Annotated in this window: 52 protein-coding genes and 3 pseudogenes; 31 read left to right on the top strand and 24 right to left on the bottom strand. The window is 72.7% G+C overall.

The genetic code is table 11. The features are described from left to right. The first annotated feature begins 578 nt into the window (after positions 1-578). Both car and ACIBW9_RS41035 read left to right on the top strand, forming a co-directional pair. Positions 579-4,211, top strand: a complete 3,633-nt coding sequence (gene car / locus ACIBW9_RS41040; RefSeq protein WP_398963512.1) for a carboxylic acid reductase — start codon at positions 579-581, stop codon at positions 4,209-4,211. Positions 4,212-4,445: 234 nt separating this feature from the next. Then, positions 4,446-5,021 (top strand): TetR family transcriptional regulator, encoded by a 576-nt coding sequence (locus tag ACIBW9_RS41035; RefSeq protein ID WP_398963510.1) that lies wholly within the window; start codon positions 4,446-4,448, stop codon positions 5,019-5,021. Positions 5,022-5,149: 128 nt separating this feature from the next. Here ACIBW9_RS41035 and ACIBW9_RS41030 read toward each other — a convergent pair whose 3' ends face one another. The 3 genes from ACIBW9_RS41030 to ACIBW9_RS41020 form a co-directional block, all read right to left on the bottom strand. After that, positions 5,150-5,893 carry an HAD family hydrolase gene (locus ACIBW9_RS41030; RefSeq protein WP_398963507.1) on the bottom strand — a complete coding sequence of 248 codons (744 nt, stop codon included), beginning with the start codon at positions 5,891-5,893 and terminating at the stop codon, positions 5,150-5,152. Between the two features lie 23 nt (positions 5,894-5,916). Further along, on the bottom strand, positions 5,917-7,065 hold the full coding sequence (locus ACIBW9_RS41025; RefSeq protein WP_398963504.1) for an acyl-CoA dehydrogenase family protein: 1,149 nt from the start codon (positions 7,063-7,065) through the stop codon (positions 5,917-5,919). Between the two features lie 290 nt (positions 7,066-7,355). After that, entirely contained in the window at positions 7,356-8,348 is a 993-nt protein-coding gene (locus ACIBW9_RS41020) for a ScbA/BarX family gamma-butyrolactone biosynthesis protein (RefSeq protein WP_398963502.1), read from the bottom strand. A gap of 205 nt (positions 8,349-8,553) precedes the next feature. On the opposite strand from ACIBW9_RS41020, the gene ACIBW9_RS41015 reads away from it, so the two are divergent. Then, the gene (locus ACIBW9_RS41015; protein WP_398963499.1) at positions 8,554-9,183 is read left to right on the top strand and encodes a ScbR family autoregulator-binding transcription factor; all 630 of its coding nucleotides are present in this window, start codon (positions 8,554-8,556) and stop codon (positions 9,181-9,183) included. 44 nt (positions 9,184-9,227) lie between these two features. After that, positions 9,228-10,241 (top strand): aldo/keto reductase, encoded by a 1,014-nt coding sequence (locus tag ACIBW9_RS41010; protein WP_398963496.1) that lies wholly within the window; start codon positions 9,228-9,230, stop codon positions 10,239-10,241. Between the two features lie 54 nt (positions 10,242-10,295). On the opposite strand, the gene ACIBW9_RS41005 is transcribed toward ACIBW9_RS41010, so the two are convergent. Then, complete coding sequence (locus ACIBW9_RS41005) at positions 10,296-10,979, bottom strand: alpha/beta fold hydrolase (RefSeq protein WP_398963493.1); 684 nt, start codon at positions 10,977-10,979, stop codon at positions 10,296-10,298. Positions 10,980-11,135: 156 nt separating this feature from the next. Here ACIBW9_RS41005 and ACIBW9_RS41000 point away from each other — a divergent pair, with 156 nt between their 5' ends. From ACIBW9_RS41000 to ACIBW9_RS40990, 3 genes and pseudogenes are all read left to right on the top strand, one after another. Beyond that, entirely contained in the window at positions 11,136-11,375 is a 240-nt protein-coding gene (locus ACIBW9_RS41000; protein ID WP_398963489.1) for a hypothetical protein, read from the top strand. Then, positions 11,375-11,752, top strand: a complete 378-nt coding sequence (locus ACIBW9_RS40995) for a toxin Doc (RefSeq protein ID WP_398963487.1) — start codon at positions 11,375-11,377, stop codon at positions 11,750-11,752. Before ACIBW9_RS41000 ends, ACIBW9_RS40995 begins: the two co-directional genes overlap by 1 nt. Before the next feature lie 86 nt (positions 11,753-11,838). Continuing rightward, positions 11,839-12,104, top strand: a pseudogene (locus tag ACIBW9_RS40990) (aminotransferase class I/II-fold pyridoxal phosphate-dependent enzyme); the annotation flags it as partial. 112 nt (positions 12,105-12,216) lie between these two features. Here ACIBW9_RS40990 and ACIBW9_RS40985 read toward each other — a convergent pair. Further along, the gene (locus tag ACIBW9_RS40985; RefSeq protein ID WP_398963484.1) at positions 12,217-12,801 is read right to left on the bottom strand and encodes an HD domain-containing protein; all 585 of its coding nucleotides are present in this window, start codon (positions 12,799-12,801) and stop codon (positions 12,217-12,219) included. A gap of 254 nt (positions 12,802-13,055) precedes the next feature. Between ACIBW9_RS40985 and ACIBW9_RS40980 the strand changes: the two genes are divergently transcribed. The 10 genes from ACIBW9_RS40980 to ACIBW9_RS40935 all read left to right on the top strand — a co-directional run bounded on the left by ACIBW9_RS40980 (position 13,056) and on the right by ACIBW9_RS40935 (position 26,522). Next, entirely contained in the window at positions 13,056-14,117 is a 1,062-nt protein-coding gene (locus tag ACIBW9_RS40980; protein WP_398963481.1) for an aminotransferase class I/II-fold pyridoxal phosphate-dependent enzyme, read from the top strand. A 195-nt stretch (positions 14,118-14,312) separates the two neighbouring features. Continuing rightward, on the top strand, positions 14,313-16,670 hold the full coding sequence (locus ACIBW9_RS40975; protein ID WP_398963479.1) for a LuxR C-terminal-related transcriptional regulator: 2,358 nt from the start codon (positions 14,313-14,315) through the stop codon (positions 16,668-16,670). A gap of 155 nt (positions 16,671-16,825) precedes the next feature. Continuing rightward, the gene (locus tag ACIBW9_RS40970; protein ID WP_398963476.1) at positions 16,826-17,044 is read left to right on the top strand and encodes an MbtH family protein; all 219 of its coding nucleotides are present in this window, start codon (positions 16,826-16,828) and stop codon (positions 17,042-17,044) included. A 34-nt stretch (positions 17,045-17,078) separates the two neighbouring features. Further along, positions 17,079-20,414, top strand: coding sequence for an amino acid adenylation domain-containing protein (locus ACIBW9_RS40965; protein WP_398963474.1), 3,336 nt, complete (start codon positions 17,079-17,081; stop codon positions 20,412-20,414). 33 nt (positions 20,415-20,447) lie between these two features. After that, the gene (locus tag ACIBW9_RS40960; protein WP_398963471.1) at positions 20,448-21,440 is read left to right on the top strand and encodes a TauD/TfdA family dioxygenase; all 993 of its coding nucleotides are present in this window, start codon (positions 20,448-20,450) and stop codon (positions 21,438-21,440) included. Further along, the gene (locus ACIBW9_RS40955) at positions 21,437-22,444 is read left to right on the top strand and encodes a TauD/TfdA family dioxygenase (protein WP_398963467.1); all 1,008 of its coding nucleotides are present in this window, start codon (positions 21,437-21,439) and stop codon (positions 22,442-22,444) included. The genes ACIBW9_RS40960 and ACIBW9_RS40955 overlap by 4 nt, the downstream gene beginning before the upstream one ends. Before the next feature lie 47 nt (positions 22,445-22,491). Beyond that, the gene (locus ACIBW9_RS40950; RefSeq protein ID WP_398963465.1) at positions 22,492-23,433 is read left to right on the top strand and encodes a GNAT family N-acetyltransferase; all 942 of its coding nucleotides are present in this window, start codon (positions 22,492-22,494) and stop codon (positions 23,431-23,433) included. A 26-nt stretch (positions 23,434-23,459) separates the two neighbouring features. Next, positions 23,460-24,491, top strand: a complete 1,032-nt coding sequence (locus ACIBW9_RS40945; RefSeq protein ID WP_398963463.1) for a fatty acid desaturase family protein — start codon at positions 23,460-23,462, stop codon at positions 24,489-24,491. Further along, complete coding sequence (locus ACIBW9_RS40940) at positions 24,482-25,225, top strand: B3/4 domain-containing protein (RefSeq protein ID WP_398963460.1); 744 nt, start codon at positions 24,482-24,484, stop codon at positions 25,223-25,225. Before ACIBW9_RS40945 ends, ACIBW9_RS40940 begins: the two co-directional genes overlap by 10 nt. A gap of 7 nt (positions 25,226-25,232) precedes the next feature. Next, complete coding sequence (locus tag ACIBW9_RS40935) at positions 25,233-26,522, top strand: diaminopimelate decarboxylase (RefSeq protein ID WP_398963457.1); 1,290 nt, start codon at positions 25,233-25,235, stop codon at positions 26,520-26,522. A 69-nt stretch (positions 26,523-26,591) separates the two neighbouring features. Here the strand turns inward: ACIBW9_RS40935 and ACIBW9_RS40930 are convergent, their stop codons facing one another. Genes ACIBW9_RS40930 through ACIBW9_RS40915 form a run of 4 tightly spaced genes read right to left on the bottom strand, consistent with a single transcriptional unit; the run spans position 26,592 to position 34,507 of the window. Continuing rightward, on the bottom strand, positions 26,592-28,976 hold the full coding sequence (locus ACIBW9_RS40930) for a M20/M25/M40 family metallo-hydrolase (RefSeq protein WP_398963455.1): 2,385 nt from the start codon (positions 28,974-28,976) through the stop codon (positions 26,592-26,594). Positions 28,977-29,006: 30 nt separating this feature from the next. Then, the gene (locus ACIBW9_RS40925; protein ID WP_398963453.1) at positions 29,007-30,341 is read right to left on the bottom strand and encodes an MFS transporter; all 1,335 of its coding nucleotides are present in this window, start codon (positions 30,339-30,341) and stop codon (positions 29,007-29,009) included. Positions 30,342-30,344: 3 nt separating this feature from the next. Then, positions 30,345-33,752 (bottom strand): amino acid adenylation domain-containing protein, encoded by a 3,408-nt coding sequence (locus ACIBW9_RS40920; protein WP_398963451.1) that lies wholly within the window; start codon positions 33,750-33,752, stop codon positions 30,345-30,347. Further along, positions 33,749-34,507, bottom strand: coding sequence for a 2OG-Fe dioxygenase family protein (locus ACIBW9_RS40915; RefSeq protein ID WP_398963448.1), 759 nt, complete (start codon positions 34,505-34,507; stop codon positions 33,749-33,751). Before ACIBW9_RS40915 ends, ACIBW9_RS40920 begins: the two co-directional genes overlap by 4 nt. A 219-nt stretch (positions 34,508-34,726) precedes the next feature. On the opposite strand from ACIBW9_RS40915, the gene ACIBW9_RS40910 reads away from it, so the two are divergent. The 11 genes from ACIBW9_RS40910 to ACIBW9_RS40860 all read left to right on the top strand — a co-directional run bounded on the left by ACIBW9_RS40910 (position 34,727) and on the right by ACIBW9_RS40860 (position 53,879). Beyond that, positions 34,727-36,382, top strand: a complete 1,656-nt coding sequence (locus ACIBW9_RS40910; protein ID WP_398963445.1) for a condensation domain-containing protein — start codon at positions 34,727-34,729, stop codon at positions 36,380-36,382. Between the two features lie 53 nt (positions 36,383-36,435). Next, a complete protein-coding gene (locus ACIBW9_RS40905) occupies positions 36,436-37,140 on the top strand; it encodes a thioesterase II family protein (protein ID WP_398963443.1) in 705 nt (234 codons plus the stop codon). Further along, positions 37,137-37,967 (top strand): SDR family oxidoreductase, encoded by an 831-nt coding sequence (locus ACIBW9_RS40900; RefSeq protein ID WP_398963440.1) that lies wholly within the window; start codon positions 37,137-37,139, stop codon positions 37,965-37,967. The genes ACIBW9_RS40905 and ACIBW9_RS40900 overlap by 4 nt, the downstream gene beginning before the upstream one ends. A 23-nt stretch (positions 37,968-37,990) precedes the next feature. Further along, positions 37,991-40,774, top strand: coding sequence for a non-ribosomal peptide synthetase (locus tag ACIBW9_RS40895; RefSeq protein WP_398963437.1), 2,784 nt, complete (start codon positions 37,991-37,993; stop codon positions 40,772-40,774). A gap of 88 nt (positions 40,775-40,862) precedes the next feature. Further along, positions 40,863-41,450: a cysteine hydrolase family protein gene (locus ACIBW9_RS40890; protein ID WP_398963434.1), complete on the top strand. Its 588-nt coding sequence runs from the start codon at positions 40,863-40,865 to the stop codon at positions 41,448-41,450. A gap of 114 nt (positions 41,451-41,564) precedes the next feature. After that, positions 41,565-42,596 carry a hydrogenase expression/formation protein HypE gene (gene hypE / locus ACIBW9_RS40885; RefSeq protein WP_398963432.1) on the top strand — a complete coding sequence of 344 codons (1,032 nt, stop codon included), beginning with the start codon at positions 41,565-41,567 and terminating at the stop codon, positions 42,594-42,596. Positions 42,597-42,619: 23 nt separating this feature from the next. Further along, the gene (gene hypF / locus ACIBW9_RS40880; RefSeq protein WP_398963429.1) at positions 42,620-44,953 is read left to right on the top strand and encodes a carbamoyltransferase HypF; all 2,334 of its coding nucleotides are present in this window, start codon (positions 42,620-42,622) and stop codon (positions 44,951-44,953) included. 37 nt (positions 44,954-44,990) lie between these two features. Beyond that, the gene (locus ACIBW9_RS40875; protein WP_398963427.1) at positions 44,991-46,334 is read left to right on the top strand and encodes a hypothetical protein; all 1,344 of its coding nucleotides are present in this window, start codon (positions 44,991-44,993) and stop codon (positions 46,332-46,334) included. After that, positions 46,331-47,050, top strand: coding sequence for a gamma-glutamyl-gamma-aminobutyrate hydrolase family protein (locus ACIBW9_RS40870; protein ID WP_398963424.1), 720 nt, complete (start codon positions 46,331-46,333; stop codon positions 47,048-47,050). Before ACIBW9_RS40875 ends, ACIBW9_RS40870 begins: the two co-directional genes overlap by 4 nt. 105 nt (positions 47,051-47,155) lie before the next feature. Next, complete coding sequence (locus ACIBW9_RS40865; RefSeq protein WP_398963422.1) at positions 47,156-52,426, top strand: amino acid adenylation domain-containing protein; 5,271 nt, start codon at positions 47,156-47,158, stop codon at positions 52,424-52,426. 55 nt (positions 52,427-52,481) lie between these two features. Next, the gene (locus ACIBW9_RS40860) at positions 52,482-53,879 is read left to right on the top strand and encodes a condensation domain-containing protein (protein ID WP_398963419.1); all 1,398 of its coding nucleotides are present in this window, start codon (positions 52,482-52,484) and stop codon (positions 53,877-53,879) included. A 32-nt stretch (positions 53,880-53,911) separates the two neighbouring features. Here ACIBW9_RS40860 and ACIBW9_RS40855 read toward each other — a convergent pair whose 3' ends face one another. Then, on the bottom strand, positions 53,912-55,138 hold the full coding sequence (locus tag ACIBW9_RS40855; protein WP_398963416.1) for a cytochrome P450: 1,227 nt from the start codon (positions 55,136-55,138) through the stop codon (positions 53,912-53,914). A gap of 367 nt (positions 55,139-55,505) precedes the next feature. Here ACIBW9_RS40855 and ACIBW9_RS40850 point away from each other — a divergent pair. Then, positions 55,506-55,970 (top strand): annotated as a pseudogene (locus ACIBW9_RS40850) (hypothetical protein); the annotation flags it as partial. An 8-nt stretch (positions 55,971-55,978) separates the two neighbouring features. Here the strand turns inward: ACIBW9_RS40850 and ACIBW9_RS40845 are convergent. The 3 genes from ACIBW9_RS40845 to ACIBW9_RS40835 form a co-directional block, all read right to left on the bottom strand. Then, positions 55,979-56,821 (bottom strand): DUF4097 family beta strand repeat-containing protein, encoded by an 843-nt coding sequence (locus tag ACIBW9_RS40845; RefSeq protein WP_398963414.1) that lies wholly within the window; start codon positions 56,819-56,821, stop codon positions 55,979-55,981. 89 nt (positions 56,822-56,910) lie between these two features. Next, entirely contained in the window at positions 56,911-57,429 is a 519-nt protein-coding gene (locus ACIBW9_RS40840) for a hypothetical protein (protein WP_398963413.1), read from the bottom strand. A gap of 229 nt (positions 57,430-57,658) precedes the next feature. Beyond that, positions 57,659-59,236 carry an acyl-CoA carboxylase subunit beta gene (locus ACIBW9_RS40835; RefSeq protein ID WP_398963410.1) on the bottom strand — a complete coding sequence of 526 codons (1,578 nt, stop codon included), beginning with the start codon at positions 59,234-59,236 and terminating at the stop codon, positions 57,659-57,661. A 405-nt stretch (positions 59,237-59,641) separates the two neighbouring features. Between ACIBW9_RS40835 and ACIBW9_RS40830 the strand changes: the two genes are divergently transcribed. After that, positions 59,642-61,207, top strand: a complete 1,566-nt coding sequence (locus tag ACIBW9_RS40830; protein ID WP_398963408.1) for an FAD-dependent monooxygenase — start codon at positions 59,642-59,644, stop codon at positions 61,205-61,207. 40 nt (positions 61,208-61,247) lie between these two features. Further along, the gene (locus tag ACIBW9_RS40825) at positions 61,248-62,006 is read left to right on the top strand and encodes a thioesterase II family protein (protein ID WP_398963405.1); all 759 of its coding nucleotides are present in this window, start codon (positions 61,248-61,250) and stop codon (positions 62,004-62,006) included. Positions 62,007-62,070: 64 nt separating this feature from the next. Here the strand turns inward: ACIBW9_RS40825 and ACIBW9_RS40820 are convergent, their stop codons facing one another. The 11 genes and pseudogenes from ACIBW9_RS40820 to ACIBW9_RS40770 all read right to left on the bottom strand — a co-directional run bounded on the left by ACIBW9_RS40820 (position 62,071) and on the right by ACIBW9_RS40770 (position 89,515). Beyond that, a complete protein-coding gene (locus ACIBW9_RS40820) occupies positions 62,071-62,955 on the bottom strand; it encodes a 3-hydroxybutyryl-CoA dehydrogenase (protein WP_398963403.1) in 885 nt (294 codons plus the stop codon). Next, positions 62,952-63,941, bottom strand: coding sequence for a 3-oxoacyl-ACP synthase III family protein (locus tag ACIBW9_RS40815; RefSeq protein ID WP_398963400.1), 990 nt, complete (start codon positions 63,939-63,941; stop codon positions 62,952-62,954). Before ACIBW9_RS40815 ends, ACIBW9_RS40820 begins: the two co-directional genes overlap by 4 nt. 1 nt (position 63,942) lies before the next feature. Continuing rightward, positions 63,943-65,301 carry a crotonyl-CoA carboxylase/reductase gene (gene ccrA / locus ACIBW9_RS40810; protein WP_398963397.1) on the bottom strand — a complete coding sequence of 453 codons (1,359 nt, stop codon included), beginning with the start codon at positions 65,299-65,301 and terminating at the stop codon, positions 63,943-63,945. 100 nt (positions 65,302-65,401) lie between these two features. After that, positions 65,402-68,632: an amino acid adenylation domain-containing protein gene (locus tag ACIBW9_RS40805; protein ID WP_398963394.1), complete on the bottom strand. Its 3,231-nt coding sequence runs from the start codon at positions 68,630-68,632 to the stop codon at positions 65,402-65,404. A gap of 152 nt (positions 68,633-68,784) precedes the next feature. After that, positions 68,785-71,907, bottom strand: coding sequence for a type I polyketide synthase (locus ACIBW9_RS40800; protein ID WP_398963391.1), 3,123 nt, complete (start codon positions 71,905-71,907; stop codon positions 68,785-68,787). Between the two features lie 5 nt (positions 71,908-71,912). Then, positions 71,913-78,425, bottom strand: a complete 6,513-nt coding sequence (locus tag ACIBW9_RS40795; protein WP_398963518.1) for a type I polyketide synthase — start codon at positions 78,423-78,425, stop codon at positions 71,913-71,915. Positions 78,426-78,494: 69 nt separating this feature from the next. Then, positions 78,495-84,065, bottom strand: a pseudogene (locus ACIBW9_RS40790) (SDR family NAD(P)-dependent oxidoreductase); the annotation flags it as partial. A gap of 39 nt (positions 84,066-84,104) precedes the next feature. Next, on the bottom strand, positions 84,105-87,218 hold the full coding sequence (locus ACIBW9_RS40785; protein ID WP_398963388.1) for a type I polyketide synthase: 3,114 nt from the start codon (positions 87,216-87,218) through the stop codon (positions 84,105-84,107). Between the two features lie 55 nt (positions 87,219-87,273). Further along, positions 87,274-88,011 carry a thioesterase II family protein gene (locus ACIBW9_RS40780; protein WP_398963385.1) on the bottom strand — a complete coding sequence of 246 codons (738 nt, stop codon included), beginning with the start codon at positions 88,009-88,011 and terminating at the stop codon, positions 87,274-87,276. Continuing rightward, positions 88,008-89,258: a cytochrome P450 gene (locus ACIBW9_RS40775; RefSeq protein WP_398963381.1), complete on the bottom strand. Its 1,251-nt coding sequence runs from the start codon at positions 89,256-89,258 to the stop codon at positions 88,008-88,010. The genes ACIBW9_RS40780 and ACIBW9_RS40775 overlap by 4 nt, the downstream gene beginning before the upstream one ends. Then, positions 89,255-89,515 carry an acyl carrier protein gene (locus tag ACIBW9_RS40770; RefSeq protein WP_398963378.1) on the bottom strand — a complete coding sequence of 87 codons (261 nt, stop codon included), beginning with the start codon at positions 89,513-89,515 and terminating at the stop codon, positions 89,255-89,257. The genes ACIBW9_RS40775 and ACIBW9_RS40770 overlap by 4 nt, the downstream gene beginning before the upstream one ends. Positions 89,516-89,824 lie beyond the last annotated feature (309 nt).

Raw genomic sequence — 89,824 nt, 5'->3', positions numbered from 1 at the left:
TGCTCACGGAAGCCGCCGCTTCCTGACCCGCAGTCGGCAGGGGGGGGGGGGGGGGGGGGGGGGGGCGGGGGGCGGGGGCGGCGCCCCGCCCCCCCCCCGGAGGGGGGGATATACCCGCGCGCGGCGAGACGCGGCGGCCCCCCCCCCCCCCCGGGGGGGCCCCCCCCCCCCCGCGGGGGGGGGGGGGGCCGCGGCCCCCCCCCCCCCCCCCCCCCCCCCCGCCCGGCGCCCCCCCCCCCCCCCCCCCCCCCCCCCCCCCCCCCCCGACGGACAGGGGGCCGTGCCGGCGAGCAGCGACAACGGGGCCGCCGCCCAGCCTCGGGGGTGGACCGTGCGACGGCCGCCTGGGGCAGCGCAGCCCGGGCCGCCCGCGGTGCGGTGACGCGAGCGCACGGCCCCGGACGCGGTGCCCGGCGCTTTCCACGGGAATTGCCGCGCGCACCCGCGCGAGAGCAATTCCGAACGGCGTCGCTGACACAATTCTCCACCCCTATCCCCACCACCCCGCGACACCTGGCGTCCATTTCTCTCCGCACGCTAAGCTGACCGCGCCTCGGCCACCGGAGCCCTCTGCTCCCATGCGCCGGCCCGGCCCGTGGTGGGTCTTCTTCGGCTTTCAGCCGGGCTCATGTGCCGGAAAGAATTCGCGGTCACCGAAAGGCGTGGTCATGAGTAATGACTCACCAGGCACCACTGTGCGCGCTTCCGCAGGGAAAAATCGGAAGGAGCGTATTGCCGCATTGTTCCGGGCCGAGCCGGAACTTGCCGACAGCATGCCGGTGGCCGGCGTCTTCGAGGAGGGGGCCGGACCCGGGCCGCGTCTGTCCGAGATCGTCAGGCGCACCCTTGCGGCGTACGCCGACCGGCCCGCACTCGGCGAGCGCGCCAGGCAGTACGTCAGCGTGGACGGCCACGTCACCGCGCGACTGCTGCCCCGGTTCGACACCATCTCGTACGGCGAGCTGTGGTCACGGCTGGGCGCGGTCGCCGCCGACTGGTACCACCACCCGCAACACCCGCTTCGCGAAGGTGACTTCGTCGCGATCCTGGGCTTCGCCGGCACCGATTACACCACGGTCGACCTGGCGTGCGGTCAGGTCGGGGCGGTCGCGGTGCCCCTGCACACCAACGCTTCGGTCGACCACATCCGCCACCTGGTGATGGAGGCCGCCCCACACGTCTTCGCCACCAGCACCGACCGGCTGGCGACCGTGCTCGAAGCGCTGGCCGGGCAGAGCTGCGTACGCCGCATCCTCGTCTTCGACCACCACCCCGAGCTCGCCGAACACCGGGAGGCGCTGGCGGCCGCCGAACGGCTGCTGGACACGACAGGTGCCCCGGCGTCGCTGGAGCTGCTGTCCGACATCGTCGGCCGCGCGGGCTCCCTGCCGCCGGTGCCCGAACTGCCGCCGGACAGCAGCGCCGACGGCGCGCTGTCGGCCCTCATCTACACATCCGGCAGCACCGGCACGCCCAAGGGCGTGATGTTCCCAGAGTCGACGGTGTCCCTCATGTGGCGCCCGCCTGCGGGAGCCGACAACCAGTACCCGTTGATCACCGCCAACTTCCTGCCGCAGAGCCACCTGGTCGCCAGGAGGCTGGTGATCAAGACGCTGGCCACCGGCGGCACCGCGCACTTCGTGGCCAACAGCGACCTGTCCACCCTCCTGGACGACCTGGCGCTGATCCGGCCGACCGAGATCGCGATGGTGCCACGGGTCTGCGAGCTGCTTTTCGAGAGCTACCACTCCCAGCTCAACCAGCGCGCGGTGCACGGCGAGCCGGGCGAGACCGACCATGCCGAGGTGGTCGCGCACCTGCGCGACCACGTGCTGGGCGGGCGAGTCATCCACGCCCCCTGCGGGTCCGCCCCGCTCGCCCCGGAGCTGGCCGCCTTCCTCCGCGACGCCCTCGACGTCCCGCTCCTGAACAGCTACGGCACCACCGAGACCGGCCTGGTCATGCTGGACCACCGCGTGCAGAGCCCCCCGGTGCTCGACTACAAGCTCGTGGACGTCCCCGAACTGGGCTACTCCACCGCCGACTCCCCCCATCCGCGCGGCGAACTGCTGGTGAAGACCGCCATCATCACCCCCGGTTACTACCGGCGCCCCGACGACACCGCCGAGGTGTTCGACCAGGACGGCTACTACCGCACCGGCGACATCATGGCCGAGACCGCGCCCGGCGAACTGGTCTATGTCGACCGGCGCAAGAACGTACTCAAGCTCTCCCAGGGCGAGTTCGTCGCGCTGTCCAAGGTGGAGGCGGCGCTCGTCGCCAGCCCGCTGGTGCGGCAGGTCTTCGTGTACGGCAACAGCTCCCGCGCGTACCTCCTCGCCGTGGTGGTGCCCACCCCCGAGGCGATCGCACAGGCCGGCGACGAGGCGGCGCTGAAGGCGGCGCTCAGCCGGTCGCTGCACAGCGTTGCCGCGCAGGCCGGACTGGCGCCGTACGAAGTCCCGCGCGACCTGATCGTCGAGACCGTGCCGTTCAGCCAGGACAACGGTCTGCTGACCGACTCGACCAAACAGCTGCGCCCGCGGCTGAAGGAGCGGTACGGCGAACGCCTCGAACAGCGCTACGCCGAACTCGCCGCGGGTCAGGCCGCGGAGCTGCGCGCGGTGTGGCAGGACCACGACCGCCCGGTGGCCGAGACGGTCGCCCGCGCCGCGCAGGCTCTGCTGCCCGGGCTCGACGTCGAGCCGGACCCGGGGCAGCGCTTCACCGATCTGGGCGGCGACTCGCTGTCGGCGCTGTCCTTCGCGAACCTCCTGCGGGAGGTCTTCGGCGTCGAGGTCTCGGTCGGAACCGTCCTGGGACCGGCCAACACCCTGGGCGAGATCAGCGCCCATGTGGAGCGTCTGCGCGGCGCCGCCGCGGCGCAGCACGCCACCTTCGCCGCCGTCCACGGCGAGCACGCCACCTCGGCGCGTGCCGCGGACCTCACTCTGGACAAGTTCATCGACGCCGAAACCCTCACCGCGAGCACGGCACTGCCCCGGCCGGCCGGCGAACCGCGCACGGTGCTGCTCACCGGGGCCAACGGCTACCTCGGTCGGCTGCTGTGCCTGGAGTGGCTCGAGCGCCTGGCCCCGGTGGGCGGCACGCTGGTCTGCCTGGTGCGTGCCGCCGACGACAGCGCCGCCCGACAGCGCCTGGAGGAGGCCCTGGACAGCGGGGACACCGCGCTCAAGAGCCGCTTCGCCGAACTGACGGCGGGCGGCGCGCTGCGCGTGCTGGCCGGTGACATCGGCGCGCCGTGCCTGGGCCTGGGCGAACAGGACTGGCAGCAGCTGACCGCCACGGCGGACCTCATCGTGCACCCGGCGGCGCTGGTCAACCACGTGCTGCCGTACCGCCAGCTGTTCGAACCCAACGTGGTCGGCACTGCCCAGGTCATCCGCGCCGCTCTGACCACACGGCTGAAGCCGGTCGTGTACGTGTCCACCGTTGCCCTGGCCGCACAAGGCACTGCCACCGGGGCCGAGGACACCGACATCAGGCAGGACAGCCCGAAGCGCGCGATCGACGACCGGCAGGCCGGCGGCTACGCGACCAGCAAGTGGGCCGGCGAGGTGCTGCTGCGCGAGGCCCACGACCTGTGCGGGCTGCCGGTGACCGTGTTCCGCTCCGGCATGATCCTGGCGCACGCCCGGTACGCCGGGCAGCTCAACGTGCCGGACACCTTCACCCGCCTGCTGCTGAGCCTGATCGCCACGGGGATCGCGCCCGAGTCGTTCTACTGCGGCGTGGGGGAAGGCCGGCGGCCGCGGGCACACTACGACGGGCTGCCGGGGGACTTCGTCGCCGCCGCCGTGGCCGCCCTGGGCTACCGGAACGCCGAATTCCGGACGTTCAACGTGGTCAACCCGCACGACGACGGAGTCTCACTGGACACCGTGGTCGACTGGCTCATCGACAGCGGAACCACCGTCCGCCGGGTCGGCGGCCACCGGCAGTGGCGCGAGCAGTTCGAGGCCGCACTGCAGACGCTGCCGCAGGCGCAGCGCCCGTACTCCCTGCTGCCGCTGATGGCCGCCTGGCGGGAGCCGCTCACCCCGCGCACGACGTCGGCACTGCCCGCCGAGCGGTTCCGCGCGGCGGTGCGCGCCGCCGGCATCGGCGCCGAGCAGGACATCCCGCACCTGTCCCGGCCGCTGATCGAGAAGTACGTGGCGGACCTGCGACACCTGGGCCTGATCTCGTAGCACCTGTCCGCACCCAGGGAAGTGACGGTGCCTCGCCTCCCGGGGCGACGGGCGCCGCAGGATCCGGCGCGGTGCGAGGAACCCTGCGGGAGGCCGCCGCCGGACCCGACCAGAGCACTGGCGGGATATCGTCGCGCCCCGGTGACACCTGGATAAGGTCATGTCAATGCGGTCGCGACTGCGATACCAATAACATACCTTTCTAAAGGTTTTTATTCGGGCGGAGGGCTCGGCATGGTTCAGAAGCGTGCAGTGCGTACCCGGGAGGGGGTGCTCGACGCGGCGGCCGAGGAGTTCGCCGCGTACGGCTACATGGGCACGACGCTGCTCGATGTGGTCAAGCGCACCGGCATGACCAAGGGCGCGCTGTACGGTCACTTCTCCTCCAAGGAGGAGCTGGCGGCGGCGCTGGTCGAGGAGGCCGGGGCCGAGCTGAGTCTGCGTGCGGCGCGGGCCGGCCGGCCGGGACCGGCGGCGGTCGACACGCTGCGCGAGACCGTCCTCGACCTCGCGCGGCACCTGCGCCAGGACGCGCGGGCCCGGTCCGCGTTGCGGCTCGCCGTGGAGGTCCCCTGTCTGGACCGGGGCGAACACGGGCTGGTGGAGCGGATCTGCCTGCCGCTGGCCCGTGCCGTCGCGCAGACGCAGGCCGACGACGGGGGTTCGGGCGGACTGCCCCCGCAAGCCGTGGCCCGCCTGCTGATGTCGGTCTTCTTCGGGATTCCCCATCCCGTGCCCGGCGACGACGCCGACGCGGCGCGGTGGTTCGACGACCTGTGGGCGACCGTGTCGGCGCGGACGCCGGGCTGACCGGCGTCACAAGCCCGTACCCGGAGGTGAGCTGCGCCCGCCTCCTCATCGGCGCGGAGGGCATCCCTCCCCCTGCCGCGTCGGAAGGAGCGGGCGCGTGCCGAGGACGCGCCCGCTCGTACGGCCGGTCAGGCGCAGGCCCCAGGGGACTCCTCCCCGCCCTCCCGCGTGGCACGCAGGAGAGCGGGAACCTGGTCCACGGCCTGCGGGCCCAGCACCCGCGCCCGCGGCAGCCGCGCCTGCAGCTGCGCCGATCCGCCGACGATGACCGGGTTGCCCACCTCCGCCAGCATCGGCAGGTCCGAGACGTGGTCCCCGTACGCGTAGCACTGCGCCGGGTCCACGGCCGGCCAGCTCCGCAGCATGTGGCGGACCGCCGCGCTCTTCGCCTCTCCGATACAGGGATCGCCCACGAGTCGGCCGGTCAGTACTCCGTCATGGATCCCGGGGACCGAGCACAGCAGGCGCGTCGCGCCCACCTCGGCGGCGATGGGCGCGAGGACCGCGGGGAAGGATCCCGACACCAGGATCACCGTGTCCCCTGCGTCGCGGTGCAGTTCCAGCGCCCGGCGCGTGGAGGCCAGGTAGAAGCCGGGAGCCCCCGACCGCTCGGTGTACCAGGCCTCGGCCAGCTCAGCGACCCGGGCCGCGGGCTCGCCCGCCCAGGTGCGGTAGTACAGGCGGTTCATGGCTTCCCGGGGAGCGCCGGCGGACGTCCGGCGGGACAGGTCCCGGCGGACGTCCGCCGCGTGGCGGGCGCCCTGCGTTCCGCGGGTGCCGCGGAAGTAGTACACGAGGAAGTCGAACATCGACTTCACCGCGATGAGTGTCTCGTCGACGTCGCTGAAGACCAGGCGGGCCGGCCGGCTCACCGCGGCCCCTGCGGCGTCGGCGCCTACCACTCGCCCTCGCCCCGGGCGGCGTACGCGCCGGCCGCGGCGTCCAGTCGCAGGGCGCCGTGCGCCGCCACCGTGTGCGTGTCCCGCCAGGCCCGCTGGACCTCGCTGGTGTCGTCCCGGGCATGGACACCGCCCGTCCGGAACAGCCGCTCGACGGCTTCCACCAGTAACTCGGCCGCCACGGCGGCGTCGCGCCGGTTGACCGCCTCGACGCGCGTCGCGGTGGGCTCGGCGTCGGCGCTGGCTCCGGCCCGGTCCAACAGCAGGGCCCCGGCGTCGATCTCGCCGGCGGAGCGGGCCAGCACCCGCTGGACGGCCGGGTCGCCCAGGGCCGCCGGGCGCCCGGCGGGCGGGGTCGTCGCCCAGCGTGTCCAGGACCGCAGGGCGAGCCGGGCCGCGCCGAGCGCCGTTGCGCAGAACATCGGGCCGCCGGCCAGCTGCGCGGACGCCTGGCGTGCCGGTGAGGCACCGGGCTCGGCCACGGCGGCGAGCACGTCGCCCAGCGGGCAGGTGCGCCGGTCGGGGACGAACACCCCGCGTACGGAGACGGAGTTGCTGCCGGTGCCGCGCAGCCCGGTGCTGCGCCAGGTGTCGCGCACGCTCACCTCGGAGCGCGGCACCGCCAGGACCCGTGCCGCGGCCGGCGCCGGACCGGCGGGGGTGACACCGGCCGCGACCGCGGTGTCGTCGACCGGGGCCGCGAGCAGGACCCAGTGGGAGAAGTCCACGCCGCTGACACAGTCCCAGCGGCCGTCCAGCAGCCAGCCGCCCGGTACCGGGCGGGCGGCTCCGGCGGGCGGGGCCAGGGCCGCCGCGATCAGTGTGTCGGGCCCCTTCCCCCACAGCTCCCGCTGTCCTTCTTCGGGCAGCCTGGCGGCGTACCGTCCGTGCGCGGCCCAGAGCATGCCGCACCAGGCCGCCGAGGGGCACTGTCCGGCGATCAGCGCCGTGGCGGTGATCAGGTGGGCGAAGCCGCCTTCGCGGCCACCCCATCGGCGGGGCACGAAGTGACGTGCGAAGCCCGCATCTTTCAGCGCGGTCACGACCTCGGGAGCCAGCCGCCGGTCCCGGTCCGCCGCCCCGGCGGCCCGCCCTGCCGACCGGGCGGCCCGCAGTACCGCGTCCTCGGCAGGCCTGCCGCCCATTCCCTCCGCACGGGAGGGGCAGAATCGCTGCCTTTCTTGCGGCTCAGCATGATCGAGCACCATTCAGCTCCTTGTCGAGCCGTACAGGGATGTGGAAAAATACTTTCTAAGCGGTTTCTTACTGGGAGGTGCGGATGCCGCGAGAGCAGGAACACTCCCCCCGCACCTGCGCTTCGGCGCACGTCCCGGCGCGGTCGGCGCAACTCACCGCGTGCGGTGGGCCTTTGGTTCCCTCATACATCGCAGGCCGCGGCAGCGGCCGAGCAAGGCCCGCCGGCCTGCGCGCACCGCTACACCGCCGCGCCGGAGCCGACCGTCTCAGGGGAGAAGGTGACCTTCTCGGGCGCGGCGGGCAGGACTCGGGGCAGCCACTCCATGGTGACCGTGGCGACGGTGTCCTCCCGCTGTACGGCCGCGATGCGCAGCCTCGTGACGTCCGACGCGGCCGCCGACGGCTGCGACTCGGCGCACAGCCGCACCGGTTCGTCGAGGTCAGCGAAGGCAGGGCAGTCCACCTGGACGGCGCGCAGTACCGCTCCAGCGGGAGCGTCGTTGCGGCAATGGACCAGGCGGTGGCCCAACTGGCGGGCGCCTTCCAGGGTGACCATCAGCGGTATGTGGTCTCCGGGGTGGTCGAAGAGCACGGCGTGATGGAGGTCGACCAGCAACTGCCACTCGCCCGCCTCCGTGCGGCCCAGCACGCTGTCCTTGGCCCGCAGGCGGCCGACGTCGGCCGCCGGCAGGCGAGTTGCGGCGGAGTGCCCGGCGCGGACGGCCTCGTCACGGCCCTGCTCCTGCCTCCCCCGCCAGCGGAGCCGACGGTACAGCTCCTCGTCGACGGCGCAGACGCTCAGCCCGGCCCGGGCGCACTCGCGCCCGGCCACGGACATCACTGCGTCCACCCGCATTCCGAAGCGCCGGGGCGGCCTGTTCGCCACCCACGACCACTGGACGTCCAGGGTGACGTGCAACGGAGCGTCGCCGACCAGAAAGGCCTCGTGGTCCGTGATCTCGAAGTGGGTGTCGCTGCCGACGAAGCGGTGTCCCAGCGGGATCCCGCAGTACTCGTGCGCCAGGTAGACCAGGGCCTGACGCACCGTCTCGGTCAGCAGCAACGGGTCGGACATGCCCTGAGCATCGGGATAGTACAGCGCATGGTCCCGAGGCCACTGGGCTCCCACGAGGAACCGGCCCTCGCCCACTTGCAAGGCGTCCGTGATGAAGACCTCCGCGACGGCGGCCCGGTGGACCAGTTGCCGGGAGACCGGTTGAAGAAACTTCAAAGAGGCATCCACTACTGCGGTGCCCGTTTCGCCTGGGACCCTGGTCGACAGTTCGTACAACTGGTCCATGGTCTCTCCCCCATCCGGTTCGGGAATACCGTGTGGCGCAACGTGAAAATATACCTTCGCAGAGGTATCTTGCAAGGGACCCATCTTGTGCGTGGCATGCGCACCGGGCACCGCAGAAACGTACGGAAGAGGGATCATGAGCAAGCATCTCCGGACAGCCACGGCAACCAAGGCGGCCCCGCGGGAACTCAAGCAGGAACGGGCCGGCCGCACCCGGAGGCAGCTCCTCGACGCCGCCGCCAAGGCCTTCGCCGCAAAGGGGTTCCCCGCCGTCACGCTCCAGGACATCGCCGACCTCGCCGAGGTGACCAAGGGAGCCGTCTACTTCCATTTCACGAACAAGGAGGCGGTGGCCGTCGCGGTCACCGAGGAGTTCTACACACAGCTGCCCGCCATCGCCGAATCGGTCACGGCCAGGCAGCTCCCGCCGCTCGACGCGCTCGGCGAGCTCCTCCTGCAGACCGCGGTCGCCCTGCGGGACAACCCGGTGATGCAGGCCGGTGCCCGGCTGCAGATCGAGCGGAACCTGGTCGACGCCGACATGCCGACGCCGTTCAGCGGGTTCACCCAGCTCATCACCGAGCTACTGGCACAAGCCCAGGACGAGGACATGTTGCGGCCCACCACCGACATCGCCGCCACGGCGCGGGTCATCGTCGCCGCGTTCTTCGGCAGCCAGCACATCTCCTGGGTCCAGCACAACCGTGAGGATCTCACGGACCGTGTACAGGAGATCATCGACATCACCATCCCCCGCCGCGCGTGACATTCGCGCCCTTGCGGCCCCCCTGCGACAAGGAGAGCCTTCCCATGTCTGCCGTCACCCTCCCGGTCGTTCCTCTCGGCACCAACGGCCCGTTAGTCGGCGCGCAGGGCCTGGGCTGCATGGGCTTCAGTGAGGTCTACGGACCCAGCACACCTGCCCAGGCGCAGGAAACCCTGCAGGCCGCCCTCGACGCGGGCGTCACCATGTTCGACACCGCCGATCTGTACGGGGACGGCGGGAACGAGGTGCTCCTCGGCCCCTTCGTCCGCGCCCACCGCGAACGGGTCCTCCTCGCCACGAAGTTCGGCATCGTGCGGCAGCCGGGCAGGCGGACCTGGAACCAGGTCCGCGGCGACCGCGCCTACGTCCGCCAGTGCGCCGAGGCGAGCCTGAAGCGCCTCGGCATCGACACGATCGACCTGTACTATGCGCACCGCCGCGACCCCTCGGTCCCCCTGGAGGAGACCGTCGGCGCGATGGCGGAGCTCGTCCAGGAGGGCAAGGTCCGTCACTTGGGGCTCTGCGAGGTGACCGGCCCCGAACTGCATGCGGCCCACGCCGTCCACCCGATCACCGCGCTGCAGTCCGAGTGGTCGCTCTTCAGCCGCGATGTCGAGACGTCCGCGGCCCCCGCGGCCGCGGAGCTCGGCGTGGCGTTCGTGGCGTACTCGCCCCTCGGCCGTGGCCTGCTCACCGGCGCGCTCCCCGACAGCAGCGAACTGAGCGCGGGCGACGCCCGGTTGACGATGCCCCGGTTCACCGGCGAGCAGGCTCGCACCAACCACGCTCTCCTCGGGACCGTCCGCGCGATCGCCGCGGAGCACGCCGCAACCCCCGCGCAGATCGCGTTGGCCTGGCTGCACCACCAGTCCCGCGTCCACGGCCTCACCGTCGTACCCATACCGGGCTCCCGCAGGTCCTCCCGGCTGCGGGAGAACGCCGCGGCGGCGGCGCTCACCCTGTCCGCGGCCGAACTCTCCGCGCTCGAACCGCTGGCGGCGCAGGTGGCCGGTACCCGCTACGCCGACATGAGCAGTACGGCCGCGGCCCGCGAATGACCGGCGGCGGTGGCGTGCCGCGTACCGGCTCCCTGTCGGGACCGCGCATTCGCGTCACGCGCTCTTGCAGGCCGGCGGGAGGGCCCCGAGGACTGCTGCGAGACCGACCGGATCGTGACGGGCGATGTTGTGGCCGACGGGAATCTCGTGCACACGCCAGCCCGAGTCGTGGCGCAGCCGTTCACTCACGGCTGCGAACGGGCTGCCCGGCCACGCGCCACCGCTGATGAACGTGCGGCCGACCGCACGTCCGGGACCACTGTGCAGTCTGAGCGCCTGGAGGAAGCTCGCGAGCGGATGCGGTCGCGCGCGTGGGTCGGCCCCGGAGGGGGCCGCGACCCAGCGACCGTCGTCGCGGGCGCCGGCCATGAACAGGTGCCGGAACCGGTCACTGGTCAGGGACCAGCACGAATCACCGTCCTCCGGGACGTAGGCGTCGATGAAGACGAGCTGATCGAGGCGGTCGCCGAGCCGGTCCGCGACACCGGCGATCACCATCCCGCCGTAGCTGTGCCCGCACAGAGCGAGAGGCCTTTCACAGTCGCGGTCGATGATCTCGGCCACCTGGTCGACATGGGTGTTGAGATTTGGCGGTCGGTCCATGTCGACCGGGCCGTCCGGCTCCAGCCCTGCCAGGGTCACGGCCTCGACCTGGTGACCTTCGCGGTGCAGCTCGGCCGCCACCGCGTCGAACGCCCACCCACCCTGCCAACCACCCGGCACCAGCACGTACTTCATCACGTCATCATAAACGGAGCGCAACAACTCACTACACTCCGCTACAGCACGTTCGCACGAGCGCGCCTTCCCGGCCGACGCTGCGAACACCTGCCCGCCCCTCTGAAAACGGCCGCCGAGCCGCAACATCTGGCACCAAGTAGGTACCATGGCTGCATGCCATCACTGAACGTGTCCTTCTCCGAAGAGGAAATGGAAGGCGTGCGGGCCGCTGCCGCCGCCGAGGGCAAGAGCCTGAAGCAGTATCTGCACGACCTCGGTGTGCGGGAGATGCACCGCAAGCAGTTCGTGGCCGGCGCCACCGCCTGGGCCGACAGGTTGCGCGGCGAGTTCGACGAGGTGTTCCCCGAGGAGGTACCGCCCTCCCGGCGCGGTGACGGGGTCGCGGCTGCCTGATGGTCCTGTACATCGATGTCGCCTGGCTGCTGGACGTCCAGGAGGCCGCCCTCGGGCACGAAGACGTCACGGTGTCGGACTACTCGGCGCTGGTGGCCGCCGTGGCACGGCACAAGACCAGGATGCCGACGCTCGAGGCGTCCGATCCGGATGCGGCCTGGCGCGCGGCCGCACTCCTGCACACGATCGTGCGGCTGGAGCCGCTCCCCCACCGCAACAGCCTTTTCGCCGCGTTCGTCACCGCCCAGTACTTGGACCAGTCCGGCGAGGGCATCGATCCACCCTACGGCGCCCTGTCCGACCTCGTCCGCAAGATCCGCGACAGTCGACTGAACGTCTACGCCGTCGCCGAGGCGCTGCGCTCCTGGCGGATCTGATCATCGTTTCGTCGCGGTCTTCCTGGCTCGGCCGATGCTGCAACTCGCCGCGTTCTTGGACCCAACGGCATCCCCGACACCATCCCGAGGTGCTCGTCACGGCGGGCGACGACCGAGGCCTCGCGCTCCTCGAACCGGGCGACGAGGTGATCGCGTTCGAGCCGCACTACGAGGGCACACGCGGCGGAGTCGCACATCGGCGCTTCCGGCTGGGTCTGGACGAGCTGCGCGACGCGGTGACGGACCGCACCCGGCTGCTGCTGATCAACACCCGCACAATCCGACGGGGGCCGTGCTCACGCGCGAGGAGCTGGCCGAGATCGCGAAGCTCGCGGTCGGACGCGAACTGCTCGCGCCGCGCGCCGGTGGGGGCTCTCGCGTGTACGGCACGCGACACGCATCCGTAGGGCGGGCGCCACGCAGAGCATGGAACCCCACCCCTGCGCGACACCACGAGTTCGACCTCAGTGACGGTCCAGCTCGTTGCCGAGGATCCGGTCGGCGATGCCGTCGCGCAGGGCCGCGGCGGGTGAGCTGTCCGGTTTGCGCTCGGCCTGGGCGCGGAAGCAGGCGAGGAACTCCTCTGCGATGCCGGCGCGCGGGTGGCGGCCCAGGACCTCGGTCCTGAAGGCGGCGGAGAAGTCGTCCAGGTAGCGGCCGGAGATGTCCAGGCTCGTGGAGCGCTCCAGGAGGTGGCCCTCGGGATCCACCGTCACGTCGACCTCGTCCAGCATGTGGCTCAGGACGACCTCCGCGAGACGCTCGCGGCGCGGCGGGGGCCAGCCCGCACCCAGGGCGAAGACCCGGGCCACGTGAGCACTGGCATGGTCGAAGCCGACCGTGTGGCTGTCGAACTCCGGCACCAGGGCGATGTCGTGGAACATGGCGCCCACAAACAGGACCTCCGGGTCGAATCGGATGCCTCGGGCGGTGCCGTGGGCGGCCGCCCAGATGTAGGACCGCACGCAGTGGTTGAGCAGCGCGGGCGAGCAGTAGGAGGACGCCGTATCGAGAGCGGCCACGCAGACGGGTGTGTCGGGGAGTCGCATGGCGGGGAGTATGGCGCGCGGGCGGCCGAGCCGCGCGACGGTTCGAGCCGGATCCGAGCCTCCTTCCAGAACCGGCGTCTTCCGTAGGGGATTTGGGGTCTTCCCACGCGCGCCCGAGCGCAGCTCGAGTCGGGGGTAGGACGCTCCCCTCGCGCCGTGGCTAGGTCCCGGTCGGCCGGCGGCTTGCGGCCAGGGCGCTTCCCGGGCAGGTGGGACGGTCTTCCGTACCCGCATCGGTTCAGCAGGAGGCTCTCTTGACCACGCTCACGTATGCCAAGGCGTCCCAGCACTCGGGCGGGGATCTGCGGTATCTGCCGTCCGGGCTCGACGGGGTGCTGGACCTGAGCACGTGCGTCACCCGTTCCGGGCCGTCGCCCGCGGCGCGCGCGGCGGCGGCCGCCTTCGATCCGGCGTCCCTCACCGTCCATCCGTACGGCGTCGAGGACCGCTTCCGTACGGCCTATGCCGCGTATCTGGGTACGGATCCGCGTCAGCTGGTGGTCACCCGTGGGATCAGTGAGCCGTTGTCGGTGCTCGCCTCGGTGCTTCCGGCGGACCGTTCGGCGGCGCTGACCCCGGACTACACGGGCACCATCCGCAGGTGGTCCCGTCAGCTGCCGCCGCCGGTCGGCGAGCGGGACACCGTCGAGCTGCGGGTGCAGCGCCTGGACTCGGCCATGCGCCGGTATGCGTTCGTGGTCTTCTCCAACCCGAACAATCCACTCGGCCTGACCGTGCCGCGCGACGCGCTCGCCGAGCTGCTGACCCGGCACCCGCAGTGCACGCTGATCGTCGACGAGGCGTACGTCGACTATCTGGGTGACCGTCGGCAGTCCGCAATGACGCTCCCCCACCGCAACCTGGCCGTCCTCGCCTCGCCCGGCAAGCCGCTTGGCATCGCCGGTACCCGCACCGGCGCGCTGTGGTCGGCTGACGAGAGGCTGCGCGAGCTGGTCGCCAGGCGGCTGCCCGAGTGGCCTCTGTCCGCGTTCGACGCCCACGTGGCATGCGCGGCGCTGGGTGACGCCGAGTGGATCGGCGGGGCGCTCGTCGGTGCCCGCGAGGACGCTCGCCGCCTCGAGGCGGTTCTGGTGGGGCACTTCGGGGACGCGGTCGTCACCGGCGTGCCGGTCCACTACCGATTCGTCTACCACGAGCGGCCCGAGCGTCTGCACGCCCATCTGTTGGCCGACGGGATCGCGACCCGTCTGCTGCTCGACGACGAGCCGGGCCGCGTGCGTGGTGTGCGCGTTCTTGCGCCCGGCGCCCAGGAGCTGGCCCGTTTCGAGGCGTCGCTGCACAGCTTCACGGCGTGATGCCCCGCCCCAGCCGATCGCGGTGCCCGACGGGCCGGTGTCGCTGTACCGCGGACCCAGGCTTCCTTGAGATCCGCCGGAGGTTTCCGGGTCGGGCCGCGCACCGTGGCTAGCATCCGTGGATCAGTCACCCGTGCGCTCCTTCCCCCCTGATCTCCCGTCGCCTCTGTGGCACAAACGCTGGAAGCGCTCCTCATGGAACTCAGCTCGCAACGGACATCCCCGTCCCCCACTCGTACATCACCGCTTCTGGCCCGCGGCGCCAAGGAGATCGTCACAGCGCTCGGCCTCGGCGCGGCCGGAGCGGCCGGCGGACAGGCCGTGGAGATCACCGGCGGCCGCTGGTCCGGCAAGACCACCTTGCTGGAGGGCCTGTGCTCGGTGGCGGCAGGCCACGGCTGGACGGTCGCGGCGAGCACGGCCTCGCCTGCCACGGCTCAGGCGCCGTTCGGGCTGTTCGTCGAGGCCCTCGAGGATCTGGTGGAGCACATGGATCCCGATCGGCTCGAGGGCTACGGGTCCGGGCAGGCCGCCTGGCTCGCGCCGCTGTTCCCGGTGCTGGCCACCACCGCACGTGACGTCCTTCCTCCCGTGCCTGCGGACACGTACCGGATCTGGCGCTCGATGCGCGCCCTGCTGAGGACGCTCGCCGCCGACAGCCCCCTGTTGCTGACTCTGGACGATGTGCACCTGGCGGACAGGGGGTCGCTGCAGCTTCTCGGTCATCTGCTGGAGCACCCCGTCGACGGTCCGGTCGTGGTCGCCTTCGCGCGGCGGGACCGGCCCGGTGATCCTGTCCTGAACGACATGCCCGTCCGGCGCGCCGCCCGCGGGGGTGTGCTGCGGGTGCGGCCCGTGCCGCTCACCGAGGAGGAGGCGATCGCCCTGCTCCCGGAGGATCTGAGCCGGGTGCACTGCGAGACGCTCCTCGACGAGGCCCGCGGGAACCCGGGGCTGCTGCGTGCCTTCGCCAGGCTGCGCCACGTGCCCGGACTCACCGGCGCCTGGGCCCCGCCGCTGCCGCCGGACCTGCTCGCCGACGTCCTGCGCGACTTCCGCTCGTTGAGCGCGGAGGGCTGGCAGGTGGTGCGCGCCGCCGCCGTGCTGCACGAGCCGTTCGCCCCCGACGACCTCAAGGAGATCGCCCAGGTCGACGACGCGGCGCTGTCGCGGGCCCTCGACGAGTTGATGCACGAGGAGCTGCTGCGCCCGGACGAGCTCGCCTGGCAGTTGCGATTCGCCAATCCGCTGCTGCGGGTGGCCGCCTACCAGTCGGCGGGCCCCGGCTGGCTGCTGGGGGCGCACGCGCAGGCGGCACGGATGCCGGCCCGGCCCGGCTCTTCGTCCGCGCACCTGGCCCGGCACCTGGAACGCGGTGCGGCGCTGCGGGACGGGAGCGGCGCACGGGTGCTCTGGGACGCGGCGGCGCAGTGGCTGTGGCGGGACCCGGCGCAGGCCGTCTCCTGGATAAGGGCGGCGCAGGCTTCGCGGGCGGGCGGCGGAACCGAGCCGCGGGAGCGGCTGTTGCTCGGCAAGTCGCTGGCGCTCACCGGCCGGCTCACCGCGTCGCTCACCACGCTGGGGCCCCTGTGCGAGAGCGGCGCGGCGGGGACGCGGCTGCGGGTGGAGGCGGCGCAGTGGCGGGCGCGGGCGTACCGGCTGCTCGGCCGTCCCGACCGTGCGCACGCCGAACTGGACTCGCTGCTGCACGAGTTGGCGCCGGGGAACGTGCTGCGGGACGAGGTGCGGCATGCGGTGATCGAGCTGACGTTGCACACCCGCCGCCCGGTGCCGTCGACCGGCGAGGGAGAGGACGAGGGCGCGGGCGAGCCGGTGATACCCGAGGGGGCATCTGCCGCGTTGCGCGGCAGGCTGCTGGCCCAGCTCGCGGTGGCGACCGTCCGGGGCGATCAGCAGGGGCGGGCCGAGCAGCGCGTGCTCTCTGCCCGGCAGTTGCTGGACGGGGCGCCGGACTGCGAGGTCGCCGGGGAACTGGAGGGTCTGTACTGGCTGGCGACCGCCGAGGCGGCCCTGGGGCGGCCCGGTGCCGCGTGCACCCACTACGAGCGGGGGCTGCGCATCGCCGAGACGCGCCGCCTCACCCCTCACGTGCCGTTGTTCGCGATGGCGCTCAGCGCCCTGCAGCGGCACACCGGCGACGAGGCGGGAGCGGCGCGGCACGCCGCGTGCGCGGAGGCTGTCGCGGCGGCGACGGACAGCGAGCATCTGCGGGAGCAGGCGCTGCGGCTGCGCCGGGAGACCGCCGCGGGGGCGGGCGTCACGGCGCTGCCGGGCCGGCGGCGGCCGGCGGACGATGCGGCGGGCGGCACCACGATGGCGCTGGAGGGACTGAGCCGGCGGGAGAAGGAGGTGGCGCTCCTGGTCAGTGCGGGCCGCACCAATCAGCAGATCGCCCGTGTCCTGGAGCTGAGCCACAAGACCGTGGAGACGTACCTGGGGCGGATATTCCAGAAGCTGCAGGTGCAGTCGCGGGCCGAGGTGGCGGCCATGGTGGGCCGTTCGGACCGGCTCGGCGTGGCGGCGGGCTCCTGAGCGGGGGCGGTTCGGCGGGCGGTGGTCCCCGCACGGAGGGAGGTCGGGGAATCTCCCGACACCACAAGCAGGGGCCGGATGGTTCAGGTTGGGACGGTCCGGACACGGGAGGGGCGGTCATGGCTTTGGCCTCCCCGTCACCACGGAGGAAGCACATGAGCGACCAGGACAGCGCCGCCGTCGCGTATGCGGTGGTCGTCAACGACGAGCTGCAGTACTCGATCTGGCGTGCCGACGCCGACCTGCCGCCCGGGTGGCGTGCCGAGGGCACCACGGGGCCGCGCGAGGAGTGTCTGGCCCGGATCGACGCGGTGTGGACGGACATGCGGCCGCTGAGCCTGCGGCGCGCGATGGAGCAGGCGAGCTGCAGCTGAGGCCGCCGGCGCCTCATCGACATCTGGAGGACTCATGCAGACCCAGCTTCCCCAGGGAGCTCAGCTCTCGGCCGAACAAAGGCGACTGCTCGACCAGTTGCTGGACGCGGACGGCATCGGCAGGAACGCGGGCCAGGTGACGCGGCGCGCCGGCGACCGGTCCCGGGCGCCTCTGTCGTTCGGGCAGGAACGGCTGTACTTCGTGGACAAGCTGCGCCCGGGGTCGCCGATGTACGTGGGCTCCGGGGCGCTCAGGCTGCGCGGTGCCCTCGACGTGGCGGTGCTGCGCCGCGCGGTCGCGTTGCTCGTGGACCGGCACGAGGTACTGCGCACCGGTGTGGTGGAGGACGGCGACGTCCTGGAGCAGCGCATCCACGGGGCCGGGACGGTCCAGGTGGAGGTGCCGGTGTGGTCCACTCCGTCCGGCGCCGTGGCGGACCGGGTGCGGGCGGCGGCCGCCGAGGGCTTCGACCTGTCGACGCCTCCGTTGCTGCGCGCGGCGCTGCTCGAGATCTCCGACGCGGCGGGGCCGGAGTGGGTTCTGGTGCTGTCCGTGCACCACATCGCCGTCGACGGCTGGTCCCTCGGACTGCTGGTGGGCGAACTGGGCGCGTTGTACTCGGCGTTGGTGCAGGGACAAGAGCCGTCGCTGCCCGAGCTTGCCTTGACCTACGCGGATTTCGCGGCCTGGCAGCGCGGCTGGCTGGAGCAGGGCGTCATTGCCGAGCAACTGACGTACTGGAAACGGCAGTTGGAGGGGATCGAGGCGACCGAGATCCCCACCGACCGGCCGCGTCCCGCGGAGCGGAGCTATGCGGGCGACACGGTGCCGCTCTCGCTGGACCGGTCGTTGACCGAGGCCGTCCGGGCGCTGACCGACAGCGGGCAGGCGACGCTGTTCATGGCGCTGACCGCGGCCTGGGCAAGTGTGCTCGGCCGGTTCGCGGGCCGGCGTGACGTGGTGGTGGGCACTCCGGTGGCGGGGCGCAGGCGCGCCGAGCTGGAGGACGTCGTCGGGTTCTTCGTGAACACGCTGCCGCTGCGGGTGCGCATCGACGACGGTGACACCTTCCGTACGCTGCTGCGGCGCACCCGCGAGGTGTGCACCGAGGCGTACGCGCATCAGGACGTGCCCTTCGAACGGATCGTGGCGGAGCTGCAGTCGGGGCGCGACGCGTCCGGGCAGACGGCGATCGCCCGGCACTGGCTGGCGCTGCACAACACGCCCGCGCCCGATCTGACGATGCCGGGCCTCGACTGCGAGGCGCTGCCCGCGCTGATCGGCACGGTGCGCTGCGACCTGTCGGTGCAGCTGGCGCCGGACGGGCACGGCGGCCTCAGCGGCCGTCTGGAGTTCTCCACGGAGTTGTTCGACCGCTCTACCGCGACGGCTCTGGCGTCGGCATTCGAGACGTTCCTCGCCTCGGCGGCGTACGCTCCGGACCGCCCGCTGGACGATCTCCAGGTGCTGACGGACGCGGCGCGCGAGCACCTTGTGCGCGATCTGTCGGGTGCGGCGACGGACGCGCTGACCGGCCCATGGGTGCCGGAGCGGTTCGCCGCGCAGGCCGATGCCCGCCCCGACGCGGTCGCGGTCGTCGAGGACTGCGGCGAGGTGTTGACGTACGGCGGGCTCGACGTGTTCTCCAACCGGGTGGCGCATCTGCTGGCCGCACGCGGCGTGGGCGCCGAGGACCGGGTGGGGGTGCTGTGCGCGGGGGGCGGCGCGCTCGCGGCGGCCGTGCTCGGCGTGCTGAAGGCCGGCGCGGTGGTGCTGCCGCTCGACCCGGGCTATCCGCCGACGCGGCTCACGCAGCTGGTCGAGGACGGTGCGCCGCGGCTGGTCCTGACCACCGACGGGCTGGGGCAGCTGCTGCCGGGCGTCACCGTGGTGGAGGTGACGGGCGAGGAGGTCGCGGCCTGTGACGGGCACCGGCCGCCCGCCGTCGCCGACCTGCCGGACGCCGGTGCCCATCTGCTGTTCACGTCCGGCACGTCGGGCCGCCCCAAGGGTGTGCTCACCACGCGTGCGGGTCTGCTCAACCGGCTCTCGGGCATGGAGCGGCAGCTGTCCGTGGGGGTGGGCGACCGGGTGCTGCGCAAGGCGCCGCTCGGGTTCGACGTGGCGGTGTGGGAGCTGCTGCTGCCGCTGGTCACCGGCGCCACCGTGGTGGCGTGCCGTGAGGGCGGACATCGTGACCTGGAGTACCTGCGGGAGCTGATCGACCGCCGTGAGGTGACCGTCTGCCACTTCGTGCCGTCCCTCCTGGAGGAGTTCGCGAACGCCCCGGCGGGTGCGCACCCCTCGCTGCGGCTGCTGCTCAGCGGCGGCGAGGAGTTGTCGGCCCCTCTCGCGGACCGTGTCCTGGACCGGTTCGCCCACGCCGAGTTCGTCAACCAGTACGGGCCGACCGAAGCCGTCATCGACGTCACCTCCGGGCGGGTCGCCCGGCCCGTGCCGCAGCGCGTACCGATCGGTCGTCCGGTGCCCGGCGCCGAGGTGTACGTCCTCGACTCGCGCCTGCGGCCCCAACCGCTGGGTGTGGCCGGTGAGTTGTACCTCGGCGGGGTGCAGGTGGCACGCGGGTACCCGGGCCGCGCGGCGCTGACCGCCGCACGGTTCGTGCCGCATCCCTTCGGGCACGGGCGGCGGCTCTACGCCACCGGGGACCGGGCCCGTCTGCTGGCGGACGGCTCCGTGGAGTTCCTCGGCCGCGCCGACGAGCAGGTCAAGATCCACGGCAACCGGGTCGAGCCGGCGGAGGTCGCGGCGGTGCTGCGCGAGCACCCGCGGGTGACGGGCAGTGTGGTCACCGTGGACCGCCGCGGTGCCGGCCCGCGTCTGATCGGCTACGTGACGTCGGACGCGGAGCACGCGGACGGCGCCGCGAACGCCGGGGCGCTGGCGGCCGACCTGCGGGACTTCCTGCGCGAACGGGTGCCCGACGCGATGGTCCCGGCCCAGGTGTTCGTGCTGCGGCAGTGGCCGACCGGTGCGCACGGGAAGGTCGACGTGGCGGCGCTGCCGCAGCCCTCGGACGAACGGCCCGCCACGGCAGCGGAGTTCGTGGCACCCGTCACCGATGTGCAGATCCGGCTGGCCGCGCTGTGCGCTGAGCTGCTGGAGGTGGATCGGGTCGGTCTGGAGGACTCGTTCTTCACCCTGGGCGGGCACTCGCTGCTCGCGATCCGGGCGATCTCCCGCATCCGCAAGGAGTTCGGAGTGGGACTGCAGATCGGCCAGTTCTTCAAGGCACCGACGCTCGCGGGCCTCGCCGGCGCCGTCGAGGCGAAGCGGGCGGCCGCATCCAGGGAGCCGGCCCAGCAGGCCTCGATCCCGAAGATCGACCGCGGCGCGCCCCGCCGCTGACCGGCCGCCACCCATCGTGAGGGAGATTGCAGCATGACCGTTGAACTGCGCGACGGCGTGGCCGTCAGCCAGGCCTGGGAGGGCCGTTCGCTGCCGGCGCTGGTGCGCTGCGCACGCCCCGGCACATCGCTGTCGGCATGGGTGGCCGAACGCCGGGAGGAGGTCGACGCGTTGGCCCGGCAGGCCGGGGCCGTCCTCTTCCGCGGCTTCGCCGTGCGCGGCGCCGACGACTTCCGGGCCGTGATGGACGCCCTGTCGCCGCAGGTGCTCGCGTACGGGGAGCGGTCCTCGCCGCGCAGCCAGGTCTCCGACGGCGTCTACACGTCCACCGAGTACCCGGCGGACCAGCCGATCCTGCTGCACAACGAGCAGTCGTACACCTCGAAGTGGCCGACGCGGATCGTCTTCTTCTGCGAGCGGGCGGCGACGAGGGGCGGCCGTACCCCGCTCGCCGACTCGCGCAGGATCCTGGCGCGGCTGCGCCCGGAGACCGTCGCCCGGTTCGAGCGCCTGGGCGTGCGGTACGTGCGCAACTACCTGCCGGGCATCAGCCTGCCGTGGCAGGAGGCGTTCCAGACGGACCGGGCCGAGGACGTCGCCGACTACTGCGCGCGCGCCGACATCTCCTTGGAGTGGGTGGACGAGGACCATCTGCGGACCGTGCAGACCCGGCCCGCGGTGCGCAGGCATCCGGTCACCGGGGAGCGCAGCTGGTTCAACCACGCGCTGTTCTTCCACGTGACGTCGTTGGACGAGGAGGTCAGTGCCGGTCTCCTGGAGGTGCTGGACGAGGACGACCTGCCCTACAACACGTACTACGGGGACGGCTCCCCGATCGAGGCCGAGACACTCGCCGAGCTGCGGGCCGCCTACACGGCGGAGACCACGGGCTTCGACTGGGAGCCCGGTGACGTCCTCGTCGTGGAGAACATGCTGGTCGCGCATGCCCGGGAGCCGTTCGAGGGCCCGCGGCGGATCCTGACCGCCATGGCCGACGCCATCGGCGCCGACGAGGTGTCCGCATGACGCTCACCGATGTGACCTCGGCACTGTCCGACGCGGCGGTCACCGTCCGCCCGCTGCACGAGGAGCCGTTCCTGCTGGAGATCGAGGCGGGCGAGCCCGGCCTCGCCCTGCCGGGGTGGGTGGCCGGCCGGCGCGAGGAGCTGCGGGCGGCCCTGGACCGGTGCGGCGCCGTGCTGCTGCGCGGCTTCGACGTGGCGGACCCGCAGGAGTTCGGGCGGGCGGCGCGCGCCTTCTCCCCCGAGCTGCTCGGCTATCTGGAGCGGGCGGCGACCCGCACCGAGGTCGCCGACAAGGTGTTCACCTCGACGGAGCTGGGCGAGGACCAGTGGATCCCGTTCCACCACGAGATGTCGTACTCCCACAACTGGCCGAGCCTGCTGTACTTCTACGGCGATCTGCCCTCGCCGGTGGGCGGAGCCACACCGGTGGCCAGCGAGCGCAGGGTGTTCCCGCTGATCCCCGCCGAGGTGCGGGAGCGCTTCACCCGGCACGGGGTGCGGTACGTGCGCAACTACGGCCCGGACGTCAACGAGTCCTGGCAGGAGGCCTTCCAGACGACCGACCGGGCCGAGGTGGAGGCGTACTGCCGCCGGTCGGGCACCGACTTCGAGTGGACCGGCGGCGACGGGCTGCGCACCACGTCGGTGCGGCAGGCCGTGGCACGGCATCCGCGGACCGGCGAGACGGTGTGGTTCAACCACGCACACCTGTTCCACCTCTCCAACGTGGAGCCGGAGATCGCCGAGATCCTCGTCGAGGAGTACGGCGAGGAGGGCCTGCCCCGCAACGCCTACTACGGTGACGGTGCGCCCATCGAGGACAAGGTCGCCGAGCTGATCCGGTCGCTGTACCGGGAAGCCGCCGTGTCCTTCACGTGGCGGCGCGGCGACGTGCTCGTCGTGGACAACTTCCTCGCCACTCACGCCCGGGAGCCGTTCCGCGGGGACCGCCGCATCCTCGTCGCCATGTCCGACCTGCACACCGAGCCGCCGGCCGGCCGATGACGGCTGCCGCCGGCCGTCACCGCACCATCCGCCCCACCGGAGGAACCATGCTGCTGCGCCCCACCGCGGACGCCGATCTCGTGCGTGTCACCGCCTTCACCGTCGAGGATCCGATCAGCTGGATCCCCGCCGACCGCTACCGGGACGAGCTCGCCCAGGGCATGTACCGGCCGCAGTGGTCGTGGATCGCCGAGGCGGACGGCGAGATCGTGGCGCGGGCCCTGTGGTGGGGCCAGGCCACGAGCGAGCATCCTCTCGCCCTGGACTGCCTGCATGTGGCGCCGTCGGTGGACGACCGGGTCGGCCTGGCCACCGAGTTGCTGCGCGCCGGGCACCGGGCGTTCGCCGAAGCGGGCGCCGCGCAGCCGCCGGTGTACAACCTGACGCTGCCCAACGGCTGGCGCGAGGACCCCAAGGTGTCGGCGGCGCTGACCTGGCGCCGTGCGGCGGCTCTCGCCGCCGGGCTGACCCAGGAGGTGGAGCGGCTGCGCCTGGAGTGGACGCCGGAGATCGGGGTGCCCGCCGCGGCGGGGCGGCTCGCCTTCGAGGAGGCGCCGGACGAGGCGTTCCTCGACGTGTTCCGCCGGGTCGCCGAGGGCAGTCTGGACGCCGAGACCCGCAAGAACCTCGCGGCGCACGGCCCGGCGGCCACGGCCCGCAAGGAGCTGGAGTTCTACCGCAACTGCCCCGGCGAGCGCTCCTGGTGGCGCCTGGCGCGCACCGGCGACGGCGCCGTCGCGGGGTTCGCGATCCCCTCGGCCACTCCGTACAGCCCGAACGTCGGCTACCTGGGGGTCGTTCCCGAACTGCGCGGCCAAGGCCACGTCGACGAGCTGCTCGCCGAGATCACCCGGAGCCATGCGGAGCGCGGCGCCGAGCTGATCACGGCCACCACGGACACCGGCAACGCGCCGATGGCGGCGGCCTTCGCCCGCGCCGGTTACCGCAACACCCAGATCCGGATGCTCTTCTCGGCCCCGGCCGACTGATCCGCCGTGTCCTCTTGGAGCACATCATGACGCAGACCGTCGCCTCGCCACGCAGGGCGCACCCGGGCCCCCCAGGGCTCCCGGGGCCCGCGGGCCGGCCCTACGCCCGCGGCTACCGGGCACCCGCCGCCGTGCGCCCCGCCGTGCGCGCGGCACACCGCACCCGCCTCGCCGTCACGGCGGCTGTCGCCGCCGGTGACCAGCTCGTGCTGATCGCGGGGGTGCTGGCGGCGGCCTGGCCGGGATGGTGGGCGGGGCCCGCGCAGGCCGCCGCCGGGACCCTGGTGGTCCTTGCCGCCCTGGTGCTGGCGGGCCGCCAGATACGGGCGCTGGAATGTCTGGTCCACGAGGCCAGCCACTTCAACTGGAGCCGCCACCACCGCAGGGCCAACGACCGGTGCGCGACGGTCCTCGCGGGGCTGCCGACCGGCATCCGTATCGCCCGCTACCGGGCCGAGCACCTGCTGCACCACAGCAGGCTCGGCACGGACGACGACCCCGACCTGCGGCGCTACGCGGAGCTGGACATCACCGGCCTGGACCGCACGAGCCGTACGGGTTACGCCCGTTCGCTGCTCGTGCGGCTCGCCGCCCACCAGCGCAGCTGGTACCGCTCCACGTCCACGGATCTGCCGGCGCTGCTGCTCCCGGTCGCCTGGGCGGTGCTGGTCGCGGTGGTTCCCGCGGCCCTGCTGTGGGGGGCGGGTGCGGCGGTGACGGCCTGCGCGGTGTGGCTGGCCGGGTTCGCGCTCGTGCTCCCCGTGCTGCGGTTCATCGGAGAGTCGAGCGAGCACAGCTACCACGACGCGGACACCGTCTTCGACTCCACCGTCACCAACCTCGGTCCGCTGCAGCGCCGGCTCATCCACCCGCACAGCGACGGCTACCACACCGTCCACCACCTGTGGCCGGGCACTCCGCACCACCAGTTACGGCTGTTGCACGAGGAGTTGACGGTCATCGACCCTCAGGGCTTCGCCGGGCGGCTGCGCACCCGGCGCCGGATCGTGGCCGATCCCTCCCCCCTCACGCCGCCCGGGGGCACGTCATGGACGTGACCTTTGCGTTCGACCCGGACGTGCTGGCCGCCCACCCGGAGGCGCAGGTGCGGTTCGTCGTGGCCCGCGGCCTCGCGGGCGACGTGCCCTGGCCGGACGCCGCACGGGAGGCGGAGGCACTGGAGCAGCAGGTGTCGGCCGGCGTCCACGACCTGCCGGACGAGCAGCACCCGGCGATCGCCTCCTGGTTCGCCGCGTACCGCGCCTTCGGCACCAACCCGCGCCGCAGCCGCCCCAGTGTGGACGCGCTGATCCGGCGGCTGCGGCGCACGGGGCAGCTGCCCCGGATCAACCCGGCCGTCGACGCCTACAACCTGGTCTCGGTGCGCCACGCGCTGCCGGCCGGGGCCTTCGACCTCGCCCGCCTCGACGGCCCCGTGACGATCCGTCACGCGGTCGACGGCGACGTGTTCGTGCCGCTCGGCGCGGACCGCGCGGAGCACCCGAGTCCCGGGGAGGTGGTGTACGCCCGGGGCAGCCAGGTGCTGACCCGGCACTGGAACCACCGTGACTGCGACATCAGCAAGGTCACCGAGGACTCCCGGGACGTCGTCTTCCTGATCGAGCGCGTCTCGCGCGCGGCGGTGTCCGACGCCCTCATGGTCCGCGCCCAGGACGACCTTGCCGCGCTCGTGACTCCACACGCGCGCGAGGTCTCGCGCGCCGTGATCGAGGCACGCACGCCCGTGACTCCTGTTCTGACCCACCTTTTCCGACCCACCTTCGAGGAATGAGCCTGACATGAGCGAGGTCGCAATGGAGCAGCTGAAGTTTCTTGAGCCCGAGGACGTGCGCGCCGTCGCCGCGCAGTTCGGCACACCGGTCTTCGTGTACGACGAGACCACCGTGCACCGCTCCGCCACCACGATGTCCACCCTCCCCAACGCCTTCGGCCTGACGGTGCGCTACTCCCTCAAGGCGTGCCCCAGCCAGGCGATCATCCGGCTCTTCGACCGCCAGGGATTCTCCTTCGACGCCAGCTCGGTGTGGGAGGCCCGCCGTGCGGTGCTGGCCGGGGTGGGTCCGGAGCGGATCTCGATGACCGCACAGGAGGCGGTGTTCGACGAGAACCTGCGCGAACTCATCGACCAGGGCCTGCAGTTCGACGCGGGCTCGCTGCACCAGCTTGAGGAGTACGGCCGCGCCTACCCGGGCGGCGAGGTCGCGATCCGCATCAACCCGGGCTTCGGCTCGGGCCTGGTCGGACGTCTCAACAGCGGTGGCCCCCAGTCGAGTTTCGGCATCTGGCACGAGCAGCTGCCCGAGGTCAAGAAGATCGTGGAGCAGTACGGTCTGCGCCTGGTGCGGCTCCAGTCGCACATCGGCTCCGGCCACCACTGGGACATCCTCGTCGACGCCGTGCGCACCATGCTGTCCTTCGCCCGCGACTTCCAGGACGTGCACACCCTGGACCTCGGCGGCGGCTACCGGGTCTCGGCCCTGCAGAGCGACCCGGTCTACGACCACACCGAGTGGGCACGGGTCGTCGCCGACGAGCTCAGGCAGTTCGCCGAGGAGACCGGCCGCCGACTGCACACGGAGGTGGAGCCCGGCACCTACCTGACGGCGCTGGCCGGTTCACTCGTCACCAAGGTCATCGACAAGACGGACACCGGTGCGAACGGCAACTCCTTCCTCAAGATCAACAGCGGTCTGACGGAGATCGCCCGCCCGTCGTACTACGGCGTGCAGCACCCCATCGTGTCCGTCCCCGCCTCCGGCGACGTCGAGCGGCCGGCCGACGACACCGAGGAGTTCAACGTCGTCGGCCACTGCTGCATCGCCGGTGACATCCTCACCGCGAAGCAGGAGCAGCTGGCGCCGGTCGCGCTGGGCCGCACCGAGATCGGCGACTACGTGGTCGTCGAGCGGGCGGGCAGTTACTGCTCCTCGATGTCGATGAAGAACTTCAACTCCTACCCGGAGGCCGCCGAGGTGCTGCGCCGTGCCGACGGCAGCTTCGACCTGATCCGGGCCCGCCAGAGCATCGAGCAGGTCATCGTGAACGAGCGCATCCCCGAGGGCCTGTGACGGAGCGGACACGGCAGCGGGCAGGGGGAAGGCCCCGGAGTGATCCGGGGCCTTCCCCCTGCCCGGCGGTCACAGCACATAGCGGCGGGACACCAGTGTCAGTCCCGCATTGTCCGCGGACCAGGTCACCGTGGCCGGGCGCGGCACGCTCAGGGTGCCCTCGGGCAGCCCAGGCGTCCGGGTGACGGCGCGCAGCCGCAACGGCTGCGCGCCGCGGACCTCCAGCTGCACCTGGGTGCCCGGCCCGGCGGGCGGCGCCGTAAGCAGCAGCCCCCAGCGCCAGCCGCCGTGTGCGAAAGGCCGGTTGACGCCACCGGGGATGCGCTGCCCGGCGACCGTGGCCCGCACCACGGTGGCGCCGCCCGCGTCCGCGTACAGGTCGATCTCGGCCGCCCGCGGGCCGGTGGCGGCCACGGAGAGCGTGATGCGGCGGACGTCTCCCGTGCGTGCGGCGGCGACGACCTTCACCACGGGGACGGGGACGGTCGCGGCGGGCGCTGCCCCGGTGTGCCAGCGAGCCGGCTGGTCCAGCGACGGGAAGACGTCCTCCAGTGAGCCCGTGGCGGCGCCGACGTAGTGGTCCAGCCAGCCGGAGCTGCCCGCACCGCTGGAGGCCCAACGGGCCCGGCCGGTGTCGGCGTCCAGGGCGTAGACGAGGCTCACCTGCGCGGGCCGGGATGCGGTGGGCGCGCCGGTCAGCACCGCCACGCCGAGCGCGGACAGGGCGCCGGCCGTACCGAGCGCGGTGGCACCGACGGCCCACCGGCGCCGGGTGCGGCGGGGCACGGCGGGCAGCGCGGGGGCGAACGCGAGGGCGAGCAGGAGCGCCGGGGCTGCGGCGAGGGCGACCGGCACGGTGTCGAAGAGCAGTTCGCCCACCGGCACCAGCAGCGCCGCGCACGGCACGAGGGGCGCCGTGGCGAGGGCGCCGCGCCACACCGAGCCGGAGCCGGCGCGGGCCGCGGCCGCGAGGCCCGCCGCCCCGGTGAGCGCGGGCCACAGGAACAGGTACGAGGCGCCCGGCAGCCACACGGCGGTCAGCACCGCGCACAGGGTCAGCCACGCGGTCGCCGCGGCGCTCACCTCCAGGGCGGTCGCCCGGCGGCGCAGGACGACCGCCCACACCCACAGGGCCGTTGCCGTCAGCAGGACGGCGGCCAGGTGGAGCGGTCCTGGCCGGTAGGGGCTGCCCAGTGCGAACCCGGTCCACTGCGGCCGCAGCCACGTCGCGACGGGCCACACCAGGCTCGCCGCGCCGGCCGCGCCCAGCGGGGCAAGGGGCAGTGCGGCCGTGCTGATCGCGGTCCTGCCGGGCCGCAGGGCGCCGCGCCGGCCCGCGTACCACAGGGCGGCGCCCAGGACGGCGACGGCGAGGACCGCGCCGGGCAGCACCAGGCCCATCGGGTAGCGGACGAGGACCGGCCCCAGGGTGAAGTACGTCGCCCGGCCCGCGTGCCGGGTGCCGCTCAGGTCGGCGCCGCCGAGTCGGCGGGCCGCGGCCAGGACGGTGTCGCCCATGTCCTGCAGGCTTCGCCGGCTGAAGTCGGCGAGATCGTCCTGCGGGGTGTGGTAGTTCGCGGAGGCGCCGATCACCGCGAAGTTCATGCCGGTCATGCCGGCCTTGCGCAGCACGGTGAAGTCGGTGTCGTTGGGCAGCATCCGGTACACCTCGTCGGACAGCGAGGTGACCACCGCAGGCCGGCCGCGAAGTGCCGGGACCAGAGCGGCGTTCCCGCTGCCGGACTCGAACATCACCGTCCGGCCGGAGGTTCCGCGGGCCTCCAGGTTGAGGACGACGGTGGACGCCGCCGGTGCCGTGTCGCGGGCGACGAAGGCGCGGGCCCCCAGCAGGCCGGGCTCCTCGCCGTCCGTGATGAGGAAGGTGATGTCGTTGCGGGGTGCCGGGCCGGCCTTCAGGGCGCGGGCCACCTCCAGGAGGGTGGCGAAGCCGATGCCGTCGTCGGACGCGCCGTGGCTGTTCTCCTCGGAGTCGTAGTGGGCGACGATCAGCAGCCGGCCGCTGGGGTGGGTGCCGTGCAGGGTGGCGCTGATGTTCTGCACCCAGGCGGCCACGGCCGCGCCGTGCCCGGTGGCGCTGCTGGTGCCCGGCTCGATCCGCGCGTCGAGCCCCACCTGCCGTAGCCGGCGCAGCAGTTCGTCGCGTACGCGGTCGTGGTCCGCCGTGCCGGTGGCGTGCGGGCTGCCCGCCACGGCGGCGACGTGCGGGTAGGCGCGCGCTGCGGAGAAGGAGTCCGCCGGCGCGGACTTCGGCGCCGGGGCCGGTGTCAGGCTCGTCCACAGCACACCGACGAGGGCGGCGGCCAGGGCGAGCACCGGCACCAGGAGACGGGCGAGAGCCCGCACCGTCCGTGACGGGTGACGCGGGCCCGGCGCGGGCGGTCGCGGCTCCCGGAAGGCGGTGAGGCCCCGGGGGGTGGTACGGGTATCGGCCATCGGTCGGCTGCTTCCTTGTCGTGGGGACGCTCAGGTCCGTTCCGGTGCTTGGGTCCGCTGCGCTGCTTCGGTCCGCTCGTCCGCCGCCGCCTCGTCGGTGCGCGTGGCGTGCGCGCCGCGCTCGCCACGCCCGTCCTCCCCCGCCGCGTCGAGAGCATCCGGGGACAGCTGCAGCAGCGCCGTCACGGTGGCCGCGGCGAGCAGGGCGGCGGCGAACAGGAACGGCGCGCGCAGCCCCGCCGCCCCGGCGAGCGCGCCGCCGGCCAGGCCGCCCAACGGCGATACCCCGTTGACGACGAACCGGTAGCCGCCGTTGACCCGGCCGAACAGGGCGCCGGGCACCAGCGCCTGCCGCAGCGAGGTCGTCACCACCGTCGCCAGCGAGATGGCGGCCCCGACGAAGGCCAGGGCACCCGCGGCGAGCAGCGGGCGCGAGGTGGTCCCGGCGATCAGGAACGACAACGGGCAGAGGGCGAAAGCCAGTTGGAGGGTGCGGGCGCGGCCGAGGACCCGGGTGACCACAGGGGCGAGCAACACCCCGGCGAGGCCGCCCACCGCGAGGACGACCAGGAGCATGCCGTACGCGCGCTGGCTGATGTGGAGCACGTTCAGCGCGTACAGGACGGCGATGCCGAGGACCGCGACGACGGCGAAGTTGAGCGCGCCGACGAGCACGCACACGGTGCGCAGCACCCGGTGGCGGCACAGCCAGCGGATGCCCTCGGCGGTCTCGGACACCACGGCGCGCGCGGTCAGCCTGCCGGCCCCGGGCGGCGCGGGCCGGGCACCCGGGAGGCGGACGCTGCACACCAGGACCGCCGAAACGGCGAAGGACAGGGTGTCCAGGGCGAACGGCAACGGGTGGCCGAGCGCGAACAGCGCGGTGCCCAGCGGCGCCCCCAGGAACTCGCTGCTCAGCAGCTGACCTCCCATCAGGCGGCTGTTGGCCGACTCCAGGGAGCCGTCACCCACCACGTCGGACACGACGGCCTGCGACAGGTTCTCGGCGAGCGTCGTGATCGAGGTGAGCGCGAACGAGACTGCGGCGAGCACGGTGATGTCCGCCCGGCCGGTGAGGATCAGCAGCACCAGCGAAGCGGTGACGAGGGCTCGGGCCACGTCGCAGATCCACAGGGTCCGCCACCGGTCCAGTCGGTCCACCAGGGCGCCGGCGAACGGGCCCACGCACGTCCACGGCAGCTTCCCCGCCACCGCCACCAGCGCGACCGCGAACGGGTCGTGGGTGAGGGTGGCCGCGTAGACGGCGAGCGCCGCGGTGCGTGTGCCGTCGCCGACCCCGGAGGCGGTGGTGGCCGCCCACAGCCGCCCGTACCCGTACGCGAAGCGCGACCTGAGCAGCGCCACGGGTCAGCCCTCCAGCTTCTGCTGCACCTCGCTGTGCGACATGGCCTGCACCTGCCGCACCAGGGCGGCCACCCGGTCCACGTCGATGCCCGCCTCGGCGCCCTCGGCGCGCATCAGCGTCGCGAGGGTGGCGAGGGTGGGTGCCTCGACGAAGAAGTGCAGGGGCAGTTCGAGCCGGAACAGCTCACGGATCCGGGAGACGACGATGGTGGCGAGCACCGAGTGGCCGCCGCGTTCGAAGAAGTCGTCGTCGACCGAGACGTCGGTGATCTCCAGCGTCTGCTCCCAGATGCCGGCCAGGACGTGCTGGAGGTCGTCGGCGGGTGCCCGGCGCTCCGGGGCGGCGACGGGGCCGGGTTCCGGCAGCGCGGCGCGGTCGACCTTGCCGTAGGGGGTGAGCGGAAGGGCGTCGAGCACGACGAAGAGATCCGGGACCATCGGCGAGGGCAGCAGGGCGCGCAGGTGGGCGCGGAGCACCGCGGTGTCCGGTACGTCCGGTCCGGGCGGCACGGTGACGTAGCCGACGAGGCGGGTGCCGCCGTCGGGCGCCGCGGCGGCGAGGACCACCGCGTCGCCGACCCGGGGGTGGGCGCGCAACGCGCTCTCCACCTCGGCGGGTTCGACCCGGTAGCCGCGGATCTTGGCCTGGTGGTCGGTGCGGCCGAGGAACTCCAGCGTTCCGTCGCGGCGCCAGCGGGCCCGGTCGCCGGTGCGGTAGAGGCGGGCGCCGGGGACGAAGGGGTGGGGGACGTAGACGTCCGCGGTCCGGCCGGGGCGGTTCAGATAGCCGCGCGCCACCTGTATGCCGCCCGCGTGGAGTTCACCGGGAACGCCGACGGGCTGCAGCCGGCCGGCGCCGTCCAGGACGTAGAGCTCGCTGCCCGGCACGGGCCGTCCGATGGGCACGGGAGCCTCGGCGGGCGCGGTGACGGTGTGCTCGGCGATGTTGATGGTGGTCTCGGTCGGCCCGTAGGAGTTGACCAGGCGGATGTGCGGTGCCTGGGCGAGCAGTTCGTCGGCGAGGTCGGCGGGGAGTTCCTCGCCCGCGCTGATCACCAGCTTCAGGGCGGTCGCCGCGCGGGACAGGCCGCCGAGGGCGAGGACGGGGCGCAGCGCCGAGGGCACGAAGAAGCAGGTGGTGACGGAGTGCCGGGTGAGCACGGAGTACAGATAGTCGGCGTCGGTGCCCCTGCCCGGTTCGGCCAGCACCACGCGGCCCCCCGAGCAGAGCGCGACCAGGAGCTCCCAGATCGAGGTGTCGGCGCTCAGCGGAGTCTTGTGCAGGACGCGCTCGCCCTGGTCCAGGCCGAGGTCCGCGCACATGCCGGCGAGCCGGTTGGCAAGTCCTGCGCGGCTGACGAGCACTCCCTTGGGGGCGCCCGTGGAGCCCGAGGTGTAGAGCACGTAGGCGCCGCCGGCGGGCAGTTCGGGCATGTCGGGCCGGTGCGTGGGCAGGTCTGCGGTGAGGGCCGGGAGGTCCTCGACGGCGAGCACCTCGGTGCCCTCGGGCAGCCGGGCCGCGACATTGGTGTCCGTGAGGGCGAGGCGGGGCGCGGCGTCGGTGACGATCTGGGCCAGGCGCCCGGCGGGATGCTCGCTCTCCAACGGCAGGAGGACGGCGCCGGCCTTGAGGACGGCGAGAACGGACACGACCAGGTCGAGGCCGCGCGGCAGCAGGACGGCCACCCGGTCCTCGGGGCCGATGGCGCGGGCACGCAGCAGGTGCGCCACCCGGTTGGCCCGCTCGTCCAGTTCGCGGTAGGTGAGGTGGTGCGCGGTGGCGGGGGGCGGGGCGTCGGCGACGACGGCCGTGGCCTCAGGTGCGGCCGCCGCGTGGGCGTGGAAGGCGTCGAGGAGACCGCCGTCGCCGGGGGCGGGCACACCGCGGCCCGACCAGTGCAGGGCGAGCCGGGTGTGCTCCTCCTCGGTCATGACCGGAAGGTCGCGCACGGCGACGTCGCCGTCGGCGGCGAGCGCGGCGGCCAGGACCTGGCGGACGGCGCGGGCGATGCGTTCGGCGGTCTCCGTGTCGAACAGGTCGAAGGAGTACGACAGCCAGCCGGTCAGGCCGCCGCCCTGCTCGGCGGGCGCGAACTCCAGGGACAGGTCGATGTCGGACCCGCTCTTGGGCAGGTTGAGCGTCTCGGTGTGGACGCCGGGCAGCTTCAGCCGGCTCAGGGGGACGTTGCGCAGTGCGAACAGGGCACGCACCAGGGCCGAGCGGCCGCTGCTGCGTTCGCCTCCCGCCTCGCGCACGATCTGCGGGAAGGGCACTTCCTGGTGGGCGAAGGCGTCCAGGCTGCTGTCGCGGGCGGTGCGCAGCAGCTCCCGGAAGGACTCGGCGCCGTCGACGGGCACACGCAACGGGAGGGTGTTGGCGAAGAAGCCGATGAGCGGCTCCCACTCGGGCCGGTCGCGGCCGGCCACAACGGTGCCGATGACCAGGTCTCGCGCGGCCGACCAGCGGTGCAGCACCACGGCGTACGCGGCGAGCAGCACCATGAACGGGGTGGCCTTCTCGGTGCGGCCGAACCGGGCCGTCCGCTCGACCAGGTGGGCGTCCAGGTCGATGCGAACGGCGGCGCCCCGGAAGGTCGGCCTGGCCGGGCGGGGCCGGTCGCCCGCGAGCTCCAGGGGAGCCACCCCGTCGAGCCGCTCGCGCCAGTGGGCGAGCTTCCGGGCGGCCTTGTCGTCGGCCGGCCAGGCATGCTGGGCGGCGGCGAACTCCGGGAAATTGACCGCCAGTTCGGGCAGCTCGGCGGGGCGGGAGGCGACCTGCGCCGCGTAGCACTCGGTGAGTTCGTCGACGAGGACTCCGAGCGACCAGCCGTCCACGACGATGTGGTGGACGCACAGGGTCAGCAGCCAGGAGCGCCCGTCGGGTGCCTCGGGATCGTCGGTCAGCCGCCACAGCGTGGCGCGCAGCAGCGGCGCGGCGGACAGGTCGAAGGAAGGACGGGCGATCCGGCCGAGGAGCGCGGGCACCTCGTCGGCGCGGGCCCGTCCGGTGCCGAGGGTGACGTCCACCTCGTCAGGGGCGCGGACGACCTGTACCACACCACGTTCCGAGTCGAGTTCGAAGCCGGTGCGCAGCGCCTCGTGCCGGGCGACGACCGCGGCGAGCGCCCGCTGAAGCGCCCCGGCGTCCAGGTCGCCGCGCAGCCGGACCGCGATCGGCAGCAGGTAGTTCACCGCGGTCGGGTCGAGTTCGTACTGGTAGTAGAGCTGCTGCTGGCCCGGGGCGGCCACGAAACGCTGGGTTCCCCCGGTGCGCGGCAGAGCGGTGACGGGGACGTGTGCGGCGGCCCGGCCCTCGGCGAGACGGCGGGCGAACAGGGCGCGCCGCTCGGGGCTGAGGCCGGCCACGGCGCGCTGCAGGCCGGAGGGCTCCGGGGAGAGGGTCTCGGTCATCGCTGTTCCTCCGCGTCGGCCGGAACGGGGGCGAAGTCGACGATCAGTACGTCGCGGTGGCTGGGGCGGTCCGGGTCGAGGGGGGTCAGCGGTGTCACGTCGTGCAGCAGCCGCCGGTCGTCCACCAGCAGCTGGTCGCCGGGTTCGCCGAGGGTCGCGGCGAACAGCCGGGTGCCGTCGTCGTCGTACAGGGAGCTCTCGCCGCCCGTGACGTTGGTGCGGGCGACCAGGAGCGAGGTGACGTATGTCGAACCGTCGCGGTGGCGGCCCTGCGGGGCGGGCCTGCCGACCTGGTCGGAGCTGGTCACGATGCGGAACGGGTGCAGCTTGACGTCCCAGTGCCGCACCCCTTCGACGCGGGAGAACACGTCGCCGAGGCGGCGCACGACGGCGACCGTCAGCGGGTCCGCCAGGAACGCGTCGGTGAGCGGGTCGAAGTGGCGCCGCACCCCGCCGTTGAGCGGGTTGACGGCGCTGTCCTGGTAGTAGGGGGCGTGCGGCTGCGCGGTCAGCCGGCCGGTCCCGGTGTCGAGGTGGAAGTGGCCGTAGCGCCGGTACCGGTAGGTGCCCCCGTCCTTCATGAAGGTGTCGAGGGTGAGGTCGTCCCAGTGGCGGGCGAAGCGCGCCCAGTCCTCGGGACCGGTGCCGGTCATCCGGCGCACCTCGGGCGCGGTCAGCAGATGGCCTCCCCACCCGGACAGGCCGTCGACGGCGGCGGTCACTGCCTGAGAGGCGGCCGTAGTGATCTCGGACACGGCGTCCGGTCCCCTTTCGGTGGACGGCCCGGTGCCGCGGCGGCACGGTCGGATCGCATCGGCATGCGTCTTTTGGGTATGGCCCCGCGAGCCGTCCTTGGATGCAACAGGCCCCCGCGCCCGTGCGGCAGTCAGGACATTGCCTGACTGCCCCCGACGGCCGGACGGGCCCACCATCCGAGAAGGGCTGCCCTGGCAGTCGGACAGGGAGGGTGGACGTTGACGGCCGACGATTCGCTGACAGTGGTGACCTCATTCGCCCAGCAGAGCCTGTGGCTGCAGCACCAGGTGGACCCCGAGCGCGCCGCGTACAACATCACCGCGGCGGTCCGGCTGCGCGGTCCGCTGGACGTGGCTGCCCTGGAGCGGGCGCTGAACGCGGTGGTGGCCCGGCACGAGGTGCTGCGCACGGTCTTCGCACTGGACGGTGCGGACCCGGTGCAGGTGATCGGGCCGGTCCACCCGCTGACGGTTCCCGTGCACGAGACCGGGCCCGACGGTTTCGACGCGTACGCCGGCGACGTGCTGTTCGCGCCGTTCGATCTGCGTCAAGGGCCGTTGCTGCGGCTGGAGCTGCTCCGGCTCGAACCGGAGCACCACATCGCGCTCCTGGCGCTGCACCACATCGTGACCGACGGGACGTCCTCGGCGATCCTGCTGCAGGAGCTGTCCCACGCCTACGCCGCCGAACTGGCCCAGGTGGATCCGCTGTGGGAGGAACTGCCCATCCAGTACGCGGACTTCGCGGCGTGGCAGCGCGACACGCTCGCCGGCTCCGCCCTTCAGCGGCTGACCGGGCACTGGTCGCGGGTCCTGGCGGACGCCGCACCGCTCGCCCTGCCCGCCGACCGGCTGCCCGCCGCCGAGGACGCGGGGCACGGCGCCGTGCACCACTTCACGCTGCCCGCGGATCTCACCGTGCGCCTGGAGGAGCTGGCCCGCGCCGAGCGGGCCACCTTGTTCATGGTGCTGCTCGCCGGTCTCGACGCGCTGCTCGCGCGCTACTGCGGGCAGGACGACATCACGGTCGTCTCCCCAGTGTCCGGTCGCACCCGCCCCGAACTGGAGGGGCTGATCGGCTACTTCGTCAATCCCCTGCTGCTGCGCACCCGGGTGTCCGGCGCCTTGGGCTTCACCTCTCTGGTCGGCGAGGCCCGCGCCGCCACCCTGGACGCGTTCGACCATCAGGAGCTGCCCATCGAGCAGGCCGTCGAGCTGCTGCGGCGGCACGGCGGGCACGGCGCCGAGGGCCTGCGCTCGCAGGTGATGCTGGTGCTGCAGAGCGCCCGGCCGAGTCACTGGCGCAGCGCCGGCCTCGACTTCGAGCTGATCCCCGCCGACACGTCGACCGCCAAGTCGGATCTGGTGCTCGAGGTGCGTCCCGAGGCGGACGGCGGCTGCGCGGCGGCCTTGGAGTACCGCACCGCGCTGTACGACACCGCGACCGCCGAACGCCTGGCACGCCACTTCGTCGCGGTCCTGGAGGCGGTCTGCGCGCGGCCCGGGGCACCCCTGGACGACCTGCTCGCGACCGTCGTCCCGGACGGGGAGATCCCCACGGTGCGGGCCGGCGCCGCGGACACCGGCGCGACGTACGGGCCCGCGCCCGCGTACGTCGCGCCGCGCACCCCGCTGGAGGAGGAGGTCGCCGCCGTCTGGACCGCGCTGCTCGGCAAGGAACGCATCGGCGTGCACGACGACTTCTTCGACCTCGGCGGCCAGTCCCTGACCGCGGTGCGACTCGCGGCCCGGCTGCGCGACGAGTTCGGCGTGGAACTGACGACGCGTGACCTGTACGGCGAATTCACCGTCGAGGCGGTCGCCTGGACCGTTCTGCAGCGGATGACCGCCGACGGGGAGCAGATGGGCGCCTGAGCCGACGGCATCCGATCCCCACCACCCAGCGGACCCAAGGATCTTGGAGAGACATGTTGAATGCGGCGGTTGTGTGCTTCCCGCCCGGCGGTGCGGGCGCGGGCTTCTTCCACTCGTGGCTCGGGCAGCGCGAAGGGCTGACGGTGCTCCCGGTGGAACTGCCCGGACGGGAGAAGCGGTACTCCGAGCCGGAGTGCACCGAGCTGGGCGCCCTGATGGACACGATCCTGCCCGAGCTGCGGTCCGCCACCGCCGGGTTCGACGAGGTCGCCTTCTTCGGCCACAGTTTCGGCGCGCTGCTCGCGTACGAGACGGTCCGGGTCCTCGCCGCCGAGCGGGACGGGCTGACCCTGGTGGCCTCCGGTGCGACGTGGCCGGGCACCCGGCGGCCCGGACGCATCACCGGCCTGGGCGACGAGGAGTTCATCGCCGGCGTGCAGGCGATCGCCGGGTACCGCCACCCGGCCCTCGACGAGCCGGAGCTGCGCGATCTGGTGCTGCCCCCGCTGCGCACCGACGTGGCGATGCACGAGGGTTATGTGTACCGCGCGCACGAGCCCCTCGACGTGCCGGTCCTCGCGGTGCGCGGCGACGCCGACGACCTGGTGTCGGCCGCCGACCTCACCGAGTGGCAGCGGGTCACCACCGCCCCGCTGACCGTCGCGGAGCTGACGGGCGCGCACATGTACCTGGTGGAGGAGTGGCCCGCGCTGCTCGACCTGATCGCAGGGCGGCTGTCGACCGCCGGGGCGTCGTGAGCGGACGGCTCGGGGGCAGGACGGCGGTCGTCACCGGCGCCGGGCGGGGCATCGGGCGGGCCTGCGCCGCCGCGTTCGCCGCACAGGGCGCCGACCTGGTCCTCGTCGACATCGCCGGTGACCTTCCCGGTGTCCCCTACCCCGCGGCCACCCCCAGCCAGCTCGACCACACGGCCGAGCTGTGCCGCGAGCGGGGAGCCGCGGTGCTCACCGTCAAGGCCGACGTGCGCGATCCGGCCGCCTGCGCACGCGTGGCGGCCGAGGCCGTCGAGCGCTTCGGATCGCTGGACGTGCTGGTCAACAACGCCGGGATCGCGGGCCCTTCGGGGCGGATCGTGCACGAGGTCACCGAGGACGAGTGGGCGGTGATGATCGACGTCAACCTGAACGGCGCCTGGCGGATGCTCAAGGCCGTGGGTGCCGTGATGGTGGCGCAGCGCTCCGGCTCCGTCGTCAACGTCGCCTCCACCGCGGGCCTCGTCGGATACCGCAACTTCGCGGGCTACGTGGCCTCCAAGCACGGACTGGTCGGTCTGACGAAGGCCGCCGCGCTCGACTACGCGCCGTACCGGGTGCGGGTGAACGCGGTCTGCCCCGGCTCCGTCCGCGACAGCGAGGAGTGGGAGGGCCGGATGCTGGTCGAGATCGGCCGCAGCATGGAGATCGCGCCCGCCGACCACGAGGCCGAGTTCATCACCCAGATGCCCATGAACGCCCTGGTGGAGGCGGACGACGTGGCGGGGGCCGCCCTGTGGCTGGCCTCCGACGAGTCCCGCCACGCCACCGGCGGCGTGATCACCGTCGACGCCGGCTACAGCGCCCGTTGACCCCGACCGGTCAGGAGACGCACGTGTCGCCCAACCCCAGCTCGGTCACCGCCCGGCACGCCGCCGTGTACCCGGTCGCGCCCCGGTACACGGCCGAGGACTGCCGCGCCGCGCTGGCGGCCGACCCGTGGTCCGGCCCCGGCCGGCCGCGCCTGTGGACCGAGTCGGTGCCCGCGGCCTCCGGCAGCCCGGCCGCCCTGCGCCGTCGCGAGCGCGAACTGTACGGCCGCCACAGCGGCCCGGCCGTGCGGCTCACCCTGCTCGAATACACCGACGGAGTACGGGAGTTGGTGGCCGTCACCGGGCCCGGCGACGACGGCCCCGACACGCTGGACCGCGCCGCGCTGGCCGCACTCGGCAGCACGGCGGCCCGGTCGGACACCGGTTCCCCCGCGGCTCGGGCGCCCGAGGCCGAGGACCGCGCCGCGCTGTGGCCCCGGTGCCGGGCCGTGGCGGTTCCCGGGCTCGACGGGGCCGGAAAGACGGCGGCGGACCTGGCCTGCGCACTGCTCCTCGTGGCCGCCCGCACGTACGAGGACGAGCCGGTCCTGGACGTCGCCGTGCGCACCGCCGACGGGGTGCACCGGGTGTCACTGTGCACGGACACGCTGGACGAGGACCAGCCGGTGGCCGCCTACCGGACGTGGGTGCAGGGGCAACTGGCACGGCCCCTGGCCACGGCCGGCGGCACCGGGCCACGGCTCGCCCTCGACGTGGACCTGCGGCCGCGGGCGGTGCCCGCGCTGCTGCGCGTGCCCGCGCTGGACGCCCGCCACCCGGTCACCGTGCGGGTGACCGCCGGGGAGGCGGACGGCACCCCGCAGGTGCACTGCTGGACCCCGCCCGGAACGCCGCCGGACGGGCGGGCCGCGGACCTGCGGCACCGGCTGACCACGGTGGCACGACAGCTGCTGACCGGGGACCAGGACCTTCCGCTGGCCGCAATCACGTTGCACGACCCGGCCGAGCGGGCGCGCCTGCTGGCCCTCGGCCGTACCCCGCGCGGCACGGACAGCGGGCCGCGCCGCATCGACCAGATGGTCCGGGCGCGCGCCGAGCAGGCCCCGCACGACATCGCCCTCACCGACCCGCAGGAGTCCGCCACCTGGACGTACCGCGAACTCGTCGACACCGCTGAGCGGTTCGCGGCCGCGCTCCACGAACTCGGCGTGCGCCCGGGCGACCGGGTCGGGGTGTGCCTGGACCGTTCGGCGCGGCTCGTGGCGGTGCTGCTCGCGGTGATGACGGCGGGCGCCGCCTACGTGCCGCTGGACCCCACCTATCCGGCGGACCGCCTCTCCTACACCGCGCAGGACGCAGATATGTCCCTGGTGGTGGTCGAGGACCACGGCGAGCAAGGCGACGCCTTCGCCGGCCGCCGCACCGTGACGCTGTCGCGGCTGCGCGAACTCGCCTCCGTACAGCGGGCGTCGGCGCAGGCACCGGCGGTGGGGCCGGACGATCCGGCGTACGTCATCTACACCTCGGGCTCCACCGGCCGTCCCAAGGGCGTCGTGGTGCCGCACCGGAACGTGGGCCGCCTCCTCGACGCCACCACCGAGGACTTCCGCCTCGGCCCGAAGGACGTGTGGACGTGGTTCCACTCGGCGGCGTTCGACTTCTCCGTCTGGGAGATCTGGGGCTGCCTGGGCACCGGCGGGCGCCTGGTCGTCGTGCCGTACTGGACCTGCCGCTCCCCCGAGGACTTCCGCGCCCTGCTGCTCCAGGAACGGGTGACGGTGCTCAACCAGACCCCGTCGGCCTTCTCCCGGCTGCTGCGCCTGGAGGTCGCGGACCCCGCGCCCCTCACCCTGCGGATCGTCGTCTTCGGCGGGGAGACCCTCGACACCCGCGCCCTGCTGCCGTGGTTCGACACGCACCCCGAGTCCAGCTGCCGGATGGTCAACATGTTCGGCATCACCGAGACCACGGTGCATGTGACGGCCTGCACCGTCACCCGCGCCGACGCACTCGCCGCCTCGTCGTCGGTGGGCCGCCCGCTGCCCGGCTGGAGCGTGCGCGTCCTCGACGCGCGCGGCAGGCTGCTGCCGCCCGGCTGCGCGGGCGAGATAGCCGTCGGCGGGGACGGCCCCGCCCTGGAGTACCTGGGACGCCCGGAACTGACCGCCGAGCGGTTCGTCGACGACCCGGACGGCGACGGCCGCCTCTACCTCAGCGGCGACAAGGGGCGGCTGCTGCCCGACGGCCGGCTGGAACACCTGGGGCGCCTCGACAGCCAGATCAAGGTACGCGGCCACCGCATCGAACTCGACGAGATCCGCTCGGTGCTGCTGGCCCACCCGGCGGTGCGCGCCGCCGCGGTCGTGCTGACGCGGCCCGCGGACGAGGACGCCACCCTCGACGCGTACGTCGTGCTGGACGGGGCGCAGCCGCTCGACGTCCGCCGGCACGCGGCCCGGCTGCTGCCCGAGTACATGGTGCCCGCCACCGTCACCGCGCTCGCCCAGCTGCCGCTCACCGTCAACGGCAAGGTGGACGTGGCTTCGCTGCCCGAGCCGCGTGCCCTGGCCGGCGGGGGTGAACCTGCGGCCGTGGAGGACGAGTTCGGGCACGGCCCGCTGGCCGCCGTGCTCGCGGCCTGGCGCGTCACCTTCGGGGAACCGGTGGCACCCGACACCAACTTCTTCGACCTGGGCGGCAACTCGCTGCGCGCGCTGCGCATCGTGCACCTGCTGCGCGACGCGGGCATCCGCATCGACGTGCGCGACGTGTACCGGCTGCGCACCCCGTCGGCGCTGGCCGAATCCGCCACCGTGGCCCCCGCGGACCAGGCCAGAAGCGCCTGACCGAGCCGTGTAAGGGCTTTGCCCGACTGTCCGGGACGCCGCCGGCGGCGGGATGTTCGAGACCTGACACCGACCCGAGGAGTTGTTCATGAGCAAGGTCGCGGTCCTCACCAATGACCTCCAGTACGACCTGGTCAACAAGAACCAGGAGCGCATCGACGCCGTGACGGAGGCCACGCCCAGCTTCTCGGCCTTCCTCAAGGACATGCGCGAGCGCGGTCACCACGTGGTCCACCTGCAGCTGATCAACAAGCCCGACGACCCGGTCGCCGAGCGCTACGAGGGCGGCCGGCTGCCGGCGCAGAAGGGCACCCAGGGCGCCGAGATCCTGCCCGTCTTCCTCGACGAGACCGACATCCTCGTCGAGAAGAACAAGGACAGCGGGTTCTACGAGACCGACCTGCACGACCGGCTGCAGGCGCTCGGCGTCGAGACCGTCATCGTGACCGGCATGCAGGGGCAGATCTGTGTGCAGACCACGGCCGCCGACGCCTTCTTCCGTGGCTACAACGTCTGGGTCCCCAGCGACTGCGTGGTCTCGGCCCGCGAGCACGACAAGGTGCGCGCCCTGGACTGGCTGGACGGCTACTGCGCGACCGTGGCGCCGTCCGAGGAGATCGTGCGCATCCTCGACGCGGACGGCGACCTGCCGCGCAAGGTGTTCCGCACCCCCTGAGAGCCTGTGTCCCGCCCCTCACCCGGCGTCCCCCCGCACCGCATCCCAACCCCTCATCCGGGTACGCCCGATCCCTGTGACGTGCGTACGTCCTCGACCCCACCGGGAGTCACGTTGCCGACGGCCACGACGTCCTTTCTGGACCAGCAGATCGTCCTTGACCACGGGACCGGGGCCCGGCTCAGCCGGGAGCTCGTCGAGTTCGTCGTGGAGGTGCTCGCAGACGTCTACCTCGGTGAGATGGAGGACAGCGCCGTCCTCCCGCCGCTGGACGGCGCGCTCGCCATGACCACCGACTCGTTCGTGGTGGACCCGCCGTTCTTCGGCAACGGCGACATCGGCAAGATCGCGGTGTGCGGCACCGTCAACGACCTCGCGGTGGCCGGTGCCCAGCCCCGCTACCTCACTCTCGCGATGATCCTGGAGAGCGGGCTTCCCGTCGCGCAGCTGCACCGGGCCCTGGAGTCCGTCCGGGACACCGCGCGCGAGGCGGGCATCAAGATCGTCGCCGGCGACACCAAGGTCGTCGGGGCGGGCGAGGCCGACGGCATCTTCCTCAACACCGCGGGCATCGGCGTCTTCACCTCCCCGCCCAAGCGCATGAAGGACGTCACCGTCGGCGACAAGATCCTGCTCAGCGGGCCGATCGGCGACCACACCATCCACCTCCTGTCGGTGCGCGAGGGCCTCGGCTTCGAGTCCAACGTGCTCAGCGACTGCGCCCCGCTCAACGGCATGATCGACGCGGTGCGCGGCGCGGTGCCCGAATCCGCGGTGCGCTCCATGCGCGACGTGACCCGCGGTGGCCTCAACGCCGTACTGCACGAGTACGCCTCCGCCGTCGGCCGTGCGCTGCGCGTCGAGGAGGAGGCGCTGCCGATCGGCTTCGAGACGGCGATGGCCGCGGACATGCTCGGCATCAACCCGATCAACTGCGCCAACGAGGGCTGCCTGGCGCTGTTCGTGGCCCCCGAGCACGCGGACGACGTCCTGCGCACGCTGCGCGCCCACCCGTACGGCAAGGGCGCCGTCGTCATCGGTGAGGTGACCGAACGCCCCGATCCCGTCGTGGAGCTGACCGGAAAGGACGGCCGGGTCAGCGAGGTCGAGGAACTGCAGGGCGCCGAGCTCCCCCGCCTGTGCTGAGCTGACGAGTGGGACGAGGAGTCATGGCAGACATCGAGCAGTGGCTGATCCGCGTGTCCGGCGTGGTCCAGGGCGTGGGCTACCGGCCCTTCGTCCACACCCTGGCCACCTCCCTCGACCTGACCGGCTGGGTCCTCAACGACACGTTGGGCGTCCAGACCGAGGTGTGCGGCGCACCCGACACGCTCGCCCGGTTCACGACGGCCCTCAAGGACCGCGCCCCGCTGCTGGCCCGAGTGGACGAGGTACACGTGGAGCGGCGGACCACCCTGCCCGGCACGGAGCCGCCGACGGGCTTCGAGATCCGCGAGAGCCGGCGCACCGGACGGGCCAGCACCATCGTGGCTGCGGACTCGCACGTGTGCGACGACTGCCTGCGCGAGGTGTTCGACCCCGCCGACCGCCGCCACCGCTATCCGTTCTCCAACTGCACGCACTGCGGCCCCCGTTACTCGCTGATCAAGGCTCTGCCCTACGACCGGGAGCAGACCACGATGGCCGTCTTCGCCATGTGCGAGGAGTGCCGCGCCGAGTACGTGAACCCTGCCGACCGCCGCTACCACGCGCAGCCCACCGCCTGCCCGCGGTGCGGTCCGCAAGTGACCCTTTCCGGCCCCGAGGGGGTGCTGGCCGGGGCCGAGGAGGCGCTGACGCGCACCACCCGGGCGCTCGCCGAGGGAAAGATCGTCGCCGTCAAGAGCGTCGGCGGCTTCCACCTCGCCGTGAACGCCCGCGACGCGGCGGCCGTGGCCCGGCTGCGCACGCGCAAGAAGCGGGACTCCAAGCCGTTCGCGGTGATGACCGCGGGCCTCGCTCAGGCGGCCCGGATCGCCCGGATCACGGACGCCGAGCAGGAGTTGCTGCGCTCCCCGGCCCGGCCCATCGTGCTGCTGCGCAAGCTGCCGGGCGCCCTGCCCGAGGAGGTCGCCCCGCGCAACCCGAACCTCGGCGTGATGCTGCCGTCCGCACCGCTGCACCATCTGCTGCTCGACCGGCCCGGGCTGGACGTCCTCGTGATGACCAGCGGGAACATCTCCGGCCACCCGATCGCCCACCGCAACGAGGACGCGCTGGCCCAGCTCTTCGAGGTCGCCGACCTGATCCTGCACCACGACCGGGACATCCACGTCCGCGTGGACGACTCGGTGGTGCGCAGCTCCGTGCACCCCGCCCTGGACGAGCCGATCGTCACCTTCCTGCGGCGCTCGCGCGGCTACGCCCCCTACCCGGTGAAGGTCGACGGCGTCTGCGGGCCGGTCATCGCCTACGGCGCGGAGCTCAAGACCACGGTCGCCCTCGGCGACGGCAGCGAGGTGTACGTCAGCCAGCACATCGGCGACCTGAAGAACGACGAGACCTATGCCTCGCACCGCGAGGCCGCGGCCCACCTGTGCGACCTGTACGAGCTGAAACCCCGGCATGCCGCCTGCGACCTGCACCCCGCCTTCCGGGCCCGGGTGCTGGCCGGTACCGACCGGCCCGACGATGTCGTCGAGGTCCAGCACCACCATGCCCACATGGCGTCCTGCATGGCCGAGAACCGGCTCTCGGGCCCCACCATCGGCGTCGTCTTCGACGGCGCGGGCTACGGCGAGGACGGCACCATCTGGGGTGGCGAGTTCCTGGTCGGCGACTTCGCCGCGGTGCGCCGGGCGGCCCATCTGCGGCCGATCCCGCTGCTCGGCGGCGACAAGGCCGTCGCGGAACCGGTACGCACCGGCTACGCGCTGGCGCTGCAGGCCCTCGACACACCGGAGCGGGCGGTCGCCGCCTTCCCCGCCCTGGAGGTCCTCGACGAACGACAGCGCACCGTGTTCGCCACGATGGCCGCCCGCGGCATCCAGTCCCCGCCGGTGTCCAGCATGGGCCGGCTCTTCGACGGTGTGGCCGCCCTGCTCGGCGTCTGTGCCTACGCCGAGTACGAGGCGCACGGCCCCATCGAACTGGAGGGGCTGCTCGACCGCGACCTGGCCCTGACCACTCCGTACGCCTTCAAAGTCGCCACGTGCGACAACACCGACGTCGTCGACCCGAGGCCACTGGTGCGGGCCATCGCCGCGGACCTGTCGCGCGGCACCGCCGTCGCGGACATCAGCCGCCGCTTCCACTCCGCGGTGGTCGACATGGTCGTCAAGCGGTGCACCGCGCTGCGTGAGCGCACCGGCATCCGCCAAGTGGTGCTCTCCGGCGGCGTGTTCCTCAACGAGTTCCTCCAGGTCAACTGCCTCGTGGAGCTGCGCAGGACGGGCTTCGACGCCCACGCTCACCGGCTGGTGCCCACCAACGACGGCGGGATCGCGCTCGGCCAGGTGATGGTGGCCGACGCCCGGCTGCGCGACACCCCGACGCCCGTATGACCGACCCCTGCTCGACCGACGACGGAGGCATTGCCCGATGTGGACCACAGATCTGACCCTGGACACGGTCGTGCGCCTGCTGAGTGAGAACGAGGCGAGCGCACGACAGACCCTGAGCATGGTGCCGTCGGAAACCTCCATGTCGGGCCTGGCCAAACTGCCCATGCTCCTCGACCCGTACCACCGCTACTTCTTCAACGAGGACGACGACCCCGACCGCTGGCACTTCCGCGGCGCCCAGCGCCTGCGCGACCTGGAGATGGAGCTGACCGTCCCGCTTCTGCGGGAGCTGGGCCGGGCGTCGTACGCCTCGGTGCGACCGCTGAGCGGTCTGAACGGGATGACGCTGGTGCTCGCGGCGCTCGGCGGCGATCCGGGTTCCACGGTGGTCACCATCGCCCCGGAGCTGGGCGGCCACTACGCGACGCCCAAGGTGGCCGGCCGGCTCGGGCTCCGGGTGGAGTACCTGCGCGGCCCCGACCCGCACACCCTGGACCTCGCGCACGCCGCCGAACTGCTCGCCCGGACCAGGCCTTCGCTGGTGTACGTGGACCAGTCGCACTGCCTGTTCCCCGTCGACGTGAAGGCCCTGGTCGACACGGTGCGGGCGGCCTCGCCGGGGACGCTGGTGCACGTGGACGCCAGCCACTGGCTCGGCCTGGTGCTCGGCGGGGCGTTCCCGAACCCCCTGGACCAGGGCGCGGACAGCTGGGGCGGTTCGACCCACAAGACGTTCCCCGGCCCGCAGAAGGCCGTGGTGCTGACCCGGGACCCGGCCGTGGAGCAGCTCATCCGCGACACCCAGGACTACCTCATCAGCAACCACCACTTCGCCGCCACCATCGGCCTGGGCATCGCCCTGCTCGAGTTCCGTGACTTCGGCCCCGCCTACACCCGGGCGGTCCTCGATCACACCCGCCGCTTCGGCCGGCTCCTGAGCGAGCGCGGCCTGACCCTGGCCGCCGCCGACCGCGGCCATTCCGCGGGGCACCAGCTGTGGCTGGACACGGAGGCCGACGGCATCCCGGCGAAGACCGCGGCCGCCCGGCTCTCCGCCGCCAGCCTCAAGGTCAACTTCATGGCCGGGCTGCCGGGCTTCACCGGGCAGGGTGTGCGCATCGGCCTCAACGAGGCGACGTACGAAGGTCTCTTCGGCGACGACCTCGACGAGCTCGCCGACGTCTTCGTCGCGGCCGTGCGCGACACCGAGCCTCCCGCCCTGCTCGCCGAGCGCACCGCAGCGCTGCGCAGGCGTACCCCGTACGGCGCCCGCGCGACCGAGGGCAGCCCGCTGCTGGCCGCGGCACTCGACCTGTGCGAGGGCGCCCTGCGGCGCACCGGCACGGCCACGGAGCTCATCCTGACGGAGGCGGCCCGGTGAGCCGTCCCGTCATCGGCATCGCCTCCTACCGCGACCGCGCGCGCTGGAACATCTGGGACACGGACGCGACCGTGCTGCAGCAGGGTTACGTCGACGGGGTGCACCGGGCGGGCGGACGCGCCGTCGTGCTGCCGCCCGACGACACCGACGCCGACGTGCTGGCCCGCCTCGACGGACTCCTGCTGCCCGGCGGCGCCGACATCGATCCGGCGCGCTACGGCGCTGCCCGCCATGCGCAGACCGACACCCCGAGTGCCGACCGGGACGCCGGGGAACTGCTGCTGCTCGACGCCGCGCTCGCGGCCGGCCTGCCCGTCCTCGGGGTGTGCCGCGGGCTCCAGCTGCTCGCCCTCGCCTACGGCGGCACCCTGCACCAGCACCTGCCCGACCTGGTCGGGCACAACGGCCACTGCCCGGCCGAGGGCGTCTTCGGCGAGCACCCCGTGCACCTGGTTCCCGGAAGCCTGGCAGCCGCGGTGTACGGGGAGCGGACCGTCGTCAACTCGCACCATCACCAGGCCGTGCTCGACCCGGGCGCGCTGCACGTGACCGGGCGGGCCGACGACGGCGTGGTGGAGGCGGCCGAGGACCCGTCCCTGCCGTTCGTCCTCGGTGTGCAGTGGCACCCCGAGGTCTTTGGCGACCCGGAGCTGTTCGCGGCGTTCGTCGCGGCCTGCGCCGCCCGGTCGTTGCAGGGTGCGGCCTCATCGCGGTGACGACACGCCCCGTCACCGGCACCCGGCAGCGCCCTCGTACACCCCCGCCCGCGCCCGCGGCGCGGGACCGCAACTCACCGTAGGACCTTTGCCAGGAGGGCAACCGTGCACACTCACGTCCGTCCCGTCGGCGGCACACTGGTCGGCATCCTGCGCGACCGGGCGGACGCCACTCCGCACCGCACCGCCCTGGAGTTCGTGCTCGACGACGGCAGCGAACACGCTGTCGGCTACGCGGCGTTGGACCGCCGGGTGCGCGCGGTCGCCGCCGCGCTCACCGAACGCGGCCTGCGCGGGGAGCGCGTCCTGCTGCTCTTCCCGCCGGGCGAGGACTATGTGACCGCCTTCCTCGGCTGCCTGTACGCAGGCGCCGTCGCCGTGCCCGTGTACGTGCCGACCGGTCGACGCGGCCTGTCCGCGGTGCTGGCCACCGGTGCGGACGCGGGCGCCGTGCTCGCGCTGAGCAGCCGGGAGGTGACGGAGGCGATAGCGGCCTCCTATCCGGAGCTGACCACGTCCGGTCTGATCGAGTGGCTGATCACCGAGGACATCCCGGACGCGGCGGCCGACGACTGGGCGGGCACGGGCCCGGCGCCGGACGACCTGGCGTTCCTGCAGTACACGTCCGGCTCCACCGGAACGCCCAAGGGCGTGATGGTGCGCCACGACAACCTGGTGCACAACTCGGCGTCCATCAGCACCGCTCTGGGCGTCGGACCGGACAGCCGGGGCGTGAGCTGGCTGCCGCCGTACCATGACATGGGACTGATCGGCGGCATCCTGCAGCCCCTCTACGCGGGTTTCCCCTGCACCCTGATCTCCCCCATGGGGTTCATGCGCAGCCCGTACCGCTGGCTGGACGCGATCAGCAGGCACCGGGCGACGGTGTCGGCGGCGCCCGACTTCGCGTACGGCGAGTGCGTGCGCCGCATTCCCGAGGACAAGCGTGCCGAACTCGACCTGAGCAGTTGGCAGCACGCCATGGTGGGAGCCGAGCCGGTGCGGCCCGCGACACTGGACGCCTTCGCCCGCGCCTTCGCCGACAGCGGATTCGACCGGTCGGCCTTCCACCCCTGCTACGGGCTCGCCGAGGCGACGCTGTTCGTCACCGGTGGCGCGCCCGAGCGGGGGGAGCCCCGGGTGCTGCGCGCCGACCGCCGCGAACTGGAGCTGGGTCAGGCCGCGCTGGCCTCCTCGGGCGAAGCGGCCGCGGCGGTGCTGACCGGCTGCGGCCGCTCGCGCAGCGAGGACGTCGTCGTGGTGGCGGACCCGGCCGAGGGGCGCGTGTGCCTGCCCGGCGAGACCGGCGAGGTGTGGGTGAGCGGCCCGACCGTCACCGGCGGCTACTGGAACAAGCCGGAGCTGACACAGGAGGTCTTCCACGCCACGCTGGACTGCCACCCGGGCCGGCACTTCCTGCGCACCGGCGACCTCGGTTTCGCCCTGGACGGGGAGCTGTTCGTCACCGGCCGCGCCAAGGACCTCCTGGTGGTGCGTGGCCGCAACCACTACCCGCAGGACATCGAGCAGAGCGCCGAGCACGCCCACCCGATGCTGCAGCCCACCCGGGCCGCGGTGTTCTCGTACGACGACGGCACCGAGGAACGGGCCGTCCTGGTCCACGAGGTGGTGCGCGGCTTCGACGCCGAGCAGGCGCCCGCCGTGATCGGCGCGGTGCGCAAGGCGGTGGCGGTCGAACACGGGCTGTCCCTGCACGAGGTGGTGCTGGTGCGGCCGGGAGCCATCCCGCGCACCACGAGCGGCAAGATCCGCCGCAGTACCTGCCGCGAGCGGTGGCTGGCCGGCGCCCTGGAGACCGTCGCGACCGGCGGCGCGGACGCGGCGGCGGCCGGGGACGGCGCGGAGGCGGCCCCGGTGTCACCGGCGGTCGCGGAGGCGGTCGCTCTCGCCCTCGACCTGTCCGCCGAGCAGGTGTCGCCGCGCGTCCCGCTGGTGGTCATGGGCCTGGATTCACTGGGGGCGGTGCGGCTCGCCGACGCGGTGCGCGAACGCTTCGGGGTGCTCGTGTCCCCCACCGAGCTGCTCGACGGGCTGACCGTGGCCGGTCTCAGCGCGCTGATCGGCGCCGAGGGCGAAGACGCCGGGGTCGCCGATCGAGCCGTGTCCGCCGGTCAGGACGCCGCCGGTACCGCGGCGGACGTCCCCGGCGCCGGCAGCACCGGCGTCACGCCCGCGAGCCGCGCGCAGGAGTGGATGTGGCTCCTGAACGCCATGGGCGGCGGCCCGGCCTACCACGTGGCGGGCGGCATCGACCTGCACGGCCCCGTCGACCCGGAGCTGCTGCGTGCGAGCCTTGAGGACCTGGTGGCGCGCCACCCCGCGCTGCACTGCGGCTTCACCTCCGACGCCGACGGCACGCTGCTGCGCATCCCGCTCGCGCCGCGCCGCTTCGAGCTGCCGGTGGTGGAGCGGACGTCGGACCGGGACGCGCGTGACATGGCGGCCGACCTCGCCGGCGCGGCGTTCGACCTGACGGCGGGGCCGCTGCTGAGGGCGGTCCTCGTGCGGGCCTCGGCGACCGCGTGGACGCTGGCGCTGGCCGCCCACCACATCGCCGTGGACGGCTGGTCGCTCGGCCTGCTGCTGCGCGAGCTGGGGGTCTGCTACCGCGAACGCCTCGCGGGACGCACCCCGTCCCGTGACGTCGTCGAGGCTGCCGCACCGCACGCCGGCGACGACGCGGCGGCCACCGAGTTCTGGCAGCAGACCCTGGCCGGGGCGCAGGCGGTGGCGCTGCCGCTGGACGCCACCGCGCACCCGGACGCCTTCCGCGGCGCCGCCCTGCCCTTCGCGCTGCCGGCACCCCTGGTGGCCCGGCTCAAGCGCTACGGGGCGATGCGCCGCTCCACCCTGTTCATGGTGGTCCTCACCGGGCTGTCCGCCGTGCTGAGCAGATGGACCGGACAGCAGGACCTGGTGGTCGGCGCCGTCGCGGCCGGCCGCCACCGCCCCGGCACCAGCGACCGGATAGGGCTGCTCGTCAACACACTGCCGCTGCGCGTCGACGCCTCCGGCGCCCCCGCCTTCGGCGAGCTCCTGTCCCGGGTCCGCTCCTCGTGCCTGGCCGCCTACGCACACCAGGACATCCCCCTGGAGGAGATCGTCCGGCTGGCCGGCACGGACCGTGCCGACGGGCGGGCCCCGCTGGTGCGGGTGGCGCTCGCGCTGCAGAACCTGCCGCTGGCACCCTGGCAGTCCGGCGAGGTACGCGCCGAACCCTTCGAACTGCCCGCGCCGGGCGCCCAGTTCGAACTGTCGCTGCATCTGACGGAGGAGAGCGACGGCAGCCTGACGGGCCACGCCGTGTACGCCGCCGACCTGCTGTCCGCACCGAGCGCGCGCCGCCTCCTGGAGGCGCTGGCACTGACCCTCGAAGCCGTGCCGGGGCCGGTGGGCGCGGCGGCGACGGACCTGCCGACGCTGCAGTCGGCCGAACTCACCCGAGTGGTAGAGGAGTTCAGCGGCTCGGGCGTCCCGCTCGAGGACGGTCTGGTGCACACCGCCGTCGAGCGGCAGGCCCGGCTCACCCCCGACGCACCGGCCGTCGTGTGGGACGGCGGCGAGCTGTCGTACGCCGCTCTGGACGCCCGCGCGAACCGGTTGGCCCGACGGCTGCGCGCCCTCGGCACGGCCCCCGACCAGGTGGTGGCGGTACACCTGCCGCGCTCGCCCGAACTGGTCATCGCACTCCTCGCGGTCGTCAAGGCGGGCGGCGCCTATCTGCCGCTCGACCCGGACCATCCGCGCCCCCGGCTCGCCCTGCAGCTCGCGGACGTGCGCCCGTCCCTCCTCGTCACCTCGCGCGAGGCCGCGCACGGCGGCGCGGGCGAACTCGCCGCGGGTCAGCCCGGACTGACGGTCGTCGAGGTCGACGACCCCGCCCTGGACGGTCTCGCGGACGGCCCTCTCGACGAGGTGGCGCGGCCGGAGAACCTGCTGTACGTCCTGCACACCTCCGGGACGACGGGCACTCCCAAGGGCGCGATGAACCAGCACGCCGGGGTGGCCAACCGGATGGCCTGGATGCAGGCGATGTACCCGCTGTCGGCCGGGGAACGTGTGCTGCACAAGACGCCCATCGGGTTCGACGTGTCCGGCTGGGAGATCTGGTGGCCGCTGCGCTCCGGCGCGACGATCGCGCTGGCCCGGCCCGGGGGCCATCTGGACCCCGGCCATCTGGTGCGGTCCGTCGTCGACCACGGTGTGACGACCTGCCACTTCGTGCCGTCCATGCTGCGCGCCTTCCTCGAGGAACCCGCGGCCGCCACGGCCGCGAGCGTCCTTCGGCGAGTGGTCTGCAGCGGCGAGGCGCTGCCGCCGGACGTGGCGGACCGCTTCCACCGGCTGCTGCCGGGAGTGGAGCTGCACAACCTGTACGGTCCGACCGAGGCCGCCATCGACGTCACCGCGCAGCCGGTCCGGCCCGGCGTGACCGACCGGCCGCGGCTCTCGATCGGACGCCCGGTGCCCGGGGTCCGCCTGTACGTGCTCGACGAGCGCGGCAACCCCCAGCCCGTGGGCGTCCCCGGCGAGTTGTGCATCGGCGGCCTCCAGGTGGCGCGCGGCTACTTCGGCCGGCCCGCGCTGACGGCGGCTTCCTTCGTCCCCGACCCGTTCGGCTCCGGCGGCCGGCTGTACCGCACCGGTGACCGGGCGGCCTGGACCGAGGAGGGCGCTCTCGACTACCTCGGCCGCATCGACCACCAGGTCAAGATCCGCGGGCAGCGGGTGGAGCCCGGCGAGTCGGAGGCGCTGCTGGCCCGGCACCCGGCCGTCGGCAGCGCCGCCGTCGTGCCCCGCCGGCGAGACGGCGAGACGTACCTGGCCGCCTACCTGGTGGCTGTGGGCGGTGCCGAACGGCCGACGCCGGCGCAGCTGCGGGAGCATCTTGCGGGCAGCCTGCCGCCGGCGATGGTCCCGACGGCGTACGTGTGGCTGGACGCACTGCCGACGAGCGCCAACGGGAAGCTGGACCGCGACGCGCTGCCGGAGCCGGTCGAGGACCTCTCGACGGGCGAGTACGTGGCGCCTCGCAACGCGGCCGAGCAGCGGGTCGCCGAGACGTGGTGCGAAGTCCTGGGCCTTCAGGAGATCTCGGTGACCACGGACTTCTTCGTGCTCGGCGGACACTCGCTGCAGGCGACCCGGATCGCGCTGCGACTGCGCGAGGCGTTCGGGGTGGCGTTCTCCGTCAGTGACCTGCTGAGCGGGGTGCCGACGGTTGAGCAGACCGCCCGGCTGTTGACGGAACGCCAGGTGGAGCAGAGCGATCCGGACCACGTGGCCCGCCTTCTCGACGAGCTGTCCGGTCTGTCGGACGCCGAAGTGGCGGCCCTGCTCCGGGAGGAGGGCTGAGCGAGCCGACGTCTTCCACGCACCGATGTCCACGTACGAAGGGAAACACCGGCCCATGGCCGCGACGCTCAAGGACGACTTCGCCGAGCGGGCCCGCCTGGAGGCGCGGCTGCTCGGCCGGCGCAGGGGCGGCACACCGCTGCCACTGCTGGACCGCCCGGCCGAAACCCCGTGGCGGTTCGCCGCCTCGCTCGGCCAGGAGGGCATGTGGGCCTCACTGGCATCGACGCCCCGCCAGCCACTCATCGTCGGCGGACTGAGGGTGTCGGGGCCGCTGGACACCGGGGCGCTGCGCGAGGCGTGGCGGGCTGTCGCGGAGCGGCACGAGACGCTGCGCAGTGCCTACCGCATGGTGGACGGCGCGCTCACCCAGGTGGTGTCACCGAGCGCGGACCCGCTCGTGGAGAGTGCCGACGCGGACGAGACGCGGGTCGCCTCCGTCGCGGACGACGAACTGGCCCGGCCCTTCGACTTCGACCGGGGCCCGGCGGCCCGGCTGCGCGTGCTGCGGCGCGCGCCCGGCGACCACCTGGTGGTCGTCTGCCTGCACCACATGATCGGCGACGCGCGCGCCCTCGAGGTGGTCACCGCCGAGCTCACGGCGCACTACGCCGCCGCCGTCGCCGGCGCCGGGCCGCAGCTGCCCGGGCTGCCGGTCCAGTACGCGGATTTCGCGCAGTGGCACCGGGACCGGGTCGAGGGCGAGCACGGCGCGCGTACCGTCGCGTACTGGGTGGAGCGCCTCGCCGGGGCGCAGCCCGCGGTACTGCCGTGCGACCGGGCGGGCGCGCCCGCGAGCTCCCCGGACATCGCGGGCCGTACCCGGTCCTTCCCGCTGTCGTCCGACACCTTCGTCCACCTGCGCGAGGTGGCGGCCCGCCACCGCACGACCTTCTACGTGGTCGGGCTCGCCGCCTTCCAGATCCTGCTGGCGCGGCGGTCGGGCGAGCGCGACATCTGTGTACGAGCCCCTGTCTCCTACCGCGACCGCAGCGACGTGCACGACCTGGTCGCCGACTTCTCCAACGACGTGGTGGTGCGCGCCGATCTGTCGGGCCGTACGACGCTCGGCGAGAGCGTGGAACAGGTGCGGGCGAGCACGGCGCGCGACTTCGCCCACCACGACGTGCCCCCGCACCTGGTGGCCGCGCACATGGCCGACCGGGGTTTGCTGGAGCGGCTGTTCCACGTGCAGTTCACCGCGGAACGCGAGCACGACGTCAGCGCGGTCCAGCGGCTCGGCCCGATGAGCGCCGAGCCGTTCTCCCCCACGGCCACCACCGTCGCGCGCCCGCTCAGCGTCCGCCTGCGCCACGACGACGCGAGCGCCCGCGTGATCGTCGCGTACCGCTCGGGCCTCTTCTCCGACGAGCGGATCACGGAGCTGGTCGGCGAGTACGTCGCCCTGTTCGAGGAGTTGGCGCTGCACCCGGAGCGCCCGGCGGTCCCGTGACCCGGGAGGCCGGGCGCTGCCGCACCGGGTGTCTACGGGGCCGTTTCCGTCCAGGTGACCGGCAGTTCGTGCACGCCATAGATGTTCATGTTGGTCCTGAGCCTCACTTCATCGGCGGGAACGGCGAGTTCGAGGGTCGGGAAGCGCCGCAGCAGCCCGGTGAAGCCGGCCCGCATCTCGATGCGGGCCAGTTGGCTGCCGAGGCACTGATGGACGCCGTGGCCGAAGGCCAGCTGACCGCGGGCCTTGCGGTGGATGTCCAGGGTGTCGGGGTTGTCGAAGCGCTGGGGGTCGTGGTTGGCGGCCAGCAGGGAGACGACGACGGTCGATCCCTTGCCGATCGTTTCGCCGCCCAGCTCGATGTCCTCTGTGGCGTAGCGGTAGAAGATGTCGGCGACGGACAGGTAGCGCATGAGTTCTTCGACGGCGTTGGGCATCAGATCCGGGTCGGCGCGGAGTTCGGCCGTCTGCTCGGGGTGCTCCAGGAGCGCGAACGTGCCCAGCCCCAGCATGTTGGCGGTGGTCTCGTGGCCCGCGAGCAGCATCAGGAAGGCGATGCCGGTCAGTTCCTCGATGGTGAGTTCGTCACGGCGGGCCAGGTCGGACAGGATGTCTTCGTCGGGGGCGGCGCGTTTGCGCGTGACCAGTTCGGCGAGGTACGTGGTCAGGCCGGTGTACGCGGCCATCTTCTCGTCGAGCGCCACGTCCTTTTCCATGAACTTGGCTGTGTTGGCCTGGAAACTCTCCCGGTCCGCGTAGGGGACACCGAGCAGTTCGCAGATCACCAGCGAGGGCACCGGCAGCGCGAACTCCTTGACCAGGTCGACCGGCGGGGTCAGGCGCGCCATCTCGTCCAGTTGCCGCTCGGCGATGTCGATGATGTGCTCCTCCAGCTGTTTCAACCGTTTGACGGTGAAGGCGCCGGTGAGCATGCGCCGCAGCCGGGTGTGGTCCGGCGGGTCCATGCTGATGAACAGGCCCGGAATCTGCGGGGACGGTTCGGTGGCGGTGGGCATGCCGGGGATCTCGTACGGGACGTGGAGAACGCCGATGTCCTGTCGGGAGCTGAACCGGGTGTCGGCCATGAGCCGGCGGACCGCGTCGTAACCGGTGACCAGCCAGCCCTCGTGACCGTCGGGGAAGACCAAGGGGCTGACGGGGCGGGCCTCGCGCAGCCGGGAGATGTCGCGGGGCGGGTCGAAGGGGCCAGCGTCGCGCTCCATGGGGAGGCCGTGGGGGACGAGAGGCATCTGGCTCATCGGGTTTCCTTTCCTGGGTGGGGCCGGGCAGCTCCCCGAGCAGCTCCGTGTCCGGCACCGTTCCGTTCCATGGCTCCAGCATGGCACACGTCTGGTGTCATTACGAGCCATTGTGCGCCATGTATGAGCCATGACGAGGCCATCTCTCTGCACTGCCCGAAAGATGCAGGCCCATACGGGACTTGGCCCCAGACATGAAGGTGAATGAGCGCCCACACCGAGTCGCCGACCTGCGCCTTCACGATCCCCGCGCACCTCGTAACCCTTGAGTGGCAAGGAATGGCGTCACTACCGACTCCACAGCGCGCCATTAATGTGCCATGATGGCACCACATTTCATCGGAATGAGTCAGCAGGGGGGCGGATCATGGAGACAGCACGCGGCCGGCAGCAGGCAGCAGAAGGCGCCTGCGCCGCCTTCGCCCGCTTCGTGCTCTGCGGCGGCGGGTTGGGGCTCGCCTCCAGCTTCGCCGTGGCAGCCCTCGCCTGGTGGATTCCCTGGGCCCTGGCCAACGCCGTGATCACCGTGGCCTCCACGCTCCTGGCCACCGAACTGCACGCCCGCTTCACCTTCGGCGCGGGCGGACACGCCACCTGGCGCCAGCATGTGCAGTCGGCCGGGTCCGCGACGGCCGCGTATGCGGTGACCTGCGTGGCGATGTTCACCCTGCAGCTGCTGGTGGCGGCGCCCGGTGCGGTGCTCGAGCAGATCGTCTACCTGTCCGCCTCCGCACTCGCCGGTGTCGCACGGTTCGCGGTGCTGCGCCTCGTCGTCTTCGGGCGGAACCGCTCGCAGGCCGCGGCCCACGCCTCGGTCCCGGCCGGCCCCGCGACCGGTGTTCAGACCTTGGCCCGGCGGATGTCGATGTTGCCGTGGCGGGTGCGGGCCCGGACCTCGACGGTGTCCTCGGTCTTCTCCGGGGTGTCGGAGGTGCTGAGCGTGTTGCGTACCTGGCCGGAGCCCGAGCTGACGTCGAGCCAGGCGGCCGTGCCCTGGCGGACGCCGACCTCGATGGCGCCGTAGGCGGTCTCCAGCTGGACTCTGCCGCGGGCCACATCACCCACGCGCAGGGTGCCGTGCGCGGTGGTGGCGGTCACCGAGGCCTCGGCGCGCTCGATGCTGATGTCGCCGTTGGCACCGCTGACCCGCAGCTCGCCGGTGACGGCGCCGACGGTCGTGGTGCCATGGGAGTTCTTCAGCACGGCGGGGCCGTCCACCAGGCCGACGCGCAGGCTGCCGGAGCTGGTGGTGATCTCGGCCGGCCCTTCGGCACGGTCCACGGTGATCGAGCCGTGCGACGCGGTCAGGTGCAGCGGGCCGGCCGTATCGAGGCGCACATCACCCGATGAGGTCTTCACCCGGACCTCGCCGAGCCGGCCCACGCCGAACACCTGGGTCCAGGCACCGGTCATGTCGATGCGCGAGCCGACGGGCAGGTCGACGGTCACATCGACGACGCCGGGACGGCCGAACAGGCTGGACTTCGGGGTCCTGACGGTCAGCACACCGCCCGCGCAGGTGACCTCGGTCTGCTCGGCCGTGCGCACGTCCCGGTCCTTCTTCGGGTCACGCGGCCGCACCTCGACGACCGTGTCGGCCCGCTCGCCCGCGGTGAACTGGATGGAACCGGCGTCCACACGCGCGGTGACCGAGATCGCTCCGGGGGTGTCGAAAGAAGGCATGGCTGTCCCGTCCTCATGAGTCTTCGGGACGTCCCCGCTGGTGGGACGTGAGGTGGTGTGGGCGAAGTGGAGCGGGTACGGGCGCGTGGCTAGCGCACCCAGCCCGTGAAGCTCTGTCCGACGGCCGGGGCTCTCTCCGGCGTACGCGGCCGGGCACCGCCCTCGACCGCGGCCGACACCGCCCGCACCAGCCAGGCGTTGACCGACAGGCCCTCACGGCTCGCGGCCTGTTCGGCACGCGCCTTGAGATGGGCCGGCAGGCGCAGGTTGACGCGGGCGGTGCCACCCTCGTCGCCGTCTGCCGGGACCGGGGTCCTGAACGGCTCGGCGGGCCCGGCCGGCTCCACGACGGCGCCGCCGTCGGTGGGCGGTGGCGTCACCACGAAGTCGGGGTCCAGCCCGCGCAGCCGTACGTCGACCGAACCGGGCGCGAGCTCGCGGGTGATCTCGTCCATCGCGGCGGAGAGCACGTTGAGCAGCGTCAGCCGGGTCGCCGACTCCAGGGGGGCGGTGAGCCGCTCGGCCAGCTCACGGGAGGCTTCCCCGCCGGACTCGGCGGCCACCGCGAGTTCGCGGCGGAGATTGTCGACATACGGCGTGAGGTCCATGATGTCATCATGGCGGCGTCATGGCGCCATGCGCAAGTCTTCATGGCGCCTCAGGGTGGCGGCTCCGATGGGTCACCATCCTACCTGCGAAAACACCGAGAGAGCAGTCTGCGGCAGGGCGGCGGCGTGCGCGCTCAAGCATCCACGGAAGCGCGGATCGGCGCCGGATGGCACCAGGTGGCGCCACGTAGTGCCATCCGGGGGTGCGGCCCTGCGCGGGGCCCGCGTGTCACTGGGGCTGGTTCCCGTGCTTGCGGGAGGGTCGTGCCACGTACTTGGTGCGCAGCACGGCAAGCGCGTCGATCAACCGGACGCGGGTCTCCGCGGGGTCGATGACATCGTCCACCAGGCCGCGTTCGGCGGCGTAGTACGGGTGCATGAGCTGGTCCCGGTACTCCTTGATGTGCTGCTTGCGGGCCGACTCGGGATCGGCCGCGGCCGCGATCTCGCGCCGGAAGACGACGTTCGCGGCGCCCTCCGCCCCCATCACCGCGATCTCGTTGCCGGGCCAGGCCAGCGACACGTCAGAACCGATGGAGCGCGAGTCCATGACGATGTACGCGCCGCCGTAGGCCTTGCGCAGGATCACCTGGACACGGGGAACCGTCGCGTTGCAGTACGCGTAGAGGAGTTTCGCGCCGTGCCGGATGATGCCGCCGTGCTCCTGGTCGACGCCGGGCAGGAATCCCGGCACGTCCACCAGCGTCACGAGCGGGATGTTGAAGGAGTCGCACATCTGTACGAAGCGGGCCGCCTTCTCGCTGCCCTTGATGTCGAGGACCCCGGCGAGCGAGGCGGGCTGGTTGGCGACGATGCCGACGACATGGCCGTCCAGCCGGGCCAGGGCGCACACCACGTTGGGCGCCCAGGCCTCGTGCACCTCGAAGAAGTCGCCGGCGTCGACCAGTTCCTCCACGACCTCGCGCACGTCGTACGCGCGCTTGTCGTCGGACGGCACCACGTCGCGCAGGGCCGGGGTGAGCCGGTCGGGCCGGTCGGCACAGGGTTCCGACGGCGGCAGCTCACGGTTGTTGGCGGGCAGGAAGGACAGCAGGTAGCGGACGTCGGTGAGGCAGCTCTCCTCGTCGTCGTAGGCGAATCCGGCGACTCCGGAGAGACGGGAGTGGGCGTCGGCGCCGCCCAGGTCGTCGTGGCTGATCTGCTCTCCGGTGACGGCCTTCACCACGTCCGGCCCCGTGATGAACATCTGCGAGGTGCCGCGCACCATGAACACGAAGTCGGTCAGCGCCGGGGAGTAGGCCGCTCCGCCCGCACACGGACCCATCATGACGCTGATCTGCGGGATCACCCCGGAGTTGCGCACGTTGCGCTGGAAGATCCCGCCGTATCCGGCGAGCGCGGTCACCCCTTCCTGGATGCGCGCCCCGGCGCCGTCGCACAGGCCCACGATCGGGGCACCGGCCGTGGCGGCCATGTCCATGATCTTGTGGATCTTCTCGGCGTGCGCCTCACCGAGGGAGCCGCCGAAGATCCTGAAGTCATGGGCGTAGGCGAAGACGGTACGGCCGAACACCCGGCCCCAGCCGGTGACCACGCCGTCGGTGTAGGGGCGCCTGTCCTCCAGGCCGAAGCCGCTCGCCCGGTGCCGGCGCAGGCCCTCGACCTCCGTGAACCGGCCGTCGTCGAAAAGGAGTTGGAGCCGCTCCCGGGCCGTGAGCTTGCCCTTGGCGTGCTGGGCCTCGGTGGCCTTGTCGCTGGGCCCTCGGCGCATGGCGTCCCGGGTGGCCCCGAGTTCGGCGACCGTGCCGCGCTGCGTCCCGACCGGCGTGTCGTCCAGTGCGGTCATGGGTTTTCCCTTCCGGCCGTCGTGATGAACCAGCGGCCAGCTTCTGCCACCGCGCTAGAAGCGGGTTGGAGCGCTGCATGACGACGGCTGCGGCGGCGCCGGCTCCCCAGCGCCCCGCGAGCGTCCGTCAAGCAAGGGAGGCGATGCTCTCGTGTCGTGAGCTCCGATGCGACGGCCATGAGCCTGCACGGAGCCCCCGCATCGCCCGCCGGCGCCCACACCATCCCCCGAGGGCACCGGCGGGCCTCCGGCGTGCCCGCTGCCGGCTGGGCCGGCGTGCCCGGGTGCCGTCCCGCTCGACGCCCTGCGGCCCCGTAGGCCTGTCCCGCCGGCGGGACAAGGCAAGCCGGAGCGCGGTGTGCCCCGTACCGGCACCGAGTTGTCTTGAAGCGCTGATCGACGTGCATGAACGTGGAAGCGATCGAACGACGTCAGAGGGCCGGCAGACCGAGGGGGAACGACGTGGGACACACCCGCAGGGACACGGACGTGGTGATCGCGGGCGCCGGGCCCACAGGCCTGATGCTCGCCTGCGAGCTACGGCTGGCGGGCGTCGAGGTGACGGTGGTCGACAAGCTCACCGAGCGGTCCGGCGAGTCCCGGGCCGGCGGGATCCACTCCCGCACCCTGGAAGTCCTCGACCAGCGCGGCATCCTGGACCGCTTCCTGGCCGAGGGCCAACTCCAACCGGTCGGCCACTTCTCCGGCCTCTACATCGACTTCGACGAGACCGAATCCAGGCACCCCTACCCGCTGATGATCCTGCAGTCCGCCATCGAACGACTCCTCGAAGAACGGGCCGCAGAACTCGGCGTACGGGTACGCCGCTCGTGCGAGGTCACCGGCGCCGGGCAGGACCAGGACGGCGTGACCGTCCAGCTGCGCACGGCGGACCCGGCACCCGCGACACTGCACGCCCGCTACCTCGTGGGCTGCGACGGCGGACGCAGCACCATACGCAAACTCGCCGGCATCGACTTCCCCGGCACCGAAGCGACCATGACCGCCCTGATCGGCGACGTCGAACTCCCCGACCTGCCCGAGGACTACGTCTGGGTACGCCGCACCCCCCTCGGCGACTACTCCGCCATCGCCTTCGAACCCGGCTGGCACCGGGTCATCACCTCGGAATACGACCGCGTCCCCGACCAGGAACCGCCGACCTTCGAACAACTCAGGGAATCCCTGACCAGGGTCGCCGGCACCGACTTCGGCATGCGCAGCCCCCGCTGGGTCTCCCGCTTCAGCGACGCCGCACGCCAGGCCGCCCACTACCGGCAGGGCCGCATACTGCTCGCCGGCGACGCGGCCCACATCCACTTCCCCGCCGGCGGCCAGGGACTCAACATGGGCATCCAGGACGCCGTCAACCTCGGCTGGAAACTCGCCGCCGCCGTGCACGGCCACGCACCCCGAGCCCTGCTCGACACCTACCACGCCGAACGCCACCCCGTCGCCGCCCGCGTCCTGCACAACACCCGCGCGCAGTCGGCCCTGGTCCGCCCCGGCCCCCAGACCGACGCACTGCGCGACGTCTTCAGCTCCCTCATGGTCTTCGACGACGTCAACCAGTACCTGCGCCACCTCCTCAACGCCCTCGACATCCGCTACCCCACCGACAGCGACCACCCGCTGGCAGGCCGCCGCGTCCCCGACGCCGACCTCACCACGTCCGACGACGCCTGCCGCGTCCACGAACTCCTCCACACCGGCCGCCCCCTCCTCCTCGACCTGCACGGCGACACCGACCTGGCGGCAGTGGCCAAGAAATGGGCCGACCGCGTCGACCTCGCCGAAGCACGCGCCCAGGACCACCACTGGACCGTCCCCGCCATCGGCGACATCCCCGCCCCCGCCGCTCTCCTCATCCGCCCCGACGGCCACGTCGTCTGGGCAGCCGACGACGCACCCGACACCGCCACCCTCCGCACCGCCCTCACCACCTGGTTCGGCCCACCACTACAGGGGTGACACACCATCCGGAACGATCGGACGAAGGGACACACCGACAGTGAACAGCACGTGGTTGCGACGCTTCACCAAGGCCACGGGGGACGGGCCGCGGCTTGTGTGCTTCCCCCACGCGGGCGGCTCCGCGACGGCGTTCAAGGAGCTGGCGCACGTACTGCCCGCGAACTTCGACGTGGTGTCCGTGCAGTACCCGGGGCGCCAGGACCGCTACGGTGAAAAGCCGTTCACGTCCCTGGCCCCGCTCGTCGAGGCGGTGGCCGAGGAGCTGACCCGCGAGCTGGCCACGGATCCCCGACGGCCGTACGCCCTGTTCGGCCACAGCATGGGCGCGCTCGTCGCGTTCGAGACGGCCCTGCTGCTTGCCCAGGGCGAACTGCCGGGCCCCCGGCGGCTGTTCCTCTCCGGCCGGGGCGGCCCGGAGACCGGCAGCCTCCCCTACCACCTCTTCGGCGACGCCGAAGTGCTGGACGATGTGCGCAGGCTGGGCGGCACCGACCGGAGCATGCTCGCCGACCCCGACCTCCTGGAGCTGGTGCTGCCGGCGCTGCGCGCCGACTACAAGGCCCTCGGCACGTACAGCTGGCGCGGAGCTGAGCCGCTCGCCGTCGCGGTGACCGCCCTGTCCGGGGACAGCGACCCGATGATGACGGTCGAGGACGCCGGGACCTGGCGGGCGTACACCACCGGCGACTTCGATGTGAAGGTCTTCTCCGGCGGCCACTTCTACCTCTTCGACCACCTCGACAAGGTCGCCGCGACCGTCACCGAGGGGCTGCTCACGGAAGCCGCCGCTTCCTGACCCGCAGTCGGCAGCGAGGGGCCCGGGCGACCGCGAACGGTCGGCCGGGCCCCTCGCACATCCCTCACGTGTACGTGTAGAAACCGCGGCCGGACTTCTTGCCCAGCAGGCCGCCCTCGACCATGCGCAGCAGCAGCGGAGGCGGCGCGTACAGCGGCTCCTTGAACTCCTCGTACATGGCCTGCGCAATGGACACGGTCGTGTCCAGGCCGATGAGGTCGGCGAGCCGCAGCGGCCCCATCGGGTGCGCACAGCCCTGCTCCATACCCTGGTCGACGACCTCGGCCGGCGCCTGGCCCGACTCGACCATCCGGACCGCGGACAGCAGATACGGGAACAGCAGCGCGTTGACGAGGAAGCCCGCCCGGTCCGGCGAGGCGATCGGCTTCTTGCCCAGGACGTCGCGGACGAAGACCAGCGCCCGCGCGCTCACCGCCTCGTGCGTCAGCACCGAGGAGACCAGCTCGACCAGCGGCAGCGCCGGCACCGGGTTGAAGAAGTGCATGCCGAGCACCTGGCCCGGGCGTCGGGTCGCGGCGCCGAGCCGTACGACCGGGATCGAGGACGTGTTGGTCGCCAGGATCGCGTCCGGGTCCTCGACGATCTTGTCGAGGGTGGCGAACAGGTCCAGCTTGAGCTGCTCGTCCTCCTTGACCGCCTCGATCACCAGCTGACGGTCCGCCAGTTCGTCGAGGTCACGGGTGTACGACACCCGGGCCAGCGCCGCGTCGCGCTCCTGCGCGGTCAGTTTTCCCCTGGCCACGCCCCGGTCGAGGGATGCGGCGAGCTTCTGCGGCGCCGAGGCCAGCGACGACTCGGAGAACACCGCGACCGTCACGTTCAGCCCGGCCTTCGCGCACAGTTCCGCGATGCCGGTGCCCATGATGCCGCTGCCGGCGACACCCACCCGTTCGATGTCCGTGCCAGTCGCTTGCGTGGACGTGGTCATGCGGCGGTCCCCCAGGTCAGAAGTGATGCGCCGATCGACATGCCGCCGCCGAAGCCGGCGAGCAGGACGAGGTCTCCGGTCGACAGGGCGCCCGTGCGGTGGGCCTCGTCGAGGGCGACCGGTACCGAGGCGCTGCCGACGTTGCCGTACTTGATCAGCGTGCGGTGTGTGCGGGCGGCGCCCAGGCCGGTGCGTTCGACGACGTCGCCGAGCATCACGCCGTTGGCCTGGTGCGGTACGAAGTGGTCGACGGCGCCGATGTCCACGCCGGCCCTGCCGGCCAGGGCGAGCAGCGCGGGCGGGACGTGCTCGGCGACGAAGTCCCGTACGCCGCGGCCGTCCATCCGGAAGAAGTGGTCGCCCGCGGCGAGGGTCTGCGCGGAGGCCGGCTTGCGGCTGCCGCCGGCCTCGACGCGGATGAGGTGGTGCGCGTCGCCGCGGCTGGCCAGGTCGGTCGCGAGGATGCCGTACGGCTCGGGCACCGCTGCGACGATCGCGGCGCCGGCGCCGTCGGCGAACAGGATCGCCGTCCTGCGGTCGGTGACGTCCAGGATCCGCGAGTACACGTCCGCGCCGATCACCAGTACGCGGGCGTCGGGCCGTGCCGCGACCAGGCTGTGGGCCAGCGCCAGCGCGTAGACGAAGCCGCTGCACACGACGTTGACGTCGAAGCAGGCCGCGCCGTAGGCGCCCAGTCCGTGCTGGACCAGGTAGGAGGTGGGGGGCTGCGGGAAGTCGCCGGTGGAGGTGGAGACGATGATGTAGTCGATCTGTTCCGCGGTCAGCTCCGCCTGTGCCAGGGCGCGTTCGGCGGCCTTGACCGCCAGGTCGGACGTCGCCTCGTGCTCGGCCGCGTAGCGCCGCGAGCGGATCTGTGTCTTGCGTTCGATCCACTCCGCGGTGACGCCGGCGCGCTCGGCGACCTCCTCGTTGCTCACCTCGTTCTTCGGCAGGTACGAGCCGGTGGAGAGTATGCCGATCCCCATGTCAGGCCACCTCGGCGAGAGCGGGCGCGCCGGCCTCGCGCAGTGGGTTGAGCCGCGCGGTGCCGATCTTTGCGCGCAGGGCGGGGTCGGTGACGCCGAGGCCCTCCTCGGGGGCCATGCAGAGCACGCCGACCTTGCCGGTGTGCCGGTTGAGCTGGACCAGCCGGGCGGCCTCGCCGACATCGGCCAGCGGGTACACCTCGGACAGGACGGGCGAGAGGTGACCGAGCCGGAACAGCCGGTTGCACTCCGCCTGCTCGTGGAGGTTGGCCGCGTGGCTGCCGATGACCCGCTTGAGGTTCATCCAGAGGTAGCGGTTGTCGAAGTGGTGGTCGTATCCGGTGCTGGAGCCGCAGGTGACGACCGTGCCACCCTTGCGCACGACGAACACCGAGATCCCGAACGTGGCCCGGCCGACGTAGTCGAACACCACATGGGGGTCCTCGCCGACCTGCCGCCGGATCTCCCGGCCCAGCCGCTTGCCCAGTTCGATCGTGCGCTGCGGATCGGGTGCGGCGTCCCCGCCCATGCCGATCTCGTTGCGGTCGATGACCACGTCGCAGCCGAGCCGGCCGAGCGCCTCGGCCTTGCGTGCGGAGCTGACGACCCCGACGGCGATGCCGCCGGCGTTCTTCACCATCTGCACCGCGAACGCGCCGAGACCGCCGGTCGCGCCCCAGACGAGCACGATGTCGCCCTGTTTGATCCGTGCGCCGTTGTCGCCGACCAGCATCCGGTAGGAGGTGGCGGCGGTCAGCAGGACGCCCGCCGCCTCCTCCCAGGTCAGATGGGCGGGCTTGGGCAGCAGCTGGCTGGCGCGGACCACCGCGTAGTGGGCGAGGCCGCCGAAGTTGGTCTCGTAGCCCCAGATCTTCTGTCCCGCACCGAGCATCGCGTCGGCGTGCGTCGCCGGTTCCTGGTCGTCGACCTGGACGCAGCTGACGACCACGTGGTCGCCGGTCTTCCAGTGCCGCACCCCGGCCCCGGTCCGTACGACGATCCCGGCCGCGTCGGAGCCCACCACCTGGTGCGGCAGGTCGTGCCGGGCGGCGTAACCGCCCTGGCGGGCCTGGCGCTTGAGGAACTCGAAGGTGGGCACCGGCTCGAACGTCGCCGACCAGACGGTGTTGTAGTTGATGGAACTCGCCATGACGGCGACGACCACCTCGTCCGGGGCGAGCTCCGGCATCGGGACCCGTCCGACGCGCAGCGCCTTGCGGACGTCCTTGTCGGCGGCGCCGCCGAACATGCCGACGTCGGCGGCCAGCAGGTGCGCGGCCTCGTATTCCGAGGGAAGTTCGTGTCGCCCGATCTCGTCCGGGCCGGCCCCGGACAGCAGGGCTTCCGTCAAGGAATCCATGACTCCCTTTCTCCTTTGCAGTGCCACAGGAAAACCGCTGCTGACCGGACCAGAACGCGAAACCCTGCTGATCGAAAAGCGGTTGGGCGGCGGGCCACGGTCAGAGGACCGCGCCCTCCTTCGTCCGCCTGCGCAGGCTCGGCCTGCTGGACTGGCCGAGGTCCTTCCACATGTCCGACAGGCCGATGACGGTGCGCGCCGCGAACAGCCTGCGGATGGACACCTCCTGCTTCAGCTCCGACCGGATCAGGCCGACCAGCCGGATCGCCCGCAGCGAGTTGCCGCCGAGGTCGAAGAAGTCCTCGTCGATGCCCACCCGGTCCAGCTCGAGCACCTCGGCGAAGGCCGCGGCCAGGACCCGCTCGGTGTCGTTGCGCGGTGCCCGGTACGTGCGCTCGTCGGACTCGGGCTCGGGCAGCGCCGCCCGGTCCACCCGCCCGGCCGCCGTCACCGGCAGCCGGTCCAGCACCGTGAACACCGAGGGCACCATGGACTCCGGCAGCCATCCCGCGGCGAACCGGCGGAGCTCGTCGGCCGAGACGGTGCGGCCGCCCGCCGGGACGACATAGGCCACCAGGTGCTGCTGCCCGGAACCGTCCGCCCTGACGACCACGACCGACTGGGCAAGGCCGGTGTGCTCCGACAGCACCTCTTCGACCTCGGCCAGCTCGACCCGGACACCGCGTACATCGACCTGGGCGTCGGCCCGGGCCACGTACTCGAGCCGGCCGTCGGTGCCCCACCGCACCCGGTCCCCGGTCCGGTGCATGAGCGCTCCGGCCGGGCCGAACGGGCAGGGCACGAAGCGCTCCGCGGTCGCCGCGGGCCGGCCGGGGTAGCCACGCACCACACCGGGACCGGCCACATACAGCTCTCCGGTCACGCCGACGGGGACCGGCGCCAGACCCGGGCCCAGGACGTAGAGGGCCGTGTTGTCCATCGGGCGGCCGACCGTGCCCGCGTGACGCACCGGTTCGTCGGCGGCCAGGCGGTGGCAGGCGGCGAACACGGTCGATTCCGGCACACCGTGGCCGTTGACGATCGTCAGCTCGGGGCAGGCCTCGCGGACCCGGCGCAGCGCGGCCGCGGACACGCGGTCGCCGCCGGTCCACACCTCGCGCAGCCCCGCGAGGGCCTCGGGGCGCTCGGCCGCGATCGCCGAGAACAGGCTCGACGGCAGCCACACCGTGGAGATCCCGTGCGCAGCGCGCGCCGTGGTCAGCGCGTCGATGTCGAGGTCCCCCGGGGGTGCCACGACCACCCGGCCGCCGCTCAGCAGGGGCACCCAAAGGTCGAGGGCGAGTGCGTCGGAGGTGTGCGGCGCGTGCCACAGCACGGTGCTGCGGCCGGCTTCCTGCCACTGGCGGTCCAGGACGAACCGCTCCATGTTCCGGTGGGTCAGCCCAACTCCGTTGGCGGCGCCGGTCGTTGTCGAGTCGTACATGACCGCCAGCAGGTTGTCCTGGTGGGCGCTCGCCGCGGCGTCGCTGTCGCTGCCGGCGTTGTCGGCGTTGTCGGCACTGTCGCAGACGAGGTCGTCGTACACGAGCGCCGGGACGTCCAGTCCGGCGGAGAGCAGTTCGGCCGTCGCCGCGCCGGTGAGCAGTGCGCGCGCCGAGGCCGCGCCGATCCGTGACCCGATGCGCTCCGCCGGGGACGCCGGGTCGATCGGCAGGTAGGCTCCGCCCGCCTTCACCACGCCCAGCAGGGCGACGGCGAGGTCCACCGACCGGGGCAGTGCCACCGCCACGACCGTCTCGGGTCCGACCTGCCGCCGGCGCAGCGCCGCGGCCAGCCGGTTCGAGCGCTCGTCCAGCTCGCGGTACGAGACCGTGTCGTCGCCGGAGACCAGCGCGACGGCGTCGGGGTCCCGCTCCACCGCCCGGGCGAACAGCTGAGGAACCGTCAGCCCCGAAAGCGGCGCGTGCGTGTCGTTCGGCGCCTTCAGCGCCTGGTGCCGCTCGGCACCGCTCACCACGTCCAGGGCACCGACCGGCTGTGCGCCGGCGGCCACCACGGCACGGATGTACGCGATCAGCTCCTCGCCGATGAAGCGCAGTTCCGCGCGGTGGTACAGGCGCGCGGGGGCGTCGAGCCGGATGAAGAGGTCGCTGTCGGGGCTGCCGTCGGTGTAGACGCCGATGGACAGTTCCTCGAACGTGCCGGTCGTCGCGCCCGAGTAGCGTGCCGGGCTGTCGCCGAAGTGGAGTTGCTCCACGAACTCGACGACGTTGACGACAGCCCCGTAACTGCCGCGTCCGCTCAGGACGGTTCCGGCCGCGCGCTGGATGTCCGAGTAGTGGCAGCCGGTGTGGTCGAAGAGGTCGTACGTCTGGTCGACGAGCGTGTCGGCGATCTCGGTGAAGGTCGCGTTGAGGTCGACCGCCACCCGCACCGGCACCACATTCACCGCGAGACCGGGCGTCCGGCTCGCCACGCCGACCCGGTTGCCCACGGCCAGCGAGAGGAGGAACTCCGGCCGCTCGCAGCGGTGCCGCAGATACACCGCCGTGGCCGCGGTCAGCATCTGCGACATCCACACGCCCATGGACTGCGCGGTGTCGGTCCACGCGTCCGCCTCGGCGCGGGGAACGGTCAGTGTCCGGCTCACCATGCCGATGGTCTCGGCCACCTCCGACCAGCGGTCGGCGCTGCTCATCGGTTCGGACAGCGCGGCGCGCTGCGCGTCGGACAGGGCGACGCGCGGAACCTGTGCGGGCGCGGGCGCATCGGTGAGGTAGTCGCGCCAGAACTCCGAGTCCTCGGTGAACTTCGGTGAGGCGAGGTAATCCGTCGCCTCGGTGGCGAACGACTCGGCGTCCCACGGGTGCGGCAGTTGCGGTACCTGCTCCCCGCGCACCAGTGCCGTGTACACCTCGGCGAGGCGCTTCGACAGCAGGCCACCCGCGCCGAACCCGTCCGAGATGAGGTGGTGGTAGGCGATCACCAGGAGCGAGCGGGTCGCCGTGAGTTTGACGGCACCGAGCCGGAACAGCAGATCCCGCTCCAGGTCGAACGGCTGCCGCACCAGGTCGGCCAGGGCCTCGCGCGCCGCCTGCTCGGGGTCGGCCTCGGCACTCAGATCCAGGAAGAACGGCTGCCAGTCCCCCAGCTCCCGGGGCCTGAGGCGCAGTTGGCCGTCCTCGTCGACGAAGTTGACGCGCAGCACCTCCGCCTCGCCCATCACGTGCAGGAACGCGGACCGGATGACCGCCGCGTCCAGCTCGCCGTCCACGTCCCACATGGTCAGCGCATGGTTCGGCGTGTCGGGAGCCATTTGCTGCGCTCGCCACATGCCTTTGTGAGCAGACGACGCACCGAACGAACGCACAGAGATCAACCCCTCGACAGACAAACCGGGACACCGTAGGAATGCGCAGATCACCCCCCATGGTCGAGAGGGTGGGTCAGCCGTTCAAGACAAACCGGCTCCCGGCGGGACAAGCCGCTGTCGAGCTTGCGGTGTCCCGCCGGCGGGACACTTCACTGCGGAACGCGCGTGGGCATCGTGGACACGATGTGCCCGGCGATCAGTCGCGCGGTGGGGTGCCGCAGCACCATGTTCGCCTTCAGCTTGAGTCCGGTCGACGCGCTCAGGCGCTTGCTCAGCTCCATCGACAGCATCGAGTCGAATCCGATCCGGAAGAACTTCTCGTCGGGGTCGATGGTCGCGCCGGAGTGGTGTCCGAGCACGACGGCGGCCTTCTCGAGGACGTGGGCGAGGACGAGTGTCCGCGCTTCGTCGTCGGGGAGTGCGGCGATCCTCTCCGGCAGCGGGACGACCTCGTCCTCGTCCGCGGGCGGCTGGGTCGAGGACGCCTGTGCCTCCACCGCCGCCGTGGGCGAGGAGTTCAGCCAGTACCGCTGCCGATGGAACGCGTACGTCGGCAGGTCCACCCGCCGTCGCGTGCCGAACAGGGCGTCCCAGTCCACGGACCCGCCTCGGACGTACAGCTGGGCCAGCGAACCGAGCAGGGCCGCCACCTCGTCGCGGTCCCGCCGCGCAGACGCCAGGACCAGCGCGTCGTCCACGTCCTCGACGATCTCCTGCACCGGGACATTCAGCACGGGGTGCGGGCTCATCTCGATGAACACCCGGAAGCCGTCCTCGGCCAGCTGCCGGACGGACGTCTCGAAGAGGACCTTTTCGCGCAGGTTGTTGTACCAGTAGTCGGCGTTCAGCCCCGCGGTGTCGATGACTTCGCCGTACAGGGTCGAACAGAAGGGCAGCGTCGACGATGTCGGGCTCACGTCGGACAGCGCGCCGGTCACCTGGTCGCGGACCCGGGTCACCTGGTCGGAATGGGAGGCGTAGTCGACCGGTATTCTCCGCGCCTGGGCGCCCTCGGCCTTCATCTTCTCGACGAACTCGTCGAGTGCGTCCGGTTCCCCGGACACCACCACGGAGCGGGGTCCGTTGACCACGGCGACGCTCACCCGGTCGCTCCACGGAGCCAGTCGCTCTTCCACGACCTCGGCGGACTCCGCGACCGAGGCCATCCCGCCGAGCCCCTTCAGCTCGATCAGGGCCTTGCTGCGCAGCGCCACGATCTTGGTGGCGTCCCGCAGGGACAGCGCACCGCAGACATGGGCAGCGGCGATCTCGCCCTGGCTGTGGCCCACCACGGCGGCCGGTTCCACACCCCAGGACCGCCACAGGGCGGCCAGGGACACCATCACGGAGAACAGCGCCGGCTGCACCACGTCCACCCGCTCGAAGGTCGGCGCCCCCGCCACGCCGCGCACCACGTCGAGCAGCGACCAGTCGACCCACTCGGCCAGTGCGGCCGCGCACGCGTCGAGTGACTGCGCGAAGACCGGGAAGGCGTCGTACAGCTCCCGGCCCATGCCGACCCATTGCGAGCCCTGCCCCGGGAACACGAAGGCGACGCCACCGAGGTCCCCGGCGATGCCGCGCACCACCTGGGCCGAGTCCGCGCCCTCGCTCAACGCCGCGAGGCCGCCCAGCAGTTCGCCCCTGTCGCGGCCCAGGACCACCGCACGGTGCTCGAACCGCGACCGGCTCGACACCAGCGACCAGCCGGCATCGGCGATGTCCAGGTCCGCGTCGGCGGCGACGAAGTCACGCAGCCTGCCCGCCTGCAGCTCCAGCGCCTTCGCCCGCTTTCCCGACACCACCCACGGCACCAGACCGCCGATCACACCCGCGCCCGGGCCGCGCTCGTTGGCCTGCTCCTCGGCCGGGGCCTCTTCGAGGATCACGTGCGCGTTGGTGCCGCTGACCCCGAACGACGACACCCCGGCCCGCCGCGGACCGTCCGCCCGGGGCCACTCACGTCCCTCCACCAGCAGTTCGACACCACCCGAGGACCAGTCCACGTGGTGCGACGGCTCGTCCACGTGCAGGGTCTTCGGCAGGTATCCGTGGCGCATGGCCTGCACGGCCTTGATGACCCCGGCGACCCCGGCGGCGGCCTGGGAGTGCCCCATGTTCGACTTCAGGGATCCCAGCCACAGCGGCCTGTCCTCGGCCCGGTCCTTGCCGTAGGTCGCCAGCAGGGCGCCCGCCTCGATGGGATCCCCCAGCGTGGTCCCGGTGCCGTGGGCCTCGACCAGGTCCACCTCCGAGGGCGAGACCCCCGCGTTCGCCAGGGCCTTGCGGATCACCTTCTCCTGGGCGCGGCCGTTGGGGGCGGTCAGCCCGTTGCTGGCCCCGTCCTGGTTCACCGCGCTGCCGCGCACGACGGCCAGTACCGGGTGGCCGTTGCGCCGGGCGTCAGACAGCCGTTCGAGGAGCAGCACACCCACCCCCTCGGCCCAGCCGGTCCCGTCGGCCGCGTCCGCGAAGGCCTTGCACCGGCCGTCGGCCGACAGCGCCTCCTGCCGGGAGAACTCCACGAACATCGCGGGGGTCGCCATCACCAGCGCCCCGCCCGCCAGTGCGAGCGAGCACTCCCCCGAACGCAGCGACTGCACCGCCATGTGCAGGGCCACCAGAGACGACGAGCACGCCGTGTCCACCGACACCGCCGGCCCGGTCAGCCCCATTTCGTACGCCACCCGGCCGGACGCGACGCTCAGCGCGCTGCCGTACAGGAAGTAGCCCTCCAGCTCCCTCTGGCCGCCCTCGAGGAAACGCCACCCGTACTCGGACGAGCTGACTCCGGAGAAGACGCCGACCTCCGACCCGCGCACGTCGGCGGGGACGATGCCGGCCCGCTCGAAGACCTCCCAGGACGTCTCCAGCAGCAGGCGGTGGTGCGGGTCGACGGCCAGCGCCTCACGCGGGCTGAGGTGGAAGAAGTCCGCGTCGAAACCGGCGACGTCAGCCAGGAACCCTCCCTGGCGCGTGTACGCCTTGCCGGCGGCGCCGGGATCCGGGTCGTACACGTCCCGCCACCCGCGGTCCTGCGGGAACTCGCCGACGACGTCCCGGCCTTCTCGGACCACGTCCCACAGGTCCTCGGGGGTCGACACCCCTCCCGGGTAGCGGCATGCCATGGCCACCACGGCGATCGGCTCGGTGCGGCCGGCCTTCAGGGTGTCGTTCTCCCGCCGGAGGCGGTCGCGCTCCTCGAGAAGCGTGCGGAGCGCCCGCTGGACCCGGTCCGCGCCCTCCGCCGTGTGTTCCGCGGAGTTGGTCATGTCACTTACCTCTTCTCATCCAGAGCCAGGTCGACCAGTGCTTCCAGGTCCAGGTCCGACAGTTCGTCCGCGTCGGCGCCCGCGTCCGCCGCCGCTGTGCCGCCGCCCGGCTCGGGCGCCTCGGCGCATGCCAGGACCAGTTCCAGGACGCCCGCGCTGCGCAGGCTGTCGATCGAGACGGTCCGCAGCACTTCCCGGATCTGCGCGTCCTCGGCGTCCTGGGCCGGGGTCGTGTCCTCGGCCGGACGCAGCCGGCCGAAGAGGTGCTCGCTGAGCTCGCGTGCTGTCGGGTAGCTGAAGACGATGGTCGACGGCAGCCGCAGCCCGGTCGCGGCGTTCAGGCGGTTGCAGAGTTCGACGGCGGTCAGCGAGTCGAATCCGAACCGGGCGAACGCCTCGTCGACGTCGACGCCCGTGCCGGACGCGTGTCCGAGCACGACGGCGATCTGCTCGCGGACCCAGTCCAGGAGGGCTGTCCGCGCCTCGTCCGCCGGCAGGGTGGCCAGCTTTTCCGCCAGTCCGAGCGAGCCGCCCTTGACCGTGCCCGCCCTGTTGCGGCGCGGACGACCGCCTTCGGCGAGGTCGCGCAGCAGCGACGGCAGTTCGTCACCGGTCCTGTCGCGCAGCGCGGCGATGTCCAGCCGGGCCGGGACGAGGACCGGCCTGCCGCTCGCGCACGCCGCGTCGAACAGGGTCAGTGCCTCGTCCGTCGGCATCGCGGCGATGCCCATCCGCCGCAGCCGGGAGAGGTCGGCCTGCTCCAGCTCCCCGGTCATGCCGCTGCTCTGCTCCCACCAGCCCCAGCACAGCGAGGTGCCGGCCAGGCCGGATGCCCTGCGCTGCGCGGCCAGACCGTCCAGGAAAGCGTTCGCCGCGGCGTAGTTGGCCTGTCCCGCGTTGCCGAGCGTGCCCGCGAGGGCGGAGAACTCGATGAACGCCGACAGTGTGTGCTCCCGGGTCAGCTCGTGCAGGTTGACCGCGCCGCCGACCTTGGCGCGCAGCACATGGTCGATGCTCTGCGCGGTCAGGGATTCGACGGTGCCGTCCGCGAGCACACCGGCCGCGTGCACGACCGCGGTCAGCGGGTACCGGCCGGGCAGGTCCGCGAGCAGGTCCGCCACGGCGGCCCGGTCCGCGACATCGCACTCCACGACCCGTACGGTCGCTCCCGCCCCCTGAAGGTCCGCGACCAGCTCCGGCACTCCGTCGGCCGCCGTGCCCCGGCGGCTCGCCAGCAGCAGGCTCCGTACGCCGTGTTCAGCGACGAGGTGCCGTGCCACGAGCGACCCCACGCCTCCGGTGCCGCCGGTGACCAGCACGGTGCCGCCGCCGAGGCCGTCGCCCACCTCGAGGACCAGCTTGCCGACGTGGCGGCCCTGGCTCATCTCGCGGAAGGTCCGGCGCGCGTCGCGGATGTCGCGCAGGGAGATCGGGCTCAGCCGCACCCGGCCGTCGGCGAACAGTTCCATGACGGCCCGGAACATCTCGTGGATCGCGTCCGGGCCCGCCTCGTAGAGGTCGAAGGCCACGTAGTCGACTCCGGGGTGGTCGGCCGCCACCTGACGGGGGTCGCGGATGTCCGTCTTCCCCATCTCGACGAAGTGTCCCCCGCCCGGCAGCAGCGTCAGCGAGGCGTCGACGAACTGGTGCGCGAGTGAGTTGAGTACGACGTCCACGCCGCGGCCGCCCGAGGAGCGCAGGAACTTCTCGGCGAACTCCAGGTCGCGCGAGGACGCCAGGTGGTCCTCGTCGATGCCCAGGCCGCGCAGGAGGGGCCACTTGGCCGGGCTCGCGGTGGCGTAGATCTCGGCGCCGACGTGCCGGGCCAGCTGGACGGCGGCCATGCCGACGCCGCCTGCCGCGGCGTGGATGAGGATCCGCTGCCCCTTCTTGAGGTTCGCCACGCGCAGGAGCCCGTAGTAGGCGGTGAGGAAGGTGCACGGCACGGACGCGGCCTCGGCATGGCTCCACCCGTCGGGGACGGGCACGAGCATGCGGTGGTCCGCCACCGCCGTACGGCCGAAGGCGCCGGTGAAGATGCCGGTCACCCGGTCGCCGGGCGCCAGGCGGGTCACGTCGTCCGCCACCTCGAGGACGACTCCGGCGCCCTCGCTGCCGAGCCCGGCGTCGATCGCCGTCTTGTCCACCAGGCCCAACGCGATCGTGACGTCACGGAAGTTGAGGCCCGCGGCCTGTACGGCGATACGGACCTGACCGCTCGACAGGGGCGCCTCCACCTCCGGGCACGGGACCCAGGTCAGGTTCTCCAGGGTCCCCTTGTCCGGGATGCCGAGCCGGTGGGCGCCGGTCGTCGGCGGCTCGATCCGCTGGTCGTCGGATGCCGCCACGGCCAGCCGGGGGACGAGCAACGCGCCGTCACGCAACGCCAGTTGGCCCTCGTCGAGGGCGAGCGCTTCGGACAGGCGTGCCCAGGACGTCCGCGCGTCGTCGATGTCCACCAGCCGGAACCTGCCGGGGTGCTCGGTCTGGGCGGACCGGATCAGGCCCCACACGGACGCTCCGGGGAGGCTTTCGACGCGCTCGCCCGCACCCGTGTCGAGGGCCAGCCGGGTGAGCACCACCAGCGTGGACCGCTCGAAGGCCGCCTCGGCGAGGAACCGCTGGACCCAGTCCAGTGCGCGCTTGTCCGTGTCGCCGACCGCGGTGAGCAGATCGGGGCCGGCAGCGACGAAGTCGTCCAGGCACAGGGCGATGTGCCGAGGTGCCTCCCCGGCGAGGACCTCGTCCATGGACGCGTGGAGCACGGCGCTCCCGCCGCCCGCCTCGAGCAACCGGGCGCCCAGGCCGCTTCGCGCACCGAGGACGCCCCACTGCCCGCGACGGGCCGTGGGCCCGCTCTCCTCGACCGGCCGCCACTGCACCTCGTACAGCGACCGCTCCTGCCCCCCGCGCGCCGAACGCACCTGCTCGGCACTGGCCGGCCGGAACGTCAGCGCCCCGACGGACGCGATCTTGCGGCCGTGTTCGTCGGCGACCGCCAGCGACACGCGGTCCTCGCCGGCCGGGGAGAGCCGGACCTTCACGGTCGCACCGCACTGCCCGGCCAGGTCCACGCCGGACCACGCGAAGGGCATCCGGCCCTGCTCGCCCGTCACCTCGATGACACCGCCGACGATCGCCGCGTGCAGAACGGTGTCCATCAGGGCCGGGTGCAGGGCGAAGGCGCCGACGGCCGAGCTCTCGGCGGTGTCCGGGAGCGTGGCGAGGGCGAAGAGGTCGTCGCCGTGCTGCCAGACCTCACGCAGCCCGCGGAACGTCGGACCGTAGTCGAAGCCCGCGTCCGCGAAGTCGTCGTAGAGAGCGTCGATGTCGAGCTGCCGGGCCCCTGCCGGGGGCCAGGTGGCGAGCGCGCGCGCATCGTCCGCCCAGGTGTCCGTCGGCGCGGTGGCCGGTGCCAGGCTGCCCATGGCGTGCCGGGTCCAGCCACCCACCGCCGCGCCGTCCTCGCCGGGGCGGGCGTACACGTCCAGGCAGCGGCGTCCGCTCTCGTCCGCCGCGCCGACGACGACGCGCACCTGCACGTCGCCCGAGTCGGGGACGATCAGGGGGACTTCCAGGGTGAGTTCCTCGACCCCGCCGCACCCGACGTGGTCACCCACCGACAGCGCCAGGTCCAGGTAGGCCGTCGCCGGTACGACGACCGCACCGAACACGGCGTGGTCGGCCAGCCAGCCGTGGGTCCGCAGGGACCACAGGTCGGTGAACACCACCTCGTCCGTGCCGGGGTGGTCCACCACGGCGCCGAGCAGGGGGTGCTCCGCGGCCGACAGACCGGCGGAGGCGACGTCCGCGGACTGTGTCCCGGCGCGGAGGTCCAGCCAGTACCGCTGCCGCTGGAAGGCGTACGTCGGAAGGTCCACCCTGCGGCGCGCCCCGAACAGCGCGTCCCAGTCCACGAACCCGCCCCGGACGTGCAGGTGGGCCAGCGCGCCGATCAGCGCCTGCGGTGCGGTGCGGTCCCGCCGCGACGCCGACAGCACCACAGCGTCGTGCACGCCCTGACCGGCGAAGGCCTCCTGGGTGATGCTCGCGAGCGTCGCTCCCGGCCCCACCTCGAGGAAGACGTCCGCGCCCGCCGCACGGGCGCACTCCACCGCGTCGTGGAAGCGGACGGGTTCACGGAGGTGGTCCACCCAGTACCCGCCGGTCGTCAGCTCCTGGAGCGCGACCTCGCGGCCCAGCCTGGTCGAGATGATCGGGATCGCCATCTCGCCCGCGGGGAACGCGGGGAGCGAACCCCCGAACTCGTCCAGGATCGGGTCCATCAGCGGGGAGTGGAACGCATGGCCGACCGCGAGCAGCTTCGCCGAGGTGCCGTCGGCGACGAGCCGGTCGCGGAGGGCGTGGACCTGGTCGCGCAGGCCCGAGACCACGACCGACTCCGGGCCGTTGACGGCAGCGATGCCGACGCGGTCGTACGCGCCGAGCAGCGCGCTCACACGGGCTTCCGAGGCACGTACGGCCAGCATGGCGCCGGGCTCGGTGACCGTCTGCATGGTCCGTCCGCGCGCGGCCACGAGCCGGGTCGCGGTCTCCAGGTCGAAGACCCCGGACACGTGGGCGGCGGCGATCTCGCCGACGGAGTGGCCGATCAGGTGGTCGGGCTGTGGGCAGTACTGCGCCAGCAGCCGGTACAGGCCGACCTGGAGGGTGAACAGCGCCGGCTGTGCGATGTCCGTGCGCTCGCGCTCCGCGGGGTCGAGCTCGTCGGCGAGGAGCAGGGGCCTGAGCGCGAAGGGGAGGTGCGCGTCGAACTGTGCGCAGATCTCGTCGAGGCTCTGCGCGAAGACGGGGAATGCGTCGTACAACTGCCGTGCCACACCGGCCCATTGAGTGCCCTGGCCCGGGAACATGAAGACGGCTGCGCCCAGTTCCCCGGCAGTGCCGCGGACCACCGCGGCGGACTCCTCGCCGTCGTGCAGCGCCGCCAGAGCACGCCGCAACTCGTCCCGGTCGTGTCCGATGACCACCGCGCGGTGCTCGAACCGCGACCGGCCCGACACCAGCGACCAGCCGGCATCGGTGACGTCCAGGTCCGCGTCGGCGGTGAGGAGATCGCGCAGCCTGCCCGCCTGCTGCTCCAGAGCCTTCGCGCTCTTGCCCGACACCACCCACGGCACCAGGCCGCCGACGACGCCCGCGTCCGGGCCGCTCTGCTCCGCCTGCTCCTCGGGCGGGGCCTGTTCCAGGATCACGTGCGCGTTGGTGCCGCTGACCCCGAAGGCGGACACACCTGCCCGCCGGGGCCGGCCCGCTGCCGTGGTCCAGTCCCTGGCCTCGGTCAGCAGCTCCACCGCACCGGCCGACCAGTCCACGTGGGTCGAGGGACGGTCCACGTGCAGCGTCTTCGGCAGCACCCCGTGCCGCATCGCCATGATCATCTTGATCATGCCGCCGACGCCCGCGGCCGCCTGCGTGTGGCCGATGTTCGACTTCAGCGACCCCAGCCACAGCGGACTGCCCGGGTCCCTCTCCTGCCCGTAGGTGGCCAGCAGGGCGCCTGCCTCGATGGGGTCGCCCAGCGTCGTGCCGGTGCCGTGCGCCTCCACCACGTCCACGTCGCCCGCCTGCATCCGGGCGTTCGCCAGCGCCGCCCGGATCACGCGCTGCTGGGCCGGCCCGCTCGGCGCGGTCAGCCCGTTGGACGCCCCGTCCTGGTTGATCGCCGAACCGCGGATCACCGCCCAGATCCGGCGCCCGTTGCGCCGCGCGTCCGAGAGCCGCTCCAGGACCAGCATGCCGACGCCCTCGGAGAAGCCGGTGCCGTCCGCCGCGTCCGCGAACGCCTTGCACCGGCCGTCCGCCGACAGACCCCGCTGCCGCGACATCTCCCGGAAGACCTGCGGCAGCCCCATGACGGTGACGCCGCCGGCCAGGGCGAGGCCGCATTCTCCCTGCCGCAGCGACTGCACCGCCTGGTGCACCGCCACCAGCGACGACGAGCACGCGGTTTCGGTCGACACCGCCGGGCCCTCCAGACCCAGCGCGTACGCCACGCGCCCGGACGCCACGCTCAGCAGGGATCCGATCTGCGCGTAGCCCGCGATGGCCTCGGGGGTGGCGAAGTGGTTGCCGTATCCGAAGTACGCGAGACCGGCGAACACGCCGGTGTCGCTGCCGCGCAGGGACTCCGGGTCGATACCGGCCCGTTCCACGGACTCCCACGCGGTCTCCAGGAGCAGCCGCTGCTGCGGGTCGGCGGACAGCGCCTCGCGCGGGCTGATCCCGAAGAACTCGGCGTCGAAGTCGCCCGCGTCGTACAGGAATCCGCCCTTGCGCGTGTAACAGGTGCCGGGCCGGTCCGGGTCCGGGTCGTACTCCAGGTCCCAGTTGCGGTCGTCGGGGAAGTCCGACACGACGTCCGCGCCCGACCGCACCAGCTCCCACAGCTCCTCCGGGGACGCCACCCCGCCGGGGTAACGGCAGGCGACACCCACGATCGCGATGGGCTCGGCGGCGGCGTCCGTCAGCTCCTGCAGGCGCTTGCGTGTCTCGATCAGCTCGATCGATGTCCGCTTGAGATAGTCGAGAACGTCGGCGTTCTTGTCGTTGGTCATCGCTTTCCCCTAGCCGAGCTCTTTGTCCAGCAGCGCGAGGAGTTCTCCCGCTGAGGCCGAACCGATCTGGTCGACGATCCCGGCCGGTTCTCCGGCGCTCACCATCGAACGGACTCGGCCCTGCAGCTCGCCGAGCAGAGTGGAAATGGTGGTCTTGTCCTCCTCCGCGAGCCGGAAGAACGCGTCCTCCAGCCGGGCGCCCAGTCCTTCGATGTCCTTGACCAGGTGATCGGCCGGGGACTGCGGGCCGGCAGCGGAGTCGGCAGTGATGCCCGCGCCCAGGAACCGGGCCACGGCGGCCGGGTTCGGGTGGTCGAACACGAGCGTGGCGGGCAGCTTCAGGCCGGTCGCCGCCACGAGCTTGTTGCGCAGCTCCAGCGCTGTGAGCGAGTCGATCCCGAGTTCCTTGAACGTCGCGGCGGGACCGATCCGCCCGGTGTCGGGGTGCCCGAGGACGAGCGCGGTCTGCGCCCGTACGGCATCGAGCAGCGCCGCCTCCGCCTCGGCAGGCGGCAGCGACTTCAGCCGCTCGGCGAGTGCGATGCCGGTGGACTCCCGGCTCGCCCGGGCGCCGGGTCCGGCCGGTGTCCCGGCCAGGGTGCGCAGGAGCGGCGAGGCCATCGGGCCGAGCGTCGTCAGGTTCAGCCGCACCGGCACGAGCACCGGCTCGTCCACCGAGACCGCCGAGTCGAAGAGCGCGAGCCCCTCCTGCGAGGACAGCGGCTGCACGCCCTGCTGCTGCATACGGGCCACGTCCGCGTCGGTGAGGTCGGCGCTCATCTCGCTGCGCTCCGCCCAGAAGCCCCAGCCCAGTGCACCGGCCGCCAGTCCCTCGGCCCGGCGCGCCTGCGCGAGGCCGTTGAGGAAGGCGTTGGCCGCCGCGTAGTTGGCCTGTCCCGCGAAGCCGAGCACGCTCGCGATCGAGGAGAACAGCACGAACGCGGACAGGTCCAGGTGCCGGGTCAGCTCGTGCAGATTCCAGGCTCCGCGCACCTTCGGCGCGAGGACCGCGTCCAGGCGGTCCTCGGTCAGGGCCTCCACGACGCCGTCGTCCAGCGCGCCCGCACAGTGGATCACCGCGGTCAGCGGGTGCTCGGACGGCACCCCGGCGATCAGTTCGGCGACGGACTCGCGGCTCGTCACGTCGCAGGCCACGATGTCGACGTGCGCCCCGGCCCCGGTCAGCTCCTCGCGCAGCACGGCCGCCGCCGGAGCCTTGGCCCCGCGCCTGCTGGTCAGCACCAGGCGGCGCACCCCGTGCCGTTCGACGAGGTGCCGGGCCAGCATGGCGCCCAGGCCACCGGTACCGCCGGTGATCAGCACCGAACCGGAGCCCAGAGCGTTCAGTGCCCTGTCGGACGTGCCCGTGGCGTGGACCAGTTGGGGTGTGGTCACCCTGCCGGCCCGGATCTTGAGCTGGGCCTCCCCGGTGGCTGCCGCGGCCGGGACCAGGGCCCACGAGGCGGCCCGGTCGTCCGTGTCCACGAGCGTGAACCGGGCCGGGTTCTCGGTCTGCGCGGTACGCAGGAATCCCCAGATCGCGGCAGCCGCGGGGTCGGGGTGCGGCACCCGCTCGTCGTGGAACGCGTCCCGCGTCACGACGACCAGGCGGGAGTCGCCGAACCGTTCGTCGGAGAGCCAGGTCTGCGTCCAGCGCAGCACACGGTGGAGGTTCCGCTCGACGTCGACGGGTGTGTCGGCGCCGTCCGCACGCTCGATGCCGGCGATGACGACCGGGGGTATCTCCCCGCCCTGAGCGGCGAGTTCGTCGAGGTCGGTGAAGAGAGGCCGGTCCTGGCCCAGGGATGCGGTGATCGCATCGGATCCGCCCACCACCGCGTACCGGTCCACGGCCGGACCGGAGGCGACGGTGACAGGGACCCAGTCCACCTGGAACAGCGAGTCCTGGTCGTCGAAGCTCAGCTCGGTCAGCAGCTGGACGTCCACGGGCCGCAGGGTCAGCGATGCGATGCCACCGACGGGTGCCCCGTTCTGGTCCGCGAGGGTCACGGACAGCGTGTTCTCGCCCACGGGGGCGAGACGGACGCGCAGCGCGGTCGGCCGGGCGGAGTCGACGCGGATGCCCGTGCAGCGCAGCGGCAGCCAGCCCTCGGACCGGGAGTCGTCGACGAACCGCCCCAGACCGACCGGCAGCAATGCGGCGTGCAGCAGTGCCGGGTGGATCCGGAACCGGCCCTGGCCCGTACCGTCGGACGCGGGCAGCTCCACCTCCGCGAACAGGGTGTCGCCCTGGCGCCACACCTGCCGCAGGCCTCGGAACAGGGGCCCGTGGCTGAAGCCGAGGGCGGACAGCCTGGCGTACTCCTCCTCGAAGGCCACGGCGGCGGCGCCCGTGGGAGGCCAGGCGACGAGGCCTTCGGGCGCGTGGCCTCCCGCGGTGTCGGATCCGACGGCCCCGACGGCGTTGCGCGTCCACTCGGGTTCGCCCTCGCCGCGTGAGTGCACGCTGATCACACCCTTGCCGTCGACCACGACGCGGATCTCGCGCTCGGCCGTCCGGGACAGCACCAGCGGGGTTTCGAGGGTGAGTTCGTCGACGACGTCACATCCGGCCTTGTGCGCCGCCCACAGCGCCAGCTCCGCCAGCACCGTCGCCGGCACCAGGACGGCGCCGTGGACCACGTGGTCGGCGAGCCACGGGTGGCGCTCCAGCGACAGGCGCCCGCTGCCCGCGACTCCACCGCGCTCGCCGTCGTCGGGCAGATCGATCACGGCATCGAGCAACGGGTGGTCGGACGTGCTCACGGTGGTGGACTCGGTGGGTGCGTCCAGCCAGTAGCGCTGCCGCTGGAAGGCGTACGTGGGCAGGTCGACCGACCGGCCGTCCCGGCCCGGGAACGCCGTCTGCCACGACACGGCGACGCCCGCCACGAAGGCCTCGGCCGCCGACTGGTACAGCCGCCCCAGGCCGCCCTCGTCGCGGCGCAGCGAGCCCACCACGAACCCGGTGGCGCCGGGGGTGGTGTCGAACATCTCCTGGATGTTCATCACGAGCAGCGGGTGCGGGCTCAGCTCGATGACCGCGCTGCCCCGCTCCTGCTCGATCAGGCGCCCCATGGCGGCCGCGAACTGGACCGGTTCGCGCAGGTTGCGGTACCAGTAGTCGGTGTCGAGCCGCAGGGGGTCGATCAGCCCACCGGTCACCGTCGAGTAGATCGCCACCGGCGTGGGCTGCGGGGTGACCCGGCCCAGCTCCTCCTGGAGCCGGCCGTCGAACCGGTCCATGAGCGGCGAGTGCCCGGGCACGCTGGACTTGATCAGTCGCGCGCGGGCGCCCTCGGCCTGGCAGGCCGCGACCAGTTCCTCGACGGCCTCGGTCTCACCCGACACCGTCGTCGAGTTCCGTCCGTTCACTGCGGCGATCCCGAGCCGGTTCCCCCACCGCTTCGTCAGTTCCTGGACACGCTGTTCGGGCAGCAGGATGCCGGCCATGGTGCCCTGCCCGGTGACCGTGGCCAGGAGCCGGGACCGCAGGGCCACGATCTTGGCCGCGTCCTCGATGGTCAGGGCACCCGCGACGTAGGCCGCGGCGATCTCGCCCTGGGAATGGCCGATCACCACATCCGGTGTCACGCCCAGCGAACGCCACACCTTGGCCAGCGACACCATCACCGCGAACAGCACCGGCTGGACGACGTCGATGTTCTCCAGGTCCGCCGTCCCGGGCCCGCCGCACACGGTGTCGATCAACGACCAGGACACCCACGGCTCCAGCGCCTGTGCGCACGCGCGCAGTTCCTCGGCGAAGACCGGGGAGGTCTCCCACAGCTCCCGGCCCATGGCGATCCACTGCGCCCCCTGGCCGGGGAAGACGAACACCGTCCTGCCCACCGGCTTCGCGACCCCGGACACCGCGGCGGCGGGGCCGGGTTCGTCACCCGCGGCGACGGCTCCCAGGGCGGCGAGCAGTTCGTCGCGGTCGGCGCCGATCACCACCTGGCGGTGCTCGAACAGCGATCGCGTCGTCACCAGCGCGTGTCCCACGGCCTCGACCGGCAGGTCCTCGTCCGCGGCCACGGTGTCCCGAAGCCGGAGCGCCTGCTCCCGCAGCGCCTGCTCCGACCGCGCCGACAGCACCCACGGCACCGCAGCGGGGGAGCCGGTGGACACCCGGCCGGTGGTGGAGTCCGCGGCCTCAGGAGCCGGTAGCCGGTCCTGCTCCGGGGGCTCGGGTGCCTGCTCGAGGATCAGGTGGGCGTTGGTGCCGCTGATGCCGAAGGACGACACGCCCGCGCGCCGGGGCCGGCCCGCTGCCGTGGTCCAGTCCCTGGCCTCGGTCAGCAGCTCCACCGCACCGGCCGACCAGTCCACGTGGGTCGAGGGACGGTCCACGTGCAGCGTCTTCGGCAGCACCCCGTGCCGCATCGCCATGATCATCTTGATCATGCCGCCGACGCCCGCGGCCGCCTGCGTGTGGCCGATGTTCGACTTCAACGAGCCCAGCCACAGCGGGCTTTCGGGTTCCCGGCCCTGCCCGTAGGTGGCCAGCAGTGCCTCCGCCTCCATGGGGTCGCCCAGCCTGGTGCCGGTGCCGTGCGCCTCCACCGCGTCCACCTCGTCGGCCGACAGGCCGGCATCGGCCAGGGCAGCCCGGATGACACGCTGCTGCGCCAGTGGGTTCGGCGCGCTCAGCCCGTTGGACGCCCCGTCCTGGTTGATCGCCGAACCGCGGATCACCGCCCAGATCCGGCGCCCGTTGCGCCGCGCGTCCGAGAGCCGCTCCAGGACCAGCACGCCCGCGCCCTCGGAGAAGCCGGTGCCGTCCGCCGCGTCCGCGAACGCCTTGCATCGCCCGTCGGCCGACAGACCCCGCTGCCGGGCGAGTTCCACGAACATCCCCGGCGTCGGCAGCGCCGCCACCCCGCCGGCCAGCGCCAGCGCGCACTCCCCGGACCGCAGGGACCGCACGGCCTGGTGGACGGCGACGAGCGACGCCGAGCACGCGGTGTCGGTCGACACCGCCGGGCCCTCCAGACCCAGCACGTACGCCACCCGGCCCGAGGCCACGCTGAGGTAGGTCCCGGTGAGCTGGAACCCCTCCACTTCGCCGGCTGCCCCGCCGCCCACCCGTGGGCCGTAGTCGACGCCGTAGATCCCGGTGAACACCCCGGTCGCCGAACCCCTCAACCCGGCCGGGTCGATACCCGCCCGTTCCAGCGCTTCCCACGACGTCTCCAGCATCAACCGCTGCTGCGGGTCCATCGCCAGCGCCTCGCGCGGGCTGATGCCGAAGAACTGCGCGTCGAAGTCCGGGAGTTCGGGGAGGAATCCGCCCGTGCGCGTGTACGTCTTGCCGTGCGCCTCGGGATCCGGGTCGTACAGGGCCTCCACGTCCCACCCGCGGTCCAGCGGGAAGTCGCCCATCGCGTCCACACCGTCGGACACGACCGACCACAGATCTTCGGGGGACGTCACCCCGCCCGGGAAGCGACACCCCACACCCACGACAGCGATGGGCTCGCGCGCGGACTCCTCCAGCTCGCGCACCCGCTCGCGCAGTTCCTGCGCGTCACCGACGGCGCGTCGCAAGTAGGACCGGAGCTTGTCGACATCCTCCACCAGGGCCTCCCCCAAAGGTTGTTTAGAAGAACGGTGTGGCTATGCGTAACCGCGTTCGATCAACGCGTAGAGATCGTCATCGCTGCGGCTCTCCAGACCCGTCTCCTCCACCGTTTCGGGAGCTGCGGGCGCCTGGGGAGCCTCGGGTTCGAGCAGGGAGAAGAGGTGGTCGGCGAGGGCCTGCGGAGTGGGGTAGGTGAACGCGACGGTGGCCGGGAGCCGCACCGAGGCCACCGCGCCCAGCCGGTTGCGCAGTTCCACCGCCATCGAGGAGTCGAAGCCCAGGGCCTTGAAGGTCTCGGTCGACCGCGCCTCGAGATCGGCGGCCGTCGTACCCGCGCCCTTCCTGCCCAGCAGCGCCGCCGTTTCGGCGCACACGAGCGCGCGGACCGCCGATGGCGAGTCCAGTTCCACCGACCCGGAGCGCGCGAGCGGTCCGTCCGCCTGGCCGTCGGGGCCGTCCACGGTGTCGGTGCCGGCAGGCGCCGTCAGCCAGTGGCGCTGCCGCTGGAACGGGTAGGTCGGCAGGTCGATCCGGCGCGGCCGGCCGGCGGCGAACACCGCCTGCCAGTCCACCGGCACACCGTGCACGTGCAGCTCGGCCAGCGACGCCAGGACCTTGCCCAGGCTCCCGTCGTGCTTGCTCAGGGTGCTGATCACCTTGGGCGGGCTCGCCAGGGCGTCGGCGGCCTCCTCCATCGCCACCTGGAGCACGGGATGCGGGCTGACCTCCACGAACACGCCGCCGCGGGCACGCATCAGGTTCTCGACGACCTCACCGAAGCGCACCGTCGAGCGCAGGTTGTCGTACCAGTACGACGCGTCGAGCGCGCGGGTGTCGAGCCGTCCTGCGGTGACCGTGGAGTGGAACTCCACCGCCGTCTGTCTCGGCGTGACACCCGCGGCGGCCTCGAGCACCTGATCACGGATGCGTTCGACCTGGTGCGAGTGGGACGCGTACTCGATCCTGACCCGGCGCACCCGGACACCGTCACCGGCCGCCAGCGCGGCGAACTCCTGAAGTGCCTCGAGGTCCCCGGCGATCACCACGGAGGCCGGCCCGTTGACCGCGGCCACGGACAGCCGTCCCGACCACCGTCCCAGCCGGTCCTCGACCCAGTTCAGGGGCGCGGCCACCGCGTTCAGCCCGCCCAGGCCGGCCAGCGCGGTCAGTGCCCGGCTGCGCAGGGCGACGACCCGCGCCGCGTCCTCCAGGCTGAGCGCACCCGACGCGCAGGCCGCGGCGATCTCTCCCTGCGAGTGCCCCACCACCGCGTCGGGCACCACGCCCAGCGACCGCCACAGCCGCGCCAGGGACACCATCATCGCGAACAACGCCGGCTGGACCACGGCGTCGCCGCGCTCCAGCGAGGGCGCCGAATCCGCGCCGGTCACCAGATCCAGCAGGGACCAGTCCAGCCACGGGTCCAGAGCGCGCGCACAGTCGTCGATCGCGCGCGCGAAAACCTCCGACTCCGCGTACAGCTGCTTCCCCATGCCCAGCCACTGCGAGCCCTGGCCGGGGAACACGAAGACGACCGGGCCCGCGGGCCCCGTGGCCACGCCGCGCACCGCCCGCGCCGCGGCACCGCCCGCCGCCACCAGGTCGAGGCCGGCCAGCGCCTCCTCGCGGTCACCGCTCAGCACCACCGCCCGGTGCTCGAACGACGACCGCGTCGACACCAGCGAATGGCCCACGTCGGTCGCCGACAGCGACGCGTCGGCGGCCACCAGTTCCCGCAACCGCGCCGCCTGCTCCCGCAGGGCCGGCTCCGAGCGGGCCGACAGCACCCACGGCACCGCCCCGAAGACTCCTGCGGAGGTCAAGTCCCCGTCCGCGGGGGGCAGTTCGGTCCGCTCGTCGGGGGCCTGTTCGAGGATCACATGCGCGTTGGTGCCGCCCATCCCGACCGACGACACCCCGGCCCGTCGCGGCCGGCCCGGCTCGCCCGGCCAGGGCCGCGCGGTACGCAGGACCTCGAAGTCCTCGTGGAAGTCCGGTATGGCGGGGTTCGGCGAGCGAAAGCCCGGAGTCGGGACCAGGTGGGCGCGATCCACGCAGAGCGCGGCCTTCACGAAGCCGACGATCCCCGCAGCCGGCTCCAGGTGCCCGACATTCGCCTTCGCCGAGCCGATCACCAGGGGCCGGCCGCGGCCGGTTTCCCGGAACACCTCGCGCAGACCGGATATCTCGGCCGGGTCGCCGAGCCGGGTGCCGGTGCCGTGGGCCTCGACGTAGTCGACGGCCTCGAACGGGACGCCCGCGCGCCGCAGAGCGGACAGCACGGTGGTCGCCTGCCCGGTGGGGCTCGGGTCCGGCATCCGGCTGGTCGCTCCGCCGCTGCTGACGCCCCAGCCGCGCACCACCGCGTAGATGTGATCACCGTCGGCGACGGCGAGGTCGAGCCGCTTCAGCAGGACGAACGCCCCGCCCTCTCCCCTGATGAAGCCGTTGGCCCGCTCGTCGAAGGGGAAGCAGCGGCCGTCGGGCGACAGGGCGCCCAGATTGGCCAGGCCGGCTCCCGCTTCCGGATCGGCCACCAGGTGCACGCCGCCGGCGATCGCCATGTCGACCGCGCCGGACCGTATCCGTTCGCACGTCAGCGCCAGCGACACGAGGGAGGAGGACTGGCCCGAGTCCGCGCAGAAGCTCATGCCGCGCACGTCGAACAGGCTCGAGATGCGGTTCGCGATCAGCGCACCGCTGGAGCCGAGCGCGGCGTAGTGATCGTCCTGGTCGCTGCCGGACAGCTTGCGCAGCAGGTCGTACCCGGAGGGCGCGGCGCCGACCACGACGTCGACCTCGCGGCCCGCGAGCGCGCTCGCCGGGACGCGGGCGTCCTCGACGGCCTCCCAGGCCAGCTCGAGACCCAGCCGCTGCACGGGATCCATGGCGGCGGCTTCCGCCGGCCCCGCCGCGAAGAAGTCGGCGTCGAACCCGTCGACGGACGCGAGAAACGAACCCGAGTTCAGGGTGGCGGCGTCCGGGTGGGACGCGTGCTTCGAGTTCGCGTCGGCGGCCCGCTGCTCGGGGAACGTTCCGATGGTCGACTTCCCGTCGAGCAGCAGGCGCCAGAACTCGGCCGGGTTGTCCACACCGGGAAAGCGGCACGACATCCCGATGACGGCAATATCGGTGGCTGCGCCACTCATTCGCATTCCTTCCGGTTCCCTCGGTGTACGGCTCTTACGGGCGGCTGACCTGCGCTCACAGCCAACTGGTCAGCGCCTTCTGCAGCTCGCCCGGCGCATCCATGAAGTCGTAGTGGCCGCCGTCGACCACCCGGAACTCGACCGAGTCCGCGTACCGGCGCCACCCCTGGAGGTCGGCGAGGCCCACGTCCGGGTCGTCCCGCCAGTGCAGTACGACGACGGGGCAGTCCACCGCGACCGCCTCGGTCCGCCGGTAGGCGGCCGCGGCCGCGGTGTCACGCAGCAGCACCATGAGGCCGAGATCGACCATGTCCGGCCGCGGCTCGATGCCCCGGCTGCGGACGAACGACTCCACCTCGGCGCGCAGCTCGGACTCGGTCATGGTGAGCATCCGGTCACGCGAGGCATCGTGCGGGGCCGGCTGGCCCGACACGAACAGGCGGTCCGGTGTGGGCAGGCCGAGCTCGGCGAGCCTGAGCACGGTCTCGTACGCGGGCATCGCACCCGCGCAGTGCGCGAAGAACGCGAACGGCCGGTCGAGCAGCGGCTCCAGGGCCTCGACCAGGTCGGCGGCGAGCTTCTCGTACGTGCCGTAGTGGGGGTGGCCCAGCCGGTTCTCGCGGCCGGGGAACTGCACCGGGCAGACCTCGACGTCGCCGAGCGCGGCCGGCCAGGCGCTGAACGCCGAGGCCCCGGACCCGGAGAAGGGGAAGCAGAAGATCCGTGCGGGGTGGTCGGCGGACGGCGGCCGGACGAACCACGGTGACGCGGTGATGGCGGTGCCGGAAGTCATGGCGTGTGTCGTTTCTGGGCGACGATGGGGAGGTGGGTCATCCCGGCGATGAAGTACGACCGCAGCTGCTGCGGTTCGCCGGCGAGTTCGATCGAGCCGAACCGCTGGAGCAGTTCCTCGAAGAAGATGCGCAGGGTCAGCCTGGCCAGCGGCGCCCCGATGCAGAAGTGCGGCCCGAACCCGAACGCGACGTGGCGCTTGGCGTTGCTCCGCGTGATGTCGAACGTGTGCGGATCGGTGAACTGGGACGCGTCCCGGTTGGCCGAGCCGATCCACGCGACGACCGCCGCACGGGCCGGGATGGTGCCCCCGGCGATCTGGACGTCGTCCACCGCGTACCGCATGAAGTTGCATGCGCCCGAGGTCCAGCGCAGCCCTTCCTCGACCAGGTTCGGGATCAGCGACGGATCGGCCTGCGCCTTCTCGAACTGCTCGGGCCTCTCGATGAGCGCCTGCACCGTGCCCGAGACGGTGTGCGGCGTCGTCACGTTGGCACCCACGAGAATGCTGTAGCCGTCGAGGGCGATCTCCTCGTCGGTCAGCGGCACGCCGCCGGCGCGGACGTTCATGAGGTGGGCGAGCAGGGTGTCGTCCTCGCCGCCGGTCGACCGGCGCTGCCTGACCCACTCGGTGACGTAGTTGACCAGCTCGTGGTGGGAGATGGCCAGCGTCGCGGCCTCGCTGCCCACCAGGAAGTGCGGGTCCGAGGGAGCCGTCACCATCGCGGTCAGCTGGACGAGTTCCTCCCAGTCCTTCTCCGGGATCCCCAGCAGCGGGCCCGTGACCATCGCCGGGAGGAGCAGCGCCCGCTCGGCCAGGTCGAAGGTCTCGCCGTCGAGCGCCGGCTCGAGGAAGCGCTGGATCGTCCGGCGGATCGAGTCCTCCCAGGACTTCACCGCCCGGGCGGTGAGCGGCGAGCCGAGCGGCCTGCGGACCTCGGTGTGCCGCGGCGGGTCGGTGGACGTCAGCAGCTTGCCCGCCGCGGGGTCGTCCACCCCGACGTGGGTGGGTGTCGTGCCGCGCTCCGAGGTGAACTCCCGGTGGTCGCCGAGCACGCGGCAGACGTCCTCGTACCGGGTCACCGACCAGAACTCCCGGCCGTCAGGGAGGACTTGGTGGTGCAGGGGCGCCTTTTCCCGCATCACGTCCCAGACCGGGTGCGGATCGCCCGAGGTGTAGAGGTCCAGGTCGAACAGGTCGACACGGTCGAGGTCGATGTCGCGCGCGGGGCCCGGCGTCAACCTCACGCCGCCGCCCTCCCCTGCTCTATCAGCTCGGCGACCCGGGCCGGGGTCTGCGCCAGGTAGAAGTCCCGCACGGACAGCTTGACGCCGTAGTCCCGCTGCACCCGCTCGATGATTTTGATTCCGGCTATCGAATTGCCGCCGAAGGCGAAGAAGTCATCCTCCGGACCCATCTGGCAGTCGAGGTATTCCCCCCACATGTCCGCGATTTCCTGCCCCAGTGACACCGGTGCGCTCGACGGCGCGGCTTGACGTTCCATTGCCAGTCTTTCCTTCCTCCGCCGACCGGGAATGCCCGCTCGCGTCCTTTGCGGTCCGGTATCCGGACCGTCATCGCCATGACGACCACTGGGGCCCTGTGCGCTGTCCCGCCGGCGAGACAAATTCTTCGAATGGCCGAATTGAGTGTGACGTGTATGCGCGTCCGTTCCCAGCGGGTCGGTGGTCTCCCGTGCGCGCGCCGGCGGACGAGGTTCTTCTCGACGGGACAGGACAATTCGACAGCGGCTCGGTTTAACGACGTTAGAGGCCCACTGGAATGAGGGAGAATCCCTGAGAGCCTGTGTCAT

Source organism: Streptomyces sp. NPDC049541, assembly GCF_044465725.1.
Classification (GTDB): Bacteria; Actinomycetota; Actinomycetes; order Streptomycetales; family Streptomycetaceae; genus Streptomyces.
Note: the sequence above shows the minus strand (reverse complement) of the source record. Positions and strands in the feature narration are given on the sequence as shown.

What these genes read in the sequence shown, in the direction of transcription:
- ACIBW9_RS40985 (WP_398963484.1), bottom strand. Translation starts at nt 12,801, where the DNA reads ATGCGACTCCCCGACACACCCGTCTGCGTGGCCGCTCTCGATACGGCG.
- ACIBW9_RS40785 (WP_398963388.1), bottom strand. Translation starts at nt 87,218, where the DNA reads ATGAGTGGCGCAGCCACCGATATTGCCGTCATCGGGATGTCGTGCCGC.
- ACIBW9_RS40875 (WP_398963427.1), top strand. Translation starts at nt 44,991, where the DNA reads ATGTGGACCACAGATCTGACCCTGGACACGGTCGTGCGCCTGCTGAGT.
- ACIBW9_RS40945 (WP_398963463.1), top strand. Translation starts at nt 23,460, where the DNA reads ATGACGCAGACCGTCGCCTCGCCACGCAGGGCGCACCCGGGCCCCCCA.
- ACIBW9_RS40815 (WP_398963400.1), bottom strand. Translation starts at nt 63,941, where the DNA reads ATGGGGATCGGCATACTCTCCACCGGCTCGTACCTGCCGAAGAACGAG.
- ACIBW9_RS40770 (WP_398963378.1), bottom strand. Translation starts at nt 89,515, where the DNA reads ATGGAACGTCAAGCCGCGCCGTCGAGCGCACCGGTGTCACTGGGGCAG.
- ACIBW9_RS41035 (WP_398963510.1), top strand. Translation starts at nt 4,446, where the DNA reads ATGGTTCAGAAGCGTGCAGTGCGTACCCGGGAGGGGGTGCTCGACGCG.
- ACIBW9_RS40960 (WP_398963471.1), top strand. Translation starts at nt 20,448, where the DNA reads ATGACCGTTGAACTGCGCGACGGCGTGGCCGTCAGCCAGGCCTGGGAG.
- ACIBW9_RS40955 (WP_398963467.1), top strand. Translation starts at nt 21,437, where the DNA reads ATGACGCTCACCGATGTGACCTCGGCACTGTCCGACGCGGCGGTCACC.
- ACIBW9_RS40995 (WP_398963487.1), top strand. Translation starts at nt 11,375, where the DNA reads ATGGTCCTGTACATCGATGTCGCCTGGCTGCTGGACGTCCAGGAGGCC.
- ACIBW9_RS40940 (WP_398963460.1), top strand. Translation starts at nt 24,482, where the DNA reads ATGGACGTGACCTTTGCGTTCGACCCGGACGTGCTGGCCGCCCACCCG.
- car (WP_398963512.1), top strand. Translation starts at nt 579, where the DNA reads ATGCGCCGGCCCGGCCCGTGGTGGGTCTTCTTCGGCTTTCAGCCGGGC.
- ACIBW9_RS40780 (WP_398963385.1), bottom strand. Translation starts at nt 88,011, where the DNA reads ATGACTTCCGGCACCGCCATCACCGCGTCACCGTGGTTCGTCCGGCCG.
- ACIBW9_RS40860 (WP_398963419.1), top strand. Translation starts at nt 52,482, where the DNA reads ATGGCCGCGACGCTCAAGGACGACTTCGCCGAGCGGGCCCGCCTGGAG.
- ACIBW9_RS40965 (WP_398963474.1), top strand. Translation starts at nt 17,079, where the DNA reads ATGCAGACCCAGCTTCCCCAGGGAGCTCAGCTCTCGGCCGAACAAAGG.
- ACIBW9_RS40970 (WP_398963476.1), top strand. Translation starts at nt 16,826, where the DNA reads ATGAGCGACCAGGACAGCGCCGCCGTCGCGTATGCGGTGGTCGTCAAC.
- ACIBW9_RS41010 (WP_398963496.1), top strand. Translation starts at nt 9,228, where the DNA reads ATGTCTGCCGTCACCCTCCCGGTCGTTCCTCTCGGCACCAACGGCCCG.
- ACIBW9_RS40855 (WP_398963416.1), bottom strand. Translation starts at nt 55,138, where the DNA reads ATGAGCCAGATGCCTCTCGTCCCCCACGGCCTCCCCATGGAGCGCGAC.
- ACIBW9_RS40950 (WP_398963465.1), top strand. Translation starts at nt 22,492, where the DNA reads ATGCTGCTGCGCCCCACCGCGGACGCCGATCTCGTGCGTGTCACCGCC.
- ACIBW9_RS40830 (WP_398963408.1), top strand. Translation starts at nt 59,642, where the DNA reads ATGAACGTGGAAGCGATCGAACGACGTCAGAGGGCCGGCAGACCGAGG.
- ccrA (WP_398963397.1), bottom strand. Translation starts at nt 65,301, where the DNA reads ATGGATTCCTTGACGGAAGCCCTGCTGTCCGGGGCCGGCCCGGACGAG.
- ACIBW9_RS40800 (WP_398963391.1), bottom strand. Translation starts at nt 71,907, where the DNA reads ATGACCAACTCCGCGGAACACACGGCGGAGGGCGCGGACCGGGTCCAG.
- ACIBW9_RS40930 (WP_398963455.1), bottom strand. Translation starts at nt 28,976, where the DNA reads ATGGCCGATACCCGTACCACCCCCCGGGGCCTCACCGCCTTCCGGGAG.
- ACIBW9_RS40845 (WP_398963414.1), bottom strand. Translation starts at nt 56,821, where the DNA reads ATGCCTTCTTTCGACACCCCCGGAGCGATCTCGGTCACCGCGCGTGTG.
- ACIBW9_RS40890 (WP_398963434.1), top strand. Translation starts at nt 40,863, where the DNA reads ATGAGCAAGGTCGCGGTCCTCACCAATGACCTCCAGTACGACCTGGTC.
- ACIBW9_RS40905 (WP_398963443.1), top strand. Translation starts at nt 36,436, where the DNA reads ATGTTGAATGCGGCGGTTGTGTGCTTCCCGCCCGGCGGTGCGGGCGCG.
- ACIBW9_RS40840 (WP_398963413.1), bottom strand. Translation starts at nt 57,429, where the DNA reads ATGGACCTCACGCCGTATGTCGACAATCTCCGCCGCGAACTCGCGGTG.
- ACIBW9_RS41000 (WP_398963489.1), top strand. Translation starts at nt 11,136, where the DNA reads ATGCCATCACTGAACGTGTCCTTCTCCGAAGAGGAAATGGAAGGCGTG.
- ACIBW9_RS41005 (WP_398963493.1), bottom strand. Translation starts at nt 10,979, where the DNA reads ATGAAGTACGTGCTGGTGCCGGGTGGTTGGCAGGGTGGGTGGGCGTTC.
- ACIBW9_RS40935 (WP_398963457.1), top strand. Translation starts at nt 25,233, where the DNA reads ATGAGCGAGGTCGCAATGGAGCAGCTGAAGTTTCTTGAGCCCGAGGAC.
- hypF (WP_398963429.1), top strand. Translation starts at nt 42,620, where the DNA reads ATGGCAGACATCGAGCAGTGGCTGATCCGCGTGTCCGGCGTGGTCCAG.
- ACIBW9_RS40820 (WP_398963403.1), bottom strand. Translation starts at nt 62,955, where the DNA reads ATGACCACGTCCACGCAAGCGACTGGCACGGACATCGAACGGGTGGGT.
- ACIBW9_RS40975 (WP_398963479.1), top strand. Translation starts at nt 14,313, where the DNA reads ATGGAACTCAGCTCGCAACGGACATCCCCGTCCCCCACTCGTACATCA.
- ACIBW9_RS40835 (WP_398963410.1), bottom strand. Translation starts at nt 59,236, where the DNA reads ATGACCGCACTGGACGACACGCCGGTCGGGACGCAGCGCGGCACGGTC.
- ACIBW9_RS40920 (WP_398963451.1), bottom strand. Translation starts at nt 33,752, where the DNA reads ATGACCGAGACCCTCTCCCCGGAGCCCTCCGGCCTGCAGCGCGCCGTG.
- ACIBW9_RS41015 (WP_398963499.1), top strand. Translation starts at nt 8,554, where the DNA reads ATGAGCAAGCATCTCCGGACAGCCACGGCAACCAAGGCGGCCCCGCGG.
- ACIBW9_RS41025 (WP_398963504.1), bottom strand. Translation starts at nt 7,065, where the DNA reads ATGGGCGGCAGGCCTGCCGAGGACGCGGTACTGCGGGCCGCCCGGTCG.